The sequence below is a fragment of the Promicromonospora sp. NPDC059942 genome (genome assembly GCF_042731755.1).
GTDB lineage: Bacteria > Actinomycetota > Actinomycetes > Actinomycetales > Cellulomonadaceae > Promicromonospora.
In genome coordinates, this window is sequence record NZ_JBHWLR010000004.1 from 236,584 (window position 1) to 351,926 (window position 115,343).

The 115,343-nt window shown below is 72.8% G+C and carries 93 protein-coding genes and 1 tRNA gene (1 of these 94 running past the window's edge); 33 read left to right on the forward strand and 61 right to left on the reverse strand.

What is annotated here, in order from left to right:
- Nucleotides 1-142 precede the first annotated feature (142 nt).
- A complete protein-coding gene (locus tag ACFV9Q_RS08340; protein ID WP_377231697.1) occupies nt 143-2,704 on the reverse strand; it encodes an ATP-dependent Clp protease ATP-binding subunit in 2,562 nt (853 codons plus the stop codon).
- A 296-nt stretch (nt 2,705-3,000) separates the two neighbouring features.
- Here ACFV9Q_RS08340 and ACFV9Q_RS08345 point away from each other — a divergent pair, with 296 nt between their 5' ends.
- From ACFV9Q_RS08345 to ACFV9Q_RS08355, 3 genes are all read left to right on the forward strand, one after another.
- The gene (locus ACFV9Q_RS08345; RefSeq protein ID WP_377231696.1) at nt 3,001-3,621 is read left to right on the forward strand and encodes a hypothetical protein; all 621 of its coding nucleotides are present in this window, start codon (nt 3,001-3,003) and stop codon (nt 3,619-3,621) included.
- A gap of 34 nt (nt 3,622-3,655) precedes the next feature.
- On the forward strand, nt 3,656-4,486 hold the full coding sequence (locus ACFV9Q_RS08350; RefSeq protein ID WP_377234007.1) for a hypothetical protein: 831 nt from the start codon (nt 3,656-3,658) through the stop codon (nt 4,484-4,486).
- Between the two features lie 105 nt (nt 4,487-4,591).
- Nucleotides 4,592-5,197 carry an alpha/beta family hydrolase gene (locus tag ACFV9Q_RS08355; protein WP_377234008.1) on the forward strand — a complete coding sequence of 202 codons (606 nt, stop codon included), beginning with the start codon at nt 4,592-4,594 and terminating at the stop codon, nt 5,195-5,197.
- 33 nt (nt 5,198-5,230) lie between these two features.
- Here ACFV9Q_RS08355 and def read toward each other — a convergent pair whose 3' ends face one another.
- Nucleotides 5,231-5,920, reverse strand: coding sequence for a peptide deformylase (gene def, locus ACFV9Q_RS08360; RefSeq protein ID WP_377230111.1), 690 nt, complete (start codon nt 5,918-5,920; stop codon nt 5,231-5,233).
- A gap of 23 nt (nt 5,921-5,943) precedes the next feature.
- Here def and zapE point away from each other — a divergent pair, with 23 nt between their 5' ends.
- The 3 genes from zapE (at nt 5,944) to ACFV9Q_RS08375 (ending at nt 7,972) form a co-directional block, all read left to right on the forward strand.
- The gene (gene zapE, locus ACFV9Q_RS08365) at nt 5,944-7,038 is read left to right on the forward strand and encodes a cell division protein ZapE (RefSeq protein ID WP_377234009.1); all 1,095 of its coding nucleotides are present in this window, start codon (nt 5,944-5,946) and stop codon (nt 7,036-7,038) included.
- Nucleotides 7,035-7,508: a DUF2809 domain-containing protein gene (locus ACFV9Q_RS08370; protein WP_377234010.1), complete on the forward strand. Its 474-nt coding sequence runs from the start codon at nt 7,035-7,037 to the stop codon at nt 7,506-7,508. Before zapE ends, ACFV9Q_RS08370 begins: the two co-directional genes overlap by 4 nt.
- 74 nt (nt 7,509-7,582) lie before the next feature.
- The gene (locus ACFV9Q_RS08375; protein ID WP_377234011.1) at nt 7,583-7,972 is read left to right on the forward strand and encodes a DoxX family protein; all 390 of its coding nucleotides are present in this window, start codon (nt 7,583-7,585) and stop codon (nt 7,970-7,972) included.
- Between the two features lie 27 nt (nt 7,973-7,999).
- Here ACFV9Q_RS08375 and ACFV9Q_RS08380 read toward each other — a convergent pair whose 3' ends face one another.
- Both ACFV9Q_RS08380 and ACFV9Q_RS08385 read right to left on the reverse strand, forming a co-directional pair.
- A complete protein-coding gene (locus tag ACFV9Q_RS08380; protein WP_377234012.1) occupies nt 8,000-9,136 on the reverse strand; it encodes an aminopeptidase P family protein in 1,137 nt (378 codons plus the stop codon).
- Nucleotides 9,133-10,680 (reverse strand): MFS transporter, encoded by a 1,548-nt coding sequence (locus tag ACFV9Q_RS08385; protein ID WP_377234013.1) that lies wholly within the window; start codon nt 10,678-10,680, stop codon nt 9,133-9,135. The genes ACFV9Q_RS08380 and ACFV9Q_RS08385 overlap by 4 nt, the downstream gene beginning before the upstream one ends.
- 167 nt (nt 10,681-10,847) lie before the next feature.
- Here ACFV9Q_RS08385 and ACFV9Q_RS08390 point away from each other — a divergent pair, with 167 nt between their 5' ends.
- The 4 genes from ACFV9Q_RS08390 (at nt 10,848) to ACFV9Q_RS08405 (ending at nt 14,288) form a co-directional block, all read left to right on the forward strand.
- Complete coding sequence (locus ACFV9Q_RS08390) at nt 10,848-11,768, forward strand: alpha/beta hydrolase (protein ID WP_377234014.1); 921 nt, start codon at nt 10,848-10,850, stop codon at nt 11,766-11,768.
- Nucleotides 11,769-11,774: 6 nt separating this feature from the next.
- A complete protein-coding gene (locus ACFV9Q_RS08395; protein WP_377234015.1) occupies nt 11,775-12,413 on the forward strand; it encodes a GNAT family N-acetyltransferase in 639 nt (212 codons plus the stop codon).
- Between the two features lie 49 nt (nt 12,414-12,462).
- Nucleotides 12,463-12,978: a hypothetical protein gene (locus ACFV9Q_RS08400; RefSeq protein WP_377234016.1), complete on the forward strand. Its 516-nt coding sequence runs from the start codon at nt 12,463-12,465 to the stop codon at nt 12,976-12,978.
- A gap of 1,010 nt (nt 12,979-13,988) precedes the next feature.
- A complete protein-coding gene (locus tag ACFV9Q_RS08405; protein ID WP_377234017.1) occupies nt 13,989-14,288 on the forward strand; it encodes a hypothetical protein in 300 nt (99 codons plus the stop codon).
- 235 nt (nt 14,289-14,523) lie between these two features.
- Here ACFV9Q_RS08405 and ACFV9Q_RS08410 read toward each other — a convergent pair whose 3' ends face one another.
- The 8 genes from ACFV9Q_RS08410 to tmk form a co-directional block, all read right to left on the reverse strand.
- Complete coding sequence (locus tag ACFV9Q_RS08410; protein WP_377234018.1) at nt 14,524-14,685, reverse strand: hypothetical protein; 162 nt, start codon at nt 14,683-14,685, stop codon at nt 14,524-14,526.
- Between the two features lie 244 nt (nt 14,686-14,929).
- Nucleotides 14,930-15,448 carry an HAD family hydrolase gene (locus ACFV9Q_RS08415; protein ID WP_377234019.1) on the reverse strand — a complete coding sequence of 173 codons (519 nt, stop codon included), beginning with the start codon at nt 15,446-15,448 and terminating at the stop codon, nt 14,930-14,932.
- Nucleotides 15,449-15,557: 109 nt separating this feature from the next.
- Nucleotides 15,558-15,633 (reverse strand) — tRNA-Thr (locus ACFV9Q_RS08420).
- Between the two features lie 157 nt (nt 15,634-15,790).
- The gene (locus ACFV9Q_RS08425; protein ID WP_377234020.1) at nt 15,791-17,332 is read right to left on the reverse strand and encodes an alpha/beta hydrolase; all 1,542 of its coding nucleotides are present in this window, start codon (nt 17,330-17,332) and stop codon (nt 15,791-15,793) included.
- Nucleotides 17,333-17,395: 63 nt separating this feature from the next.
- Entirely contained in the window at nt 17,396-18,055 is a 660-nt protein-coding gene (locus tag ACFV9Q_RS08430; RefSeq protein ID WP_377234021.1) for a hypothetical protein, read from the reverse strand.
- A 160-nt stretch (nt 18,056-18,215) separates the two neighbouring features.
- The gene (locus tag ACFV9Q_RS08435; RefSeq protein ID WP_377234022.1) at nt 18,216-19,886 is read right to left on the reverse strand and encodes an enoyl-CoA hydratase-related protein; all 1,671 of its coding nucleotides are present in this window, start codon (nt 19,884-19,886) and stop codon (nt 18,216-18,218) included.
- Between the two features lie 142 nt (nt 19,887-20,028).
- Nucleotides 20,029-21,165, reverse strand: coding sequence for a DNA polymerase III subunit delta' (locus tag ACFV9Q_RS08440; protein WP_377234023.1), 1,137 nt, complete (start codon nt 21,163-21,165; stop codon nt 20,029-20,031).
- Complete coding sequence (gene tmk, locus ACFV9Q_RS08445; protein ID WP_377234024.1) at nt 21,162-21,866, reverse strand: dTMP kinase; 705 nt, start codon at nt 21,864-21,866, stop codon at nt 21,162-21,164. The genes ACFV9Q_RS08440 and tmk overlap by 4 nt, the downstream gene beginning before the upstream one ends.
- 84 nt (nt 21,867-21,950) lie before the next feature.
- On the opposite strand from tmk, the gene ACFV9Q_RS08450 reads away from it, so the two are divergent.
- A complete protein-coding gene (locus ACFV9Q_RS08450; RefSeq protein WP_377230125.1) occupies nt 21,951-22,352 on the forward strand; it encodes a pyridoxamine 5'-phosphate oxidase family protein in 402 nt (133 codons plus the stop codon).
- 24 nt (nt 22,353-22,376) lie between these two features.
- On the opposite strand, the gene topA is transcribed toward ACFV9Q_RS08450, so the two are convergent.
- Nucleotides 22,377-25,187 carry a type I DNA topoisomerase gene (gene topA / locus ACFV9Q_RS08455; protein ID WP_377230126.1) on the reverse strand — a complete coding sequence of 937 codons (2,811 nt, stop codon included), beginning with the start codon at nt 25,185-25,187 and terminating at the stop codon, nt 22,377-22,379.
- 221 nt (nt 25,188-25,408) lie between these two features.
- Here topA and ACFV9Q_RS08460 point away from each other — a divergent pair, with 221 nt between their 5' ends.
- Nucleotides 25,409-26,350: a phosphatase PAP2 family protein gene (locus ACFV9Q_RS08460; RefSeq protein ID WP_377234025.1), complete on the forward strand. Its 942-nt coding sequence runs from the start codon at nt 25,409-25,411 to the stop codon at nt 26,348-26,350.
- Between the two features lie 69 nt (nt 26,351-26,419).
- Here ACFV9Q_RS08460 and ACFV9Q_RS08465 read toward each other — a convergent pair whose 3' ends face one another.
- From ACFV9Q_RS08465 to ACFV9Q_RS08500, 8 genes are all read right to left on the reverse strand, one after another.
- The gene (locus ACFV9Q_RS08465) at nt 26,420-27,874 is read right to left on the reverse strand and encodes a S1 family peptidase (RefSeq protein ID WP_377234026.1); all 1,455 of its coding nucleotides are present in this window, start codon (nt 27,872-27,874) and stop codon (nt 26,420-26,422) included.
- A 168-nt stretch (nt 27,875-28,042) separates the two neighbouring features.
- Nucleotides 28,043-29,164 carry a S1 family peptidase gene (locus tag ACFV9Q_RS08470; protein WP_377234027.1) on the reverse strand — a complete coding sequence of 374 codons (1,122 nt, stop codon included), beginning with the start codon at nt 29,162-29,164 and terminating at the stop codon, nt 28,043-28,045.
- A gap of 268 nt (nt 29,165-29,432) precedes the next feature.
- The gene (locus ACFV9Q_RS08475) at nt 29,433-30,374 is read right to left on the reverse strand and encodes a LysR family transcriptional regulator (protein ID WP_377228571.1); all 942 of its coding nucleotides are present in this window, start codon (nt 30,372-30,374) and stop codon (nt 29,433-29,435) included.
- Nucleotides 30,375-30,513: 139 nt separating this feature from the next.
- Nucleotides 30,514-32,097: a methyltransferase gene (locus ACFV9Q_RS08480; RefSeq protein WP_377234028.1), complete on the reverse strand. Its 1,584-nt coding sequence runs from the start codon at nt 32,095-32,097 to the stop codon at nt 30,514-30,516.
- A gap of 17 nt (nt 32,098-32,114) precedes the next feature.
- Nucleotides 32,115-33,305 carry a hypothetical protein gene (locus ACFV9Q_RS08485; protein ID WP_377234029.1) on the reverse strand — a complete coding sequence of 397 codons (1,191 nt, stop codon included), beginning with the start codon at nt 33,303-33,305 and terminating at the stop codon, nt 32,115-32,117.
- Nucleotides 33,306-33,383: 78 nt separating this feature from the next.
- Nucleotides 33,384-33,713, reverse strand: coding sequence for a CD225/dispanin family protein (locus tag ACFV9Q_RS08490; protein ID WP_377228568.1), 330 nt, complete (start codon nt 33,711-33,713; stop codon nt 33,384-33,386).
- A gap of 67 nt (nt 33,714-33,780) precedes the next feature.
- Nucleotides 33,781-35,424 (reverse strand): M20/M25/M40 family metallo-hydrolase, encoded by a 1,644-nt coding sequence (locus ACFV9Q_RS08495; RefSeq protein ID WP_377234030.1) that lies wholly within the window; start codon nt 35,422-35,424, stop codon nt 33,781-33,783.
- Between the two features lie 185 nt (nt 35,425-35,609).
- Nucleotides 35,610-38,192, reverse strand: coding sequence for a M14 family zinc carboxypeptidase (locus ACFV9Q_RS08500; protein ID WP_377234031.1), 2,583 nt, complete (start codon nt 38,190-38,192; stop codon nt 35,610-35,612).
- A 115-nt stretch (nt 38,193-38,307) separates the two neighbouring features.
- Here ACFV9Q_RS08500 and ACFV9Q_RS08505 point away from each other — a divergent pair, with 115 nt between their 5' ends.
- Nucleotides 38,308-38,886, forward strand: coding sequence for a DinB family protein (locus ACFV9Q_RS08505; RefSeq protein WP_377234032.1), 579 nt, complete (start codon nt 38,308-38,310; stop codon nt 38,884-38,886).
- Nucleotides 38,887-38,970: 84 nt separating this feature from the next.
- Here the strand turns inward: ACFV9Q_RS08505 and ACFV9Q_RS08510 are convergent, their stop codons facing one another.
- The 6 genes from ACFV9Q_RS08510 to ACFV9Q_RS08535 all read right to left on the reverse strand — a co-directional run bounded on the left by ACFV9Q_RS08510 (nt 38,971) and on the right by ACFV9Q_RS08535 (nt 47,929).
- Entirely contained in the window at nt 38,971-41,274 is a 2,304-nt protein-coding gene (locus ACFV9Q_RS08510) for a sodium-translocating pyrophosphatase (RefSeq protein ID WP_377234033.1), read from the reverse strand.
- 187 nt (nt 41,275-41,461) lie between these two features.
- Complete coding sequence (locus ACFV9Q_RS08515; RefSeq protein ID WP_377234034.1) at nt 41,462-42,229, reverse strand: HAD family hydrolase; 768 nt, start codon at nt 42,227-42,229, stop codon at nt 41,462-41,464.
- Nucleotides 42,226-43,740, reverse strand: coding sequence for a helix-turn-helix domain-containing protein (locus ACFV9Q_RS08520; protein ID WP_377234035.1), 1,515 nt, complete (start codon nt 43,738-43,740; stop codon nt 42,226-42,228). The genes ACFV9Q_RS08515 and ACFV9Q_RS08520 overlap by 4 nt, the downstream gene beginning before the upstream one ends.
- Before the next feature lie 408 nt (nt 43,741-44,148).
- The gene (locus ACFV9Q_RS08525) at nt 44,149-45,528 is read right to left on the reverse strand and encodes a M18 family aminopeptidase (protein ID WP_377234036.1); all 1,380 of its coding nucleotides are present in this window, start codon (nt 45,526-45,528) and stop codon (nt 44,149-44,151) included.
- A gap of 92 nt (nt 45,529-45,620) precedes the next feature.
- Nucleotides 45,621-47,345: a hypothetical protein gene (locus ACFV9Q_RS08530; RefSeq protein WP_377234037.1), complete on the reverse strand. Its 1,725-nt coding sequence runs from the start codon at nt 47,343-47,345 to the stop codon at nt 45,621-45,623.
- Nucleotides 47,342-47,929, reverse strand: a complete 588-nt coding sequence (locus tag ACFV9Q_RS08535) for a sigma factor-like helix-turn-helix DNA-binding protein (RefSeq protein ID WP_377234038.1) — start codon at nt 47,927-47,929, stop codon at nt 47,342-47,344. Before ACFV9Q_RS08535 ends, ACFV9Q_RS08530 begins: the two co-directional genes overlap by 4 nt.
- A gap of 155 nt (nt 47,930-48,084) precedes the next feature.
- Here ACFV9Q_RS08535 and ACFV9Q_RS08540 point away from each other — a divergent pair, with 155 nt between their 5' ends.
- The gene (locus ACFV9Q_RS08540) at nt 48,085-49,536 is read left to right on the forward strand and encodes an oxygenase MpaB family protein (protein WP_377234039.1); all 1,452 of its coding nucleotides are present in this window, start codon (nt 48,085-48,087) and stop codon (nt 49,534-49,536) included.
- 15 nt (nt 49,537-49,551) lie between these two features.
- Here the strand turns inward: ACFV9Q_RS08540 and ACFV9Q_RS08545 are convergent, their stop codons facing one another.
- The 6 genes from ACFV9Q_RS08545 to ACFV9Q_RS08570 all read right to left on the reverse strand — a co-directional run bounded on the left by ACFV9Q_RS08545 (nt 49,552) and on the right by ACFV9Q_RS08570 (nt 56,849).
- Nucleotides 49,552-50,571, reverse strand: a complete 1,020-nt coding sequence (locus tag ACFV9Q_RS08545) for a hypothetical protein (protein ID WP_377234040.1) — start codon at nt 50,569-50,571, stop codon at nt 49,552-49,554.
- On the reverse strand, nt 50,568-51,119 hold the full coding sequence (locus tag ACFV9Q_RS08550) for a sigma-70 family RNA polymerase sigma factor (RefSeq protein ID WP_377228556.1): 552 nt from the start codon (nt 51,117-51,119) through the stop codon (nt 50,568-50,570). The genes ACFV9Q_RS08545 and ACFV9Q_RS08550 overlap by 4 nt, the downstream gene beginning before the upstream one ends.
- 191 nt (nt 51,120-51,310) lie before the next feature.
- Nucleotides 51,311-53,050 carry a hypothetical protein gene (locus ACFV9Q_RS08555; protein ID WP_377234041.1) on the reverse strand — a complete coding sequence of 580 codons (1,740 nt, stop codon included), beginning with the start codon at nt 53,048-53,050 and terminating at the stop codon, nt 51,311-51,313.
- Complete coding sequence (locus ACFV9Q_RS08560) at nt 53,047-53,622, reverse strand: sigma-70 family RNA polymerase sigma factor (protein ID WP_377228554.1); 576 nt, start codon at nt 53,620-53,622, stop codon at nt 53,047-53,049. Before ACFV9Q_RS08560 ends, ACFV9Q_RS08555 begins: the two co-directional genes overlap by 4 nt.
- Before the next feature lie 75 nt (nt 53,623-53,697).
- Complete coding sequence (locus ACFV9Q_RS08565; RefSeq protein ID WP_377234042.1) at nt 53,698-55,443, reverse strand: RNA polymerase sigma factor; 1,746 nt, start codon at nt 55,441-55,443, stop codon at nt 53,698-53,700.
- Between the two features lie 104 nt (nt 55,444-55,547).
- Nucleotides 55,548-56,849: an RNA polymerase sigma factor gene (locus ACFV9Q_RS08570; protein WP_377234043.1), complete on the reverse strand. Its 1,302-nt coding sequence runs from the start codon at nt 56,847-56,849 to the stop codon at nt 55,548-55,550.
- Between the two features lie 143 nt (nt 56,850-56,992).
- Between ACFV9Q_RS08570 and ACFV9Q_RS08575 the strand changes: the two genes are divergently transcribed.
- Nucleotides 56,993-57,490 (forward strand): GyrI-like domain-containing protein, encoded by a 498-nt coding sequence (locus tag ACFV9Q_RS08575; protein ID WP_377234044.1) that lies wholly within the window; start codon nt 56,993-56,995, stop codon nt 57,488-57,490.
- Between the two features lie 186 nt (nt 57,491-57,676).
- Here ACFV9Q_RS08575 and ACFV9Q_RS08580 read toward each other — a convergent pair whose 3' ends face one another.
- From ACFV9Q_RS08580 to nirB, 4 genes are read right to left on the reverse strand one after another with little or no spacing between them, the layout of a single operon-like run.
- Nucleotides 57,677-58,768: a uroporphyrinogen-III synthase gene (locus tag ACFV9Q_RS08580; RefSeq protein WP_377234170.1), complete on the reverse strand. Its 1,092-nt coding sequence runs from the start codon at nt 58,766-58,768 to the stop codon at nt 57,677-57,679.
- Between the two features lie 52 nt (nt 58,769-58,820).
- Nucleotides 58,821-59,609, reverse strand: coding sequence for a uroporphyrinogen-III C-methyltransferase (gene cobA / locus ACFV9Q_RS08585; protein ID WP_377234045.1), 789 nt, complete (start codon nt 59,607-59,609; stop codon nt 58,821-58,823).
- Nucleotides 59,606-60,031 (reverse strand): nitrite reductase small subunit NirD, encoded by a 426-nt coding sequence (nirD, locus tag ACFV9Q_RS08590; RefSeq protein WP_377234046.1) that lies wholly within the window; start codon nt 60,029-60,031, stop codon nt 59,606-59,608. The genes cobA and nirD overlap by 4 nt, the downstream gene beginning before the upstream one ends.
- Nucleotides 60,028-62,667 (reverse strand): nitrite reductase large subunit NirB, encoded by a 2,640-nt coding sequence (gene nirB / locus ACFV9Q_RS08595; protein ID WP_377234047.1) that lies wholly within the window; start codon nt 62,665-62,667, stop codon nt 60,028-60,030. The genes nirD and nirB overlap by 4 nt, the downstream gene beginning before the upstream one ends.
- A gap of 215 nt (nt 62,668-62,882) precedes the next feature.
- Between nirB and ACFV9Q_RS08600 the strand changes: the two genes are divergently transcribed.
- Nucleotides 62,883-63,698: a class I SAM-dependent methyltransferase gene (locus tag ACFV9Q_RS08600; RefSeq protein ID WP_377234048.1), complete on the forward strand. Its 816-nt coding sequence runs from the start codon at nt 62,883-62,885 to the stop codon at nt 63,696-63,698.
- 569 nt (nt 63,699-64,267) lie between these two features.
- On the opposite strand, the gene ACFV9Q_RS08605 is transcribed toward ACFV9Q_RS08600, so the two are convergent.
- The 3 genes from ACFV9Q_RS08605 to ACFV9Q_RS08615 are packed head-to-tail and all read right to left on the reverse strand — an operon-like array spanning nt 64,268 to nt 70,088.
- Nucleotides 64,268-66,055: an FAD-dependent oxidoreductase gene (locus tag ACFV9Q_RS08605; RefSeq protein ID WP_377234049.1), complete on the reverse strand. Its 1,788-nt coding sequence runs from the start codon at nt 66,053-66,055 to the stop codon at nt 64,268-64,270.
- Nucleotides 66,052-68,757, reverse strand: coding sequence for a molybdopterin oxidoreductase family protein (locus tag ACFV9Q_RS08610; protein ID WP_377234050.1), 2,706 nt, complete (start codon nt 68,755-68,757; stop codon nt 66,052-66,054). Before ACFV9Q_RS08610 ends, ACFV9Q_RS08605 begins: the two co-directional genes overlap by 4 nt.
- A 2-nt stretch (nt 68,758-68,759) precedes the next feature.
- Nucleotides 68,760-70,088: an MFS transporter gene (locus tag ACFV9Q_RS08615; protein WP_377234051.1), complete on the reverse strand. Its 1,329-nt coding sequence runs from the start codon at nt 70,086-70,088 to the stop codon at nt 68,760-68,762.
- Nucleotides 70,089-70,345: 257 nt separating this feature from the next.
- On the opposite strand from ACFV9Q_RS08615, the gene ACFV9Q_RS08620 reads away from it, so the two are divergent.
- Genes ACFV9Q_RS08620 through ACFV9Q_RS08650 form a run of 7 tightly spaced genes read left to right on the forward strand, consistent with a single transcriptional unit; the run spans nt 70,346 to nt 79,752 of the window.
- The gene (locus ACFV9Q_RS08620; RefSeq protein WP_377234052.1) at nt 70,346-74,215 is read left to right on the forward strand and encodes a nitrate reductase subunit alpha; all 3,870 of its coding nucleotides are present in this window, start codon (nt 70,346-70,348) and stop codon (nt 74,213-74,215) included.
- Nucleotides 74,212-75,867 (forward strand): nitrate reductase subunit beta, encoded by a 1,656-nt coding sequence (gene narH / locus ACFV9Q_RS08625; RefSeq protein WP_377234053.1) that lies wholly within the window; start codon nt 74,212-74,214, stop codon nt 75,865-75,867. The genes ACFV9Q_RS08620 and narH overlap by 4 nt, the downstream gene beginning before the upstream one ends.
- The gene (gene narJ, locus ACFV9Q_RS08630) at nt 75,864-76,595 is read left to right on the forward strand and encodes a nitrate reductase molybdenum cofactor assembly chaperone (RefSeq protein ID WP_377234054.1); all 732 of its coding nucleotides are present in this window, start codon (nt 75,864-75,866) and stop codon (nt 76,593-76,595) included. The genes narH and narJ overlap by 4 nt, the downstream gene beginning before the upstream one ends.
- Nucleotides 76,595-77,350, forward strand: coding sequence for a respiratory nitrate reductase subunit gamma (narI, locus tag ACFV9Q_RS08635; RefSeq protein WP_377234171.1), 756 nt, complete (start codon nt 76,595-76,597; stop codon nt 77,348-77,350). Before narJ ends, narI begins: the two co-directional genes overlap by 1 nt.
- Nucleotide 77,351: 1 nt before the next feature.
- Nucleotides 77,352-78,569 carry a nitrate/nitrite transporter gene (locus tag ACFV9Q_RS08640; protein ID WP_377234055.1) on the forward strand — a complete coding sequence of 406 codons (1,218 nt, stop codon included), beginning with the start codon at nt 77,352-77,354 and terminating at the stop codon, nt 78,567-78,569.
- Nucleotides 78,570-78,629: 60 nt separating this feature from the next.
- Nucleotides 78,630-79,160, forward strand: coding sequence for a helix-turn-helix domain-containing protein (locus ACFV9Q_RS08645; protein WP_377227193.1), 531 nt, complete (start codon nt 78,630-78,632; stop codon nt 79,158-79,160).
- The gene (locus tag ACFV9Q_RS08650; protein ID WP_377234056.1) at nt 79,153-79,752 is read left to right on the forward strand and encodes a Fic/DOC family protein; all 600 of its coding nucleotides are present in this window, start codon (nt 79,153-79,155) and stop codon (nt 79,750-79,752) included. The genes ACFV9Q_RS08645 and ACFV9Q_RS08650 overlap by 8 nt, the downstream gene beginning before the upstream one ends.
- A 122-nt stretch (nt 79,753-79,874) precedes the next feature.
- Here the strand turns inward: ACFV9Q_RS08650 and ACFV9Q_RS08655 are convergent, their stop codons facing one another.
- The gene (locus ACFV9Q_RS08655; protein WP_377234057.1) at nt 79,875-80,264 is read right to left on the reverse strand and encodes a VOC family protein; all 390 of its coding nucleotides are present in this window, start codon (nt 80,262-80,264) and stop codon (nt 79,875-79,877) included.
- A 90-nt stretch (nt 80,265-80,354) separates the two neighbouring features.
- Between ACFV9Q_RS08655 and glp the strand changes: the two genes are divergently transcribed.
- Genes glp through ACFV9Q_RS08675 form a run of 4 tightly spaced genes read left to right on the forward strand, consistent with a single transcriptional unit; the run spans nt 80,355 to nt 83,128 of the window.
- On the forward strand, nt 80,355-81,659 hold the full coding sequence (glp, locus tag ACFV9Q_RS08660; RefSeq protein WP_377234058.1) for a gephyrin-like molybdotransferase Glp: 1,305 nt from the start codon (nt 80,355-80,357) through the stop codon (nt 81,657-81,659).
- Nucleotides 81,656-82,282, forward strand: coding sequence for a molybdenum cofactor guanylyltransferase (locus ACFV9Q_RS08665; protein ID WP_377234059.1), 627 nt, complete (start codon nt 81,656-81,658; stop codon nt 82,280-82,282). Before glp ends, ACFV9Q_RS08665 begins: the two co-directional genes overlap by 4 nt.
- A complete protein-coding gene (locus ACFV9Q_RS08670; protein WP_377234060.1) occupies nt 82,279-82,527 on the forward strand; it encodes a DUF6457 domain-containing protein in 249 nt (82 codons plus the stop codon). The genes ACFV9Q_RS08665 and ACFV9Q_RS08670 overlap by 4 nt, the downstream gene beginning before the upstream one ends.
- 52 nt (nt 82,528-82,579) lie before the next feature.
- Nucleotides 82,580-83,128 (forward strand): methylated-DNA--[protein]-cysteine S-methyltransferase, encoded by a 549-nt coding sequence (locus ACFV9Q_RS08675; RefSeq protein WP_377234061.1) that lies wholly within the window; start codon nt 82,580-82,582, stop codon nt 83,126-83,128.
- A 16-nt stretch (nt 83,129-83,144) separates the two neighbouring features.
- Here the strand turns inward: ACFV9Q_RS08675 and ACFV9Q_RS08680 are convergent, their stop codons facing one another.
- From ACFV9Q_RS08680 to ACFV9Q_RS08690, 3 genes are read right to left on the reverse strand one after another with little or no spacing between them, the layout of a single operon-like run.
- The gene (locus ACFV9Q_RS08680) at nt 83,145-85,454 is read right to left on the reverse strand and encodes a hypothetical protein (protein WP_377234062.1); all 2,310 of its coding nucleotides are present in this window, start codon (nt 85,452-85,454) and stop codon (nt 83,145-83,147) included.
- A gap of 49 nt (nt 85,455-85,503) precedes the next feature.
- Nucleotides 85,504-87,810 carry a hypothetical protein gene (locus tag ACFV9Q_RS08685; RefSeq protein ID WP_377234063.1) on the reverse strand — a complete coding sequence of 769 codons (2,307 nt, stop codon included), beginning with the start codon at nt 87,808-87,810 and terminating at the stop codon, nt 85,504-85,506.
- Between the two features lie 47 nt (nt 87,811-87,857).
- Nucleotides 87,858-90,881 carry a hypothetical protein gene (locus ACFV9Q_RS08690; RefSeq protein ID WP_377234064.1) on the reverse strand — a complete coding sequence of 1,008 codons (3,024 nt, stop codon included), beginning with the start codon at nt 90,879-90,881 and terminating at the stop codon, nt 87,858-87,860.
- 348 nt (nt 90,882-91,229) lie between these two features.
- On the opposite strand from ACFV9Q_RS08690, the gene ACFV9Q_RS08695 reads away from it, so the two are divergent.
- Both ACFV9Q_RS08695 and ACFV9Q_RS08700 read left to right on the forward strand, forming a co-directional pair.
- The gene (locus tag ACFV9Q_RS08695; protein ID WP_377234065.1) at nt 91,230-93,839 is read left to right on the forward strand and encodes a DEAD/DEAH box helicase; all 2,610 of its coding nucleotides are present in this window, start codon (nt 91,230-91,232) and stop codon (nt 93,837-93,839) included.
- Between the two features lie 97 nt (nt 93,840-93,936).
- Nucleotides 93,937-95,940 (forward strand): CocE/NonD family hydrolase, encoded by a 2,004-nt coding sequence (locus tag ACFV9Q_RS08700; RefSeq protein ID WP_377234066.1) that lies wholly within the window; start codon nt 93,937-93,939, stop codon nt 95,938-95,940.
- Nucleotides 95,941-95,982: 42 nt separating this feature from the next.
- Here ACFV9Q_RS08700 and ACFV9Q_RS08705 read toward each other — a convergent pair whose 3' ends face one another.
- The 9 genes from ACFV9Q_RS08705 to ACFV9Q_RS08745 form a co-directional block, all read right to left on the reverse strand.
- Complete coding sequence (locus tag ACFV9Q_RS08705) at nt 95,983-96,216, reverse strand: helix-turn-helix transcriptional regulator (RefSeq protein WP_377234067.1); 234 nt, start codon at nt 96,214-96,216, stop codon at nt 95,983-95,985.
- Nucleotides 96,217-96,220: 4 nt separating this feature from the next.
- Complete coding sequence (locus ACFV9Q_RS08710) at nt 96,221-97,105, reverse strand: ABC transporter permease (protein WP_377234068.1); 885 nt, start codon at nt 97,103-97,105, stop codon at nt 96,221-96,223.
- On the reverse strand, nt 97,102-98,121 hold the full coding sequence (locus ACFV9Q_RS08715) for an ABC transporter ATP-binding protein (RefSeq protein ID WP_377234069.1): 1,020 nt from the start codon (nt 98,119-98,121) through the stop codon (nt 97,102-97,104). The genes ACFV9Q_RS08710 and ACFV9Q_RS08715 overlap by 4 nt, the downstream gene beginning before the upstream one ends.
- Before the next feature lie 31 nt (nt 98,122-98,152).
- Nucleotides 98,153-98,605 (reverse strand): Rv3654c family TadE-like protein, encoded by a 453-nt coding sequence (locus ACFV9Q_RS08720; protein WP_377234070.1) that lies wholly within the window; start codon nt 98,603-98,605, stop codon nt 98,153-98,155.
- Entirely contained in the window at nt 98,602-98,946 is a 345-nt protein-coding gene (locus ACFV9Q_RS08725) for a TadE family type IV pilus minor pilin (RefSeq protein WP_377234071.1), read from the reverse strand. The genes ACFV9Q_RS08720 and ACFV9Q_RS08725 overlap by 4 nt, the downstream gene beginning before the upstream one ends.
- Nucleotides 98,947-98,949: 3 nt before the next feature.
- On the reverse strand, nt 98,950-99,168 hold the full coding sequence (locus ACFV9Q_RS08730) for a DUF4244 domain-containing protein (RefSeq protein WP_377234072.1): 219 nt from the start codon (nt 99,166-99,168) through the stop codon (nt 98,950-98,952).
- Between the two features lie 174 nt (nt 99,169-99,342).
- Entirely contained in the window at nt 99,343-100,515 is a 1,173-nt protein-coding gene (locus ACFV9Q_RS08735; RefSeq protein ID WP_377234073.1) for a type II secretion system F family protein, read from the reverse strand.
- The gene (locus tag ACFV9Q_RS08740) at nt 100,509-101,669 is read right to left on the reverse strand and encodes a TadA family conjugal transfer-associated ATPase (RefSeq protein WP_377234074.1); all 1,161 of its coding nucleotides are present in this window, start codon (nt 101,667-101,669) and stop codon (nt 100,509-100,511) included. The genes ACFV9Q_RS08735 and ACFV9Q_RS08740 overlap by 7 nt, the downstream gene beginning before the upstream one ends.
- Entirely contained in the window at nt 101,666-102,454 is a 789-nt protein-coding gene (locus tag ACFV9Q_RS08745) for a pilus assembly protein FlpE (RefSeq protein WP_377234075.1), read from the reverse strand. The genes ACFV9Q_RS08740 and ACFV9Q_RS08745 overlap by 4 nt, the downstream gene beginning before the upstream one ends.
- A 274-nt stretch (nt 102,455-102,728) precedes the next feature.
- Between ACFV9Q_RS08745 and ACFV9Q_RS08750 the strand changes: the two genes are divergently transcribed.
- On the forward strand, nt 102,729-103,559 hold the full coding sequence (locus ACFV9Q_RS08750) for an HAD family hydrolase (protein WP_377234076.1): 831 nt from the start codon (nt 102,729-102,731) through the stop codon (nt 103,557-103,559).
- A gap of 162 nt (nt 103,560-103,721) precedes the next feature.
- Nucleotides 103,722-104,279 carry a GNAT family N-acetyltransferase gene (locus tag ACFV9Q_RS08755; RefSeq protein ID WP_377234077.1) on the forward strand — a complete coding sequence of 186 codons (558 nt, stop codon included), beginning with the start codon at nt 103,722-103,724 and terminating at the stop codon, nt 104,277-104,279.
- 588 nt (nt 104,280-104,867) lie between these two features.
- Here ACFV9Q_RS08755 and ACFV9Q_RS08760 read toward each other — a convergent pair.
- Nucleotides 104,868-105,959 carry an NADH:flavin oxidoreductase/NADH oxidase gene (locus ACFV9Q_RS08760; protein WP_377234078.1) on the reverse strand — a complete coding sequence of 364 codons (1,092 nt, stop codon included), beginning with the start codon at nt 105,957-105,959 and terminating at the stop codon, nt 104,868-104,870.
- 181 nt (nt 105,960-106,140) lie between these two features.
- On the opposite strand from ACFV9Q_RS08760, the gene acs reads away from it, so the two are divergent.
- On the forward strand, nt 106,141-108,171 hold the full coding sequence (gene acs / locus ACFV9Q_RS08765; protein WP_377234079.1) for an acetate--CoA ligase: 2,031 nt from the start codon (nt 106,141-106,143) through the stop codon (nt 108,169-108,171).
- Between the two features lie 49 nt (nt 108,172-108,220).
- Here the strand turns inward: acs and ACFV9Q_RS08770 are convergent, their stop codons facing one another.
- Nucleotides 108,221-108,730, reverse strand: coding sequence for a flavin reductase family protein (locus ACFV9Q_RS08770; protein WP_377234080.1), 510 nt, complete (start codon nt 108,728-108,730; stop codon nt 108,221-108,223).
- Nucleotides 108,731-108,867: 137 nt separating this feature from the next.
- Between ACFV9Q_RS08770 and ACFV9Q_RS08775 the strand changes: the two genes are divergently transcribed.
- Nucleotides 108,868-109,467, forward strand: a complete 600-nt coding sequence (locus ACFV9Q_RS08775) for a helix-turn-helix domain-containing protein (RefSeq protein WP_377234081.1) — start codon at nt 108,868-108,870, stop codon at nt 109,465-109,467.
- Here the strand turns inward: ACFV9Q_RS08775 and ACFV9Q_RS08780 are convergent.
- The 6 genes in view from ACFV9Q_RS08780 to ACFV9Q_RS08805 are tightly spaced (at most 46 nt apart) and all read right to left on the reverse strand, a layout consistent with a single transcriptional unit that may run on beyond the window.
- Nucleotides 109,436-110,878 carry an amidohydrolase family protein gene (locus ACFV9Q_RS08780; protein ID WP_377234082.1) on the reverse strand — a complete coding sequence of 481 codons (1,443 nt, stop codon included), beginning with the start codon at nt 110,876-110,878 and terminating at the stop codon, nt 109,436-109,438. The genes ACFV9Q_RS08775 and ACFV9Q_RS08780 overlap by 32 nt on opposite strands.
- Complete coding sequence (locus ACFV9Q_RS08785; RefSeq protein ID WP_377234083.1) at nt 110,875-111,699, reverse strand: creatininase family protein; 825 nt, start codon at nt 111,697-111,699, stop codon at nt 110,875-110,877. Before ACFV9Q_RS08785 ends, ACFV9Q_RS08780 begins: the two co-directional genes overlap by 4 nt.
- Nucleotides 111,699-113,057, reverse strand: a complete 1,359-nt coding sequence (locus ACFV9Q_RS08790) for an FAD-binding oxidoreductase (RefSeq protein ID WP_377234084.1) — start codon at nt 113,055-113,057, stop codon at nt 111,699-111,701. Before ACFV9Q_RS08790 ends, ACFV9Q_RS08785 begins: the two co-directional genes overlap by 1 nt.
- A gap of 9 nt (nt 113,058-113,066) precedes the next feature.
- The gene (locus ACFV9Q_RS08795; RefSeq protein ID WP_377234085.1) at nt 113,067-114,302 is read right to left on the reverse strand and encodes a hypothetical protein; all 1,236 of its coding nucleotides are present in this window, start codon (nt 114,300-114,302) and stop codon (nt 113,067-113,069) included.
- A gap of 46 nt (nt 114,303-114,348) precedes the next feature.
- Nucleotides 114,349-115,185 carry an ABC transporter permease gene (locus tag ACFV9Q_RS08800; protein ID WP_377227164.1) on the reverse strand — a complete coding sequence of 279 codons (837 nt, stop codon included), beginning with the start codon at nt 115,183-115,185 and terminating at the stop codon, nt 114,349-114,351.
- Nucleotides 115,182-115,343 carry the 3' end of an ABC transporter ATP-binding protein gene (locus ACFV9Q_RS08805; RefSeq protein WP_285107559.1) on the reverse strand. Its footprint extends 609 nt past the window's final position, so only the last 162 of its 771 coding nucleotides appear in the window; its start codon lies beyond the right edge, outside the window; it ends in the stop codon at nt 115,182-115,184. Before ACFV9Q_RS08805 ends, ACFV9Q_RS08800 begins: the two co-directional genes overlap by 4 nt.

Genomic DNA, 115,343 nt, shown 5'->3' on the forward strand with positions numbered 1-115,343 from the left:
GGGGGGGGTGGGTGGACGTAGCAAACAACCGGGCGGACTAGAAAAACCAATTGACGGGGCATAGCAGGAGGGAAGAAAGAAGGCCCGCCCACCCCCTGCGGGGTGGCCGGGCCTCGTGTCAGGACCGGGGACTAGCGGGCGATCACGCCCCGCCGGCCGCCATCTGGCCCGACGGCGGCAGGTCGCGCGGCACCAGACCGGCGCCCGCGGGCACCGACTGGGGCTCGGCCTGGGTCGGACGACGACGCTCGTCGCGCTCCGTACCGCGGAACGTGAACTCGCCGAGGATGCCCTCGCCCTCGCCGTCGACGATCACCAGCTGACCCGCCGTGAGGTCGCCGAACAGGATCTTCTCGGACAGCGTGTCCTCGATCTCCCGCTGGATCGCCCTCTTGAGCGGACGGGCGCCGAGCACCGGGTCGTAGCCCTTCTCCGCCAGCAGACGCTTCGCGGCGGGGGTGAGCTCGATGCCCATGTCCCGGTCGCGCAGGCGACGGTCGAGCTTCGCGATCTCCAGGTCGACGATCTCGATGATCTCGTTCTGGGAGAGCTGCGGGAACACGACCACGTCGTCGACGCGGTTGAGGAACTCGGGCCGGAAGTGCTGCTTGAGCTCCTCGTTGACCTTCGCCTTCATGCGCTCGTAGGAGGTCACCAGGTCGCCGCCGGCGTTGAAGCCGGTCTGGACGCCCTTGGCGATGTCCCGCGTGCCCAGGTTGGTGGTCATGATGATCACGGTGTTCTTGAAGTCGACCACGCGACCCTGCGAGTCCGTGAGGCGACCGTCCTCGAGCACCTGCAGCAGCGAGTTGAAGATGTCGGCGTGCGCCTTCTCCACCTCGTCGAACAGGACCACGGAGAACGGCTTGCGCCGCACCTTCTCGGTGAGCTGGCCACCCTCGTCGTAGCCGACGTATCCGGGCGGGGAGCCGAACAGTCGCGAGACCGTGTGCTTCTCCGAGAACTCGGACATGTCGAGCTGGATGAGCGCGTCCTCGTCCCCGAACAGGAACTCGGCGAGCGCCTTGGCGAGCTCGGTCTTACCGACACCCGTGGGGCCGGCGAAGATGAACGAGCCACCGGGACGCTTCGGGTCCTTGAGGCCGGCCCGCGTACGGCGGATGGCCTGCGACAGGGCCTTGATGGCGGTCTCCTGGCCGACGACCCGCTTGTGCAGCTCGTCCTCCATGTGGAGCAGCCGGCTGGACTCCTCCTCGGTGAGCTTGACGACCGGGATGCCCGTGGACATCGCGAGGACCTCGGCGATCAGCTCGTCGTCGACCTCCGCGACCGTGTCCAGGTCGCCCGACTTCCAGGCCTTCTCCTTGTCCGCGCGGACCTGCGTGAGCTGCTTCTCCTTGTCACGCAGCCCGGCGGCCTTCTCGAAGTCCTGCTCGTCGATCGCCGACTCCTTCTCGCGGCGCGCCTCGGCGATGGACTCGTCGAGCTCCTTGAGCTCCGGCGGCGCCGTCATGCGACGGATGCGGAGCCGGGCCCCGGCCTCGTCGATCAGGTCGATCGCCTTGTCCGGGAGGAACCGGTCGTTGATGTACCGGTCCGCGAGCGTGGCGGCGGAGACCAGCGCGGAGTCCGTGATGGACACGCGGTGGTGCGCCTCGTAGCGGTCGCGCAGACCCTTGAGGATCTCGATGGCGTGCTCGAGCGACGGCTCGGCCACCTGGATCGGCTGGAAGCGACGCTCCAGGGCCGGGTCCTTCTCGACGTACTTGCGGTACTCGTCGAGGGTGGTGGCACCGATCGTCTGCAGCTCACCGCGAGCCAGCATGGGCTTCAGGATGGAGGCGGCGTCGATCGCGCCCTCGGCGGCACCCGCACCCACCAGGGTGTGGATCTCGTCGATGAACAGGATGATGTCGCCGCGGGTGCGGATCTCCTTGAGCACCTTCTTGAGGCGCTCCTCGAAGTCACCGCGGTAGCGCGAGCCGGCCACCAGGGCGCCCAGGTCCAGCGTGTAGAGCTGCTTGTCCTTGAGCGTCTCGGGGACGTCGCCCTTGACGATGTCCTGGGCGAGGCCCTCGACGACGGCCGTCTTGCCGACGCCGGGCTCACCGATCAGCACCGGGTTGTTCTTGGTGCGGCGGGACAGCACCTGCATGACCCGCTCGATCTCCTGCGTGCGCCCGATGACCGGGTCGAGCTTGCCCTCGCGCGCGGCCTGGGTGAGGTTGCGGCCGAACTGGTCGAGCACGGCCGAGCCCGCGGGCTGACCTTCCTGAGGGCCACCGGCGGAGACAGGCTCCTTGCCCTGGTAGCCGCTCAGCAGCTGGATGACCTGCTGGCGAACCTTGTTCAGGTCGGCACCCATCTTGGTGAGCACCTGTGCGGCAACGCCCTCACCCTCGCGGATGAGGCCGAGCAGGATGTGCTCGGTGCCGATGTAGTTGTGACCGAGCTGCAGCGCCTCGCGGAGCGACAGCTCAAGGACCTTCTTGGCGCGCGGCGTGAACGGGATGTGCCCGCTCGGCGCCTGCTGCCCCTCACCGATGATCTCGGTGACCTGGGTACGGACGCCGTCGAGCGAGATCCCGAGCGACTCCAGCGCCTTGGCGGCCACGCCCTCACCCTCGTGGATGAGGCCGAGCAGGATGTGCTCCGTGCCGATGTAGTTGTGGTTCAGCATCCGCGCCTCTTCCTGGGCGAGGACGACGACCCGACGGGCGCGATCCGTAAATCTCTCGAACATGTGCTGCTCCCTCACGAGCGGCGTACACCTGCACCGGCGGTACCAGGCCTGACCGCAATGACTCTATGCGCTCCCAACGCGCCCATGTACCGGTTGATGCCCATGTTCGCCAGGGGCGTGACGATGTACCACCCGCGGACGGCAAAGTCCGGGCCGGCACGCGGCGACACGCCCGGACAAGCGGATTCGACGGCGAGTCCGGGCTGATTCCCGGCCGATTCCGGCGAAGGTCGTTGACGCCTCCCCGCGTACCCGGCAGTCTCGTTGTCAGACCCGCACCCGCGCCGGGAGGCCACATGGCGGACGAACCGAGCCCGACCCCCGAGTCCTGGGAACAGATCGTCGCGCGCTTCGCGCGCTTCTCCGGCGTCGTCGGCGAGGTCGACGACCCGCTGACCTGGGGCCTCGACCTCGTCGAGGAGGAAGTCACCGGGGTGTCCGACAGCACGGACCCCACGGAGGAACGCTTTCTGCGCTCCTACCGCACCTTCGCCGGCGAGACGGTGGAGGTCGAGACCCTGCGCGTCCCGGCCACCCCGGCACAGGTCGAGGACATCGTGCGGGCCGCCTGCAGCGGCGCGCTCGTCGCCCCGCTGCACGCCGACGTCGACCCGGGCGCCTCGCCCGAGGTGGCCGACGTGGCCGAGCTCGCCGAGTCGTACCAGGACTACCGCAGCGCGATGCGGGCCATCGTCGCCGAGGTGGACGACGTCCCCTGCGAGACCCGCCAGTTCCACGTCGACGGCACGGCCAAGCGCTGCATGCGGGTCACCGTGCGCAACGTGACCGCCGTCTACTCCCCCGCCGCCGACCGTGCGGTGGTGGTCACGGGACCCGCCGACCTGGTGGACCGGATCGACGTCATCACGCGGCCGATCCGCAACCTGCTCCACGGCGAGGAGGGGCCACGGTTCTGAACGGCTCCGCGGCCGCGGCGGTAGGATCGCCGCCGTGATCCGCACCATCGCCTCCGCCGCAGCGCTGCGGCCGACGGCACGTCACGTCACGGCACGTCGCCGGCTCTCCCTGACCCTGCTCCTCCTGTTCGTGCTCGCCCTGGTGGGCACCGCCGTCGTCGGGCAGCGGGCCGTGGCCGCCGAGCGCAGCGGCGACGACATCTGGGTGAGCGCCGACGGCGTCGCGTTCGAGCGCGGGCGTGAGAGCGACGAGGTCACGTACGTGGTCCGGTCCCCGACGTCGAAGAGCGCCCGCTCGTACTCGCGCGACCTGACCCGGTCCGAGCAGAACCAGGGCTGGACGTCGTTCCGGGAGGCCCGCCAGGCCTACCCGGACGGCTACTGCGTGGTGTGGGTCGAGGTCGAGGACGCGAGCAGCTGGCACGAGTCGGGCAACAGCAGCGTGTGCACCGCCGCCGAGCAGGCCCCGGCCCCCACCTCCACGCCGACGCCGACCCCCACGCCCGAGGCCGAGGAGACGGCAGAGGCCACGCCCACGCCGACCGCCACGGCCCCGCCGGTCGCGGCCGAGCCCGCGGCGCCGACGTCGACCCCGACGCCCACGCCGACCACCGGCCCGTCCGCCTCGGCCACGCCCAGCCCGACGCCGTCGCCCACCGTCTCGGCGACACCCAGCCCCTCGCCGTCCCCGTCGTCGACCCCGGCGCTGCTGCCCGACCTCGGCCAGCCCGCCGCGGCCACCGTGCAGACCCCCGTCGCGGACGAGGACGAGGTGATCACGCCGCTCGGCTGGGTCGCGGTGCTCGGCGGCGGGACGCTGCTGGCGCTGGGCGGCCTGCTCGTGCTCTGGCGCCGGCTCACCTGACGCGCCGCCGGCCCGGGCCACCAGCCCGGGACCGGCCCCCGCCGTCCGCCCCGGCCGGACCGCGCCGCTCCGGCCGGACCGCGCCGCCCGGGGCAGACTGAGGCGGTGACCACTCCCGCAGGCCTCCTGCTGACCCCCGGCGCGGGCGCGAACCGCGACAGCCCGGCGCTCGTCACGGTCGAGCGCACCCTGGCCGACGCCGAACCGCCGCTGCCCGTGCGCCGCGCCGACTTCCCGTACCGCCTGGAGGGACGCCGGATGCCGGACCGGGCGCCGGTCGCCGTCGAGCACCTGCGGGCCGTGGCCGCCGCCTGGGCGGACGAGCTCGGCGTGGGCACGGACCGGCTGCTCCTGGGCGGGCGGTCGTACGGCGGGCGGATGTGCTCCATGGCGGTCGCCGAGGGGCTGCCCGCCGCCGGCCTCGTGCTGCTCAGCTACCCGCTGCACCCGCCGGGGCGGCCGGAGAAGCTCCGGGTCGAGCACTTCGGGCGGATCGAGGTGCCCACCCTCTTCGTGTCCGGCGACAAGGACCCGTTCGGCACGCCCGACGAGCTCGCGGAGCACGTCGCCGCGATCCCCGGGCCGGTCACCACCGTGACGCTGTCGGGCGCGCACGACATGCGCGGCGTCGCGCGCGAGCAGGCCGTGGCCGACGCGGTGGCGACGTGGGTGCGGAACATGTCAGACCCTCAGGTCACCCGGGGGACCTGAGGGTCTGACACGTTCGAGCGGGTCAGGAGCCGGTCAGCGGCCGCCGGCCGGCTTCTCCGGGTACTCCGGCGGGGTCTTCTCCAGCTCGATCGCGATCTCGCGGCGCTCGGCCACGATGTGCGGCCGCTCCTCGTCGCGCTGCTCCAGCGCGTCCGCCTGCAGCTCGGCGCTGAGGTGGTCCCAGTACAGGGTGCCGTCGAGGTGCTGGGACTCGTGGATGAAGCAGCGCGCCAGGTAGCCCGTGCCGGAGAGCTGCACCGGGCCGCCGTGCTGGTCCACGCCCCGCACCGTGGCCGCGCCGGGACGCACCAGGGGCTCGTACGCGCCGGGCACGGAGAGGCAGCCCTCCTCCTCGGTCTCGGGCTCGGCCTCCAGGTCCATCTCGAGCACCGGGTTCACCACGTGGCCCACGTGCCGGTCGCCGGACGCGTCGGTGAGGTCGTACACGAAGACCCGCAGGTCCACGCCCACCTGGGGCGCCGCGAGGCCCACGCCCTGCGCCGACTCCATCGTGGCGAACAGGTCGTCCACCAGCCGGGCGAGCTCCGGGGTGGAGAACTCCTCGACGGTGCGCGCGGGGGCGTGCAGCACCGGCTCGCCGATCTCGGTGATGCGCAGCACGTGGCCACGGTCCACCTCGGGGGCGGTCGCGGGGTACTCCTCGACCGGCTCGCCGAGCAGGTACGTGACGGGCTTACGTCGTCGGGGGCGGGTCCATGCCATGGCAGAGAGGGTACCTTCGACGCATGCCGCACACGCCGATCCGCGACGCCGCAGGCGCCGCGGGGTACGTGCTCGACGCGGCGCAGCACGCCGCCGCGGAGCACCTCGAGGACCTGCTGCACACCCTGGACGCCGGGCCGGGGCACGCCCGCCGCGACGCGGTGCCCGGCGCCTACCTCTGGGGACCGGTGGGCCGCGGCAAGACCTGGCTCCTGGACCGGTTCCACGCCCGGGCGGGCGGTCCGCGGTTCCACTTCCACGAGTTCTACCGCGCGCTGCACGCCGAGGTCTGGGCACGTACGGGCACACCCGACGCGATGGACCGCGCCCTGGACGCCCTGCTCGGCGGCTCGCGGGTGCTCTGCTTCGACGAGCTCCACCTGCACGACGCCGGGGACACCATGCTGCTGTCCCGCGCCCTGCGCACCCTGCTCGGCCGCGGGGTCACGCTCGTCGCGACGTCGAACTACCCGCCGCAGGGCCTGCTGCCCGACCCGCTGTTCCACGAGCTCGCGGAACCCCTGATCGCGCTCCTGGAGTCGTCGCTCGACGTGCTGCGGGTGGACGGGCCGGTGGACTACCGCGAGCTCCGCGCGCCAGGCGTCCGGCCGGGCGTCGGGCCGAGCGTCGCAGCGGGTGCGGACGGCGGCGGCTGGCGGGCCGGGTCCGCGCTGCCGCCCGGTCCGAGCGGCCTCGCCGGCGCCGGGCTGACCCGGCCGACGGCGGACGAGGCGGCCGACGTGCCCCTCGCCGGCGGGCGGAGCGTGCGCGCCCTGCGGGCGTCGGACGGGCTGGTCTGGTTCGACTTCGCCGGCCTCTGCGCGGCACCCGTCTCCGCGCTGGACCTGCTGTCGCTGGCGGAGCGGTTCGACCGGTGGGTGGTGTCCGACGTCGTGCCGTTCGCCGACTGCCGGATCAGCACGCAGCAGCGGTTCGTGAACCTCGTGGACGTGCTCTACGACCGGGACCTGCCGCTGGTGCTGACCGCGCCGGGCCCGCTGGACGAGGTGCTCGTGGTGCCTGCCGGCCGCCCCGCGCCCCCGGACCTGGCCCGCGCGACGAGCCGGCTGCGACAGCTGGGACAGGCCGCGCAGCTCGCGGGCGAGGGCGTCGGATGAGGCGGGCACGGCACACCCCCACGGGCGGCGACCGGACCGCCCTGGCCGCGCTCCGCCGTCGGGCCGCGCCCGCCGCCGCCGCGGTGCTGACCGTGGCCGCGGGCCTGTCCGTGCGGTCGGTGCTGACCGGCGACCTGGCGAAGTACGCGGGCGACGCGCTCTACGCGCTGCTGATCTTCTGGCTCGTGCTGGTGGTCGCGCCGCGCACCCGCGGGTGGGTGGCCGCCGCGGTGGCGTGCGGGGTGAGCGTCGCGGTCGAGCTGTTCCAGCTCACCGGGATCCCCGCCGAGCTGGGCGCGCACAGCACGCTCGCCCGCCTGGTGCTCGGCACCACCTTCAACGCCCCGGACCTGCCGTTCTACGCCGTGGGGGCGGGCGCGGGGTGGGCGCTGCACCTCCTGGCCGGACGCGTCGCCAGGTGGTCTGCCGGACGGCGCACCGCGCGGCGCGCCCGAGCGCCGCACGCCTGAGGGTCGCCGGTCACGGACGGGCCGTCCGTCTCGTCGGCGGGGTCGACAGCGATCCTCGGTACGGAAGGAACCCGATGAACATCGCCCTGTGGACAGCGGCCGGACTGCTCGCCCTCGCCTACGTGGCCGGGGGCCTGATCAAGGTGGTCATGAGCAAGCCGCGGCTCCTGGCGACGGGCGGGCCGTCGGCCGGGTGGGCCGAGGAGGTCAGGCCGGCCGGCATCAAGGCGATCGGCGTGCTCGAGATCCTGGGCGGCCTCGGCCTGGTGCTGCCCGCCCTGGTGGGCGTGGCGCCGGAGCTGGTGCCGCTGGCCGCCCTGGGCCTGGCGATGATCATGGTGGGGGCCGCGGTCACGCGCCTCGCACGCCGCGAGTACCGGCTCCTGCTCGTGGACCTCGGCTATCTGGTGCTGATCGCCTTCGTGCTGTGGGGCAGGCTCGGGCCGGAGGCGTTCGTCGCGTGACCCGGCCCGGCCAGGGCGAGCCCGGGCTCATTCGACGCTGCGCAGCGCGTGGTCGCTGGTGTTCAGACGGCGCGCGCCGTCCGCGGTGACCGTGACGATGTCCTCGATCCGCACGCCGAAGCTGCCAGGCAGGTAGATGCCGGGCTCGACCGAGAAGCACATGCCGGGGACCATCGGCAGCTCCTCGCCCTCGATCATGTACGGCGGCTCGTGGGTGGTGACGCCGATGCCGTGGCCGGTGCGGTGGATGAACTGCTCGCCGTACCCGGCCTCGGTGATCAGCCGCCGCGCCGCCCGGTCGACCTCCTGGCAGGCCACCCCCGGCCGGACCGCGTCGACGCCGGCCTGCTGGGCCTGCCGCACGATCTCGTGCACCTCGCGGACCTGCGCGGTGGGTTCGCCGACACACACCGTGCGGCTGGTGTCGGAGCCGTAGCCGAACATCAGGCCGCCGAAGTCGAGCACCACGCAGTCGCCGTCCTGGATCTTGCGCACCCCCGCCTCGTGGTGGGGGTTGGCCCCGTTGGGCCCGGACCCCACCACGGTGAAGTCGACCTGCTCGTGGCCGTGGGCGCGCAGCAGGTCCGCGAGGTCGGCGGCGACGTCGGTCTCCTGGCGGCCGGCGAAGCGCACGCGCAGGATCTCCTCGTAGGTCGCGTCGGCGGCCGCGCCCGCGGCGGCCAGGCGCGCCAGCTCGTTCTCGTCCTTGACGGCGCGCAGCATCGGGAGCCGGTGGGTCAGCGACCGGTAGCCCGACGCGGGCAGCGCCGTCTGCAGCCCCAGCAGGTGCAGGGCCCACGTGTTGTCGGAGACGCCGAAGGTCCCGTCCGGGCGCAGCAGGTCGCGCACCACGTCGTACGGGTCGGCGCCGTCCAGCCAGCCCACGAGCGTGGTCGCCGGGGCGCCCTCGGCCCGCTCGGCGTCCGGCCGCTCGAGCGTCGGCACCAGCAGCGTGGGCTCCCGATCCGGGGTGAGCAGGAGCATGGTGAGCCGCTCGGTGATCGCCGTCGGCTGGTACCCGGTGAGCCAGACCAGGTCGGGGCCGGGGGCGACCAGCACGCCGTCGAGGCCGGCGGCCCGGGCGTCGTCGACCACCCGTGCCATCCGGGCGGCGTAGTCCCGGGTGGTGAACGGGACGGCGGTCAGCGGTGCTTCGGTGCTCATGACGTCTCTCCCGAGGGGTGGTCGACCGACGCGGCACCGGTCGCCGTGCCGGTCGCTGGATCAGTCGCGGCCGCGGTCGTGGGCAGCGTGTGCAGGTGCGCGGCGGCTGCCGCGGCCGAGTCGGACATCGTGCCCCGGCCGGCCGGGTGCCGCACGATGACGACGATAGCGAGCAGCAGCCCCAGCGCGCTGAACACCGCCATCACCCAGGACGCCGCGGCGAGGCCGGACGAGAGGGCGGCGGCGTCCCCCGCGCCGTCCGCCACCTGGTTGGCGGTCACGGTGGCGTAGATCGTCGCCGCCAGGGCGGTCGCGACCGCGGCCCCGACGTACCGGGCCATGTTGGAGAAGCCCGAGGCCTCCCCCACCTGCTCGGGCGACACGGCCGCCGTGGCGGCCGCCGACGACGGCCCGTTCGACAGCCCCATGCCGACGGCGATGGCGATGAGCGGCAGCAGGAACGTCACGTACTGCCACGACGCGTCCGCGAGCCCGATCAGCACGAAGCCCGCCGTCGTGATCGCGAACCCGGCGCCGATGGCCTGCCGGGGGCCGAACCGGGCGGCGAGTCGGGGCACCAGCGGGGCGATGACCACGAGGCCCACCGTCGCGGGCAGCGTGGCGAGGCCCGCCTCCAGCGGAGAGAAGTCAAGGGTGGACGGGTCCTGGAAGTAGAGGCTGAGCAGGTACATCAGGCCGTTGATCGTGCCGGCGCCGATCAGGATGGCGATGGTCGCGCCCACCAGCGTCCGGTTGCGCAGCAGGGCCAGGTCCAGGAGCGGGGCCTTGACGCGCCGCTCGGTCCGCACGAAGGCCCAGCCCGCGACCAGGGTGATCGCGAAGCAGGTGAGGGTGGGCACCGAGAACCAGCCCCAGTCCCCGCTCTTGCTCACGCCGAGGATCAGCGGCACCAGGGTGACCGCGATCAGCACGGTGCCGAGGTAGTCGACGGACCGTGGCGCCTCGGGGTCGCGGGACTCCGAGACGGTGAAGAAGGTGAGCACCATGCACAGCACCGCGACGCCGGCGTCGATCCAGAACAACCCCTGCCAGCCCGTGACGTCGACGAGCACGCCGCCGACCAGCGGTCCCGCGGCCGCGCCGACGGCCGCCGCCGCGCCCCACAGCGAGACCGCGCGGAGGTTCTCGTCCCCCTTGGTGGCCACCGACAGCAGGCTCAGCCCGCAGGCCAGGATGGTCGCGCCGGCCGCGCCCTGGATGACCCGGCCCGCGATCACCATGCCGCCCGACTGCGCCAGCGCGATCAGCACGCAGGAGACGACGAACAGCGCCAGGCCGAGCTGGAAGACCCGCTTGCGGCCGAACACGTCGCCCAGGGAGCCTGATGTGATGATCACGGCGGCCCCGACGAGCGAGTAGCCGGTGACGGCCCACTGAAGGGTGTCGACCGACATCCCGGTGTCCTCGCTGATCGCCGGCAGCAGGATGCTGACGGCGGAGGTGTTGGCGTTGACGACCAGGGTGGAGATGCAGGTCGCCGCGAGCACCCCACCGGCGCCGACCGCCGCGCCCGCCGCGCTCATCCGAGGCCCCTCATGCGCGCGACGGTAGGGGCCGGCGAGCACGCGGTCGTCACCCGAACTGGGTGATTGGGGCCGGCAGGCCGACGCACGCGGGCGTCCGCCTCGGCACGTCCCGGCCGATCAATTGTCCTGGTGGGAGCCGCCGGCAGGGTCTTAGGTTGGTCGCGATGAACCTCGGACTCCACCACCTGATCGATCCCCGGCTCCGGTCCCTCGTCGAGGAGACCAGCGAGTTCTACGCCCACCGCCCGTCCGGGCAGGGCCCCGGCGGCTGGGAGGAGCTGCTGGCCGTGCGCGCGCGGCTCGCCAACCCCGCCGCCGCGGACCCGCCGCCGGTCGAGGAGGTCGTGAGCGCCGGTGGGCGCGACGTCCGTCTACGGATCCACGAACCGGTGGGCGCACCGAGCTCCGGTGTGCTCCTCGAGCTCCACGGCGGCGGCTTCTACATGGGGACGGCGGCCGGCAGCGACGTCCGCGACCGGGCACTCGCCGACGCGCTCGGCATCACCGTGATCGGCGTCGACTACCGCCTCGCTCCCGAGCACCCGTGGCCCGCCGCCCCGGACGACTGCGAGACCGCCGCGCTCTGGGTCGCCGAGCACATGTCCGAGCGTTTCGGCACCAGCAGGTTCGCGATCGGCGGCTTCTCGGCCGGCTCCACGCTCGCGGTGACCACCCTCGTGCGCCTGCGCGACCGGGGCGTTCACGCCGTCGACGCGGCCGTGCTCCGGTTCGGCACCTACGACCTCAGCGCGCGGACGCCGGCGGGTCGCCTCATCGCCGACGAATACTTCATCGAGGCCTACGCGGGGTCCGCCCCGGACCGGACGGTGCCGGACCTCTCCCCGCTCTACGCCGACCTGACCGGGCTGCCGCCCGTCCTCATGGTCGTCGGTGAGGCGGACATCCTGCTGGAGGACAACCTCGCGATGGCCGCGCGCCTGTCCGCGGCCGGCGTGGACCTCGACTTCCGTGTGTATCCCGGTGCCCCGCACGCGTTCACGGGACACCCGACCCCCATGGGGCGGGCGGCGCTCGACGACATCGAGTCGTGGCTCGGGGGCCGGCTCGGCCACTCGGGGGCGTGACGGCCGATGCATGCCTATCCCCCGCTCGGTGTCGAGGTGCGCACACCACGGCTGGTGCTGGCTGGTGCGACCGACGAGCGCCTGGCGCAGCTGCTCCCGGTGGTGCGGGCCGGCGTCGTCGGCCCGGAGCCCCTGCCGTTCGACGACCCCATGTCGCTCTACGCGGACAGCCCTGAGCGCGAGTGGCGCTGGCTCCGCGGTATCTGGGCCGGGCGCGCCCAGGTCGATCCCGACCGGTGGCGGCTGTACTTCGTGGTGCTGGTCGACGACGAGCCGGTGGGGATGCAGGATCTCGTCGGCACCGGCTTCAGCCGGTTCGGGTCCGTGACGACGTTCTCGTGGCTGGCCCCCGGCGCGCGGGGCAACGGCATCGGATCGGAGATGCGGGCGGCGGTGCTGCACCTCGCGTTCGACGGCTTCGGCGCCCGGGAGGCGACGAGCGAGGCGTTCGTCGACAACCACGCGTCGAACCGGGTGTCCGAGCGCCTCGGCTACGAGCCCAACGGCAGCGACTGGGCCACCCGTCGCGGGGACGCCGCGATGCTGCGGCGCTGGCGGCTCACCCGCGAGCGCTGGGCCGAGTCCCGGCGCGCCGACATCGAGCTCGCCGGGGTGGAGGAGTGCCGGCCGGTGCTCGGGCTGTAACCCGGGCCGGGCTGCTCCCCCGCAGCCCCGCGCCGGATAGGTTGCGGCCATGACGAGCAGGCTGCTGCGACGCATCGGCGTCACTGTCGTGGAAGTGATCGCCCATGTCCTGCTGGCGGTCGGGGTCGTTGTCATCGTGGTGTCCGGAGTCTTGGGCACCATGGATAGCTGGCAGGCGGAGCACGGCGGTGAGACCGGAACGTTCACCCCGGTCGAGCAGGACTGCTCGCGGCACAGGGTCACCACCGTGATCTGCGCCTGGGAGGGCACGTGGACTTCCGACGTCGACGGGCGCACTCTGCGACACGTTCGTCTCGATGACGGCCTGGGCACCGAAGAGGGAGACCCTCCGCCCGCCCCCGTTCACCCAACCCTGCTTGCTGACAAGGTCGCCGACCCGCAGGTGGCTTACCTTCCCGGCGAGCGCACCTGGCTGCTGGCACCGGCCCTGTCGATCCTGGCCGTCGGGATCTTCGCGGTACTGGCTTGGCGAGTGCATCGCTGGGCGCGCGAGAAGAGAACTGCCCGGGGGCTCGGCCAGCCTGTCGAAGGTCCGGCCCTCTGACCCGAAGCGACGAGATGCCCGCAACAGGGCCCAGGACGCATGGAGGCACTGGACGCGCCACGACTCGAAGGAAGGTTGTCCCACGTGAATGTCTCGGAGTTGCTCGGAGAGCTGCGTTCCCGTGGAGTCCCGGAGGACGCGTACAGCATCGGCCAGGATCGCGACGAGTCTTACTGCCTCATGGAGACCTACGGGACGTGGAGCACGTTCTACAGCGAACGCGGGCTGCGGCAACGGGAGCGGACCCATTCCAGCGAGGACGCTGCCTGCCGGGATCTCCTCAACCGCCTGGGGCGCGAGTTCAGGGACTCCTAGGAGCGCGTCAGGAGCCTGGCCGGCTTGGTGTCGGGTCCGCGAAGAAGCCCTCGGGGAGGAACCCCAGCGCCTCGCACAGCCGTTATTGGGAGCGCGGGGGGTGCGCGAACCGTCCGCAACATGGCGCAGGACCCAAGAAACCCCGCCCGACCTGGACCGTATGGGCTGGTCGAGCGAGGTTTCTGCGGTCTGAGCCGCCCATGGGAATCGAACCCACGACCTTTTCATTACGAGAACGTCCCGGAGCCCTGCGGGCCGGATTCCTCGCCTCGTTCCGCGTGCATGCGGTGCGCTCGAACCAAACGTGTTGCTCGCCGGGGGTGCGCGGAATCGGAGCCGTCATCGCGGGTCTGTGACCCAACATGCTCCTGCTTCGGGGTCCCTGTTCCTCCGTCATCCGTTGGCGCGGGGCACGTCTCGGACATCGGTTCTGCCGGTAGTGCAACAGGTCCCGCTCATGCAGCTCTTGGTGCGGCGGTGCTGGGTGTCGGCGGGACCTGTTGCGCTGCCGGCGGGTTCGGTGTCAGGGTCCCGATCAAACCAATGGATGACGGAGGAACAGGGGCACCGCGGCTCCCCTGCTCCTCTTGATTCCCGGGTGCCCGCCGGAGGCACTTCGTAAGAGCTGCACGACGTGAGGCGGTCTCCGACTGTTGGCCGGGATGGCTATCTGTTCGGACGCCTATGCTCGCGGGATGTTCGAGTTCGAGGTGCAGAGCCTGCGCCGTATTCGAGTGCGGCTCGGGGCCTGGCACTTCCGAACGTGGCGGTCCTACTGGATGCGGCTGCCGAAGGGTTACCGCCCGCCCGAGACGATCTACGAGGTCGCCCTGCTAGCCGAGGACGGAAACGTGGTCGCCCAAATGGGCGCGTTCTTCGATCTGCGGACCGCTGAGGCATGCCTGGCCCGATACGAGCCCGAGGCGCGGGAGCAGATGGTGATCAACTACGTCAGCGTCCATACCCGGCTCAAGGACTGGGAGTTCGACCTGTAGCGTGCACGCGAGACGGTCTCGACTAGTGGAGTCGAGACCGTCTTCGTCATGTCTGGGCCGTGCCGACGGCGGCGGCGCGATGGCGGGTGCGGCCGGAGGCGCCGCCAGGCGCCGGAGGTCGCGGGGGTCCCTGTCGTGCCGCCGACGGCGGCACGGCCCGCGCGCTGCAGGCGCGCCTTGAGCCGGTAAAGAAACTCCTCACGGCCGCCGTGGCCGAGCCCCAGCCGGGAGGCGTTCAGGACGTGTGGCAGTCCTTCGCGCAGTAGTAGCAACCGTTCACGTCGTTGTAGTACCGCTTGGCCGCGGCGACCGCGCCCCGGCACGACGAGAACGAACCCAGGTTGATCCTGTTCGCTGGTGAGGGCAGGTAGCTGCAGTTGGAGTCGAGGTTGTGCACTTCATGATCGCGCGACGTTGATTGCGCGTTCCTGTTCACGCAGAAGTTCTGCATTGCGGACCCCCATCATCGGATGACACATCTTCGTGTGATCTCGATGCTATTTCCGATACATCTGACTCGACCCGTTAAGGGCGGGTGAACGCAGGGCGATCGGTTTCACCTACAGAAACGCTGACATGTCGGCCTCGACAGCGTCTGTGCCAGCGGATCGCAGTTCATCCCCTCGTCGGGGCGTCTTGGCTTAACCGATGCACGGCACGCCCACGGCCCGCGAGACCTCCACGTCGGATACGGAGTCGCCGACGAATATTGCACGCCGCGGCTCTGCACTCAGGAGCCGAAGGGCCTGGTCCACGGTGTAGGTGTTGGGCTTCATCAGATCAGGCCGGTGGCTAGGCCGACCAATGACGGCAACCACGTAGTGGGCGAGCGACCAGCGCTCGAGGTAGGCGCGGATCGCGACTTCGGCGCTGTTGCTCACGATGACGACGGGCTTGCTGGCCTGGTGGCACTTGCGCAGGAGGTCGTGTGCACCATGAGTCGGCTCGGCCGTCGAGGCGGCCGTTGTCTCTGCGTCGTCGCACAGCGCCTCGACCTCGGCCAGGGCCTGCGGTGCATTGGTGGCAGCCCATCGGAGTACGGCGAGGTGGTCGCTGGTGGTGCTGATGTGGTCGCCCAGGTCGATGCCACGTGCGAGCAGCGGTGCTCGGGCTGCGTTGGCGGCTTCGAGGTTGGCGGGTGCGGGGAACAGGCTGAACAACGACCCGGGGAGCGCGGGGGGTGCGCGAGATGCCCGCAACGGCGCCTGAGATGCAAGAAACCCCGGCCAACCGAGGCACATATGGCCTGGTCGGACGGGGTTTCCTTGGTGGAGCCGCCTGTGGGAATCGAACCCACGACCTTCTCATTACGAGTGAGACGCTCTGCCGACTGAGCTAAGGCGGCGTACGCACCGCACGCCGGCCGGAGCCGGAGGGGTGAGCGGGCCTAACTGTACCCAATGCATGTCCCAGGTTCCAAAGCGAAACCGTGTGACGTCGTCAACCCGCCGAAGAACCGCCGAACCACGCCGTTCGCCGGCCCGACCGGGCCGGCGAACCGGTCAGCAGGTGAGGCCGTCCTCGGGCACCTTGCCCTCCACGAGGTAGCTCTCGACGGCGTTGCTGACGCAGGTGTTGGACCGGCCGTAGGCCGTGTGCCCCTCGCCCTCGTACGTGACCAGCACGCCCGACGAGAGCGTGTCGGCGAGCGACTCGGCCCAGCGGTAGGGCGTGGCCGGGTCGTTCGTGGTGCCGACGACCACGATGGGCGGCGCGCCCTTCGCGGCCGGGTCGAACTCCTGCTCGGCCGCCGGGTACGGCCAGTCCGTGCACTCGATGCCGGAGTAGCCGAACGACTCGCCGAGCGTGGGCGCGGCCTTCCGGATGTCCTCGGCGAGGGCGCGCATCTTCGTCATGTCCTCCTCGGCGCGGGCGTCGGCGCAGTTGATCGCGCGGAACGCCTCCTCGCTGTTGGACTTGAAGGTGCCGTCGTCGTTGCGGTCGTTGTAGACGTCCGCGAGGTAGAGCAGGTCGTCGCCCTTGCCCTCCCAGAACACCTGCTGCAGCGCCTGCGTGAGGAAGGACCAGGAGGCCTCGTCGTACATCGTGACGGCCACACCGTAGAACGCGAGCTTCTTGGTCACGTCGCGGCCCGACGACGTCGGGATGGGGTTGGGCTCGGCGTCCTCGACCATGGCCTGGATCTGCTGCAGGCCGGTGGTCACGTCGTCGCCGAGCGGGCAGTCGCTGCCCGCCTGGCAGTCGGTGACGTAGGCGCGCAGCGCGCTCTCGAAGCCCTCGGCCTGCTGGAGCGCGACCTCGTCCGAGCTGAGCGTGGTGTCCAGCGCGCCATCGAGCACCAGGCGGCCGGCCCGGTCCGGGAACAGGCCGGCGTAGGTGGCCCCGAGCTGGGTGCCGTAGGAGTAGCCCAGGTAGTTGAGCTTGTCGTCGCCCAGCGCGCCGCGGAGCATGTCCATGTCGCGCGCCGCCGACTGCGTGTCGACGTTGCCCAGGAGCGGCCCCGTGTTCTCGGCGCAGGCCTCGCCCCAGGCGCGCACCGCGTCCTGGCGGTCGGCCAGGCCCTCGGGCGTGTAGGGGTAGTCCTTGCTGAGGAACTCGTCCTTGCCCGCGTCGTCGAAGCACTTGACCGGCGTCGACTGCCCCACCCCGCGCGGGTCGAACCCGACGATGTCGAACGAGGAGCGCAGCGACTGCCCGAACCGCGCCGGGTCGCTCACGAAGTCCACGCCCGACCCGCCCGGCCCGCCCGGGTTGACCAGCAGGGACCCGATCTTCTGCCCGGAGGCGGGCAGTCGCTTGAGCGCGATCTCGATGCTTCCTTCGCCCGGGTCGTGCCACGAGAGCGGGGCCGACGCCGTGGCGCACTGGAAGTCCCCGCCGCACTCGGTCCACTCCAGCGACTGGCCGTAGTAGTCCTCGTAGCCCTTGGGCGCGCCCTCCGTGGCTGAGCCGTCCGACTTGCCCACGTCCTCCAGCGCCGTCTGCACCTTGGGGGGTGCTCCGCAGGCGGCGAGGAGCAGAACTGAGGTGAGCAGCGTGGCGACGACGGCCGCAGGCTGACGACGGCGGGCGGGGCGAATCACCCGGACAACCTACCGGTTGTGCTCGGTGGATTTCCTACCCGCTGGCGAACCGACACGCGACCCTCACGAGTCGAGCCAGGCGACCGGGCCGGGCTCGCCGTCCGCGTCGCGCGGCTCGAGCTCCACCTTGCCCTTGTCGCCGAGCTGAACCGGCACCGCACGGCCCGTGTCCGACTCCGCCGGAGCCTCGACGACCGTGGTCGTGGGCACGAAGTCCATGGTGCAGATGCCGTTGTCGGCGGGCACGAACGTCACCGTGAGCACGCCGTCCGCCGCGGCGACGCCGGCCTCCTTGCCGCCCGACCCGATGGTCGCCTCGGGCTCGGCGAAGGTGGGGCAGGAGCTGGACCCGTTGGTCACGACGTAGAGCAGGCCCGGCTCCGGCGCCCATGCGACGCCCGCCGTGGACTCGGTGCTGCCCTCCAGACCCGGCGGCAGGCCGCGACCCTTGGCGCCGGCGACGATCTCCATCTCGGCGGCCTCCGGCAGCTTGCCGTCCTCGGCGCCGTCCGACGCGCTGGGGCTGGGGCTGGTCACGTCGCTCTCCTCCGCGGACGGGGACGTGGTGCTCGTGGACCCGGCCACCTCGGAGCCGCCGACGTCGGACTGCGCGCAACCCGTCAGCGCGAGGGCCGCGACCACCCCGATGCCCAGGGCCGACGCACCCGCGCGCGCCAGGGTCCGTGCTGCCGTGCCCGACCCGTTCGTCCGCTCGATCTTCATGCCCGGTTCCTTCCACTCGCCTCTGACACCACCAGGTGTGTGCCGCAGGACTGCGACGCCTCCACCCCTGTCATGTGGCGAGCGGCATGCATCTTGCACGACACTCCGGCCAACATTGGCAAAAGGTCAGGTGATCGGCACGTCGAGCCGTGGCGGGACGTCAGACCCGGGCGGTGGAGAAGCGCAGCTTCTCGGGGGTGGCGTCCGCGGCCGTCTTGCGCAGGAACGCCCGACGGTGCACCGAGAAGGCGTTCCGGTCGTCGAAGAAGTCGCGGGCCATCTCGGCCAGCTCGATGGTCTGGTAGTACGACAGCGGCCGGTCCGTGGCGCGGCGCTCCGCGCGCGCGGCGAGCATCCAGCCGAGCGTGGCGGGCTCCTCGTACCCCTGCGCAGCCGAGGACAGCCAGGTGGTGAACTCGCCCCACTCGCGCGGCCCGACGGCGCTGATCAGCCCGATGCGGGCCGCCTCAGCCACCGAGATCGGCAGCTTGCGCGACAGCAGCAGCGATGCGCGGTGGTCCCCGACCCGGGCCGGCATGCTCCACGAGTGCAGCTCGGAGCCGTAGATCCCCATGTCGTAGTACGGGTTGAGGACGACGCCCTCGCGGGCGAGCGTGACGTCCGCGCACAGCCCGGCCATGACGCCGCCGGCGCCGGCGTTCGCCGTGAACGCGGCGACCGTGAGCTGCTCGGCGGTGGCGATCGCGAGGCACAGCTCGTCGATGGCGCAGATGTTCTCCCAGGCCTCGGCGGCCGGGTCCGGCGACGCGTCGACGGTGCCCAGGTGGATGCCGTTGGAGAACGCGTGCTCGGTGCCCTTGATGACGAGCACCCGGGTGTCCTCGGTGAGGGCCTTCTCGACGGCGCTGGTCATGCGGCGGCACTGCTCGGTGTACATCGCGCCGCTGTAGGACCTGAACGTCAGGTAGCCGACGGCGCCGTCGCGCACGTAGGTGGTCTCGGCCAGGGCGTCCGGGATGCGGCGGAACGGGGCGTTGCTCGCGTCGATGACCTGGGCGGCCGGCAGCTTGGTGCCGCGGCGTCCGCTCAGCTCGGCGGCGTAGCCGACCCAGAGCGTGCCGACGCCGCAGGCGATCGCCACTGCGTCGAGGTTGCGGCCCACGACGGTGCCGGGTTGCGCGCCGGTGTGCTCCGGCGACGCGACGGCGTCGAAGATGCAGACCGACCGGCCGTTCACGCCCGCCGGGGCGCCGGGGGCGCCGTCCGCGGCGGCGACGAGCCGCTCCAGCTCGGCGGCGGGACGGCTCCAGTCGACCCGGAAGTCCTCGCGGCGCAGGAGCGGCAGCTCGCCGCTGACCGGCACGATCCGCAGGCAGGCCTCGGCGGGGATGGGCCGCTCGCCGTCGGCGACCTTGCGGACCACCTCGCCGATGCAGGCCATCGCGGCGTCCGCGACCCGGCTGTTGTACAGGGCGCTCTTGGAGATCGGCTGGTCCGGCATGTCGAAGACGGCGGTGGCCCACACCGGGCCGGCGTCCAGCTCCTCGACTGCGGACAGGGCCGTGACGCCCCACCGGTCACGGCCGTCGCGGATCGCGTGGTCCAGCGACGAGGGCCCGCGGTCGCCCACGGGGCCCGGGTGCACGATGACGGTCGGCCAGCGGTCGTAGATCATGTCCGGCACGCGGTGCTTGAGGAACGGGCACAGGATCAGGTCCGGGTCCGCCCGCTCGACGGCGCGGGTCATGGCGGCGCCCGACTCGAAGGTCGGGGCGAGCTCGACTCCGACGTCGTGCCCCTGCTCCCGCAGGGAGCACCAGACCCGCTGGGTAAGACCGTTGAAGGCAGAAACCAGCAGGAGGATCCTCATCGGACGGTGGACTCCTAAATCGCACGGACGAGCTCTGGGGGCGCCCCGCAGCCTAACCAGGGACGGCATTCGGGACAATGTGCCGCGGTGGTTCACATTCACCCGTGCGAAATCTTCACACGTGGACCACGGCGGAGGGTGTTCAGCCCTGAGGGCGCAGGGCTATCGCCATCGCCTCCAGCGCGAGGAGCGGCGCCACGTTGCCGTCCAGCCGGGTGCGGGCCACGCCGATCGAGTCCATGCGGCGCACCGTCTGCTCGGGGGTCGAGTCGGCGGCCAGCGCGCGCACGGTCTCGGCGAGCTCGGCGTTGACCAGGTCGACCTCGGCCCCGAGCTGCACCACGAGCACGTCCCGGTACAGCGACAGCAGGTCCACCATCGCGCGGTCGAGCACGTCGCGCTGGTGCCGCGTGGCGCGGCGCTTCTGGTCGTCCTCGAGCTGCTTGAGCTGGGAGCGCAGGCGCGGCGGCAGCGTCTCGCCGTCGGCCACGCCGAGCGCGCGCAGCAGCTCGGCCTTCTCGGCGGCGTCGCGCTCCTGGGTGGCGGAGACGGCCTCCGCCTTGGCGACGTCCACGAGCTCGCCCGCGGCGAGCACGGCGTCGCCGACGCCGCGGATGCGCCGCGCGATGCTCAGCACCGCGGTGCGGCGTTCGCGCGCCCCGGCGTCCCGCGCCAGGCGCTTGGCCAGGCCCACGTGGCTCTGGGCCGCGCGGGCCGCGCTCAGGGCGACCGCGGGGTCCGCGCCGTCGCGCCGCACCAGCAGGTCGGCGACGGCCTCGGGCGGCGGCACGCGCAGCACCACGGACCGGCAGCGCGACCGGATCGTCGGCAGCACGTCCTGGACCGACGGCGCGCACAGCACCCAGACCGTGTGCGGCGGCGGCTCCTCGATGGCCTTGAGCAGCACGTTGGTGGTGCGCTCCGCCATGCGGTCGGCGTCCTCGATGACGATCACGCGCCACCGGCCGCCCGACGGTGAGCGGGACGCCGTCATGATCAGGTCGCGCACCTCGTCGATGGCGATGACCACCTTCTCCGTGGCCAGCAGCGTCACGTCCGGGTGGGTGCCCGCCATGGTCGTGGTGCACGACCGGCAGACACCGCAGCCGCCGTCCGGGCACTGGAGCGCCGCGGCGAAGGCCCGCGCGGCGACCGACCGGCCCGAGCCGGGCGGGCCGGTCACGAGCCAGGCGTGCGTCATCGCGGCCGGGTTGGCCACGGCGCCCTGCAGCACGGCGACGGCGGACTCCTGCCCGACGACGTCGTCCCACACGGTCACGTGCGGTCCTCGCCGTCGGCGGCCGGGTCGGACCCGGTGACGCTCGCGGCCTCGGTGACCACCGGCGTCAGGCCCAGGCGGGCCGCGACGTCCACCCGGATCTGCGCCTGGATGTCGTCGACCGGGGCCGCGGCGTCGATGACCACCCAGCGCTCCGGGTCGGCCGCCGCGCGCTGGAGGAACGTGTCCCGGACCCGGGTGTGGAACTCGACCCCGGCCCGCTCCAGCCGGTCGAGCTCGCCCTTGCCCTCGGCTGCGGCGCGGCGGGCGGCGGCCGCCTCGGGGTCGAGGTCGAGCAGGATCGTGATGTCCGTCCGCAGGCCCTTGGTGGCCCACAGGGAGAGGTGCTCCACCTCGCCCGGGGGCAGGTCGCGCCCGCCCGCCTGGTAGGCGATCGAGGAGTCGACGTAGCGGTCGGTGACCACCACGGCGCCGCGCTCCAGCGCGGGGCGCACCACGGTCTCGACGTGGTGGGCGCGGTCCGCCGCGTAGATGAGCGCCTCGGCCCGCGGGCCCATGTCCTGGCCGTGCATGACCGCGGCCCGCAGCTCCTTGCCGAGCGTGGTGGCGCCCGGCTCGAACGTGAGCAGGACCTCGCGGCCCGTCAGGTCCGCCAGCCAGTCGCCGAGGAGGCGTGACTGGGTCGACTTGCCCACGCCCTCGCCGCCCTCGAAGGAGATGAAGTAGCCCGGTGCGTTCACGCCGCCACCCTAACCGGGCCCGCTGACATCGACCCGGCCGGCCCCCGCTGGGCGACGCCCGCGCAGTCGGCGCACGATGGGGACATGGACGACAACGAGCAGAGCATCACGCCGATGACCGTGGACGAGTGCTGGGAGTTCCTCTCGATGCAGCCCATCGGGCGGCTCGGCACCGCCGTCGCCGGCGAGCCGGAGATCTTCCCCCTGAACTTCGCGGTCGCGGACCGGACCATCTACTTCCACACCATCCCGGGGACGAAGGTCGCGGAGGTGGCGATCAACGAGAAGGTCGCGTTCGAGGTGGACCAGTGGGGTCCCGAGATCGCCTACAGCGTCGTCGTGAAGGGCACCGCGGAGATCCTGGAGACCGACGCCGACATCGCGGCGGCCGAGTCGACCAACCTGATCAGCTACCTGGAGGACACCCGGGACACCTGGGTGCGCATCACACCCGCCCAGGTGACCGGCCGCCGGCTGCGCCGCTGACGCGCACACCCGGCGGCTCCCCGGCTACTCCTTGGTGGACGTGCTCTTCGCCGGGGCCTTCTTGGCCGGGGCCTTCTTCGCGGGCGCCTTCTTGGCGGGTGCCTTCTTCGCCGGGGTGCGCTTCTTCGCCGGACCCTGCGCGCGCTTCTCCGCGAGCAGCTCGATGGCGCGCTCGGCCGTGACGGACTCCGGCGTGACGTCGCGCGGCAGGGTGCGGTTGGTCTCGCCGTCGGTCACGTAGGGACCGAACCGACCGTCCTTGACCTGGATCGGCTTGCCGCTCGTCGGGTCGTCGCCGAGCTCGCGCAGCGGCGGCGTCGCGGTGCGACCGCGGCCCCGCTTGGGCTGCTTGTAGATCTCCAGCGCCTCCTCCAGGGTGACCGTGAACATGGCCTCCTCGGACGGCAGGGTGCGCGAGTCCGTGCCCTTCTTCAGGTACGGGCCGTAGCGGCCGTTCTGCGCGGTGATCTCGTCGCCCGACTCCGGGTCGGTGCCCACGACCCGCGGCAGCGACATGAGCTGCAGCGCGTCCTCCAGCGTCACCGAGTCGAGGGCCTGCGTCTTGAGCAGCGACGCCGTGCGCGGCTTGGGCAGGGCGGCCAGCGCCCGCTTCTTCGCCGCGGCCGACAGGTCCGGGTCAAGGTCCGGCTCGGGCAGCTGCTCCGTCACGTACGGGCCGTAGCGGCCGTTCTTCGCCACGATCGGGTTGCCCGACTCGGGGTGCGTGCCGAGCACGCGGCCGTCGTCGGCGCCCGCCGCGAGCAGCTCGCGTGCCTTGGCGACCGTCAGCTCGTCGGGCGCGACGTCGTCCGGCACCGAGGCGCGGGGCGGGGTCTTGCCCTCCTCGACCTCGGCCGCGAGGTCCTCCAGGTACGGGCCGTAGCGGCCCACGCGCACCCGGATGCCCTCGCCGATGTCCACGGAGTTGATCGCCGCGGCGTCGATCTCGCCCAGGTTCTCCACGAGCGCCCGCAGGCCGCCGCCGTCGCTGTCCACGCCGAGCGCGTCCGACGTGCCGACGTTGCCCGGGCCCTCGCCGAAGTAGAACTCCTGCAGCCAGGCCACGCGCTCCCTGGAGCCGGCCGCGATCTGGTCGAGGTCCTCCTCCATGGTGGCCGTGAAGTCGTAGTCGACCAGCCGGTCGAAGTGCTCCTCCAGCAGGCGGATCACCGCGAACGCGAGCCAGGTCGGCACCAGGGCCTGGCCCCGCGTGATGACGTAGCCGCGGTCCTGGATGGTCGAGATGGTCGCGGCGTACGTGGACGGGCGGCCGATGCCGCGCTCCTCCAGCGCCTTGACCAGCGAGGCCTCCGTGTACCGGGCGGGCGGCGTGGTGGAGTGGCCGTCGGCGGCGAGGTCGGTGCCGGTCAGCGCGTCGCCCTCGGCCATCGTCGGCAGGCGCGTCTCCTTCGCGGCTGCGGCACCCTCGGCGGCGTCGTTGTCGGCGTCCGCACCCTCCTCGTACGCGGCCAGGAAGCCGCGGAACGAGATCACCGTGCCCGACGCCGAGAACACCGCCTCGTTGCCGTCCTGCGCGCCGCCGGAGACGGTCGCGCCGAGCCGGACGGACGCCGTCGACCCCTTGGCGTCGGCCATCTGCGAGGCCACGGTGCGCTTCCAGATCAGCTCGTACAGCCGGAACTGGTCGCCGCTCAGCTCGCCGGCGACCTGCGCCGGGGTGCGGAACGAGTCACCCGCGGGGCGGATCGCCTCGTGCGCCTCCTGGGCGCCCTTCGCCTTGCTGGCGTAGAGGCGGGGCGCGCCCGGGACGTACTCGGCGCCGTACAGCTCGGCGGCCTGCCGCCGCGCGGCGTCCGTCGCCTCCTTCGACAGCGAGGGGCTGTCGGTACGCATGTAGGTGATGTAGCCGTTCTCGTACAGGCCCTGCGCGGTGCGCATCGCCTGGCGCGACGACATCCGCAGCTTGCGGCCCGCCTCCTGCTGCATGGTGGAGGTGGTGAACGGCGCCGCCGGACGGCGCGTGTACGGCTTGGTCTCCAGGCTGCGGACGGCGAAGTCGGCGGCCTCCAGCCCGGCGACGACGGCGCGGGCGGCCGCCTCGTCGAGCTGCACCACACCGGTGCGGACCTTCAGCCGGCCCCGGTCGTCGAAGTCACGGCCCGACGCGACCTTCTGGCCCGCGAGCTGCGTGAGCCGGGCGCGGAAGGAGGGCTGGCCGCCGTCCGCCCCCTCCGGGACCGCGAACGTGCCCGCGACGTCCCAGTAGTCCGCGGACACGAACGCCATGCGCTCGCGCTCGCGCTCGACCACCAGGCGCGTCGCCACCGACTGCACCCGGCCGGCCGACAGGCCCTGGCGCACCTTGCGCCACAGCACCGGCGAGACCTCGTAGCCGTACAGGCGGTCGAGGATGCGCCGCGTCTCCTGGGCGTCCACCAGGTCCTGGTCCAGCTCGCGCGTGTTCTCCAGGGCGCGGAGGATCGCGTCCCGCGTGATCTCGTGGAAGACCATGCGCTTGACCGGGACCTTGGGCTTGAGCTCCTGGATCAGGTGCCAGGCGATGGCCTCGCCCTCGCGGTCCTCATCGGTCGCGAGGAAGAGCTCGTCGGCGTCCTTGAGGGCCTTCTTGAGCTCGGAGACCTTCTTCTTCTTGTCCGCGTGGACCACGTAGTACGGGTCGAAGCCGTTGTCGACGTCGACGGAGAACTTGCCGTACGGGCCCTTCTTCATCTCCGCGGGGAGGTCCTTGGGCTGCGGGAGGTCGCGAATGTGCCCCACGCTGGCTTCGACCTCGTAGCCGTCACCGAGATAGCTCTGGATCTTGCGAGCCTTCGTGGGCGACTCGACGATCACGAGCTTGCGTGCCTGGGACATCCGGTCCTGCCTGCTTCCTGCTGGGTCTGGGGACGTGCGCCGGGTGGCGTTGGAGAGTTCACGGTACGCCAGGCACGACGGATCGCACCCTATCCGGGCTCACAGCGGGCTGCCCGGTGGTTTCACATGACCGTGGTGATTTTCACTCGTGGCGTCAACGACACGGGGAGTCTCACACCAACGACACGGTCTCTTCAGGAGGCTCCTCTACGGTGGGGCCCATGACCGACCGCACCCTCCCGCCGCGCGACCTGCCGCGACCCCTGCAGGTGGGGAGCGTCGCCAGCCCGATGCCCGGCCGGACGGCGGGCCTCCGGCCCCGGGTGGGGCCGCGCGTCGTCGCCGCCGTGGTCGCGGCGCTGGCGCTGTGGGGCGTGTGGGCCACCTGGGACGTCTTCGTCCGCTCGGGCCGCGGCCAGCACGCCGACCAGCTCGCGCTCGAGGGCGCCGCCCGCGGGCAGGGCGTGCTCTGGGAGCTCGCCGAGCCCGTGCTCGGTGTGGTGTCCAACTCGTTCGTCGGCCTGGGCCTGGCGGTCGCCGTGGTGCTGGCGCTGGCCCGCGGACGCTGGTGGCTCGCGGCACAGGTGGTGATCCTGGTGGCCGGCGCGAACCTCACCACGCAGGTGCTCAAGCACGTGGTGCTCGACCGGCCCGCGCTGCTCGACATCGCGCGCGCCGACATCAACACCCTCCCCAGCGGGCACACGACCGTCGCCGCGTCCGTCGCCGCCGGGCTGCTCATCGCTGTGCCGCGGCGCTGGCGGCCGCTCGTCGCGCTGGCCGGCGCGGCCTACACGGCGGCGACCGGGGTGTCCACGCTGATCGGGCAGTGGCACCGGCCGTCCGACGTCGTCGCCGCCATCCTCGTCGTGCTCGCCTGGAGCGCCGGCGTGTGCGCGCTGAGCTCGTCGTCGTCCCTGGACCAGCCGCGCACCGGAGCGGAGCCGGGGACGTCGGGCGCGGCCGGGCTGCTGCTGCTCGGCGCCGTCGTCTGCGGCGCCCTCGGCCTCGGCGCGCTGGGCAGCGTGCGCGGCTACGGCTGGGCCCTGCCGATCGGCGGCGACCTCACGGCCTACATGGGCGGCGCGCTCGGGGTGGTGGCCGTGACCCTCGGCTCGTTCGCGCTGATGCTCCTGGTCCGCCAGTCCACGGCCCGCCCCTGAACCCAGAACGTGTCAGACGCTCAGGCCACCGAGGGTGACCTGAGCGTCTGACACGTCAGGGAACGGGGATCACGGGGTGGAGTAGCCGCCCGTGTACGAGCCCGAGCCCGAGTACGACTCCACGATCCAGCGGTAGGTGCCGGCCGTGCCCGAGTAGCTCACGCTCTCGTCGGGCGACGACGTGATGCCCTGGGCCACGGTGACCCAGCTGCTGCCGCTCACCTTCTGCAGGAACAGGTCGAAGTCGGCGCCGCTGGGGCCGTCGAGGCAGCCCGTGATGGTGCCGGACGACGCCGAGAAGCCGCTGCTGCTCGGCTTGTAGGTGAAGGCGCCGCTGGTCAGCGAGCCGCTGAACGCCGTCTCCTGGCTGGCGCACCCGGTGGGCGGCGTCGTGCCGCCGCCACCCGTGATCAGCGTGACGCCCGCGGCGCTGAGCGCCTCGTTCACCGGCTGGAAGTAGGTGGTGCCACCCGAGGAGCAGTTGCCGGAGCCACCGGAGGTCATGCCCTGGGCCTGGGTGCCGGCGAGCAGCGAGCCGCCGGAGTCGCCGGGCTCGGCGCAGACGTTGGTCCGGATCAGGCCCGAGACCGTGCCCTCGGCGTAGGTGACCGAGGCGTTCAGGGCCTGGATGGTGCCGCAGTGCCAGCCGGTGGTGGAACCCGAGCGGCAGACGGTGGCGCCGACGGCGGCCGCCGTCGAGCCCGCGACGTTGACGGTGCCGCCGCTGTAGTTGTTCACCGCGCCGACCGGGGTGTCGTCCGTGCCGACGTTCACGTAGGCGTAGTCGTTGCCCGGGAACGAGGAGGTACGGAAGGTGCCGCTGGGGCTGGTGGTGGCGTTGCCCACGTCGCCGCAGTGACCCGCGGTGACGAAGCCGCCGGTGGCCGAGAAGCCGACCGAGCAGCGCGAGCCGCCGATGTAGTAGGCGTTGCCGCCGATCACGTTGATGAAGGTGCGGGGCATCTCCGCCACCTCGACGAGGGAGACCGCGCCGGCCGCGACCCCGGCGTCCGCGACGGCGGCGGCCACGGCGGCCTTCGCCCCCTTGGCCACCTCGAGGACCACGGCGTTCGACTCGACGTCCACGTAGGCGCCGGCGACGTCGGCCCGCGGGGCCGCCCGGTACGCCTTCGTGGCGAGCCGGTCGAGCTGCGCCAGCGACCTGTCTACGGTGACCGCCGTGGCGCCGGCGGCGCGGACCTCGGCCGCCCCGGCCTTGTCGGTGACGGCCACGAACAGCTCGGAGCCGTCGACCCACGAGCCCGCGTAGCCCTTGTCGAGGGCCTTGACGATGGAGTGCTGCTTGTCGGACAGAGCCTCGTCCGTCTTGAGGCGGTCCACGGCCTGGGAGGTGGTCAGGCCGAGATCGCGCTCCAGGGCCGCGACCATGCCCGGGGCGTAGCTCGTCACCTCGGGCTTGTCCGCTCCGGCAGCTGCGCCTGCGGTAGCAGCGGTGATGCTGCCGGCGAGAAGCGTCGCCGCGGCTGTGGCCACGGTGATCGCCTTGAAGGATGTGCGTCTCATGTCCAGCGACTCCTGTCGTCGGGGCAATGGATTCACCCAGTGCGGCACAGCGTATGGTCGCTTTCAGGCAACTCCCAGATACCGGTTAGGACATATCGGAGCAATATGCGGACATGCCGCAGAGCGGGTAGGGGGCTTCCCCTACCCGCTCCGCGGCGCCTCAGAAGGTCAGTTCGTCAGGAGCGACACCCCGGCCGCGCTCAGCGCCTCGCCCACCGGCTGGAAGAAGGTCTGGCCGCCGGAGGAGCAGTTGCCCGAGCCACCGGAGGTCATGCCCTGCGCCTGCGAGCCCGCGAGCAGCGAGCCGCCCGAGTCGCCCGGCTCGGCGCAGACGTTGGTCTGGATGAGACCGGAGACGCTGCCTTCGGCGTAGTTCACCGTGGCGTTGAGCGCCTGGATGGTGCCGCAGTGCCAGCCGGTCGTGGAGCCCGAGCGGCAGACGCTGGCACCCACGGCGGCCGGCGTCGAGCCCTCGACGGCCACGGTGCCGCCGGCCCAGTCGTCGACCACGCCGACCGGCGTGTCCGAGTCGACCGAGACGTAGCTGTAGTCGCTGCCCGGGAACTCCGAGACCTCGAAGGTGCCGCTCGGCTCGCTCGCCGAGGAGCCCACCGAACCGCAGTGCCCGGCGGAGACGAAGCCGCCGGTCACGGCGAAGCCGACCGAGCAGCGCGCGCTGTCGTCGATGAAGTACGCCTCGCCGCCGATCACGTCGGCGAACGTGCGGGGACGCTCCGCGGCCGGCGTCAGCGAGACGACGCCGGCGGGCACGCCCGCCTCGGCCACGGCGGCCCGGACGTCGGCCTGGGCGCCCTCGACCACGTCGACGACGATCTCGTTGGTCTCCACGTCGACGTGGTACGAGGTCGCGTCGGCCGGGGACAGCACGCCGTCCAGGTCCGCGGTCCAGGCGTCGAGCGCCTTGAGCGAGTGGTCCGCGGTCACGGGGGTGGCCCCGGCCGCGCGGACGTCGGCCGCCTCGGCGGCGTCGGTCACGGCGACGTGCAGGGCGTCCGCCCCCTCGACCCAGGCCCCGGCATAGGAGGCGCCGAGCGACTTCTCCAGGCTCTGCTGCGTGTCGGCCAGGAGCTCCTGGGCCTGGAGCTGGGCCACGGCGTCCGCCGTGCTCAGGTTCAGGTCGCGCTCCATGGCGGAGACGAGACCCGGCGTGTAGCCGGCGGTCGCGGCCTCGACGTCGGACGGTGCGGCTGCGACGGCGCTGATGGTGCCGGCAAAGAGGCCCACGGTGGCGGTTGCCACGGCGACGCCCCGGAGGGAAGTGCGACTCATCTCCAGCGACTCCTTGGATCGGAGAGGGTGAAGTTCCACCCACGGGTGCTTTTTCACCCGCTCTGCCACCGTAGGAGGAGATGGACTTCACGCCCAGATCACACTCAGGTCATACATATTTCCTATGGAGGGCAAACCACGTAAGTGCCCGTCCACGGGCGCCGGGGCGCGCCAACGACTCAACTCTGCTTTTTGTCGGCTGAGCCTGCGGCTCCGCTCCGGGCGCGTGCCTCGTTCCTCGGCCCCCACCCTGCGCTGCGCCTCCGGCTCAGCCGAGCATCCCGTACATCGCCAGCCACTGCTCGTACTGCGGGCTGCGGCGCACGGCGTCGCGGTGGGCCCGGTGGGCGGCGCCCTCGACGGCCTCCAGGTCCACGCGCAGGTCGGCGTCGTGCCGCCAGCCCAGGTAGTGGGTGCGGCGCAGGGGCGCCCCCGACAATGGCACCGTCGCCACCCCCGGCGGGTCCGGCTGCCCCGGCTCCACGAGCGCGACGGCGCGGCCCGCCCGCACCTGGTCGACGGCGGTGGTCCACTCGGCCTCGCCCATGCCGCGCGGCGTGAACCCCGCGCGCACGCACGCCGACACGAAGCACTCCTCGAGGCAGCCGTGCGACGGCACGCAGAGCCACTGCTCCTCGGCCAGCTCGGCGAGGGACACCTCGGGCTTGCCCGCGTACGGGTGGTGCTCGTCGATCAGCACGAACATCGGGTCGGTGCACACCCGCGTCCACGACACCTCGACGGCCGCGGGCGGCGAGACGTCGGAGCACATCCCGACCAGCCCGACGTCGATGGTGCCGCGGGCGAGCCGGGACGCGACGTCGTCGGGCTGCGGGGGCATCGCCGTCGTGACCTGCGCACCGGGCATCCCGATGTGCAGCTGGTTGACGAACAGCCCGCCCAGCCCGGTCCCGGTGATGCCGACCCGCACGGTCTCGCCGTGGGCGACGTCGCCGTTGACGAGGCGCTCGGCGTCGTCCGCGAGGGCCGACATGGCGGGGAGAAGCACGCGAGCGTGCCTGAGCACCAGCTCACCGAGCTCTGTCGGTCGCGCACCGAACCGGTCGCGGACGAAGACGTTCCCGCCCAGGGACCGGTCGATGCGGTTCAGCTGCGCGGTCAACGCCGGCTGCGCGATGCCGAGGGCAGCGGCCGCCTTCGTGACGCTGCCCGACTCGGCAACAGCGACAACCATCCTCAAGTGCCGCATGTCGAGTTCCACACGGTGGAAAATATCTGTCATAGCGGGATATGTCTCGGCCATCGACAAGATTTATCGGTCTTCGACAATTCCGTTACGTCCCGGTAACGGCGCGCCGCCCCCGCCGCGCCGCCCGGGACGCCCGCGCTCACTCCTCCAGGAACCCGTCCCTGACCAGCCCCCGGACCGCCGGGAGCAGCTCGGCGGCCAGCGCGTCCGCGGGCACCTCGAACAGCGACGCGAGGGCGCCGACGATCTGCCCGACCGACAGCTCGCCGTCGCACGCGCCCACGAGGGCCGCGAGCGGGCTCGACGCGTGCACGCCCCTCCCGAGCCCGTCCCCCTGCCGCAGCACGACGACGTTCGGGTCGGCCGCGCCCGGCGTCAGGTAGCGCTCCTCCGTGACGTCCGCGGCCGTCACGAGGTGGGCCGCGGCGAGCGCGGCGTCGTCCCGGGCCGCCAGCCAGTCGTGCCCGGCGAGACTGCGGGCGATGTGCGCCCCGAGCGGCTGGCGCACGGACCCGGTGTGCTCCTCGAGGCGGCGCAGCGTCGGGGCGCCCGAGACGGGGCGCCGGAGGGTCACGATGCCGAAGCCGACCGCCTCCACGTCCCGGGACGCGAAGTCGTCGAGCCACGCGCCGTACGCCGCGGCCCATGCGTCCGGCTCGCGGTCGGGCGTGGTCCCGCCGTCGCGGATCCACGTCTCGGCGTACTCGGCGGGGTCGAGCACCTCGCGCTGGATGATCCAGCCGTCCAGGCCCGCCTCGTCGAGCCAGCGGCCCACCCGGTCCGCCCACGGCTCGCCCCGGCGGTGCTCCCAGTTGGCGAGGAGCTGGGCCGTGCCGCCCGGGGCGAGCACGTCGCCGACGCCGAGCACGAGGTCGCGCACCAGGTCGTCGCCCGCCCGGCCGCCGTCGCGGTACTCGTAGTCGCCGATGGCGTCGGCCACGGCGCGGCCCGCCGCCCCGGCGTGCGGCGTGATGACGAACGGCGGGTTGGAGACCACGAGGTCGAACCGCTCCCCCGCGACCGGCTCCAGCATCGAGCCGTGCCGCAGGTCCAGCTCGGCCCCGTCCGGCTGGTTCAGCGCGGCGTTGAAGCGCGCGAACGACAGCGCGCGCCGCGAGATGTCGGTCGCCACCACCTGCCGGGCGTGCCGCGCCGCGTGCAGGGCCTGGATGCCGCAGCCGGTGCCCAGGTCGAGCACCCGGCCGGTCGGGTTGCGCACGGTCACCTGCGCGAGCGTCAGGGACGCGCCGCCCGCGCCGAGCACGTGGTCGGTCGCGAGGCGGCCGCCGGTCGCGAGCTCGCCCAGGTCGGACGCCAGCCACCAGCGCGCGTCGCCGACGGCGTCGACCGAGGAGTAGGGGTGCAGGTCCACGACGGCGCGCACCTCGTCGTCGTCCCCGGAACCCTGCGCGGTGACCAGGCCCAGTCGCTCCGCCCCGGCCGTCCAGGTCGTGGGCAGCGCCCGGTCCAGCGCGGCGCGCGGCACGGCCGCGCCCAGCAGGAAGAGGCCCGCGAGGGTGGCGCGAGGATCGCGGTCCGACGGCGGCTTGCCGGCTACCGCCGCGGCGATCGCCCGGCGGGCCGGCAGCGCCTGCTCCCGGTGCAGCGCGGCCGCGGCGAGCGGCCCGAGGACGTCCTCGACGCCGTCGACGTCGTAGGCGGAGGAGGACAGGTCGTCGCGGAGGGAGGCGACGAGGACGGGGTCGGTCACAGGAGGCTGCACGGCCCCATCCTGACGGGCTACCGCTGGCAGTTCGAGTTGACGTAGAGCCCGATGGCCTTGGTCGCCTCGATCATCGCCTCGGTGTCGAGCTCCTCCTGCGCGCCGCCGACCGCCGAGAGCACGGCGGGGCCGTCGTTGGCCTTCACCTTCTCGATGTTGTTCGCCACGGTCGAGTAGTAGGTGAACGCCACCGCCCAGTCCGAGGAGATCGCCTCCGGCGGCGTCACGCCGTCCAGCGCGTTGCGGGCGTTGATGAAGCCCTTGCGCAGGGTCTCGGGCTGGTCCTCGACCATCGCCGACTGCGCGTTGGCGGCCTGCGTCCACGCCATCTGCGTCTGCGCGCACGACGCGGCGTCCGCCGACGACATCGGGCCGCCCCCCGAGGGGAGGTTGTCCATGCCCCAGCCGGTGCCGAGACCCAGCACGGCGGCGGTGACGCCCGCCAGCACCAGCACCAGCGGCCGGTCGAGGAACGGGGGCAGGCCACGGCGCAGGGTCCGCTTGATCTTGCGCTGCTGGGCCGTGCTGGGGGTGGGGATCCGGCCCCGGGGGCCCTTGCCGGCCTTCTTCGACGCCGGCCCGCGGGACGCGGGCGCGCTCGGCGCGGACGCGCCCGTCGCGAGCGGGGCGTCGCCCTCCGGCAGCGGCTCATCGGTTGCCTCGTCGGCCACCGGGCCCACGTTCAGCGGGAAGCCGCCAGCAGGGGTGGGGGCCGTGTCGTCCTTCGGTGCGCCCTTGGCACCCGACTTGGTGCCCTTGCCCTTGGAGCGGGACTTGCCGGCCTTGCCGCTCTTGCCGCCGGCGCTCTTTCCGCCCGCGTTCTTGCTCCGGCCCCGGGCCGCGGCGGGTTCCGCCGCGGCCGCCACGGAGCCCCACGGGTTCGCGTCGCCCTCGGGCTCGCCGGCCGGGGCGTCCTCGCCGTCGACGACGGCGGGTGCCGGCACGGGGCCCCACGGGGAGCCGGTGCCGCTCTCCTCGGCCGGTGCGGGGGCCGCGGCGTCGGCGGTCGCACCCGCGCTGCCCCAGGGGCTGGGCGTGGCACTGTCGTTCTGCGCGAGCCCCTCGGCCCACTCGAGGGCGCTGGCGCCCGGCGCGGCCTCACCCGCCGCGAGGCTCTCCGCCCAGGTGAGGGCGTTGCTCGCGGGGGGACCACCGGCGCGGGAAGCAGCACGACCGCCCCGGGAGCCCTTGCGCCGTGTCGCACTCATAGCCGCGCACTTTACCCGCAGAACCGGGGAGGACAGGAGGGGCAATCGTGTGATAGCTGACGAACTGTGGGTGAAGTGCTACCCGTTCAGGTAGGCGATGCTCGACCAGAACACGACCACCACCAGCAGGATCACCCAGATGGCGAGCGACACCAGGCCCCAGTTGCGGGCCCGGCGGGAGGCCTTGCGCGCCTTGTCGTGCTGACCCGTCCTCCAGTGCGCGTTCACGCGCGACGCATTCACGAGCGCCACGATTCCCGTGGGCCACACGCAGATGGTCATCAGAATGCTGAACACGAGGTACGACCGCGGCGGGTACTGCAGCTGCGCGGGGTACGTGTGGACGTTGACGTTCACGGGCGAACGCGACCCGCCGGGCGTTCCGGACGGTGCTGCGGAGCTGCTCATGAAAGTCTCCCTCGCCGGTGTAGAGGGAGAACTTAGTCCAATTTCGGTGATTTGTTGAATGCCCAGGTCAGCCCGGGATCTTGCGCAGCACCTCGCGATAGAAATGCACGCCGCGGCTGAGGGAATCGACGCTCAGGTGCTCTGCGACGCCGTGCGTCGACTGCCGCTGCTCCCGCGTCATGACGAACGGGCTGAACCGGTAGACGTGGTCGCTGATCGGCGTGAACCGGCGCGCGTCGGTGGCGGCGACAGTCACGTACGGCGCCACGACGGCGTCCGGGTACGCGGCGCCGATCGACTCGGTCAGCAGCGCGAACTGCTGGCTGTCGGTGGGCGAGACCTCGCTGGGCTCGCTGCTCTCGACGACCTCGATCTCGACCCGCTTGTCCCGGATCACGCGGCGCAGCCGCGCCACCGTCCGGTCCACGGTGTCGCCGAGCGCCACCCGGACGTCGAGGCGGGCCCGGGCCGTCGTGGCGGCCACGTTCGCGCCGGCGCTGCCCTCCAGCTCGGTGACCGCCACGGTGGTGCGGACCGTGGCGACGGCCTCGGGGCCGCCGCCCGCCAGCACCCAGGCGGCCAGCTTGCGCAGCGGCCCGGCGGCGGTCCTGGCCGCGAGCCGGAGCGTGGCGCCCTGAAGCCCCTTCGCGCCGGGGGCGACCCGGCCCAGCAGCTCCACGGTCGGCGCGTCGACCCGCGCCACGAACCGGTGCCGGCCCACGCGCGTCACCGCACGGGCGAGCCGCGTGGTCGCGGACCACCGGCCCGGTGTGGCCGCGTGGCCCCCGACGTCGGTGGTGTACAGGTTGATCCCGACCAGGCCCTTCTCCGCGACGCCCACGAGGGCCGTCTGCCGGTCGACGCCGGGCAGCACGTCGGTCGCGACGGACCCGCCCTCGTCGACCACGAGCCATGGCCGCACGCCGAGCTCGTACAGGCGGCGGACGGCGATCTGGGCGGACTCGCCGACCGTCTCCTCGTCCGCGCCGAAGAACAGCCAGATGTCGCGCTCGGGCACGAAGCCCTCGGTGAGCAGCGTCTCGACGGCGTCGAGCACCGCGACGAGCCCGCCCTTGTCGTCGAGGGTGCCGCGGCCGTGCACCACCCCGTCGCGGATCTCGCCGGAGAACGGGTTCCCGGCCCAGTCGGCGCCCACCGGCGCGACGTCCTGGTGCGCCATGAGGACCACCGGGTAGGGGTGCAGCACGTCCTGCCGCCCCTTGCCGGGCCAGCGGTAGAGCAGGCCGTGGCCGCCCGCCGGCTCGCTCTGCAGGGCGTGCACGCGGGGGTAGAACGTGGCCAGCGCGGCCCGGTGCCGCGCGAACGACTCGTGGTCCAGGTGCTGCGGGTCCCACACCGAGACGGTGGGGATCTGCACGAGCGACGACAGGTGCCCGGCGGCGATGTGGCCGGCCGACGTGTGCCGGTCGGCGTACGGCTCCGACGGGACGAACGGTGAGCCCGGGCGCTTGGACAGCACGGCGTCCGGCGCGGCGGGCTGCTCGGCGACCGGCTGGCGCCGCTCGGCGTCCTGCACCTTCGTTGCCGCGCTCCGCTCCGGTGTGCGGCGTTCCGGGGCGGTGCGCGCCGGGGCTGCCGGGGCGCTCGTCGCCTCGCGCTCAGGCGGCGGAGCCTGCCGGGCTGCGGCCTTCGCGATCAGTTCGGCCGTGACCTGAGGGATGGCCTCGGTCGGGTCGATGTCGGCACTCACGGGACCTTCTCCTGCTCCGGGTCCCCCGTCGGGGCCCCCTGCGTCGGGGCTCCCGTCCACGCCCGCGGACCACGGGGCGTTCGGGAGCACAACACCGCAGACGATAGCGGTAGCACCCGGTTTTCCACATACCCCTGGTGATCCCGGACGGGCCGCGGACCGCGCGGGTCAGCCGTCTGCGGTGGTCACGACGCGGCCCAGCGGATCGCCGTCCCCGCCTGGCTCAGGCCGCCCCTGGGATGGGTGCGGAAGAAGACCGAGGTGCCGAACACGAACGCCCGCGCCTGTCCCACTTCGCCGGACACGGCAGCAGCCTGCCCGTCGGCCGCCGCCGGCCCGCCGCCGTCCTCCGCGGACGACCAGTGGCCGGCGAGGAAGCTGCCGTAGGTGAGCTCCGCCGTGGTGCCCCGACCGAGGCCCGTGAACCACACGGCCGGGTAGACGAACCCCTGCTCCTGCGGGTGGTCGTCCAGCACGTCGCCCGGGGCGTCGGTCTCGATGATGCCGTTGCCGGCCGCGTCGCCCGTCACCGCGGTGCCGCTGACCAGGCCGTACGACTCCGCGGCCGCGAACGCGCCGGCCCCGCGCCCGACGATGGCGCCGCCGTCGCGCAACCAGGACCGGACGAACGCGTGGCCGGCCGACCCCGCGGGCAGGTCCAGGGACGAGCCCACCCACAGGACGTCGGCGCCCTCGAGACCCGTCGGCCGGCCCGCCGCCGCGCTCGTGCCGATCCCTCTCGCCGAGACCGCGACCAGGTCGTCGAAGCCGAGCGCCAGGAGCGACAGCCGGTCGTCCTGGTCGCCCACGTAAGCGATCCTCAGGTCCTCGGCCGGCTCCCCCGCCGTCCAGTCGGCGCGCGACGCCGCCGTGAAGTCGATGCCGTACCGGTCGGCCACGTCGTGGGCGGCCCCGTGCCCGCGCGGCCCGACGACGGCGCGCCCGTCCGCCGTGAGCCGCACCTTGACGCCCTGGCCCAGCAGGTCGTTCAGGGCGCGCTGGTCCGCGACGCCGGCCAGGTCGAAGCCGACGTAGGGCTGCCCGTCCGGCACGTCGCCGCGCTCGCGCCCCTCGCGGACGGGGACGGTCCGGCCCACCGGGCCGTCCGTGGTGGCGCCCACCCGGTCCACCGTCGCGCCCCACAGGGCCGCGAGCGACCACGCCGAGACGTCGTACATGGCGGGGACCTTGGCGGAGATGTCCGAGCCGGGGCCGAGCAGCGAGCTCGCCAGGCCGCGCAGGGGCTGGTGCAGGTCCACGACGTACGAGCCGGCGGGGTAGGTGGTGCCCGTGCCCGCGACGTGCGCGGGCGCGGCCAGCCGCCCCACCTCGATGCCGTGGAACAGGAGCGTGTCCACGAGATCCTCGGCGTCGCTCGCCGACCGCTGACCCGGGCCCGCCGGGATCACGTACGCGCGCGGCAGCCGCACCGTCTCCTGGTCGTCCGCCCGGTCCCAGAGCCGTTTCCACTCGTCCGGGCCGGGCACGCCGTCGATGTTCCGGGTGGTCAGCGCAACCTTCGGCGCACCCGCCACCCCACGGCGGAACAGCTCGACCTGGTTCGCGAGCATGGCGTCCGAGTGGGTCCGGACGTAGTCGATCATCGACGTCATCGTCGTGACGGCCACCTCGGTGTCCACCGCCGAGTCGGCCCGCGTCGTGGTGGGGCCCGTGCGGCCCAGCGGCAGCTCGACGGTCGTGGTCACCGCGCCCTGCAGGGACGCGTACTGCGCGGTGAACACCGGCGGGTAGTCGTCCCAGCCCGACGGCGTGTCCCGGTAGGGAATCCTGACGAACCCGGTGTCCTCCTCGACCGCGTCGCCCGTGTCGGGGTCGTAGGAGGTGTTGCCGTCGATGTCGGCCGCGACGACGTCGTCCTCCACCCGGCGCGCGATCGCGTAGGCGTGCGGCACCAGCAGGTCGTACTCGTAGCTCTCGCCGTGCGGCGGGCCCGCCGGCTCGACCTGGAGCACGTCGGTGTAGCCGTGGAAGTCCGCCGCGAACAGCGGCTGCACCGCCTGGACGGTGCGCACGTACGAGCGCGCCTCCGGGGTGGCGAGCGTGATCATGTCGCGGTTCGCGTCGAGGCCCAGGGACGTCTCCCGGGTCGCGTGGGTGCGCCCGTCCGGGTTGAGCGTCAGGCTGAACACGAATCGGTGGCGCGCCAGGGTCTCCCGCGTCGCGCGGTCGTCCGCCGTGGCCAGGCGCTCGATGACGCGCAGCGCCGCGTCGGTGCCCTCCCACTCGTCGCCGTGGATGTTGGCGCTCATCCAGACCGGGGTCTTGTAGCCCGCGCGCAGGGCGGTGTCGCGCGCGGCGCGGTCCGGCCGCTCCCGGATCTCCGTGCGCCACGCGGCCTGCCGCGCGGTCTCCGACCGGCGCTCCGGGGCCGTCACGGTGACCAGGTAGAGGTCGCGGCCCTCGGTCGACTGCCCCACCACCTGCGTCGAGACCCGGTCGCTCCGGTCCATCAGCCGCGTCAGGCGCGGCGCCAGGTCCGCGTGGCTGACCGTGCCGTTGCGCTCCGTGGCGTCGCGCTCGACCGCGGGATAGACCCGCAGGTCGGGCTGGTACGGGTACGACGTCGGCAGGCGCAGCCCGGCCTCGCCGCTCGGCACCGGCTCGGGCGGCAGGTAGGAGGCGACGAACGCGCCGGGGTCCGTGGGGCCGTCCGCCGGGCCGGTCCGCGCCACGGCGGGCGCGCCGAGGACGCCGACGGCGAGCGTCGCACCGGTCAGCGCGGCGAGCAGGCGAGTACGAACGAGCAACGGTGCCTCCCAGCGACAACGCGGCCCAGTCTGGACCATGACGCGGGGGAAGTGGGAGCGGACGCCGGCCGACTATCCCGTTGACCGGCCCGGGACCGGAGGGTGCACTGGTCCCATGACGACAGAGCGATGGACCTCAGCGACCGTGTACCCCGACATGTGGGCGGACCCGGACGACGACCCGCGTGAGGCGCTGTCCGACCCGGTCGGCGAGAAGGAGACCCTCTGGAACTACCTCAAGCACTACCGGCTCACGCTGGAGATGAAGTGCGACGGGCTCGACGCCGAGCAGCTCGCCCGCCGGTCCGTGCCGCCGTCGACCATGTCGCTGCTGGGGCTGGTGCGGCACCTGGCGCACGTGGAGCAGACCTGGTTCCAGCGGGTGCTGCAGGAGCAGCCGGACCTGCCCAAGCTGTTCGGCAAGTCGCCGGAGAACCCGGACGCGGACTTCGACGGCGCCGTGGCCGACCCTGCCGTCGTCGAGGACGCGTGGGAGAACTGGCGGCGCGAGGTCCGGGACGCCGACACCTGGATGGAGACCCTGCCCGAGGACGGGCTGGGCGCGACCGTCACCCGCGGCGACGAGCAGATCCCGGTCCGGGACGTGCTGGTGCACATGATCGAGGAGTACTCCCGGCACGTGGGCCACGCCGACCTGCTGCGCGAGTGCGTGGACGGCCGCGTGGGCCAGTAGGCACCCTGCCGGGACAGAGCTGCGGCGAGGTAGGACCCCGGCGAGATCGCCGGAGTTCTACCTCGCCGCGGTTCTACCTCGGCGTCAGACCGCCGCCGCCGTGCGGTCCTGCTCCGCCTGCTGGGCCGCGTCGACGCGGGACGCCCGCACACGGGACCAGATCACGGCGCCGAACGCCACGGCCGCCGCCACCAGCGCGATGCCGATGCGGAGCGCGTGGTTGGCGTCCGCCGGGACGCTGATCGCGACGACGGCGGGCGCGATGAGCAGCGCGACCAGGTTCATCACCTTGATCAGCGGGTTGATGGCCGGGCCGGCGGTGTCCTTGAACGGGTCGCCCACGGTGTCACCGATGACGGTGGCCGCGTGCGCCTCGGACCCCTTGCCGCCGTACTTGCCGTCCTCGACGATCTTCTTCGCGTTGTCCCAGGCGCCGCCCGAGTTGGCCAGGAAGATGGCCATGAGCACGCCCGTGCCGATGGCCCCGGCCAGGAAGCCGGCCAGCGGCCCGACGCCGAGCCCGAAGCCCACCGCGATGGGCGCGAACGCGGCCAGCAGGCCCGGGGTGACGAGCTCGCGCAGCGAGTCCCGGGTGCAGATGTCCACGACCTTGCCGTACTCGGGACGCTCGTCGAACGTCATGATGCCCGGGTGCTCGCGGAACTGGCGGCGCACCTCGAACACGATGGCGCCCGCGGCGCGGGTGACGGCGTCGATCGCGAGGCCGGAGAACAGGAACACGGTGGCCCCGCCGAGGATCACGCCCACGAGGGTGACCGGCGAGATGATCTCGTAGCTGAGCATCGAGGTCACGAGGCCCGAGCCGACGTTCCCGACCTGGGCGAGCGCGTGCGACACGGCGTCGGCGTACGAGCCGAACAGCGCCGTCGCGGCGAGCACGGCCGTGGCGATCGCGATGCCCTTGGTGATGGCCTTGGTGGTGTTGCCCACGGCGTCGAGGTCGGTGAGGATCTGCGCGCCCTCCTCGTCGACGTCGCCGGACATCTCGGCGATGCCCTGCGCGTTGTCGCTGACCGGGCCGAACGTGTCCATCGCGACGATGACACCGACCGTGGTGAGCAGGCCGCAGCCCGCGAGGGCCACGAGGAACAGGGCGAGCGGGACGGAGCCGCCGGCCAGCAGGAACACGCCGCAGATCGCGGCGGCGATGATGCCGGCCGTGTAGACCGCGGACTCGAAGCCCACGCCGATGCCGGAGAGCACCACGGTGGCGGCGCCGGTCCGGGAGGTCTCGGCCACGTGCAGCGTCGGCTTCTTGTCGGTGCCGGTGAAGTAGCCCGTCACCCACAGGATGACGCCCGCGAGGACCACGCCGATGAGCACGGCGAGGGCGGAGACGATCCGGGGGTCGGCGGTCACGTCGGTGAGGTCGGCCGTCCCGGTCATCTGGTCGAACGACGACGGCAGGTAGACGAAGGCCGCGATGCCGGCCAGCACGGCGCCGACGACGGCGGAGATGTAGAACCCGCGGTTGATCGCCGTGAGCCCGCTCTCGGACCCGCGGACCCGCGTGATGAACACGCCGAGCAGCGCGACGAACGCGCCGATCGCGGTGACGATGAGCGGGAAGACGAGACCCTGCTCGCCCATCGCGGCCTTGCCCAGGATCAGGGCGGCCACGAGGGTCACGGCGTAGGACTCGAAGAGGTCGGCCGCCATGCCGGCGCAGTCGCCCACGTTGTCGCCCACGTTGTCGGCGATGGTGGCCGCGTTGCGGGGGTCGTCCTCGGGGATGCCCTGCTCGACCTTGCCGACCAGGTCGGCGCCGACGTCGGCCGCCTTGGTGAAGATGCCGCCGCCCACGCGCATGAACATGGCGAGCAGGGCGGCGCCGAAGCCGAAGCCCTCCAGGACGGCGGGCGCGTCGACGTCGTACACGAGCACGACGAGCGCGGCGCCGAGCAGGCCCAGGCCCACCACGGACATGCCGACCACGCCGCCGGTGCGGAAGGCGATGCGGGCGCCCTCGGCCCGGCCGCCCGGACGGGTGGCGGCCGAGGCGACGCGGACGTTCGCCCGGACCGCGAGCCACATGCCCAGGTAGCCGATCGCGGCGGAGAACCCGGCGCCGAACAGGAAGGCGATCGAGCGGCCGACCCGCACGCCGCCGTCGCCCGGCAGCAGGAAGAGCAGAGCGAACACCACCGCGGCGAACAACACGAGGGTGCGGAACTGCCGCTTGAGATAAGCGGAGGCGCCCTCCTGCACGGCCTGGCCGATGTCCTGCATCTTGGCGGTTCCATCAGGTGCGGCGAGCACCTGGCGGCGCAGCACGAAGGCGCACCCGAGGGCAGCCACCGCGATGACGGCGATCACCGCCACCGTGGTGTAGCTCCCTGCGCCGAAAACAATGCCGTCTTCGAGCATCCGTCCTCCTCGACGAGCTCCGGGGCTGTTCCCCCAGATATGAAATGCCCGGCACAGGCTTGACCCGTGCAAGGCCGATGCGCCCCGCCAGCAACGTCGATGGCGGGAAGAGACCAGAGTCTACCCACATGTGACGACAGTCACTATGTCGGAACATCAAGGGCTCCGCACCCTGGTCAGCGAGGTGCTACGCGGGCCCTGCGGTGTCGGTCAGCACGCGGATCTGCTGGATCAGCCGGCCAGAGTCGGTCAGGTCGGGCAGCACCACGTCGGCCCCCGCCTCGGCGAGCCGGTCCGCCGGCGTCGTCCCGGAGGCCACGGCCACGACGCGGGCGCCGCCCTCGAGCCCGGTGCGCACGTCCTCCAGCGAGTCCCCGACGATCACGGTGTTGCCCTTGTGGAACGTGCCCGTGTACTTGTCGCCGGCGCGCCGCTGGGCGACCGCCACCAGCGCGGGTCGGTGCGCGTCGTCGGACGAGTAGCCGCCCACCGCGGCGTCGACGTACTGGTCCATGCCGAAGACGCCGAGCTTGATCCGGGCGTTCTCCTCGAGGTTGCCCGTCAGGACCGTGGTCACCAGGTCGGGCTCGGCCGCGACCGCCTTGAGGGCGCCCATCGCGCCGGGCAGCACGGTCCCGAGGCGGCGCACGTCGTCGATGTGGGCCGCGAAGCGCACCGGGACCGCCGCGAGCATGCGCGGGAGCAGGTGCTCGGCCTCGTGCTCGGGTACCCCGTTGTCGGCCAGCAGGCCGCGGATGGCCAGCGGCATCGTCACGCCGGTCCCCTTGGCCGGGAGGCGTTCGGCGGGTCGTCCCACGACCTCGGCGAACGCCTCCCGGTATGCCGTCCGGTCCACGTCCCCGACGTAGACGAGGGTGCGATCGATGTCCCAGAGCACGAGGGCCCTGGCATCGCCGGTCCGGACATCGCCACCGGAGGTGGCAGGGGAGGTCACGACGCCAGGGCCGCGATCCGCTCGGTCAGCACGCGAGCTCCCACGCCGGAGCGCCGGGTGGAACCGCCGCGCCGCAGGTCGGCGGACAGGTCCCGGAGGTGCTCCCGCAGCCGCGCCGACTGCACGGTCTCCGCGATGCTCACCGCCTCCTCGCCCGTGGCGCAGGCCGCGTCGAGGTCGCCGGCCCGGGCGTGCGCCTGGGCCGCCCGGCTGAGGAACAGGCCGTGCGTGCGACGCTCGCCCGCCCGCTCGGCCCGGATCGCGTGCCCGAAGCTCTCCACGGCACGCGCCGTGTTGCCGAGCGCCAGGTGGGCCGAACCGGACTGGCCGTGGATCTCGCCCTCGTTCATCCAGTACAGCCAGTGCGGGTCGTCCTCGCCGCGGCCACGTGCGCACAGCTCGGAGGCCTCGCCGAGGGCCCGGCGGGCGGCCTCGCCCTCGCCGGCGGCCGCGTGGCCGCGGGCCTGCCGGGTCAGGAGGGTCGCGGAGAGGTGCGGCGCGTCCAGGCGGGCGATCCGACGCCGGCCGGCCTCCGCGGCACGCACCGCGTCGCGCGGGTCGCCGCTGGAGTAGCCGTGGATCGCGAGGTAGGACAGCGCGCCCGCGCCGAGCCGGTCGTCGGCCGCCGCGTGCGCGGCCCGCAGGCCGGCGAGCATGTAGGCGCGCGCCGCGTCCGTGCGCCCCGCGTCGAACGCGAACCAGCCGGCCTGCGTGGCGGTGTCCGCGGCGACGGCGGCGAGCAGCCGGCCCGTGACCTCGTCGTACGTGCTGCGCTCCAGGATCCGGACCACCAGGGCGAGGTGGGCGCGGGCCAGGTCGGCGACGGCCCCGCTGCCCGAGCCCTTGTCCATGACCCGCAGCTCGTCGAGCGTGCCCTGCAGGTGCCCGCAGAGCTCCAGCGACACCCGGGTGCCGACCGTGGCCCGGCGCAGCGGCTCGGCCTGCTCGGCGTCCCAGCGCTGGATCATCGAGTTCAGCGCGATGCCCGACGCCGGCCGCGGCGTGTCCGTCCCGGCGGCGTCGCTCATCGCGGTGGCCGACACGGGCCCGTTCGCGTCCGAGGGCAGCCAGTCCGCCGTGCTGTCGGCGACGTGCGCCAGGCGGAGCGCGGTGAGCATGCGGTCGGCCGTCCACGGCAGCGTGGGGTCCGGCGCCGTGGGCGTCACGACCACGGGAGCACTGCTGACCTGGCCGGACGTCGTGGTCCGCGCGGTCTCCGCGGCGTCGGGCAGCGCGCTGATCCCCGGGAGCGGGAGCCGCACCAGGTCCGGCGGCGTGCCCAGCCCCGTGAGGAACTGGACGACGCGCGAGACGTCGGTCAGGCGGCGGTCACCGCACTCCAGCATCGACAGGTAGGACTGGCTCAGCCCCGTCAGGGCTGCCACGTCCTCCTGCCGCAGCGGGACGAGCTGCCGCACCATGCGGCTGACCTGACCGAAGTCCCAGTCGGCGAGCGCCGCGCGGACGGCTTCGTCCTGCCAGACCCGTGCCGGGACGCTGGGCAGCGACACCACGGGAACTGACTCGGTGCGCCGGCACGCGGCACAACGGGCTTCGGAGTTGTAACGGCTGAGGACACAGCCGCATCGGGCGCAGGTGCGTACGGTTGCACGAGGCACAGGGGGCTCCTGAGGGTCCGGCATTTCTCTTTTGCCGAGTTCACGGCTCTGGATGACCACAGTGGTATCACCCCCACGAGGTCCATGCATCTGGACGGTACTAGGTATTTTCTTCCAGACTCACGGACAACCAGGATCGGCCGTTTTCGCAGGTCAGGCCGATTCTTTCTTGGACAAACGTCCAAGTCATGTCCGTATTGCATCAAATGTATACCCGGACAGAACCAACGGAAACATGCAAAAGCGCAGGTCGCCCCGATCAACCGTCCTTCTCGGCTCGTAGCGGGACGATTCGGCTTTTCACCCCCCGAGGACGGCCCTCATCGCGCGCGAGAGGTACCACGGATCGACCACCGCGGTGAGCTCACGGGCCGAGTGCATCGACAAAATTGGCACTCCGACATCGACAGTGCGAATGCCCAGCCGGGTCGCCGAGATGGGTCCGATCGTGGACCCGCACGGCACGACGTTGCTGGAGACGAACTCCTGGGTGGGCACACCCGCGTCGCGGCACGCCGCGTTCCAGGCGGCCGCGCCGTGCGCGTCCGTGGCGTAGCGCTGGTTCGCGTTGATCTTGAGGATCGGGCCGCCCCCGGCGACGGGGTGGTTGGCCGGGTCGTGCCGCTCGGGGTAGTTCGGGTGCACCGCGTGCCCGACGTCGGACGACACGTGCAGCGACGCCGCGAACGCGCGCGAGCGCTCGTCGGGCGTGGCGCCCAGCGCCGTGGAGACGCGGACCAGCACCTCCTCCAGGAACGGCCCTGCCGCGCCGGAGCGGGAGGCGCTTCCGATCTCCTCGTGGTCGAAGGCCGCGAACATCTCGACGCTCGTGCCCTTCCCGCCCTCCGGGCCCGCGGCCCGGCCGAGCAGCGCCGTCAGCCCCGCGTGCGTGGAGAGCAGGTTGTCGAGCCGCGCGGACGCGAACAGGACCTGCCCCGCGCCGAAGGCCCGGGCCGGCTGCGTCTCCGCCAGCACCACGTCGTAGCCGCCGATGTCCGCGGGGTCGACGCCGGCGTCCCCCGCGAGCGCCGCCAGGACGTCCGCGCTCTGCGCGTCGCCGAGGCCCCAGACGGGCTGGGTGTGACGCTGCTTGTCGAGGGCTAGCCCGTTGTCGTTGACGCCCCGGTCCAGGTGGATCGCGAGCTGCGGGATGCGCAGCATCGGGCCGGTGCGCACCAGGTGCTCGGTGCCGTCGTGCGTGACGATCCGCCCGGCCAGCTCCAGCTCGCGGTCGAGCCAGGAGTTGAGCAGCGGACCGCCGTAGACCTCGACCCCGACCTGCCACCAGCCGCCCGCGCCGCGCGTCGTCGGCTTGGGCTTGAGCTTGAAGCCCGTGGTGTCCGTGTGCGCGCCGACGATGGTGAACGGCGTGGTGGGGCCGGCGGCGTCGGGCACGGTGAAGGCGATGACCGAGCCGTCGCGGACGACCACGTAGCGCCCGCCCGGGGTGACGCCCCAGGCGGCGTCCTCGGCGAGGAGCGTGAAGCCCGCCGCCTGCGCGCGCCGGGCCACCTCGGCGGCCGCGTGGTAGGACGACGGCGACGCCGCGATGAACTCGCCCAGGTCGGCCGCGTGGGCGCGGGCCTCCTGGGGGACGACGGCGGGCTGGACCGGATCGATCCGGTCTGCTGCGGGCTGGTCTGCTGCGGACTGTGCGTGGGTGAGTGTCTGGTCCGTCATCCGGCCATTATCTCCGCCCGTGCCGGTCCCCCGGCCCACGGGTCAGGCGCTCAGGTCCCTTGGGGGACTGAGCGCCTGACACGTCCTCTGGCCTACTCGCCGGCGGAGTAGTACTCCCAGGTCATGTCCACACGGATGCCGATCCGGGGCCCCTGGTAGCCGTGCGCCCGCTGCCCCTCGACCTCCTCGGCCGTGACCAGGCCCGCGGCCACGACCTCGTCCCACGCCTCGTCCGAGTCACGGAACTCCTCGGTCGCGACCCGGGGCCAGACGACTGTGTCGTCGCCCGTGACATCGCCGCTGTCGACATCGCCGACGATCTCGCCGCGGGTGTCGGACAACAGGGTGGCGAGCGTCCGGTAGTGCTCGGTGCCGGACTCTGGCAGGGCGAAGACCTGCTCCGGGGTTCCGTTGCCGGGCATGAGCTCGGTGTCCGATTCCTCTGCCAGTGCGATCAGCGCGTCGGAGTCGCAGTCCATGGCCGCGATCACGATGGCCCCGGCAGCCGCCGCGATGTCACCGATCTGGAAGTTGTTCAGGTCGAACTTCGGTTCGAGGCCGGTCGCCGAGCACTCAGGCCCGGCAGCCCCGCCGAAGGAAGCATCCGGCTCCAGGGACACCCAGAGCCGGGAGACGCCGTCAGGCACGTCGGGAAGCCGGATGTCGATGGTCTCCCCGCTGCGGTTCTCGGACAGGGCGCCCACGCCTGTGCCGGCCTCGAACCCGTCGCACGTGATCTGGCTGGCCGCGATCACCTCACCGGTCGACGGAAGCACCAGCTCGATCGGGAGCAGGTCCTCCGGGTCCGAGCTGGCACACGCACCCATGACCCGCATCGGGGTGTCCGACGAGTAGTCGAGCTGGGTCATCTCCGCGGTGACCCGGTCGGTGGTGCGGTCCAGGACGAATCCCGAGACCTGGCCCTCGACCGGGTCGGGGAACTCGACCGCAGGTTCGGCGGCACGGGGCTCGCCCGGGCTGTGCGCGCCGTCGGCGTCCAGGCGGACCTGGACCGGGTCGCTGACCGTCGTGGCCCACTGCCCGTCGATGCGCGGGAAGGCCACCACGCGCACCTCGTAGTCGCCCTCGGGCAGCGGTGTCTTGTGCTGCAGGTCGCCGTACTCCCTGCCCGGCACGCACGTCGACATCGAGGTGCCGAGGGCCGCGACGGAGCTCGCACCGGTACCGAGGAGCGGTACCGGCAGCTCGTCCTGCCCGGTCCACTCGTCGAAGACGTTCGGCCCCAGGTCGAGCACCACGCCGTCCTGGCTCCACACCAGGACGGGTGCGACGTCGAGCGTGCCCTTCCCGTCCTGGAACGCCGTCGCCATGCCCCACGACCTCGACCGTTCGTCATCCAGGTCGTCCGTCCGGGAGTAGATGTCACCGGCCGGCGTCACCGACCAGCCCTGGGCCGTGGTCTCCAGGTCCGCCACCGGCATGCCGCACGTCAGGTCGCTCCACTCCAGCCACGGCGGCTGGTAGCCGTCCCGGACCTGCAACGCCAGCGAGGCTTCCGGCGCCCCGGAGGCGGGCGACCCCGGCAGCACCTCGCCGTCGTCCGGCGGCGCGAGCTGCGTCGCGCCCAGCGCCACGACGGCCGCGAGCGCCAGCGCGCCACCCCCCAGCCCGCCCAGCTTGGCCCCGCGCCGCAGGCGCACCCGCCTGCTCATGGCCGGTATCGCCGCCGCGGGCCCGGTGGGCGACGCCGGGTCCACGCCGTCCGCCATCGCGCCGAGGGTCTGCGCCAGCAGGCCCGAACCGGCGGGGTCCACCCAGCCGTGGTCCTGGTCCTTGGCGTCGTCGTGCCGGTTCATCGCTGGTTTCCTTCCGTCGTCGCATCCACTGGTTCGAGCACGTCGCGCAGGGTGCGCAGGGCGTCGTGCAGGTAGCGCTTGACCGTGCCCGGCGCCGCGCCCATCGAGTCCGCGACCTGCGCGATCGTCATGTCCTCGAAGTAGCGCAGCACCACGGCCGCGCGCTGCCGGGGCGCGAGCCGGGCCAGCGCGTGCACGACGTCCGCCCGCGCCGTGATCCCGGAGTCGGGGAACGGGACGTCGTCCACGGCGACGCGCGGGGCGATGTCGGCCCACCGCTTGGTGCGCCGCCAGCCGTCGAGGTACAGGTTCAGCACCATCCGGCGCACGTACGCCTCGGGGTACTGCACCGCCCAGCCCCGGCCCCCGCCGTCGTCGTCCCCGTCCAGGGGCACCGCACGCATGCCCGACGCCGCGCGGCCGCGCCGTCCGCCCCGTCCCACCAGGCGCGAGCAGTACCGCACCAGCGCCTCCTGCACCAGGTCCTCGGCCTGCCGCACATCGCCGCACAGCGTGTAGGCGTACCCCACGAGCGCTCCGCCGCGCTGTGCGGCGAGCCTCTCCAGGTCTTCGTGCCAGCCCATCACCGGCTCCTTCCTGCCGTCCTGACCGTGTCGACGAACCAGGTCGCCAGGAGGTTGTGGCGCGTACGGACCCATTCTGCGGGCCGGCGCCCGTTCCGCCGGGCCTGTTCCGCCGGGGCCTGTTCCGCCGGAGCCGTCCGGGTCAGGATGAGGACATGGGCGAACCGGTGGACAACCCTGTGCACGACGTCGAGCCCGCCTCGGCGGCGTACCCGCGCCGGTTCCGCTCCGCCGAGGCGCGCGGGCGGCGGATCGGCCGCCCGCTGCGCGTGCTCGGGCGGGTACGCGGCGTCGACGAGGCCCTGCTGGCCCGGATCGGCCGCGCCTTCTCCGAGGAGGACGACGCCGGGGCGGCACTCGCCGCCGCCATGCGGCTCCCGGCCGGCGACCCGGGACGGGTCACGCACGCGCAGCTCCGGGCGGCGCTCGCGGCCCCGCCGCCTGACCCGGGCCTGGCGCCGGTGCCGGGCCGTGACAGCGAGATCGGTCCGTCGCACCCAGACCGGTCGGTTGACGGACCGATCTCTGTGCAACCGACCGATCTCAGCGACGAAGCCCAGCACCCACCCGCGCTCCGGCGGTTCCTCGCCGAGGTCACCGCCGTGCCCGCGTGGGTGGACTGGGACCTCGTCGAGCAGGGCGCCACGGTACAGCGGCGGCTCGGGCAGAACGCGGGCGACGTGCTGCTCCAGCTCTCGCTCGTGGGCGGGTACCGGTTCGGCGGGCCGACCGACCTGCTCGTGGCCACAGGCGCCCTGACCGGCGGGACGCTGCGGCGGCTCGCCGAGACCCAGGAGTGGACGGTCGGGCTGTCCGAGCCGGGCGCCCTGCGGCCCTTCGCCCCCGCGTGGCGCACGACCCTGCACGTCCGGGTCATGCACGCCCTGGTCAGCGCGTCGTTCGCGGGCCGGCCCGGCGCCGGGGGTTCGGGCACGAAGGGGTCGGGCACGGAAGGTTCGGGCACGGCGGGGTCGGGCACGACGGGGTCGGGCACGGCCCGCTGGGACACCGCCCGCTGGGGCCTGCCGATCAACCAGGCCGACCAGGCGGCGACCCTCGGGCTGTTCGACGGCACCCTGATCCTGGGCTGCCGGGCGCTGGGGGTGCCCGTCCCGCCGTCGGACAGCCGGGCCCTGATGCACCTGTGGAAGTGGGTGGGGCACCTCATGGGCGTGCACCCGGACTTCCTCGTCGACGACGAGTGGGCGCGGCACCGGCTCAACCAGCACCTGCTGCTGGCCCAGGCCGGGGTGTCGGACGCCGGGCCGAGGCTCGCCCGGGCCGTCGTCGCCGCGCAGGCCGAGCGGACCTACCGCGGGCCGGCGTGGTGGCAGCCGGCCCGGGCGTGGTTGGAGCGGGAGCGGCTGCTGTCGATGCTCACGACGTTCCTGGGGGTGCGCAGCATGCGCGAGCTCGGCCTGCCGCTGCGCCCGCCGTGGGCGCACGCCTACCTGCTGCCGCTCAACACGTGGCGGTACCGCGTGCTCGGCCGGCTGCCCGGCGGCCCCGAGCGCCTGGAGCGCTGGGGCCGCCGGCGCAGTGCCGCGATCGTCGCGAGCCACCACCCGCCGGACGTGTCAGACGCTCAGGTCCCTCGGGGGACCTGAGCGTCTGACACGTGGTCAGGGGACAGTGACCGTCACGGGGTCGCTGACCACCAGGTATTCCTCCTGGCCACCCCTCCCGGGATCGCCGATGTTGTGCGCCTGCACCGCCCGCACCTGGTACGTGCCGGCCGTACGGACGTTGTCGTAGCTCAGGTTGTACTGGTCCGCGTCCGCCTCGACGCACGTGCTGAACGACGGCGCGTACGCCTCGCCGGTCCAGACCCCTGCGTCGTTGAGCGCCGGCGGGATGTCGTAGTTGGCCTCTCGCCACGCCGTGCCCATGTCCACGACCCGACCGCCCTGCGACCACACCAGCAGCGCGCTGTTGCCGATGCTCTCAGTGGGGCCGTCCGAGTCGCCGGGTTCGACGTAACCGGGCATCTCGCCCGTGAGGCGGACCGGGATCGACACGTTGTCGCCGCGCCCGTACACCAGGTCGCCGGTGATCTCGATCGCCACCGACGGACTTGTCGACACGAGGTCCGCGTCCTGCATACCGCACCACACGGGATACTCGCCGCCCCAGGGCTGGTACCCGTCATCGAACGGCGCGGTGATCGGGTCCGGCTCGTTCGTCGCGACCGAGGACGCGCTCGGGTCGGCGCTCGGTTCCACGGCCGCGGCCCCCGAGGGCACCGGATCGGGGGTGTCCGACGGCGAGGCGGACGGCGACGGGCTCACCGACGCCGTCGGGCTCGGCGAGCTGCGCGTCGTCGGGATCTCCGACGGCACCGGGCCCGTCTCCGTGGCCTCGATCGTGGGGCGTCCGGGCAGCGGCTCGGACCGCGTGAAGGTCGAGGCCTGCGCGGCGCTGAACGCGAGCGCACCCACGACGGCGGCCGTGCCCAGCCCCATCACGCCGGCCTTGGCGACCCGCCAGGTCCGCACCCTGCGCCGCAGCAGCCCGAGGTTCTCCTCCGGCGCGCTGGGCACGTCGGTCGGAGTGGCGCCCGAGACCAGCGCGTCGATGGTCTGCCGCAGCACGTCGCGGCCGATGCCCAGGTCGTCGGCGCCGTGGTCGTCGTGCCCGCTCATCGCAGCTCTCCCTCCGGCACGAGGACCCCGCGCAGCGCGCGGATCCCGTCGGCCAGGTGTCTCTTGATGGTGCCCTCCGCGATGCCGAGCGTGGCGGCGATCTGGGGCACGGTGAGGTCGTCGTAGAAGCGGAGCACCACGCAGGCACGCTGGCGCGGGCTCAGGCCGCGCAGCGCGACGGTCACGTCGGCGCGGGCGGTGATGTCCGACGCGGGCGCGCGCACCCGGTCCTCGACGGCCACCTTGGGCTGGGCCTTGCGCCACAGCGTGAACCGCCGGGCCTCGTCGAGATAGAGGTTGAGCATCGTCCGGCGCACGTACGCCTCGATGCCCGCGTGCTGTCCGCCCTCGTTCAGCGGGAACTCCGTGAACCCCTCGGCGCCCGCGGCCTCCGGGCGGCGGAACCGCCGGAACACGCGCACCAGCGCATCCTGCACCAGGTCCTCCGCGCGGCGCACGTCGCCCGTCAGCGCGTAGCCGTACCCCACGAGCGCGCGGCCCCTGCGGGTCACGAGCTCCGTGAGCTCGTCGTCCCAGCGCGCGCTCATCGCGGGGCCCGCCCTGACCCGGTCACGTCGTCTGCCCCATCACGTTCTCGTCCCCTTACCCTGCGGTTCCTGCGCCCCGCTCATGCCCATATACGAGCGGGGCGCAGGAACCGTTGGGACACGGACCCAACTTTTTCGGCCGGATTCGTCGTCCGCCCGGGCCGGCCGGTCAGTGCCCGACGACGGCGGGGTCAGTCGGTGGCGGAGTAGTACCGCCAGGTGCCGTCCTCGCCGATGCCGATCACCATGCCGGTATAGGTCCCGTCGGCCTGCTGGGCGTCGGCCTGCTCCTGCGTGAGCACGCCTGCGTCCACCACCTCCTGCCACGCATCGGCCGAGTCGCGGAACTCCTCGGTGGCGACCTGTGGCCAGACGACGGTGGGGACGCCACCGCTCTGCCCGGAGGTCACGCCCATGGTGCCGGTCAGCAGCCGGACCAGGGTCTCGTAGCGCCGGCTGTCGGTGTCGGGCAGGGCGAAGGTCTGCTCCGCCGTCTCGTTGCCGAACATCAGCTCCGTGCCGTCCTGGTTCGCGAGCCCGATGAGTTCGTTGTCGTCGCAGGCCAGCGCCGCGTCGACGATGGCCGCCGCCTTCGCGCCGGCCCCCTCGGCCAGCAGGTTCGCCGGGTCGAAGGACAGGTCGAGGCCGTCCGCCGAGCAGGCTCGGGCGGCCTCGCCGCCGTTGCCGCCACTGCCGCCGGTGTTCGGGGCGAGGGTCGCCCAGAACCGCGCGACGCCGTCGGGCACGCTCGCCAGCCGGATGTCCACGACCTCCTCGCCGCCGCCCACCACGGACGGCGACACGAACCGCTCGCCGTCACAACGGACCTCGAAGGACGCGAACGACTCGTTGGTGGACGGCTGCACCATCTCAATCGACACCGTGTCCGCCGGGTCGGCGCTCTCGCACTCGGCGGTGACGACCGGCGTGCCGGTCGTCACGTACCCGAACTGCGTCAGCCGCGCGGAGACCCAGTCCGTGCTGCGGTCCAGCACGAACCGCGACAGCTCGCCCTCGACGGGCTGCGGCGGCTCGATCGTCGCGGCGCCGCCGCGCGTGCCGGTGGCGCTGTGCGCGCCGTCGGCGTCGAGGCGGACGTCGACCGGCTCGCTCACCGCCGTCGCGAACGCCCCCGAGGCGGTCTGCGGGAAGGCGACCACCCGCACCTCGTAGTCGCCCTCGGGCAGCGGCGTCGCGAAGTTGTCGACGGTCTCGGTCTCGACGGGCGCGCACGTGGTGAACGCACCGCCCTGGGCCTCGGTGACGTCGCCACCCTCGGAGCTGAGCAGCGGCGCACTCATGACGGATCCGTCGAACACGTTCGTCCCCAGGTCGACCACCACGCCGTCCTGGCTCCACACCAGCACCGGCGGGACGTCGAGCGACCCTCCGGTGCCCGCGACGAGCGCCGACATGCCCCACGACGTCGAGGGCTCACCGCCCATCTCGGACGTCACCGCGTAGATGTCACCGCTTGAGGAGGACGTCCAGCCCTGCGCCGTCGTCTCCAGGTCCGCCACCGGCATGCCGCACTCCAGCCCGGCGTCGAGGTCCGCGATCCACGAGGGCACGTACCCGTCCTGGATCACGCTCGTCGCGGGCGGTCCCGACGGGGACGGCTCGCCGGTCGGGTCCGCGGACCGGTTCGGGGCCACGATCTCGGTGGGCGACCCCGGCAGCACCGGGTCGGCGCTGTTCCACAGCGGCGTCTGCGTGACGCCGAAGGCGAGCACGCCCGCCACCACCAGGCTGGCGCCGGCGAGGCTGCCGACCTTCGCGGCACGACGCCGTCGCACGCGGTCGCGCACCACCCCGAACGAGACGTGCAAGTCATCCACCTCCCCTCCGGGCATCGCGTCGGCGGCGCCATGGAGTGCGCCGCTCAGGAAGTCGTTCTGGTCGGAACGGTCGTTCAGGTCGTCGAGGCTCATCGGGCGGCCCTCCCTTCGGCGGGTCGGAAGTCGTCGGGGCGCAGGATCTCCTGCAGGTTCTTGGTCGCGTCGGACAGGTACCGCTTCACCGTGCCCTGGGCGGTACCCAGGGCGTCCGCGATCTGCGGCACCGTCATGTCCTCGAAGTAGCGCAGCACGACGCAGGCGCGCTCCCGGGCGCCGAGCTTCGCGAGCGCCGTCATGACGTCGACCCGCGCCGACGCCGCCTGGTCGGCGCCGCGGGTGCTGGTGTCGTCCGCCATCAGGTGCTTGATACCCGACCAGCGCTGCCGCTTGCGGTAGCCGTCCAGGTAGATGGTCAGGACCGCCCGCCGCACGTAGCCCTCCACGTTGGTGAACGGTGAGTCGAGGTCGTGCGCCGAGCTGCCCGCCGTCACGCCCACCCCGCCGCCCCGGCCGGGGCGGCGGAGCCGCGAGTAGACCTTCACCAGTGCGTCCTGGACCAGGTCCTCGGCGAGGGCGCGGTCGCCGGAGAGCATGTAGGCATAGCGGACCAGCGCGCTGCCGCGCGTCCTCATGAGCTCATCGAGCTCGTTCTCCCATACCGCCATGGCCACCTCCCCGGTGCGTGTGTGCTGTCATCGTCTCCACACACCCCATGACGCGCACCGGGGAGCTTTCGTTGGTCACTCGCCGATGTAGTAGTCGGCGAACGCCTCCGTGGCCAGGTACTGCGGTTCGCCGTCCGACGCCGGGTCGATCTCGGTGAAGGCGTAGAGGGTGTAGCCGCCGTCCGGCAGCCCGGCGTCGGGATCGGTGAGGCAGGTCAGGTCCGGCTCCACGGGCACGACGACGGAGGTGTCGCCCCCGGCGTCGATCCGGAGGTCCTCCGCCGGCTCGGACCAGACGTCCCGGCCCACCCCGACCACGCGTCCGGCGCTGAGCCAGACCAGGGTGACCGGCGTGCGGGTGGTGTCGACGGCCTCGCCCGCGGTCTCCTCGAACGTGGCCGTCACCTCGGTGGGGGTGAGGGACGCACCGCTGGTGTCGGCCGAGAGCTTCAGGTTCCCGCGCTCGTTCGGCACGTGCGTGCCCTGCGGGATGTCCGACGCGTGGACGCCGCAGGCCAGGCGGGTGCCCTCCAGCCACTCGGGCTGGTAGCCGTCGCGGATGTCGACGGTCAGCGGCTCCTCGGCGGGCACGTCGACCTCCGGCACCTCCAGGGTGACGGGCTCGCTGACGGCCATCTCGCCCCCGTTGCCCTCGTTCCACGGCATGACCGCGTAGACGTCGTAGGTGCCGGCCGGGCGTGACTCCAGGAAGGTCTCGGTGATCATGCCGACCGTCCAGTCCCCGCACGCCGTGGCGGCGGCGGCCTCGGCGACGTCGTCCTGGGACTTTCCGGCGTCGGGCAGCATGTAACCGCCCTCGTGCCAGCCCGCCCCCAGGTCGACCACCTGGCCGTTCTGCGCGAAGACCAGCATGGGGTAGCCGCCGTCCAGCGCCGGACCCTCTGCGTCCGTGCGGGTGATGCGGACCGGGGCGGTGAGCCCGTACTCGTCCACCGTCAGGTCGCCGGTCAGCTCCAGCTCCACCAGGTCGGAGGTGGACGTCAGCTCCGTGACCTCCATGCCGCAGCGGTACTGGGGGCCCTGGTCGGTCCACTGCATCGGCGCCCAGCCGCCGACTGCCGCGTTCGACACCTCGGGGCTCTGCGTCGCCGGGACCACCGGCTCGGACAGGAGCCGCGACGGCCCCCACAGGGCCGCCATCGCCAGCAGACCCGCCAGCACCAGCGAGGCGCCGCCCAGCGCACCCACCTTCACCGCGCGACGGCGGCGCACCATGCCGGAGACGGCGTCGAGCCGCTCGTCCAGCGCCGTGTCCATCTCCGGCACCGTGATCTCCGCGAGCGAGCCGCGCAGCACCTCCATCGCGTTGGACAGGTGCCGCTTGATCGTGCCCTGGCTCGTGCCGAGGGTCTGCGCGATCTGCGGCACCGTCATGTCCTCGAAGAACCGCAGCACCACCGACTCGCGCTGCCGCGGCGAGAGCTGGGCCAGCGCCGCCCCGACGTCGACCCGGGCCGTCGCGACGCGCTCCGCCGCGGGCGCGCGATCCTCGTCGGCCAGCAGGTGCTTGATACCCGTCCAACTCGTCTGCCGCCGGTAGCCGTCCAGGTAGATGGTCAGCATCGCCCGTCGCACGTACGCTTCCGCGTTCGTCAGCCGGGGCTGGTCCAGGTCCACGACCTGCCCGCCGTCCTCCGCCGTGCCGCGTGGGCGGCGCAGGCGCGAGAACACCTTGACCAGCGCGTCCTGCACCAGGTCCTCGGCCTGCGTCCGGTCCCGGCACAGCGTGTACCCGTACCCGACCAGCGCGCGGCCCCGCCGCGCCATGAGCTCCTCGAGCTCGTTCTCCCACTGCGCCATGTGTGACGCCCCCTCTCGCTTTCATCCTCCCTGACGGGCGGGAACGCGAGAACGATGATGGCGATGCGCGGGTTGTTTGCGCTCGTGGACGAGGGCGGGTCGGCCTACGACCTCGGTGACGGCGCCACGCCGCTGTCGAGGTCGACGGTGACCGGGTCGCTGACCAGGATGCGCCGTGCGTCCTCCTTCGGGTCGTCAGCCCGAACGGGATCACCGACGATCGCGATCAGCTCGTACCGACCTCCGGCCCGCTCGTTGTCGTAGTAGCTGGCGAGGTCGTGCTCCTTCCGCACCAGGGTCTCCGCACGGCAGGACGACGCGTTGCCGGTGGTCGCGGACCCGGTCCAGGTCCCCCGCTCGACGAGCACCCCGGGTGCCTCGTCGTTGGCGGCCTCGGTCCAGTACCTCGGCAGGTCGACGATCTTGCCCTCGTGCGCCCAGACGATCAGCGGATAGGTCATCGCGTTGAAGCTGTCGTCGAACACGCCGTCCGGTACCTCGCCCGAGATCGTGACCGGCAGGCTCCAGAGCGTCTGGGTTTCCTGCAGGTCGGACTCCAGGTCGCCGCTGATCTCGACGTCGAACGTGCCCGTGTCCATCGCCAGGAGCTCCTCGACGGGCATACCGCAGTAGACGCCGGTGCCGGCCGACCACTGGACGGGCACGTACCCCGGCGTGTACTCGATCTTGTCCTCGGCGGGCAGCGGCTCCGAACGGATCCACGGCTTGACCGCGAACGCGCCCCACGCCAGCACCAGGGCCAGCACCATCGACACACCGGCCATGGCGCCCACCTTCGCCGTCCGACGGCGGCGCACCGCGCCGGCCACCACGTCCAGCCGCTCGTCCAGCGTGCTGTCCATCGCGGGCGTCACGATCTCGGCGAGCGACCCGCGCAGCACCTCGATCGCCTCGGACAGGTACCGCTTGATCGTGCCCGGCCGGGTGCCGAGCGCTTCGGCGATCTGCGGCACTGTCAGGTCGTCGAAGAACCGGAGCACCACCGCCTCGCGCTGCCGCGGGGACAGCCGGGCGAGGGCCACGCCGACGTCGACCCGCGCCGTGGCGACCCGGTCCGCACCGGGCGCGCTGTCGTCGGCGGCGAGGAGGTGCTTGAGGCCGGTCCAGTGGTTGTTCCGCCGGTAACCGTCGAGGTAGATCGTCAGGATCGCCTGGCGCACGTAGGCCTCGGCATTGGTCAGCCGGGGCTCCTCCAGGTCCACGACCTGCTGCCCGCCGTCGGCCGTCCCGGAGCGACGGCGCAGGCGTGAGAACACCTTCACCAGCGCGTCCTGCACCAGGTCCTCGGCCTGCGCCTTGTTGCGGCACAACGAGTACGCGTACCCCACCAGCGCCCCGCCACGTCTCGTCGCCAGCTCCGCGAGCTCGGCCTCCCACTGCGCCATCGAAGCGCCTCCTCTCACCGTTCGTGCTCCCTGACGGACGGCGCGTCGAAAACGATGCGGCCCGTCAGGCACGGAGGGCGGAACCGCCGAGTGGGGACGGTACGGCACCGATGAGTTCCGCCGGCCCGGGTGGTCCGCACCGTATGAGCACCTACCGCGTCGAGACGCGCCCCGAGACCACCACGGCCGGCATCACGGACACCGTGCCGATGACGAAGATCGGGAGGATCGCGGACCGCATCCCCGAGATCGCCGGCTGGCTCGCCGAGCGCGGCTCGCACCCCGCCGGCGCCCCGTACTTCCGCTATCGCGTGATCGACATGGCGGCCGACCTCGTCGTCGAGGTCGGCTTCCCCGTGCCCGACGGCGCCGCGCTCACCTCAGCGGGCGCCGTCGCCGTCGGCACGATCCCGGCCGGGCGCTACGTGACGACCGTCCACCACGGCCACCCCGACGGGCTGGTCGACGCCACCGGCGCTCTCCTGAGGTGGGCCGCCGAGGAGGGGCTCACGTTCGACCGGCACGACACCGACGCCGGCGACGCGTGGGCGGGTCGGTTCGAGTTCTACCTCACCGACCCCGCGGAACAGCCCGACATGGCGCAGTGGGACACGGAGCGCGTGTCCAGTCCGGCCAACTAAAACTAGCGGACCGCCAATCCCTTTGGGGCTCGGCTTTCTTCGCTTTGACCGGCCCCAAAGCGAAGAAAGCCGGGCCTCAAAGGGAATCAGGATCGGGGCCGCGGGGCAGGGGCCGCGGGGCAGGGACCCCGGAAAGGGGTCGCGGAGAGGGGTCGCGGGACGGCGTCCGGGGCCTGGCGGGGAGCCTCAGGCCAGCTCGATGCGGTAGCCCCGCTTGACCACGGTGCGGATCAGGTCGCGGCGGCCCGCCGCCTCGCGCAGCCGCGCGATCGCGACCTCGGCGGCGTGCGTGTCCTGCGAGTCCCCCGGCAGCGCGGCGAGCACCTCCTCGCGCGGTACGACGTCGCCCTCCGCCGCCGCGAGCAGCCGCAGCACCGCGACGCCGGTCGGGGACAGCGGCAGCACCTTGCCGTCCAGCACCGCGACGCGTGCTCGGATCACCAGCGACCCGGCGACCGTGCCCAGCGCCACGGACTCGATGTGCTCGTAATGCCCCACCAGCGCGCGCACGAGTGCGCCGAGCCGCCCGCGCTCGGGCTGCAGCGGCACGATCCCGCGGTGCTCCAGCGGCTTCGCCGTCACGGGCCCGACGGCGGCGGCGACCGTGCCGCCGTCGACGAACCGCGCGCGGACCCGGTCGACCAGGCCCTCGGCCTCGACGGCCTGGAGCCACGCCTCGGCGCCCGGCGCGGACGTGAAGACCACGGCGTCGATCTCGCCGTCGGCCACGGCGTGCGCGGAGTCGCGGACCGCCGTCGGGTCCGGCGCGGGGCCCCAGCGGTAGACGACGAGGCTCGCGACCTGCGCGCCCGCCTTCTCGAACACGTCGTCCAGCCCGTCGGCACCCGCGCCGTGGTGCTGGATCGCGATGCGCAGCCCCTGCACACCCTCGCTGAGCAGCACCTCCGCCACCTCGGCGGACGTCTCGGACTCGGCCACCCAGTCGGCCTGCAGGCCGGCGGCCTGGATCGCACCGCGGGCCTTGGGGCCCCGCGCGACGAGCCGGGTCCCGGTGAGCATCGCCAGCAGCGGCTCGGCGAGCCCGTGCGCGTCGGCGGCCTCGATCCAGGCGCGGAACCCGATCCCGGTCGTCACCACCAGCACGTCGGGCGGCGCGGCGACGATGGCGCGGGTCGCGGCGATCAGCGTCTGGTCGTCGACGTGCGGGATCATGCTGAGCGCGGGCGCGTGCCGGATCGTGGCGCCGCGCCGCTCCAGGGCGGCGGCGAGCTCGGAGGCCCGGCGCTCCGCCGTGACCAGCACGGTCGCGCCGGCCATGACCTGGCCCAGCGCCGGGTGGGCGGCCTGGGCGTGGGCAGGCGCTGCGGCGTCAGACACCGGCACCTGCCAGACGTCGCTCACTCGTACCCTCCAGAAGCCCAGCCGCGGCCACGTGGCCGATGACGACGACCGCGGGTGACCGCACACCGCGAGCCGCCGCCACGTCCGCCGCCTGGTCGAGACGGGCCCGCGTGACACGCTGCTCCGGCGTGGAACCGTTCTCCACCATCGCCACGGGAGTTCCGGGATCGGCGCCTGCGGCCAGGCACTGCGCCACGATCGCGCCGAGGGACCGCACCCCCATCAGTACGACAAGCGTAGCCGTGCCGAACCGCACGCAGGAGAGCGCGGCCTCGTCGAGCGGCCCGGACGTGTCCGCGGCGGGCCCCGCGGCGCAGTGGCCCGAGACCACGTGGAAGCCCGTGGTGACCCCGCGGTGGGTGAGCGGGATGCCGGCCAGCCCCGGCACGGCGACGGCGGACGTGATGCCGGGGACCACCTCGACCGGCACGCCCGCCGCGACGCACGCGAGCACCTCCTCGCCGCCCCGGCCGAGCACGAACGGGTCGCCGCCCTTGAGCCGCACCACGTGCGCGCCGGCCAGCGCGTGCTCCACGATCAGCTCGTTGATGCGCTCCTGCGGCACGGGGTGCCGGCCCGGCTCCTTGCCGACGTCGACCACGCGGACGTGCGGCGGGAGCTCGGCGAGGATCTCGACGGGGCCGAGCCGGTCGGCCACCACGACGTCGGCTGCCTGCAGCGCCCGCCAGGCCCGCACGGTCAGCAGGTCGACGGCGCCGGGCCCGCCCCCGACGAGCGTCACCCGCCCCGTCGTCACGGGAGACCCACGTAGATCACGTCCTCGCGGACCTCGACCGGGTAGGTCACGAGGTCTGCCGGGAGGTCGTCCTTCGGAGACTTGTCCGCCGTCGCCAGGCACGTGCCCGTGGCCAGGGAGAACACCTGCTTGTAGACCGGCGCGGCCACCGTGGGCTCGCCGGCCCGGGTGCCGACGATCCCGCGCGACATCACGTTGGCCGCCGAGAACGGGTCCAGGTTCTGCACGGCGTACACCCGCCCGGCGTGGCCGCCGTAGGCGGCGTCGTCGGGCAGGCGGAAGAGGGCGACCTGGACGTCCCCGAAGAGCGCCGCCGCGCCGCGCTCGGGGAACAGGTCGGCGAGCAGGCAGGCGCGTTCCCAGCGGCCCGGGGGCGCGGGCTCCCCGGCGACCCGGGGGTCCGCGATGTCGTTGACGGTCATGCTCGCACCTCCAGCTTGGGGCCCGCGATGACGACGCCGGACGCGCGCTCCGCCGACGTCGCCGGACGGCGCTGGCCGCGCTCGGTGACGTAGGCGAGCGACGGGTCGGCGTCCTTCGGGGCGTTGACGAAGGAGGAGAACCGGCGCAGCTTCTCCGGGTCCTCCAGCACGGCCTTCCACTCGTCCTCGTAGTTCTCGACGTGCCGGGCCATCGCGGCGTCCAGGTCGGCGCAGATGCCGAGCGAGTCGTCCATGATCACCTCGCGCACGCCCTCCAGGCCGCCGTCGACCTCCTCGATCCAGGGCGCCGTGCGCTGCAGCCGGTCGGCCGTGCGCACGTAGTACATGAGGAAGCGGTCGATGGTGCGCAGGAGCTCCTCGGAGGTCAGGTCCTCCGCGAGCAGCTTCGCGTGCCGCGGCGTCTGACCGCCGTTGCCGCCCACGTAGATGTTCCAGCCCTTGTCCGTGGCGATGACGCCCACGTCCTTGCCGCGTGCCTCCGCGCACTCGCGGGCGCAGCCCGAGACGCCCATCTTGAGCTTGTGGGGCGAGCGCAGGCCGCGGTAGCGCAGCTCCAGCTCGACGGCCATGCCCACGGAGTCCTGCACGCCGTACCTGCACCAGGTGGAGCCGACGCACGACTTCACGGTGCGCAGCGACTTGCCGTACGCGTGCCCGGACTCGAAGCCGGCGTCGACCAGGCGGCGCCAGATGTCCGGGAGCTGCTCCACGCGGGCGCCGAACATGTCGATGCGCTGGCCGCCCGTGATCTTCGTGTACAGCCCGAAGTCGCGCGCGACCTCGCCGACCACGATGAGACCCTCCGGCGTGACCTCGCCGCCGGGCATCCGGGGCACCACCGAGTAGGTGCCGTCCTTCTGCAGGTTGGCGAGCATGTGGTCGTTCGTGTCCTGGAGCGTGGACTGCTCGCCGGCCAGGATGTGCCCGTTGCCCAGGCTCGCCAGGATCGACGCGACGACGGGCTTGCAGATGTCGCAGCCGCGGCCCCTTGCAGTGGTGGCCGCGGTGGTGCCCGCGTCGCGGTCCGCCGTCGTGCCGCTCCCGAACCGGGCCACGATGTCGCTGAACGAGTGCAGGTCGGCGACCCGAACGGCGTCGAAGAGCTGGGCGCGGGACATCTCGAAGTGCTCGCACAGGGCCGTGCTGACCTCGATGCCCGCGCGCTCCAGCTCGGTGTCCACGAGCTTCTTGACCAGCGGCAGGCAGGCGCCGCAGGTGGTGCCGGCCCGGGTGCAGGCCTTCACGCCCGGCACGTCCGTGCACTGGTGCTCGGTGACGGCGCCGCGGATGGTGCCCGCCGAGACGCTGTTGCAGGAGCAGACGTTGGCGTCGTCGGGCAGCTCCAGGCCCGGGGCACCGCCGCCGCCCTCGGGGAGCAGGAACGCGCTCGGGTCGTCGCCGGGCAGCTCCGCGCCGAGCATGGGGCGCAGGCTCGCGTACGGTGCGGCGTCGCCCACAAAGACGCCGCCCAGGAGGGTGCGGGCGTCGTCCGAGAGCACGAGCTTCTTGTAGACGCCGGCCACGGGGTCGGCCCAGACCACCTCGACGGCGTCCTCGGTGCGGGCGTGCGCGTCCCCGAACGAGGCGACGTCGACACCGGACAGCTTGAGCTTGGTCGCGGTGTCCGCCCCGGGGAACTCGGCCAGGCCGCCGAGCAGCCGGTCCACGACCACCTCGGCCATCGTGTTGCCGGGCGCCACGAGGCCCAGGCAACGGCCCTCGATGCAGGCGACCTCGCCGACGGCCCAGACGTGCGGGTCCTCGGTGCGGCAGGTCAGGTCGACGACGACGCCGCCGCGCTCGCCGACCGGCAGCCCGGCCGCCCGGCCGAGCTCGTCGCGGGGACGCACGCCGGTGGCGACCACGACGACGTCGACGTCGAGCCGCCCGCCGTCCGCGAAGTCGAGCCGGCCCACGTGGCCGGTGCGGCGGTGCGGCTTCATCTGGCTGGTCGCGGTCTCGGCGCGGACGCCGATGCCCTTGCCGTTGATCAGGCGCTTCAGCGCGTGGCCGCCGCCCAGGTCGACCTGGACACCCATCAGGTGGGTACCGAACTCGATCACCGTGGCCTGCGCGTCCAGCGCGGTCAGGGCCCCGGCGGCCTCCAGGCCGAGCAGGCCGCCGCCGATGACGGCGCCGCGCACCGGCTTGCCCTCGGGGTAGCTCCGGCGCTTCTCCTCGACCCAGCCGCGCAGGGCCGCGACGTCGTCGATGGTGCGGTAGACGAAGACGCCGGGGAGGTCGTTCCCGGGGATGGGCGGCATCGCGGCGCTGGAGCCCGTGGCGAGCACCAGCTCGTCGTAGGCGTGCACGTGGCCCAGGCGGTCCGTGACGGTCTTCGCCGCGCGGTCGATCGACTCGATCTTGCGGTCGGTGTGCAGGGTGACGAGCGGGTCCGCCCACAGGGCCGGGTCGCCCAGGGCGATGCCATCGGGGCCCTCGTCGAACCAGCGGGTCAGGCCCACGCGGTCGTAGGGCGCGCGGGGCTCTTCCGCGAAGACGGTGACGTGGTAGCGACCGGCGTCGTCCCGGGCGCGCAGCGCCTCGACGAGCCGCTGCGCGACCATGCCACCGCCGATCACCACAAGGTGCTGAGGATTGCCGGAATTGACCATGTCTTGACCGTAGGTCGCGGGTTTTTCGCGCTGGTGCGCCCTCGGTTACCCGAGCCGAACATCTTCCTCACAGGGCCCTGCATGCTCTGGTGAGCGCGGGCCCGGGGTGGGCCGGGGAGCGCGGGCCGGGGGGTGGCTGGTGAGCGCGGGCCGGGTGGCGGAATGCGGGCCCGGAGCGCCACCAGACCCGCGTTCATCGCCGCTACCGTGATGGCGTGGACATCCGGACCGTGCGGGACCCGATCGTGCGGGCCGGTCGGCGTTGGTTGCGCCGCGTCAACGACCGGCACCCTTGGAGCCACAACGACCACTTCCACGGCTGGGTCCTGCGACGGCTGCCGGTGCAGCGGCTGCGCGTGCTCGACGTCGGGTGCGGCCGAGGACTCCTGCTGAGCCGGCTGCGCGGACGGTTCGACGAGGTGCTGGGCGTGGACGCGGACGCAGACATGGCCTCGATCGCGGCCGAGCGGTTCGCCGGCGACCCCTCGGTGACCGTGCGCCGGGCCCGGTTCGAGGAGGTCGACGGCACGTTCGACGCCGTCACGATGATCGCGGTGCTGCACCACCTGCCGCTGGAGGCCGCGCTGCGGCACGCCGCCGAGCTGCTCACTCCCGGCGGACGGCTGCTGGTGGTCGGCCTGGCGCGGTCCGACTCGCTGGCCGACCTCGCCTGGGACCTCCCGTCCTCCCTGCTCAACCCGCTGGTGGGGCTGGTCAAGCATCCACAGCCGGTTCGCGTGCCTGTGGACAACGGCGGTAGCGGCGCGGGCGACGGCCGTCCTGGTGCGGGCGACGGCCGTCCTGGTACGGACGGCGGGCGTCCCAGCGCAGGCGACGGGCGTCCCAGCGCGGCCGACGGGCGTCCCGGCGCAGGCGACGGCGGAGGGAACAGCGAACCGGAGATGCCGGTGCGCGATCCCGCCGAGACGTTCGCGGAGATCTCCCGGACCGCCCGCGCCGTGCTGCCGGGAGCACGCGTCCGCCGTCGGCTGTTCTTCCGGTACACGCTGGAGTGGACCCGGCCGCGTTGAGGTGCCGCGGTACGAAGGGGTGGCATGCAGAGGTACAAGGGGCTGGCGTGCCGCGGTACGAGGGATGAGATGTCACGGCACGAAGTGAGCGACGCGCGGGCGGACATCGGACGCCCCTGGACGGAGAACCAGACTGCCGTGTCCGGTTCGTGCGGGTTCTTTGCGGAGTGAGGTGAGGCCAACCAGAGGGTGTTGGGTGGGCTGAATATCGTTCGGCCTCGTCCCGCCCGATTCACCTCAGCCGGACAGTCCGCCTGAGCAAGATTCCGCGGGTCCCAGTCGAACGAGATGCGGCCTACCCGGCACCCTCCGCAACAGCGCTGTCCGCCCCAGAACACTTCCCGCGACGGTCGCCGCCAGCCGCCGGGCGCCAGCCGCCGGGCGCCGAGCGTCGGGCACCGGGGCACCGGGGCACCGGGCGGAAGGTGCGCTTCTACCCCGTCATTGGGCCCGAAATCAGGCTGATTCCGGGCCCAATGACGGGGTAGAAGCGCACCTCGCGCATCCGCCGCGCCTCCCGCACCTTCCACACCCGCCGCACCTGCAGCACCTCCAGCAGCTGCCGCGCATCACGCCGGTTCCGGGATCGCCTCCTCCGATGCGCGGAGCCAGTCGACCAGGCCGCAGACGGCGTCCTTGCACGAGCCGCAGCCCGTCGTCGCGCGGGTCTCGCGCACCACCTCCTCGACCGAGTGCGCACCCGGCGGGCACGCGCCCGCGATGTCGCCCTTGGTCACGCCGTTGCAGCGGCACACCACGGCGTCCTCGGGCATGTGCTCGGGGGACGACGCCGGGGCGGCCGCCGCCATCACCGGGGTGAGCAGCAGGAACGCGGGGTCCAGCGGCGCGGGGGTGCGGCGGGTGTAGGCGGCGGTGAGGTCGGCGGCGACGCGTGGGTCACCCACGCACGTGGCGCCCACGAGGATGCCGTCGGAGACCACCACCTCGATGAACCGGCCCGCCCTCGGGTCGGCGAGGCGGATCGCTCGCTGCGTCAGCTCGTCCGGGCGCGACGGGCCGCAGACCCCCATCGTGGTGACGCTGAGCGGGCCGGCCTTGATCTTCACGACGTCGGTCCCGCGGGTGTCGATCCCCCGGTCCGTCTGGGCGCGGCTCGTCGTCGCGCCGCTGGTCAGCAGGGCTCCGAGACGGACCGCCATGCTGGGCTGGGCGCAGTCGTGCGGCAGCCGCAGGTGCGCCGTCGGCCGGGTCCCGGCGGGATCGCCGGGCGTACCGACACCGGCGACCCCCGCCGACGCACCGACCCGCGCGGCCGGCGTCGCGACGGCCGGCACCGGCGTGACCGGCTCCACCAGCGAGACCAGGTGCTCCGCCAGGCGGCGCGCCTGGTCCCAGCCCTCCGCGACGAGCCCCCGCGAACCGCTCGGGGGCTGCGCGCAATCGCCGATCGCGTGCACGCGCGGGTCGTCCGGGCTGGCGAGGTCGTACCCGACGACGACGCCGCGGTCCGTCGTCAGCCCCGCCGCCGCGGCGAGGCCCGTCTCGGGGATGGTGCCGACGGAGAACACGATCAGGCGCGCCGCGACCACCTCGTCGCGCACGGCACGACCCGCCGAGCCGCCCATCGACACCCCACCGACGCCCGCCACCGCGCCCGCCGCCGCGCTCGCAGCCGCCCCCGCCGTCACGCCCGCGCTGTCCCGGACCCGGATGCCGACGGCGCGTCCGCCTGCCACGAGCACCTCGCTCGAGATGCTGTTCTGCCGCACGGTCACGCCCTGGCCCTCCAGCCCGGCCCTAACGACGTCCGCGGCCTCGGGGACGAGCTGCCGCTCCATGAGTCCCTCGGAGTGGTGGACGAGCGTCACGTTCAGGCCGCGACCGGCGAGCCCGACGGCGGCCTCCAGGCCCAGCACGCCGCCGCCGACCACCACGGCGCGCGGCGAGTTGACGGTGGCGGCCACGATCTCGCGGGCGTCGTCGAGGTTGCGCAGCGTGTGCACCCCGGCAGGCAGGCCGCCGTCGGGCGTGCGCAGGCCCGGGATCGGCGGGACGCGGGCCGCCGCGCCGGTCGCCAGCACCACGTGGTCGTAGGGGTGCACGGTGCCGTCGTCGGCGTGCACCACGCGTGACTCCCGGTCGATCGACGTCGCGGTGACGCCCCGGCGCACGCTGACGCGGGCGCCGTCCGGCAGGGGCATCGTGATGGCCGCGACGTCGGTGCGGCCGGCCACCACGTCGCTCAGCAGCACGCGGTTGTACGGCTCGTACGGCTCGCTGCCGAGCACCGTGATGTCGAAGGCCTCGGGCTCGCGGCGGAGCAGCTCGTCGACGAGCCGCGAGCCGACCATCCCGAAACCCACCACGACGACCTTCACAGGGACACGCAGGTTCATGTCGAGAGCTCCTTCTGTAGGGTGCCCGGCCGGTCGAGCGTGTCGACCGCCGGAGCGTCCACCACTGCGGCGTCCACCACCGTGACGTCCACCGCGCAGACCTTGAACTCCGGCATCCCGGAGATCGGATCGGTGGCATCCGTCGTCACCTGGTTGACCGACCCGGTGCCGCTCCAGTGGAACGGCATGAAGACGGTGTCGGGACGTACGGCGTCGGTCCAGCGCGCGGTCGCCTCGACCCGGCCACGGGCGCTGGTGAGGCGCACGCGGGCGCCGTCGGGCACGCCGACGCGGAAGCCCAGCATCGGGTGCAGCTCCACGTACGGCTCGGCCACGAGGCGCTCCAGCTCGGCGACGCGGTGCGTCTGCGCGCCCGACTGGTAGTGCTGCAGCACGCGGCCCGTGACCAGGTAGACCGGGGCGTCGGGGCGCACCTCGTCGCTCGGGCCCACGTGGTCGACGGCGACCATGCGCGCACGGCCGTCGGGCGTCCCGAACCGGTCGAGGAACAGCCGCGGCGTCCCGGGGTGCGGCGACGTCTGCGACGTGTCGGACGCCGAGGCCACGGGAGGGACCTGTGGGTCTGACACGTGCCCCGCAGACGCCGGGACCGGCCAGAACAGGCCCGGGCCGCCGGCCGCCTCGTCGGCGTCGAGCCGGGCGTGGGACAGCCCGGAGTAGTCGGCGGGGCCGCCAGCGGACGCACGGGCGAGCTCGTCGAACACCACGGCGGGGTCGGTCGGGAACGCGAGCTTCTCGGGTGCGCCGAGCCGGCGCGCCAGCTCCGCGAGGATCCACAGCTCGGAGCGCGCCTCGCCCGGCGCCCGCATCGCGGCCCGACGGCGGATGACGCGCCCCTCGAGCGACGTCATGGTGCCCTCCTCCTCGGCCCACTGGGTCACGGGGAGCACGACGTCGGCGAGCAGCGCCGTCTCGCTCGGGACGAAGTCGCAGACCACCAGGAGGTCGAGGCTGCGCAGCCGGTCGATCACGCTGCCCGCGTTCGGGGCGCTGACCACCAGGTTGGACCCGTGCACCAGCAGCGCCCGGGGGCGGTCGGGGGCCCGCACGCCGTCGGGGTCCACGGCCCCGAGGGACTTCAGGAGCTGCACCGCCGGCAGGCCGGGGCCCGGGAGCGACGCCGGGTCCACGCCCCAGACGGCGGCGACGTGCTCGCGCGCAGCCGGGTCGTCGATCTTGCGGTAGCCCGGGAGCTGGTCGGCCTTCTGGCCGTGCTCCCGGCCGCCCTGCCCGTTGCCCTGCCCCGTGATCGCGCCGTAGCCCGAGCCGACGCGCCCCGGCAGGCCGAGCGCCAGCGCCAGGTTGATCGCCGCGGTGACCGTCGCGGTGCCCTGCGTGGACTGCTCGACGCCGCGCCCGGTCAGCACGTACGCGCCCGTGCCGCCGTGCACCGGGGCGGCGGCGGCCAGAAGGCGGGCCACGCGGCGCAGCTCGTCGGCGGGCACGCCCGAGACCGTCTCGACCCGCTCGGGCCACCAGCCGGCGACCGAGCGCGCGACGTCGTCGAACCCCGTGGTGCGCTCCGCCAGGTACGCCCGGTCGGCGAGCCCCTCGGCGAGCACCACGTGCAGCAGCCCGAGCAGCACCGCGAGGTCCGTGCCGGGCACCGGGGCGAGGTGCACGCCCTGGGCTGCGGAGGTGCCTGCGCCGTCCGCCCGCCCGGCGGCGCCTGGTTGCCCGACGGCGCCTGGTTGCCCGGCAGAGCCTGGTTGCCCGGCAGAGCCTGGTTGCCCGACGACGCCCGCCGCCGTCTGCCCGGCCGGCCCCGCACCCGCACGCCCGCCCGACGCCGGGTCCTCCGTGAGCCGGGCCGTCGCGGACCGCCGCGGGTCCACGACGACGAGCCCGCCCGCCGCCCGCGCCCCGGCGAGGTGCTGGACGGCGGGCGGCATGGTCTCGGCGACGTTCGAGCCGAGGAGCAGCACGGCCTGGGCGCCGCCGAGGTCGGACAGCGGGAAGGGCAGGCCGCGGTCGACGCCGAACGACCGGTTCATCCCCGCCGCCGCGGACGCCATGCAGAAGCGTCCGTTGTAGTCGATGTTCGGCGTGCGCAGCACGGTCCGCGCGAACTTGCCGAGCATGTACGCCTTCTCGTTGGTCAGCCCGCCGCCGCCGAACACGGCCACGGTCTGCGGGCCGTGCTCCGCGGCCAGCGTGGCCAGCCGGCCGGCCACCACGTCGAGTGCCACGTCCCAGGAGACGGGGACCAGCGGACTGACTCGCCGACCCTCGTCGGCCGAGTCAGCCGGCTGGTCGGACCAACCCGCTGACTCGCCAACCTTCTCGGCCGAGTCAGTCAGGTGGTCGGACCAACCCGCTGACTCGGCAGATCCTTCTGCCGAGTCAGTCGGGTGGTCCATAGCCGTCAGCAGGGACTCGCGGACCAGCGGGGTGGTGATCCGGTCGGCCGCGCCGAGCACCGCCGCCGACGTCCACCCCTTCTGGCACAGCCCGCCCCGGTTGGTCGGGAAGTCGCGTGGCTGCACCTCGGGCACGCCCGGCAGGCCAGACCCGCCCGGCACACCAGACGCACCCGCCGCACCCGGCACATCCGCGCCCGGCACATCCGCGCCCGGCACACCCGTGCCCGACGCCGCCGCGCGCGGCGTCAGCGACATCCCGCACTGCAGCGCGCAGTAGGGGCAGTGCGAGTCGACCGCGGTTCCGGGGGAGGCGAGCATGGTCAGACCCGTGCCGCGGCCATGGCGCCGCGCCCGTAGACCAGCCAGCAGACCGTGGCCATCACGACGTACACGCCGATGAACAGCCCCAGCGCGGGCACGATCGACCCGGCCAGCGTGGTGGACAGGGCGAACCCGCGCGGGATGAGGAATCCGCCGAACGCGCCGATCGCCCCGGCGATGCCGATGCAGCCGGCCGCGGCCTTCGCCGTCCCGCCGCTCGCCCGGAACACCGCGGGGATCATCCGGTAGACGGAGCCGTTGCCCACTCCGGTGGCGACGAACAGGCCGAGGAACGAGCCGAAGAAGAGCGGGAAGCTCCCCGACCCGAGGGCCAGGATCGCGCCCACGGCCCCGAGCGCCATCACCGCGAAGGCGCCGATGGTCACGACCGCTCCGCCGACGCGGTCGGCGAGGATGCCGCCGAGCGGGCGGGCGACCGACCCCACGAGCGCCCCCAGGAAGGCGAGCGGGATGGCGACCTCCGGGAACTGCGCGGCCAGGAGCGTCGGGAAGGCGCCGGCGTAGCCGATGAACGACCCGAACGTGCCGATGTAGATGAAGCTGATGACCCACGTGTGCTTGTGGTGCACCGCCACGGCGAACGAGCGCGGGTCCGCCTTGGCCGAGGACAGGTTGTCCATCCAGCGCCAGGCGAGGAACGCGGCCAGCAGGATGAACGGGATGAAGATCAGCCCGGCCCGGTCGAGCGCCACGCCCGCCCCGGCGACGATGACGAGCGGCACCGCGAGCTGCACGGCCGCCGTGCCGATGTTGCCGCCGGCGGCGTTCCAGCCGAGCGCGGCGCCCTTCTCCTTCTCGGGGAAGAAGAACGAGATGTTCGCCATCGACGACGCGAAGTTGCCGCCGCCCAGGCCCGCGAGCGCCGCGGCGCCGAGCAGCACGGGGAACGGTGTGGTCGGGTCACCGACCGTGAGGATGAGCGCGGTCGTGGGCAGCAGCAGGAGCAGCGCGGAGACGATGGTCCAGTTGCGGCCGCCGAACACCGGGACGGCGAAGGTGTAGGGGATGCGGAGGGTGGCGCCGACGAGGCTGGGGACCGAGATGAGCCAGAACATCTGGTCGACGGTGAGGTCGAAGCCCGCGGCGGGGAGCTGGGGCACGACGATCGACCAGACGGCCCAGATCCCGAACCCGAGGAACTCGGCGAAGATCGACAGGACGAGGTTGCGCCGGGCGGTGCGGCGTCCGCCGTCCTCCCAGAGCGTCTTGTCCTCGGGGTCCCAGTGCTCGATCCAGCGTCCGGTGCGGCGCTGGACGGCGGACTCGCTCGGCGTGGGTGCCTGGTCGCGTGTGGTCGGAGTGGACACGTCGTCCTCCCTGCATGGGCGTATGCCCGACGACGCCGGGCGCGCCCGGACCGACAGGTGCCGGTTCCGGGGCCGGCCCGACGTCGGACCGACGGCTATGAAACTAGGGAGGCGGTGTTTCATCGCCCGTCCAAGAGCAGTTAATCGACAGTAAGGAAGAACGCACAGGTCGCCGGCCCGGGGTGTGAGGGGTTGCCCGCGGCATCCGGGACCCGGCCCGGTCGCGCATTCCCTTGCCCCAGGTGAAACTGAAAAATATGGCCACCGAGGACACACTCGTCAGGCTGGGTCGACACCTCCGCCGCGGCGAGGTGTCCGAGGACCTGCGCAGGCTCTATCTGGAGGGCGGCCGGGGCGGCGACTCGTTCTACCGGGACCGGTGGTCGCACGACAAGGTGGTCCGCTCGACGCACGGCGTGAACTGCACGGGGTCGTGCTCGTGGAAGGTGTACGTCAAGGACGGCATCATCACGTGGGAGACCCAGCAGACCGACTACCCGTCGGTCGGCCCGGACTCCCCCGAGTACGAGCCGCGGGGCTGCCCGCGCGGCGCCGCGTTCTCCTGGTACACCTACTCGCCCACGCGCGTGCGCTACCCGTACGTGCGGGGCGTGCTGCTGGAGGCCTACCGCGCGGCGCGGGCCCGCACCGAGGACCCGGTCCGCGCCTGGGCCGAGGTCACGGGTGACCCCGCGACGGCCGCGGCCTACAAGCAGGCGCGGGGCAAGGGCGGGCTGGTCCGGGCCACGTGGGAGGAGGCGGCGGAGATCGTCGCGGCGGCCCACGTGCACACCATCAAGACGCACGGGCCGGACCGCATCGCCGGGTTCTCGCCGATCCCCGCGATGTCGATGGTCTCCCACGGGGTGGGCGCCCGGTTCGTGCAGATGCTCGGCGGCACGATGCTCAGCTTCTACGACTGGTACGCGGACCTGCCCGTGGCCTCCCCGCAGGTGTTCGGCGACCAGACCGATGTGCCGGAGTCGGCGGACTGGTGGAACGCCGCCTACCTGATCATGTGGGGCTCGAACATCCCCGTGACGCGCACGCCGGACGCGCACTTCATGACCGAGGCCCGGTACCGGGGCCAGAAGGTCGTGGCAGTCTCCCCCGACTACGCGGACAACACGAAGTTCGCCGACGCGTGGCTCGCCCCGCACCCGGGCACGGACGGCGCGCTCGCCCTGGCGATGGGCCACGTGATCCTGCGCGAGTACCTCGTCGACCGGCGCACGGAGCGCTTCGCGGCGTACCTCAAGCAGTACAGCGACTCGCCGTTCCTGGTGCGGCTGAACCCCGTGCCGTCGTCCGGCGCGGGGCAGCACGCAGCGGGCGACGCCGAGACCGCGTACGTCCCGGGCAAGTTCCTGACGGCGGCCGACCTGTCGGACGACGTCCTGCCCGGCGTCTCTACCGAGGCGAACTCGCACTTCAAGCCCGTGCTGCTGGACGCCGACGGGCGGCCCGTCGTGCCGAACGGCACCCTCGGCCACCGGTACGGCGAGGCCGACGAGGGGCGCTGGAACCTGGACCTGGGCGACGTCGACCCGGCCCTCAGCATCGCGGACCTCCCGGCGGGCGGTGTCCCGGGCGGCGCCCCCGCCAACCCGGCGCCGGGCACCGGGACCGACGGCCCGGCCGAGCCGGTCGCCGTCGCGCTCCCCCGGTTCGACGTCGTGCCCGGGCCGGACGACGACGCCCACACCGGCGGCAAGGGCGTCGTCGTGCGCGGCGTGCCGGCGCGCCGCGTCGGCGGGCACCTGGTGACCACGGTGTTCGACCTGATGCTCGCCCAGTACGGCGTGGGCCGTCCGGGGCTCCCGGGCGACTGGCCCGCGGACTACGACGACCCCGCCCCCGGCACCCCGGCGTGGCAGGAGGAGATCACGGGCGTCCCGGCGGCCGCGGCGGCGCGGATCGGGCGGGAGTTCGCGCAGAACGCCGTCGACTCGGACGGCCGGTCGATGATCATCATGGGTGCCGGCACCAACCACTGGTTCCACTCGGACACGATCTACCGGGCCTTCCTCGCGCTGACCACGATGACCGGCTGCCAGGGCGTGAACGGCGGCGGCTGGGCGCACTACGTGGGCCAGGAGAAGTGCCGCCCCGTGACGGGCTGGGCCCAGTACGCGGGCGGGCTCGACTGGGTGCGTCCGCCGCGCCAGATGATCGGCACGGCCTTCTGGTACCTCGCGACCGACCAGTGGCGGTACGACGGCCTGCCCGCCGACACCCTGGCCTCGCCGCTCGCCCCGGGCACGTTCGCGGGGCGGACGACGGCGGACACGCTCGTGGACTCCGCGCAGCGCGGCTGGATGCCGAGCTACCCCACGTTCGACCGCAACCCGCTGGACCTGGCCGACGAGGCCCGCGTCGCGGGCCGGCCCGTGGCCGAGCACGTGGTGGACGAGCTGAAGGCGGGGCGGTTGCGGTTCGCCGTCGAGGACCCGGACGACCCGGCCAACTTCCCGCGCGTGCTGACCGTGTGGCGGGCCAACATCCTGGGGTCGAGCGGCAAGGGCAACGAGTACTTCCTCAAGCACCTGCTGGGCACCGACTCGGCGGTGTTCGCGGAGGAGTCCGCGCCGGACCGCCGTCCGGCCACCATGACCTGGCGGGACGAGGCCCCGCGCGGCAAGCTCGACCTGCTGGTCACGCTGGACTTCCGGATGACGAGCACCACGCTGTTCTCCGACGTCGTGCTGCCCGCCGCGACCTGGTACGAGAAGCACGACCTGTCCTCCACGGACATGCACCCGTTCGTGCACGCCTTCAGCCCCGCCATCGACCCGCCCTGGCAGACCAAGACCGACTTCGCCGCGTTCCACGCGATCGCACGCAAGGTCTCGGCGATGGCGGTGCACCACCTGGGCGTGCGGCAGGACGTCGTCGCCTCGCCCCTGGCGCACGACACCCCCGACGAGATGGCGGTGGCGCACGGCGCGGTGACCGACGCCGACGTGCCGTTCCGCGAGCGCCACCTGGTGCCGGGCGTGAACATGCCCAAGATCGTCGAGGTCGAGCGGGACTACCCGGCCTTCGCGGCCCGGATGGCGGCGCTGGGTCCGCTGACGGACGGCGTCGGCATGGTCACCAAGGGCGTGTCGTTCTCGCCGGACGCCGAGGTGCGGCGGCTCGGCGAGGTCAACGGGCTGGTCCCCGACGGGCCCGTGGCCGGACGTCCGCGGCTGGACCGCGACACGCACGCCTGCGAGGCCATCCTGGCGCTGAGCGGCACGACGAACGGCCGCCTGGCGGTCCAGGGCTTCGAGCGCGTGGAGCGCCGCACCGGTCGCCCGCTGGCCGACCTCGCCCGCGAGGACGAGGGCCGGCGGATCACCTTCGCCGACGTGCAGGCCCGGCCGACCCCCGTGATCACGTCGCCCGAGTGGTCGGGCAGCGAGCACGGCGGACGCCGGTACAGCGCGTTCGTGGTGAACGTCGAGCGGCTCAAGCCCTGGCACACCCTGACCGGCCGACAGCACTTCTACCTGGACCACGACTGGCTCGTGGAGCTGGGCGAGCAGCTCCCGGTGTTCCGGCCGCCGCTGGACATGCACCGGCTGTTCCCGGACTCCCCGGCGCTCTCGGGGCCGCGAGGCGGCGCGGGGCGAGGCGGCGCGGGGCGGGACGGCGGCACGGCGCAGGACGGCGCGGGCGAGGCCGAGGTCGTCGTCCGCTACCTCACGCCGCACTCGAAGTGGTCCATCCACTCCGAGTACCAGGACAACCTGTTCATGCTGTCGCTCTCGCGCGGCGGGCCGAACATCTGGATGTCGCCGCGCGACGCCGAGCGGATCGGCGTCGCGGACAACGAGTGGGTCGAGGCCGTGAACCGCAACGGCGTGGTGGTCGCGCGGGCCGTGGTGAGCCACCGCATGCCGGAGGGCACCGTCTACATGCACCACGCCACCGACCGCACCGTCGACGTGCCGATCGCTGAGGCGTCGGGCCTGCGCGGCGGCATCCACAACTCGCTGACGCGGATCCTGCTCAAGCCCTCGCACCTGGCCGGCGGGTACGCCCAGTTCTCCTACGCCTTCAACTACCTGGGGCCCACGGGCAACCAGCGTGACGAGGTGACCGTGGTCCGCCGTCGCAGCCAGGAGGTGCGCTACCGATGAAGGTCATGGCCCAGATGTCGATGGTGATGAACCTCGACAAGTGCATCGGGTGCCACACGTGCTCGGTGACCTGCAAGCAGGCGTGGACCAACCGGTCCGGCATGGAGTACGTCTGGTTCAACAACGTGGAGACCCGGCCCGGGCTGGGCTACCCGCGCACCTACCAGGACCAGGACGAGTGGCAGGGCGGCTGGGTCCGGACCAAGCGGGGCCGGCTGAAGCTCCGGGCGGGCGGCCGGCTGAAGAAGCTCGCGACCATCTTCGCCAGCCCCAAGATGCCGTCCATCCAGGACTACTACGAGCCCTGGACCTACGAGTACGACATGCTGCTGTCCGCCCCGCAGGGCGCGCACACCCCCGTGGCGCGGCCGAAGTCCCTGCTCACGGGCAAGGACATGAAGATCGAGTGGTCGGCCAACTGGGACGACGACCTCGCCGGCTCCACCGCGACGATGCAGGACGACCCGGTGCTCAAGCACATGAGCGAGCACGTCGCCGAGGAGCTCGAGCAGACGTTCATGTTCTACCTGCCGCGCATCTGCGAGCACTGCCTCAACCCCGCGTGCGTCGCGTCCTGCCCGTCGGGCGCCATGTACAAGCGGGCCGAGGACGGCATCGTGCTCGTGGACCAGGAGGCCTGCCGCGGCTGGCGGCAGTGCGTCACCGGCTGCCCGTACAAGAAGGTCTACTTCAACCACAAGACGGGCAAGGCCGAGAAGTGCACGCTCTGCTACCCGCGCATCGAGGTGGGCCTGCCCACGGTCTGCTCGGAGACGTGCGTGGGCCGCCTGCGCTACCTGGGCCTCGTGCTGTACGACGCCGACCGGGTCACCGAGGCCGCGTCCGTCGAGGACGAGCACGAGCTCCTGGCGGCCCAGCGGTCCGTCTTCCTGGACCCGGACGACCCCGAGGTGGTCGCCGCCGCCCGCCGCGAGGGCATCCCCGAGGACTGGATCGAGGCCGCGCAGGCGTCCCCGATCTGGAGGCTCATCAACGACTACGAGGTGGCGCTCCCGCTGCACCCCGAGTACCGGACGCTGCCCATGGTCTGGTACATCCCGCCGCTGTCGCCGGTGGTCGACGTCGTCGCGAGCTCCGGGAACGACGGCGAGGACCCGCGCACCCTCTTCGCGGCCATCTCGAAGCTGCGCATCCCGTTGGAGTACCTCGCGGGCCTGTTCACCGCGGGCGACACGCGGCCCGTCGAACGGGTGCTGCGCCGGCTCGCCGCCATGCGCTCCTACATGCGCGACGTGAACCTGGGCAACACCCCGGCCGAGGAGACGGCGAGCGCCGTCGGCATGACCGGCGCGCAGGTCGAGGAGATGTACCGGCTGCTGGCGATCGCGAAATACCAGGACCGGTACGTGATCCCGACGGCACACGCCGAGCAGGCCCGCGACCTGGAGGAGATCGCCTGCTCGCTGGACTACGAGGGCGGCCCGGGCATGGGCGGCGCCGGACCCCTCGGGGAGTCGTCGGGCCCGCCCGTCCCGGTCGCCGTGGAGAACTTCCACGCGCTCTCCTCCCGGCAGACCGCGGACTCGCCGAACGGCCCGTCCACCCCCGGCCGGGTCAACCTCCTGAACTGGGACGGCAACGGCCGGCCGGACGGCCTCTTCCCGCCCGGCGACGAAGGGAAGGCGTCGTGAGCCTCTCGTTCCTGCCCCGCCCCATGCTGCGCCGCGGAGCCCGCTCCGCCACGGCCGGCGAGCCCCTCGCCCCGGTCCCCCTGTCCGACGGCGACCGCCGGCTCGCCCACATGGCCGCCTCCCTCCTGCTCGCCTACCCCGACGAGCACGCGGTGCGGGCCGCGCACGAGGTGCGCGCCGCCGTCGGGCACCTGCCGCCGCCCGTGGCCGAACGGCTGACCGGCCTGGCCACCGCCGTGGCCGACGGCGACCTCGCCGCGCTCCAGACCGCCTACGTCGCCACCTTCGACCTCAAGCGCCGCTGCACGCTCTACCTCTCCTACTACACCGCCGGCGACACGCGGCGGCGCGGCGCCGCCCTGCTCCGGTTCGCCGAGGCGTACCGCGCCGTCGGCTGGAAGGTCACCCGGGGCGAGCTGCCCGACCACCTCGGCAGCGTCCTGGAGCTCTCCGCCCGGGCCGACGGCGACGGCGCCCGCATCGTCGGGGCGCTCCTGGCCGCCCACCGCGACGGCATCGAGGTGCTCCGGCAGGCGCTCGCCGCCGAGGGCTCGCCGTGGGTCGCGGCGGTCGAGGCGGTCTGCCTCACGCTCCCGCCCGTCGACGCGCGGACGCTGGAACGCGTGGCGTCGCTCGTCGCGGAGGGCCCGCCCGCGGAGCTGGTCGGCCTGTCCGGCCTCCCGGGCTTCGGGGCCGACGACGACGGGGGTGCCCCGCCGTGGACGTGATGCTCTGGGTGGTGCTGCCGTACGTGACCTTCGCCGTGCTGGTCGTCGGGTCGGTGTGGCGCTACCGGTACGACCGGTTCGGCTGGACCACCCGGTCGTCCGAGCTGTACGAGAAGCGCCTGCTGCGCATCGGGTCCCCGCTGTTCCACCTCGGCCTGCTCGTGGTGATCCTCGGGCACGTCGCGGGGCTCGTGATCCCGGCGTCGTGGACCGAGGCGGTCGGCATCCCGGAGGACGTCTACCACCTGGTCGCGGCGCTGGCGGGGTCGGCGGCGTCCGCCGTGCTCGTGCTGGGGCTGCTCATCCTGATCTACCGGCGGCGGGCCACCAGCGCGGTGTTCCTCGCGACGACCGTGATGGACAAGGTCATGTACGCGATGCTCGCGCTGTCGGTGCTGTCCGGGGCGTGGGCGACCGCGACCACGCAGCTCGTGGCCGAGCACGGCTACGACTACCGGCAGACCATCTCGCCCTGGTTCCGCTCGCTCTGGTACCTCCAGCCGCAGCCGGAGCTGATGGGCGGCGTTCCCGTCGCCTTCCAGGTGCACATCGTGGCCGCGTTCCTGCTGTTCGCGCTGTGGCCGTTCACGCGCCTGGTGCACGCGTTCTCCGCCCCGGTGCCGTACCTGTTCCGGCCGTACGTCGTGTACCGGTCGCGCGACGCCGGCCGCACGAGCGCCGCCCCCGGCGGGTCCGGCACGCACCGCCCCCGTCCCGGCTGGGAGCCGCCCACCGGACCCCGCGCGAGGAGCTGACATGGCGCAGGCACCACCTACCCGGGCGAGCCGCCGGGCCGAGACGAGCGGGACGTCGGCGAACGTGCAGCTCGCGCTGGCCACCGTGGGCTTCGCGGTCAACTTCTGGGCGTGGGCGCTGATCAGCCCGCTCGGCAAGGCGTACGGGGTCGAGTACGCCCTGTCGGAGATACAGCAGTCGGTGCTCGTGGCCGTCCCGGTGCTCGTCGGGTCCGTGGGCCGCATCCCCGTGGGCGCCCTGACCGACCGGTTCGGGGCGCGGACGATGTTCCCGCTCGTGAGCGCGCTGACGATCGTCCCGGTGCTGTTCGTCGGGCTGGTCGCCGACTCGTACGCCGCGCTGATCGTCGGCGGGTTCCTGCTGGGGCTCGGCGGCACGACCTTCGCGATCGGCGTCCCGTTCGTCAACGCGTGGTTCGCGCCCGAGCGGCGGGGCACCGCACTGGGGATCTTCGGCGTCGGGATGGGCGGTACGGCGGTCTCGTCGTTCACCACCGTGCCGCTGGCCGACGCCTACGGGCGCTGGGCGCCGTTCGTGCTGGTCGCGGCCATCCTGGCAGTCTTCGCGATCGCCTCGTGGTTCCTGCTGCGCGACGCCCCGGGACGCACCGCCGGCGCCACGGGCGGCATGCTGGCGCGCACCTGGTCCCTGCTCAAGCTGCCCGCGACGCTGGAGCTCGCCTGGCTGTACGCGATCGGGTTCGGCGGGTTCGTCGCGTTCAGCGTGTACCTGCCGACGTTCCTCGCCAACGCCTACGACCTCACCGCCACCGACGCCGCGACCCGCACCGCCGGGTTCGTGGTGCTCGCCGTGGTGATGCGGCCGGTCGGCGGGATGCTGTCCGACCGGCTCGGACCCGTGAACGTGTCGGTCTGGTGCTTCGCCGCGGTGACGGTGCTGGCCGCCGTCGTTGCGTTCAAGCCGGGACTCGTCCCGGTGGGCACCATCGCGTTCCTCGGCCTCGCCGCAGCCCTCGGGGCGTCCTCGGGCGCCACGTTCGCCCTGGTCGCCAAGGTCGCACCCGCCGACAAGGTCGGCGCGGTGACCGGCATCGTCGGCGCGGCCGGCGGGCTCGGCGGATTCGTGCCGCCCCTGATCATGGGCGCGGTCTACCAGCTCAACGGCGACTACGGCGTCGGGTTCGCGCTGCTCGCGGCGACGGGCCTGGCGACGCTGCTGTTCACGCTGGGGCCGGTGCGCCGGGGGGCGCGGGCCTGAACCCTGGTCTGAGAGCGATCCGCCTGGCTCTTTCGACTTTTTCGACTTACCGTGGTTGTCATGTCGACGATCGACGAGAACACGGTCCTGCCGACCGTGGAGAGCCTGGATGTCCTGGAGCAGATCGGTGACCTTCTCGCGCGCCCCGGTCACGTGACGCTCCAGACGGAAAGCGGCGTCGCCGTGGACCTGCCCGACCAGCTTCGGCGCCTCCTCGACAGCGCAACGAAGTCGCTGCGAACAGGCAGTTCTGTCACGATCGTCGACCGCGCGCGCATGCTCACCACCCAGGAGGCCGCCGACATCCTCGGTGTCTCGCGGCCGACGCTGGTCAAGCTGCTGGAGACCGGGCAGATCCCGTTCACCAAGGTCAACACCTATCGCCGCGTCGCGATGGTCGACGTGATCGCCTACCGGACCCTGCGCCGCGCCGAGCGGCAGCGGATCGTCGAGGAGGCGATGCACAGCAACGAGATGGAAGGTCTTCGGGTCACGGACGCGGCGCGCGCCGATGCCGTGGCCTACGTGAGCGGCAAGATCGACGAGGACGAGCTCGTCAGGATCACGCGGGCGCGGTACGGCCTTGAGTGAGTTTCGCGATCCCTACATCGACCCCGACTCCGGCGTCCTCCGCAATCTTCTGGGCATCTCTTCCCAGGACGCGTTGAACGACGCCGAAGCTGACCTCACCTGGGCCCGCGCGACACAGATACACACGCGCGGAATCAATGCCACCAGCGATCTCGCCGAGCTCTGTGCCATCCATCGTCATCTGTTCCAGGACGTCTACGACTGGTCCGGACGGATCCGCACGGTCGATATCCGCAAGAACGTCGCCGGCGCGGAGTTCTTCGTGCCGGTGGGAATGATCGAGCGGTCTGCCGGCCATGCGGCGGAGGCACTCCGGGAGGACGGATTCCTCTGTGGCATGCCGCGTGAGCGGCTGGTCGAGCGGCTTGCCTTCCATTACGACCAGTTCAACTATCTGCACCCGTTCCGCGAGGGAAACGGGCGTACGCAGCGTCTTTTCTGGAGCAGGGTGGTGAGTGCCGCGGGGTACGACCTCGACTGGCGCGCCGTCCAAGGCGAGGAGAACGACTCCGCCTGTCGCGCGGCCGGTGAGAACCGCGACCTCGATCCCCTGCGCAAGCTGTTCGATCGCATCACGAACTACGCCGATTGACTTCCGGGCTCACAGGTATTCGTGCCGCGTTGCGAGGCACAGATAACCCGTCCGCGCCCCGGTGACGCTCCAGGTGACGGGCGACGTCGCCGAGGGCTCCTGTTCCGGGGCCCCGCGCAGGGTCAGGACGCCGGCGTCAGGATCTCGACGCGGTTGCCGGCGCCGTCGAAGGTATGGAAGCGCTCGTAGCCGTCGAAGGTGTGGCGGTCGGCCCACCTGACCTCGTGGCCGAGCTCCGCGAGGCGCGCGCCGAGCGACTCGAGCTGTGCCACGTCGTCGACCACGAGGGCGGGGTGCGCCTTGCGCGCCGGGGTGAACGGTTCCTCGACCCCGACGTGGATCTCGGCGACCGTGCGCCCGTCCTCGTCGTAGTCGCGGAACCAGCAGCCGCCCCGGACAGCCAACGCCGGAGGCTTCGGGACCTCGGTCAGGCCGAGGCCGTCACCGTAGAAACGTCGGACGGCGTCCTCGCCGCCCGCCGGGCAGGCGACCTGGATGTGGTGGAGGCGCATACCCGCGATCATGGCACGCTCACAGCGGCCGCCGGCATGTTGTGCGTCCGGGGAAACCCGTGCGGCGCGCCACTGTCCTAGGGTCGGACCATGGAGCCGCAGGTACGGGGCGTCACCGAGCATCTGGAGCGGGTGCTCGCCCTGGTCGCGCCCCTGCCTGCCGGGCACCGGGACCTGACCGAGGCGCTGGGCGAGGTGGTGGCCGAGGACCTGTACGCATCCGCGTCCGTGCCGCCCTTCGACAGCGCCGCGATGGACGGGTACGCCGTGCGCCTGGCGGACCTGCCCTCCGACGGCTCGTCGGTGACCCTCCGGGTCATCGGGGACGTCGCCGCCGGCCCGGGCGCTCCCGTCGGAGTGGGGCCGGGCCAGGCCGTGCGCATCATGACGGGCGCGCCGCTGCCGCCGGGCGCGGACGCCGTCGTGCCCGTGGAGCACACGTCGACCGGGCGGTTCGTCGCGGGTGCGACCCGGTCGGAGGACTCCGTCGTGCTCGCCCGCCGTCCGCGGGCGCACGTCCGGGGCGCCGGCGAGGACGTCCGGCGGGGAGAGCTGCTGGCGCGCGCGGGTGCGGAGCTGACGGCACCGCTGGTCGGCGCGCTGGCCGCGTCCGGCACGGTCCGCGTCGCCGTCCTACGGCGGCCGCTGGTCGCCGTCATCTCCACGGGTTCGGAGCTGGTGCCGGTCGGCGAGGCGCTCGGACCTGGTCAGATCACGGATTCCAACGGGCCGATGCTGGCCGCGGCGGCCCGGGCGGCAGGCGCCGACGTCGTCCGGCTGGGGCCGGTGACCGACGATCCCGCGGCCCTGCGCGCCGCGCTCGACGCGGCGCGCAGCGGTGGCGCCGACCTGATCGTGACCGCGGGCGGTGTCTCGGCCGGTGCGGCGGACGTGGTGCGCGAGGTGCTGGCGGCGTCGGGCCCGGCGACGGACCGCGTGACGGACGCCGACGTCGCGAGCGTCGCGATGTCGCCCGGCAAGCCGCAGGCGCTGGCGCGCTGGGGCGGCGTCCCGTGGCTGGCCCTGCCCGGCAACCCGGTGGGCGCGTACGCGTCGTTCGAGCTGTTCGCGCGGCCTGCGATCGACCGGCTCCGGGGCCTCGGGGGCGCGGCGGAAGGCTTACCCAGCCAGGGACGTAACGCTGAGCGAGCACTGCTACCCCTCCGTTACCCCCTCGGCCAGGCATACCGTTCCCTCCGCGCCGCCACGGCGTGGTCCAGCCCCGCGGGCCGGCTCCAGGCGCTGCCCGTCCGGTGGGTCGACGGCGGGGTCGAGCCCGCCGGGTCGCACCACTCCCTGTCCGCACTGGCCGCGGCGGACGGCCTTGCCCTCGTGCCGGCGGACGTCGAGAAGGTGCGGGCCGGCGACGTCGTCCAGGTGCTGATGCTGCGATGACCCGGCCCGCTCCCCGGGTCGGGTACGACGCCGTCGTGCTGGCCGGCGGCCGGGCCTCCCGGCTGGACGGCACCTCCAAGGCGGGCCTCGTCGTGGGCGGGACGCGGCTGCTCGACCGCGCGCTCGCGGCGAGCGCGCGGGCTCGCCGCGTCGTGGTCGTGGGACCGCCGGAGCTGGCGCGCACACTGCCGGCCCGCGACCCGGCGTCGGGCTATGCCGGGCCCACACCCCTCCTGACCAGGGAGGATCCGCCGTTCGGCGGACCCGTGGCCGGCCTCGCCGCCGGTCTGCGCGCCCTGCCGGACCCGGGAGCGCCGTGGGTACTGCTCCTCGCCGTGGACGTGCCGCGCGCCGCGCGGGCGATCGCGCACCTCGAAGAGGCTGTTTCACGTGAACCGGCGGACGGCGCCTACCTGACGCGCGGGGGCCGGGCCCAGTGGCTGGTCGGCCTGTACCGCCGCGCGGCGCTCGACGGCGCGCTGGACGGGATCGAGACGGACGGGGCGCCGATGAAGCGGCTGGTCGGCGCGCTCCGGTGCACCGAGGTGCCGGACCCGGCAGGCTGGAGCGACGACATCGACACCCCCGCCGACGTGGCCCGCTACCGGAAAGACGTGAGATGACAGACCTCAAGCAGTGGATCTCCGACCTGGAGTCGGAGCTCGGCCTCCCCACCGGGACCATCGACATGAAGAAGGTCCTGGACCTCGCCCGGGACGCCGCGCACGCCGTCGAGCGCCCGGCGGCCCCGCTGACCACGTACGCCGTCGGCTACGCGGACGGACTGGCCGCGGCCGGCGCGCTCGTCGCCGAGCAGGACCCCACGCAGAAGGCGACCGACCTGGCGGCCCGCTGGGTCACCGACTGATCTCCATGTCCGGCTGCGGGCGGTGTCAGTGGTGCCGCCTATCGTTGACGGCATGGACCGGAACAGGCTCGAGTTCGCGGTGGTCCCGACCGCGATCGGCGAGTGCGCGCTCGTCTGGAACGAGGACGCGGAGATCGTCGGCTCGACACTGCCCCACGGCAGCGCCGACCAGGTGCGAGGCGCGGTGCGCGGCTGGTACCCGGGCGCCGTCGAGGCCTCGCCCGCCCCGGTCGCGGCTGCCGTCGTGGCGCTGAAGCACCTGCTCGACGACGGCGTCGGCGACCTCGCGGAGGTGCCCCTGAACATGAGCGCCGTGCCCGACTTCGACCGGCGGGTGTACGAGATCGTGCGGGCCATCCCGCCGGGCGAGACCCGCACGTACGGCGAGGTGGCGACGGAGCTCGGCGCGCCGGGCGCCGCCCAGGCCGTGGGCCAGGCGATGGGCCGCAACCCGTTCCCGCCCATCGTGCCGTGCCACCGCGTGCTGGCCGCGGGCCGCCGCATCGGCGGGTTCTCGGCCCGCGGCGGCCCGCGCACCAAGCTGCGCATGCTGGAGAAGGAGGGCGTCTACCTGGAGCAGCCCACGCTCTTCGATCTGTGAGCTGCCCCAGGTCCGCTCAGCGGACGGCGCTGGTCAGTGCGCTGGTGACGGTCTTCGTCGTGTAGCCCGTCCGTGAACCCGTGACCACGACGGCGACCCGCTTGCCCTTGGCGGAGGCCGGCACCTTGAAGAAGTAGTTCGTCGCGCCCTTGACCGCGACGCCGCCCACCTTCCACTGGTACTTCACCGTCGACGGCTGCGGGGTCCAGGTACCGCGCACGGCCTTGAGCGTCGAGCCGACCTTGACCGTGCCCGTGATCTTGGTGGCCGGCGCGACAAACACGCCGGCCTTCACGGCGGCCGTCGACGGGCTCGCGAGGGTCTTGGTCGTGTAGCCCGTCTTCGAGCCGGTGATCGCGACCGACACCTTCTTGCCCTTGGCCGACGCCGGGACAGTCCAGGTCTTCGAGGTCGCGCCGGAGACGGACTTGCCGTCCAGACGCCACTGGTACTTCACCGTCGTGGGCGTCGGAGTCCAGGTCCACCGGTTGGCAGTGAGGGTCTTGCCGACCTGGACGGTGCCGGCGACGGAGGGGGACCGGGAGGCCACGAAGTTCGACCCGACGGTCAGCGTCCCTCGCCACTGCGCCGGAGCGGTCGGGGCATACCAACCATAGAATCGGCTCTCGGGGATGTACTTCGCCTTGATGGCGTACTGCCCGTCCGGCAAGGCGTTCGAGTCGATGTCCACCACGACCGGATCGGTCGATCTCACACTCACATAGCCGAGATTCACGTCGTCGCCCGTGTATCCGAGGTCATCGTCATCTTCTCCGATGACTGCTCGCAGCAAGACTTCGCCGACGGGAACCGTCTCGTCTTCAACGTTCACGATGAAGGACGCGGTGACATCACTACCCGGTGGATAGCTGGCCGGCACGTCTGCCGCGAGTTGCGTAGCTGCCGGCGGGAGCACCTCGAACGTCGCTGTCGTGTAGGTGAACCGGCCTATCGGGCTGATGAAACCGAAGCCGAACTTGCGAGTGCCGGGTCCCTGGATCGAGCTCGCGATGCTTTCGTCCGTCTCGAGCCGGATCGTACCTACGCCATCCGATAATTCGAACGCGCACAGTGCGTCCGTGCGTTCGCTGTAGTCCACAAGACAGAGTTTTCCGTCCGGACGATAGACGCCGTCGAGAGCAACCTCGACCCGTGCGTTCACCGGCTGACCGATCCGCACGCTCTCCGGAACGGTGACGTTGATGCTCAGATCCAGGACTTCATGTGCCCAGATAGCGTACGTGCTACCCCACGGGTCTTCGCTGATCGCGATGAATCGATCTGTTCCCGCAGGTAGGTCGGGCATGGTGAGCGGCTTGCCCCACGTCGTCAAAGAGCCGTCGCTCAGGATGTAAGCGCCCGTCCTGGCTCCCGCTGAGAGCCCGACGACCGAAGATCCATCCGGCGGCTGCGGCGGAACCAGGGTGGTGGAGCCGAACGACATGACCGCGCCTGTGGTCGAGGTGGCCAGTCCGTAGACCCTGCCTGCGTCGACGCCTACGAATGTCGAGCCGCTCGGAGCAGTATGGACCTCACCGACGTAGGGGTCCGGGCCTTGTGCGTAACCGCACGTCACGACAGCACCATCAGATCGGAGTGCCATCCAGCTCCCGCCCGCCGCGCTGATCGCCGTGTACCGAGTCCCGCCGACCGGCACCAAGTGGTCGAGGCACCTGAGACGCGGCCTGTCGACGGGCATGGCGAAACCGACGATCTCTCCGTTACCGCGGAGCGCATAGAACAGATGGTCGCCGGCAGCGACGGCGGAGTAGCCGAGATCCTGCGGATCCTCGGGAAGGATCTCCTGCCACCCCGAGAAGGCGGTTGTGAGATCGCCGTCACCTGTCACCACGAACGCGGACCCGTAGCTCGAGCTACCTGCCATGCTGAGGACGCCGTTCTCGGCCGGCACGTCCGGCATCCAGTTGCCGCCGTCGTCGAACTGTTCGATCGAGCCATCGCTCCGGTAGACCGCTGCGCTCCGGGAGAACGATACGAATGCCGTGTCCAGCACACCGTCCTCGACGCTCATCTCACCGGAGAACGGATACCCGCCGCCCTTCGTCATCGAGTACGACGCGCCTTCGATAGAGAACGGATCGATCTGGATGAGGCGCCCGCCAACCGGTGCCGGGGTGCCCTCTTGGACGAAGCGGTCGATGTAGGTGTTATCCGCTGCCTGGGTGTCTGCAGCCTCGCTTCCTGAGATGTCCTGCGCGGTCGCCGTGGACGGGAACATTCCTGCAATGAGCGCGCCCGTCATTGCTCCGGCAAGGACGGCTTGCGTCGTCGCACGGCGTGAAGCCCTGTTGTCCGTAGCGTGCATAGAGTTTCCTCGCTGGTGAGGTGTTACCTGAAGAATGACGCGAACTTCGTCAGCGGACCACGCTGGTCAACGCGCTGGTCACCGTCTTTGTCACGTAGCCCGTCCTCGAACCGGTGACCACGACGGCGACCCGCTTGCCCTTGGCGGAGGCGGGCACCTTGAAGAAGTAGTTCGTCGCGCCCTTGACCGCGACGCCGCCGACCTTCCACTGGTACTTCACCGTGGACGGCTGCGGCGTCCACGTGCCCCGCACGGCCTTGATCGTGGAACCGACCTTGAGCGTGCCCGTAATCTTCGTCGCCGGCGCGACAAACGCGCCAGCCTTGACGGCGGCCGTCGCGGGGCTCGCCAGGGACTTGGTCGTGTAGCCCGTCTTCGACCCCGTGATCGCCACGGACACCTTCTTGCCCTTGGCCGAAGCCGGGACGGTCCAGGTCTTCGACGTCGCGCCGGAGACGGACTTGCCGTCGAGACGCCACTGGTACTTCACCGTCGTGGGCGTCGGGGTCCAGGTCCAGCGATTGGCCGTGAGGGTCTTGCCAACCTGGACGGTGCCCGCGACGGAGGGGGACCGGCTGGCCACGAAGTTCGACCCGACCGTCAGCGTTCCTCGCCACTGCGCCGGAGCGGTCGGGGCGTACCAGCCCGAACCCATGTCAGGCGCGTACTTCGCCTTCAGCGTGTACTGGCCGTCCGGCAAGGCATCCGAGTCGATCGTCATCACTGCTGGATCGGTCGACTCGATGCGCGCGTAACCAAGGTTCACGTCGTCGTCGGTGTATCCCAGGTCGTCGTCGTCCTCGCCGATGATCGCCCGAAGAACAACCGACCCGGCGGGGACAGTGTCGTCCTCGACGTCGAGCTCGAAGGTGGCCGTCACCGCGGAGCCCGGCCGGTAGGTCGACGGCACCGTGGCCATCAGCCGCGTGGCAGCGGGCGGGAGCACCTCGAAGGTGGCGGTCGTGTACGTGAACCGTCCGAGCGGATTGATGAAGCCGAAGCCGAACTCCCTGGTGCCCGGCTGCTGCACCGTGCTGGACATGCTCACATCGGTCTCGATCGGGATGGTGGCCGTCCCGTCAGTCAGCGGAAAGGTGCACTGCGCATCGGTCGACTCACTGAGGTCCACCAGGCAGAGCCGCCCTTCCGGGCGGTACGTGCCGTCGTACGTGACCTCGACCTCGGCATCGACCCGCTGACCGATCCGCACGCTGGCGGGGACCCTCACCTCGATGTCCAGGTCGAGGACCTCGTGCGCCCAGATCGCGTACGTGTCACCGGTTGCGGTCTCGCTGATGGCGATGAACCGATCGGTGCCGGTGGGAAAGTCCGGCAGTCGTAGTGGCTCGCCCCACGTCGTGAGGGAGCCGTCGCTCAGGATGTATGCCCCGGTCCTTGCTCCCGCGGACAGCCCGACCACGTGGGACCCGGCCGGCGGCTGCGATGGGACCAGGTCGGCGGTACCGATCGCAGAGACAGCGCCGGCGCTGGACGTCGCCAGTCCGTAGACCCGGCCGGCGTCGACTCCCACGTACGTGGAACCGGCCGGAGCGGCGTGGACCTCGCCGACGTAGGGATCTGCCCCCTCCGCATAACCACAGGTCACGACGGCGCCGTCGGACCGCAGCGCCATCCAGCTCCCGCCCGCCGCGCTGATCGCCGTGTACCGCGTGCCCTCGGCCGGGATCCAGTGGTCCTGACACCTGAGTCGCGACTCGTCGACCGGCTTGGCGAATCCGACGACCTCGCCGTTGCCGCGAAGCGCGTAGAAGAGGTCGTCGCCCGCGGCGACGGCGGAGTACCCGAGACCCTGCGGGTCCTCTGGAAGGATCTGCTGCCACTCCCAGTAGCTGGTCGTGAGCTCGCCGTCACCCGTCACGACGAAGGCGGACCCGAAGCTCGAGCTGCCCGCCATGCTGAGGACGCCGCTCTCGGCTGGCACGTCCGGCATCCAGTAGGCGGAATCGTCGAACTGTTCGATCGAGCCATCACTCCGGTAGACCGCCGCTTTCTGGCCGGACGACACGAATGCCGTGTCCAGCACACCGCCCGGGACGTTCATCTCATCGGAGAACGGATACAAGCCGCCCTTGGTCATCGAGTACGACGGGCCTTCGATGGAGAACGGATCGAGCTGGATGAAGCGCCCACCGACCGGCGCGGGCGTTCCCTCCTGCACAAAATGGTCGATGTAGGTGCTCCCGGTCTCCTGGGTCCCGGCAGGCTCGGTGCGGGGCGCTTCCTGCGCCGTCGCCGTGGCCGGGAACGCCGCAGCGATCAGCGCGGCGGTCACCGCTCCTGCGATGAATGCGGGCATCGGCGCGCGACATGACGCGCCCTCGTCCGTATGACGCACGGATATCTCCTCGCTCGTGGGGTTACCTGGAGTCCTTGCGAATCGCATCAACGGATCGCACTCGTCAGTGCACTGGTGACGGTCTTGGTCACGTAGCCCGTCCTGGAACCGGTGACCACGACGGCGACCCGCTTGCCCTTCGCCGAGGCCGGCACCTTGAAGAAGTAGTTCGTCGCACCCTTGACCACGACGCCCCCGACCTTCCACTGGTACTTCACCGTCGACGGCTGCGGGGTCCACGTGCCACGCACGGCCTTGAGGGTGGAACCGACCTTGGTAGTACCCGTGATCTTGGTCGCCGGCGCGACAAACGCACCAGCCTTCACGGCCGCCGTCGCGGGACTCACGAGGGTCTTGGAGGTGTAGCCCGTCTTCGACCCCGTGATCGCGACCGACACCTTCTTGCCCTTGGCTGACGCCGGGACCGTCCAGGTCTTCGACGTCGCGCCCGAGACCGCCTTGCCGTCCAGACGCCACTGATACGTGACCGCTGTGGGTGTCGGGGACCAGGTCCAGCGGTTGGCGGTGAGGGTCTTACCGACCTGTACCGTGCCGGCGACGGAGGGCAGCCTCGACGGGACGAAGACGCCCAGAACCGGCTCCGTGTGGGTGCTCGTTCGCGTCAGGTTCGTGTAGTTCGCACGAGCCCCGGTCACGGCCACGCTGATTCGCTTGCCCAGCGCTGACTCGGGAACAGCGAGACTCGACCTCGTGGCGCCGGCGATCGGTACACCATCGGCCATCCACAGATATGTCGTCGAGGAAGGGACCGGTGTCCACGTTCCTCGGTTCGCGGTGAGCGTTGCGCCGACCTGGGCTGTCCCGACGATAGTGACGGCAGGAGCCGAGAAAGCCGCTCGAGCCACCTCGATCTGCTGGGATACAGCGGACGGCTTCAGAAGGTCCGATCCGAGGTACGAGATCTCAAGTTGATGAGTACCCGCGGACACGCCACTCAGCAGCACCGGAACGGACACGCTGGCGCCGGAGGTACCAATACGGTCGGCGCGACCGACCTCCACACCATCGATCTTGGCCACGAGCTCGCCTTCGACATCAGTAATGGTGCTGGGAACGACCGTGACACCGACGGAGGTGTCCCGGCCATACTCGAACCTGTTGGAGGTGGCGATACGGATCGAGGTGGGGGCCTTGCGGATCGTCAGTGTTCCGGACCATTGGGAGGGCAGCGTTTCACCCGTGGGATGAGCAAGGTCCCAGTCGGGGGTCGGGACCCAGCGAACCGTGACCGGGTGCTCGCCAGGCGGCATCTTGTCGAGATGCACGTACACCAGGTCGGTCAGAACACCCGAGCCGTCGTCCCAGAGCTGACCGGACGAACCCAGCACTGTGCCGTCCGAAGCAAGGATCTCAAAGCTGCCGACCCCCAGGCGTGAGCCGTCGCGGGTCCTGACCGACACGTCGACGCCGAGCAGTGCGCTGTAGTCCGCATAGTCGGCGACCAGTTCGGACTCTGCAGTCGTCGCTGTCTCTGGCGTAGGCAGGACCGTCACCGTGCCCACCCATGATGTCGAAGCAGCCGGTCCCTCGGACCGATAGTCGACACGGACCCGCTGCCTGCCACCGACGGGGAGCACGCTCGTATCGATCTTCAGGCGCCCCTCATAGGAGCTTGTGCTCAGCGCCTCACCGGTGGCTTCGGCAATCACCCTGACCGAGCCCTCCTCGGTCGAGACACCGCCTTCGGCTGTCACGTGGGTCTGCACGTAGACGCCGGACTCACCCACGCTCCAGGACTCTGGCATATCGACAGTCAGCGTCGAGGGCCTCTGCGACTGCACGACGAAGTCGACCGGAAGCACGGCGGTCGTGAACGGCGGGCCGTCAAACCTCAGCGCGCGGCGGTACGTGCCCGCCGGGGAACCGCGAAAGGTGAACGCCACGCGACCGTCCACGACCTTCTTGGGATCTCCCCACCACGTGGTGCCGTCATCGCGCACGTCTCCGAGGCGCACCCAGCCGGATGGCGACGTCCCGTCCCCTGCCCTGACAGCCACCTCGACGTCGGTCAGCTGGTTGTAGTTGACAGTGGTAGGTGACGTGACCTCCAGCTCGACCGCTGCCGCGTTGCCGGCTCGGATGAGCCACTTCTCCGATCCGTACTCGGAGACTGCGACCGCACCGAGCGGGCCGGGAAGATCGGGCGGCGGAGCGGCCTCGGCTCCACCCCACGTCAGGACCGTCCCGTCGTCGAGAACCGCGGCGCCGCCAGAACCGTGCTCCGCAGTGGGGTACGTAACGTGTGCGGAAAGGCCGACCACAGCTCGTCCGGCCGGGACAGCAGGGGGCTCGGGAGCGGACCCGAAACCAACGATGACGTTGTCGTCGCGAAGGGCGTACCCAAACCCCTGAGCGTTACCGTCCGGGCCGCGCGCAACGTCAACGCCCACGAAACGAGTGCCCGCGGCCGGCGTGACCACCTGGGCGCTACTGCTGCCGTAGCGGCAGTACACGACGGCGCCGTCCGAACGAACCGCGGCCCAGCTGAGATGGTCCGCATTGATAGCCGTGTACTTGATCCCCGCTGGCGGTATGAACGCATCGGTACACGTCAAGGGGAGTGAACTGGACCACCCGGCTTTGATGCCGACAATCTGCCCGTCCGACCTGACGGCATAGGCACCAGCCAGTCCGACGTCGACCGCGCCGTAGGACATTCCGGCAGGCAGAGCCGGCACTTGCGGCGTCAGCACGTTTGGCCGGAGCACCGTGACGAGCGCACCGTCTGAGCGAAGGAGGAAGCTCGCGCCGTTCTGTCCTGCGGACACCGCTGTGTAGTCAAGGCCGTCGGGAAGCTCGGGGACCACGGGTTGCGACTGTCGATCGTCGTCCACCAACCCGACGACTCGGCCGTCGCTGCGCAAGAACATTGTGATCACAGCGCTTCCCGTGCTGCCGGCCGAGACCGCTGTGTGCGTCACACCGGGAGGCAGTTCCCATGCGTACGTAGTGTCGTCGTCCGCCCTGAGGCCGAGACCGGCGCCCCATGGCACCGCCTGGCCACCGTTGTCGGCGGGGGTGCCCTCCTGAACGAACCGGGGCGTCTCCACGGATGCATCTGCGACAGCTGTTGCGGCGGCAGGCTCTACTGCCAGCCCGACGACTAGGGCACCCGCAGCGCCGAAAGCAAGGAGTGATGAGAACGCCCGTCGCAACTGGGAGCGATCTCCGAACGACCGTGACATGGCTGCGCTCCGGGTGGAGTGGGGAGGATGGCGTTCGGAATGTATCGCCTGAGAAGCCACAAAACCGTCACTCACCAGGCGAATCCCCGGGTGAAATGAGTTTCACGCAAGAAACAGCACCGATGCATGACCAGAGCGCACGCATTACTTGGACAGCAAGGAACCAAGACCTGTCTGCTCACCGCCTCACACCCGGGTGCGACACTGTCCTGCGTGCCCGACGTCCCCACTCACCCCCTCCTCGACGTGCTCCTCGCCGGTGGCGCGCGCGCCGAGCGGCTGACGGCGTCGCGCACGTTCCCGGAGCGCACGGCCGAGCACGCGGACTGGCCAGACTGGGCGGACGCGACCGTGGTGCAGGGGTACCGGAGGCTCGGCGTGGACCGGCCGTGGACGCACCAGGCCGTGGCCGCCGACCTGGTGCACCGGGGTCGGCACACCGCGCTGGCCACGTCCACAGGGTCGGGCAAGTCGCTCGCGTTCTGGCTGCCCGCACTGTCGGCGGTCCGTACCGCGGCGGCCGCCGCGACCCTCGACCCCGGGAACATCGCCTCGGCGCACGTGCGGCCCACGACCATCTACCTCAGCCCCACCAAGGCGCTGGCCGCCGACCAGCTCAGCGCGCTCGAACGCGTCCTCGACGCGGCCGGCACGCGCGACGTGCGCGTCGCCACGTGCGACGGCGACACCTCGCGCGAGGAGCGGTCCTGGGTCCAGGACCACGCCGACGTCGTCCTGACCAACCCCGACTTTCTGCACTACGCCCTGCTGCCCAACCATCGTCGCTGGTCACGGCTGCTCAAGGGGCTGCGGTACGTCGTCGTCGACGAGGGGCACGCGTACCGCGGCGTCTTCGGCGCGCACGTCTCGCTGGTGCTGCGCCGGCTCGCGCGGCTCGCGGCGCGGTACGGGGAGGGCTCGCCCACGTTCGTGGTCGCCTCGGCGACGACGGCGGAGCCCGCCGTCAGCGCGGCCCGTCTCATCGGGGTGTCGCCCGACGACGTCACGGCCGTCACCGAGGACGCCTCGCCGTCGGGACGCCGGACCGTGGTGCTGTGGCAGCCGCCGGAGATCGCCTCCTGGCGCCCGCCTGTGGACGGTGCTGCCGCGGAGGCCTCCGGCGGGCCCCGGGATGAACCGATCTCGATGCAACGCGCCGACCCCAACGAGCCCGACCCCTGGGCGCTGCCCGGCGAAGACTCGGAGGCCGACCCCGTCGCGACCACCGCGCCGCCGGAGCATCCGCGCCGGTCGGCCACCGCGGAGGTCGCCGACCTGCTGGCCGACCTCGCCGAGGCCGGCGCCCGCAGCCTCGCGTTCACGCGGTCGCGGCGCGGGGCGGAGTCGGTGGCCCAGCAGGCCCGCGACCACCTGCGGCACTCCGCACCCGAGGCCGGCCGCCGGATCGCCGCCTACCGCGGCGGCTACCTTCCCGAGGAGCGCCGCGAGCTGGAGCAGGCCCTGCGCACGGGCGAGCTGCTCGGCCTGGCGACCACCAACGCGCTGGAGCTGGGCGTGGACATCTCCGGCCTCGACGCGGTGCTCATCGCGGGCTGGCCCGGCACCCGCATGTCGCTGTGGCAGCAGGCGGGCCGCGCGGGGCGGGCCGGAGCGGACGGCCTGGTCGCCTTCGTCGCGCGCGAGGACCCGCTCGACACCTACCTCGTGACCCACCCGGAGGCCGTGTTCGACGCCCCGCTCGAGGCCACGGTGTTTGATCCGGCGAACCCGCACGTGCTGGCGCCGCACCTGTGCGCGGCGGCCCAGGAAGCCCCGCTGCGGTCCGAGGACCTCGCGGCGTTCGGCGACGCCGGCCACGTGCGCGGGATCCTCGACGTGCTGGTCGCCCGGGGCGCGCTCCGGCGTCGGACCTCCGGGTGGTACTGGACCCACCACCAGCCCGCCGCGGGTCTGACCGACCTGCGCGGCGCGGGCGGCACGCCCGTGCGCGTGGTCGAACAGGGCACGGGCCGGATGCTCGGCACGGTCGACGCGGCCTCCGCGGACGGTCAGGTGCACGACGGCGCCGTCTACGTGCACCAGGGCACCACCTACGTGGTGGCGCACCTCGACCTGACCGACCACACCGCCGTCGTGCAGCGGCGGCGGCTCGACTACGGGACGTGGTCGCGGTCGGTCATGTCGGTGGCGATCGAGGGGTGGGACCAGTCGCCTGACGGCGGCCCCGCGGCGGCCCAGGAAGACGACGGTCCCGGCCACGACCTGGTCACCCGCGAGTGGGGACCGGTGACGTGGGGGCTCGGCCCCGTGGAGGTGACGTCGCAGGTGGTGAGCTTCCAGCGCCGTCGTGTCCCGGACATGCAGGTGCTGGGGACGGAGCAGCTCGAGCTCCCCGAGCACACCCTCGGGACGGTCGCGGTCTGGTGGTCGGTCCCGGAGTTCGTGCTGCGGGCCGCGGACATCTCGCCCGAGCAGGCGCCGGGCGCGCTCCACGCGGCGGAGCACGCTTCGATCGGGCTGCTGCCGCTGCTCGCGACGTGCGACCGCTGGGACCTCGGCGGGGTCTCGACCGAGCTGCACCCCGACACCGGTGAGGCCACGGTGTTCGTCTACGACGCCTACCCGGGCGGCGCGGGCTTCGCGGAACGGGCCTACGACCTGGGCGCGACGTGGCTGCGGGCGACCCGCGACGCGATCGCGGCCTGTCCCTGCGCGGACGGCTGCCCGGCGTGCGTGCAGTCGCCCAAGTGCGGCAACTACAACGCGCCGCTCCACAAGGACGCCGCGGTGCGGCTCCTGGACGCCGTGCTGTCCCACGACCCGCGGGCGGCGACGCCGGCGGGCGACCTGCCGACGCCGTAGCGACGCTTACCCCGACGTAACCGCGCAGCCTTCCTTATGCGACATTCACCCGATATGTTCCCCCGGACCAAGCCGTTCGTCGCGAGGGAGCACGCCGATGCGAGTCCACCACGTCCGGGCGAAGCAGGTCGCCGCCGCCGTCGTCGCCGCACTCACGGGACTGGCCCTGGCCGCCGGAACGGTTCCCGCGGCGGCGGTTCCAACAGTTCCCGCGGCTGAGGCGCCGGCCGCCGAGACTCCGGCCGCTGAAGCGCCGGCCCCTCAAGTGCCGGCCGCCGAGATTCCGGCCGAGACCCCGTACGTCCTCGACGACGACGGCGTCACGGCCCCCGTCTACGACTACGCGGGCGCGGTCCGCGAGTCGGTGAACGTGATCGCGCCGGACCTGGACGGCGACGGCGACGCCGAGGAGATCCGCGCCGACATCATCCGCCCCGCCGAGCTCGACGGCGTCGCCGAGGTGCCCGTCGTGATGGACGCCAGCCCGTACTACACATGCTGCGGCCGCGGCAACGAGAGCGAGCTCAAGCAGTACGACGCGGCCGGGGACCCGGCGCTGTTCCCGCTCTACTACGACAACTGGTTCGTGCCGCGCGGATACGCGTACGTGGCGGTGGACATGGCCGGGACCGGCTGGTCCACGGGCTGTACGGACCATGGCGGGCCCTCCGACGTGCTCTCGGTGAAGGCCGTGGTGGACTGGCTGAACGGCAGGGCGACGGCGGTGGACCCCGACACCGGGGAGCCCGTGGTCGCCGACTGGACCACGGGGAAGACCGGCATGATCGGCAAGTCCTACGACGGCACGCTCGCCAACGGCGTCGCCGCGACCGGCGTCGAGGGGCTGGAGACGATCGTGCCGATCGGCGCGATCAGCTCCTGGTACGACTACGACCGGGCGCAGGGCCTCCCCTTCTCGGCGAACTACCCGCGATTCCTCATGGGCTACGTGGCCGGCGGCCGGCACGTCGCGACGGACTGCTCGGCGATCACCGAGGCACTGAACACGGCGGCCGACGACGCGTCCGGCGCCCACAACGCCTTCTGGGCCGAACGCGACTACCGCTCCGGCTCCATGTTCGACGCCTCGCAGGTCACCGCCAGCGTCTTCGTCGTGCACGGCGCGCAGGACACCAACGTCGACACCCCCAACTTCTCCCGCTGGTGGACGGCGCTCGGCGAGCAGGGCGTGGAGCGCAAGCTGTGGCTCACGCGGCTGGGGCACGTCGACCCGTTCGACTCGGACCGGGCCGAGTGGGTCGACACCCTGCACCGTTGGTTCGACCACGAGCTGCTCGGTGTGGACAACGAGATCACCGACGAGCCCGCGGTGCGGGTCGAGGTCGCCCCGAACGAGGTCGTCACCTCGGACACCTGGCCCGTCACGGACCGCACCGCACGGCTGCGGCCGCGTGCGGACGGCAGCCTCGCGCTCGGCGCACGCGGCCGCGCGGCCGACGCCGGCTGGGTGAACGCCCCGAACCAGACCTTCAACACCGCTCTGACCGCGGGCACCAACCCGAACCGGCTGCTCTTCCGCACCGGCACGCTGACGGACGACCTGCGGCTCTCAGGGGCGGCATCGGTGACGACGACCGTCACCCACGGCGCACCGACCGGCCAGATCACGGTGGGGCTCGTCGACTACGGCGTGATGGACCGGGTGCTCACCGGTGGCGAGGGCGCGACGACCCTCGGCACCGAGTCCTGCTACGGCGAGTCCGCCGGGGTCGACGACGCCTGCTACCGCGACGTGGTCCGGAACATCGGGTCCACGGAGCTCCAGGTGCTGGGTCGCGGCTGGGCCCGCCTCGACGGTGCCGGCACGCACACCGTGACCGTCGAGATGCAGACGAACGACCTGGTCGTCCCCGCCGGGCACCAGCTCGGGCTCGTGGTCATGGGCACCGACCGGGGCGCCACCGTGACCGTGGACCGCGCGGCGACGCAGTACTCGGTCGACCTCGGCGCCACGACGCTGAACCTGCCCGTGTCCGGTCCGATGACGAGCTTCACACCCGGCCACAGCCTGGTGCCGGACGCCGCCGACGTCACCCGGTCGGCGCTCCTGCCCGAGACCCGGGTGGTCGTGCCGCGGTGACGCGCGCCTGCCGCGGGGAGGTACGCCTCCCCGCGGCGAGGACTACTCGCCCAGCCGCTTGAACGGGCTCGTCGAGAAGACCACCTCGACCGCCACGCCGAAGTACTCCGCGATGCGCAGCGCGAGGAACAGCGACGGGCTGTACTCGCCCCGTTCGAGGTAGCCCACGGTCTGGTAGTGCACGCCGAGCGCGTCGGCGAGCTCCCGCCGCGAGATACCGCGTTCGGCACGCAGCATCGCTATGCGGTTGTGGACGACGTCGGACTGCTCCCCCACCAGCTCAGTACCCCTTGGCCATGTAACGCTCCCGCGCCGCCGCCACCGTGGAACCCGACTCCCGCCGGGCCATCCTGCGAAGCACGATCGGCGCGAGCACCATACCCACAACCGCCCAGAGACCGAGCACCGCGAACATCTCGGCCGTGCGCCACGACTCGCCGATCTCCGCCGTGACCATGCTCTCGGGAAGCATCGCCGACCGGGCGCCCAGCCCGAGCCAGTAGTACGGGAACACCTGTCCCACCCACTGCAGCCACTCGGGCAGCGCCGTGATCGGGTAGAAGATCCCGGACGGCACGATCAGGAGCATGGAACCCAGGAACAGCAGCCCCGTCTGCGAGGCGCTCCTGAACAGCGACCCGAGCGCCACGCTGATCGGCACGGTGGCGACCATCCCGACCAGGAAGACCAGCGTCAGCAGGACGACGGTGCGGCCGTCGAGCCGCAGCTCTCCCGCGACAGTGACGGCGGGGATGACCAGCACGATCAGGCCCACCAGGGTGGTCAGCGCGAACATCAGGATCTTGCCGACCAGGTAGCCCAGCATCCCGTTGGGCGTCGCCTTGGCCCGGAGCAGCGTCCCGTCCTCCCGGTCGACGGCGATCGTGCTGGCGGGGCCGGTCAGCCCGCCGAACGCGATGCTCATGCCGACCAGGCTCGGCAGCACCATGGCACCCAGCGCGAAGTCGGTGCCAGGGACGGTGCTGCCCCGCATGAACAGCAGGACCACCGCGTAGATGACCGGGAACGCGAGGATCCAGACGAGGTCGCTCGCGCTCGTGACCGAGTACTTGGTCTCGAGCCAGCCCCGGACTAGCCCGGCCCGGACGGCAGCCCGGCGCGCGTCATTCTGCGTGCGCCTGTCGGCGGTCGCGGTCGCGGTCATGACTGCACTCCCTCGCTCTGCTCGGCCCGGTCGGTCCGGCCCTGCCCCGCCGGCGGCTCGGCGTAGTCCGACCCTGCGTCGTCCGACACCGCGCCGTCCGACTCCGGCCGGTAGGTCTCGGCCCGGTGCACCAGCGCCATGTAGGTGTCCTCGAGGCTGGCCCGTTTGACCTCGAGCTCGCTGACGTCGGGGTCACCCGCCAGCAGCCGGCGGACGAACGCGGTGGGATCACCCTCGGTCACCGCGTGGATGTTCCGGTGCCCCTCGGACGTCCAGCGCACCTCCGCCTGGGTGGTCAGCTCGCGGGCCAGCTGTTCCGCCGACCCGTTGGCGACGACCACACCCCCGTCGAGCACGAGGATCCGGTCCGCGAGCTTCTCGGCCTCGTCGAGGTCGTGCGTCGTGAGCAGGACCGTCGTGTTCTCGAAGTCGGCCAACCGGTGCACCAGGTCGTGGAACTCGCGCCGGGCGTGCGGGTCGAAGCCCGCCGTCGGCTCGTCGAGGAACACGAGCTCCGGACGCCCGACGATCCCGATGGCCACGTCGAGGCGGCGCCGCTGCCCGCCCGAGAGCGTCTGGACCTTGGCGTTGGTCTGCTCCGCGAGGCCGACCACCGTGATCAGCTCGTCCACGTCCCACGGCCGCGACACCTCGGCGGTCGAGTAGGGGAGGTAGAACCGTGCGAGGTATCCGAGCAGGTCCCGCACCCGCCACCGGCTGTGGTCCCGCCATGACTGGAGCACGACGCCCAGCCGTGCGCGCCATGCCTCGTCGCCGTGCGCCGGGTCCTGCCCGAGCACCAAGACCTCGCCGGCCGACCGCATGCGGAAGCCCTCGAGGATCTCGATCGTGGTGGTCTTGCCGGCGCCGTTGGGCCCGAGCAGGGCGACGACCTCGCCGCGCTGCGCCGTGAAGGACACGCCCTTGAGCACGTCCTTCGTCCCGTATCTCATCCGTAGGTCACGCACGTCGAGCGCCACGTCGCCCGACGGCGGAGGTCGGTCCTGTGCAGTCATCGCACTCTCCATACCATCCATAGCAGTGATACTACGATCCGTCGGGGTTCCACGTCATCCCCTTTTCCCGGGGACCGGCCCGCGCCGTGGCTCGTGCCGACCCGAGCGCGCCGCCGAGCTCCCCGGCCGGCCCGACCGCCGCGCGCGCAGCGGCGACCCGCACCACCCCTCCCCCGAGCACCTCGCACGACGCGATCTCCGCACCGTTGCGCGCGACGGCGGCGCCCGCCGTCCCGCACGGGTCGAACCCGTCGCGCAGTGCGGTCGCGCCGGCGATCGCCCCGAGGTCGGCCGCCGCCTGCGCGGTGCCGCGCGCGCTCTGGGCCGCGCCGAGCGCAGCGATGCCGACCGCGAGAAGCAGCGCCGCGGCGACGATCCCGAGCACCAGGACGGTGCCGGCGCCGCGCTCGGGATCACACCCGACGCCGCCGCGCGCGGAGCCGTGCCCCGCGCTGCCCCGCCCGGGGCCGTCGACCGACCTCACGGCTCCACCCAGGCCGCCGCCGTCCCCGTGGCCCGCAGCGGGCCGGACACCCAGCCGCCCGAGACCGGCCGCGTGACGGTCACCCGCACCCACTCGCCCTCCCGCGCGAGCGACATCTCGGCCTCGGGCCCGCCCACCCGCGCGACGACCGCAGCCACGGCGTCGCCCTGCTCCCCGATCGCCACCGCCCGCGCCCCCGCGCGGGCCGCGTCCAGGGCGCGCATCTGCGCCGTGGACGCGGCCACGAGGGTGAGCACGGCGACGAGCACGAGGACGACGACCGGCAGCCCGATGGCCAGCTCGGCCGTGACCGTGCCGCGTTCCGACTCACGCTCCGCCATGGATCAGCCGGCCGTCAGCGCCGACTGGATGAGCGACGTGAGCATCGACTTCACGTCACCGCCCTTGAGGACTGCCATCAGCGCGCCCGCGAAGGCGGCCGCGGCGAGCGTCGCGATCGCGTACTCGGCCGTGGCCAGCCCCCGCTCCGACTCGCGCCCGTCGGCCTCCGTCCGCGACCGGTCGTCCGGCTCGGGACAGGCAACCGCTGTCGTGATCGTCATGTCTGCTCCTTCTGCTCCGCCCGCTCGCACGCCTCCCGGCCTGCTCGCGGGCACCCTGTACGGCCCGTCGCGACGGGCCCCGTCCGCCGTACGGCGGACGGCACCGGCGCACCTGAGCGCGCCGAAGTCCTCATCTCTCGTCGGGTGCCGGCCACCCGGCGCCCGTGTCCCGACTCAGCCCGCGAGCAGGTCGATACCCAGGGCCAACAGCACCGGGACCAGGCCCACCAGCACGAACGCCGGCAGGTAGCAGACGCCCAGCGGCAGCACGAGCCGCACCCCGAGCCGTGCCGCGGCGGTCCGGCTCGCCGCGCTCCGCACGTGCCGCACCTCCGCCCCGGCGGCACGCAACGCCTCGCCCGGCGCGGCGCCGTCGAGCCACGCACCCCGCAGCGCGTGCACCACCGGGCCGAGCGCCTCCGGCGCATGGGCCCACGCCCGCTCCCAGGCGGAGCCGAGCACGAGTGCGTGTGCCGCGCGGGTGAGCACCTGACCGTCGGGACCGTCGACGGCGGCGCCCACCGCCTGCAGCGCGCGCGGCACCCCCGCCCCGGACCGCATCGCGGCCGCCAGCAGCTCCAGCACCACCTGGACGTCGACGCCGGGCCGTTCCGCCCCGCCCGCCGTGGCCACCAGCCGGTCCGACCAGACCCGCCCCACCACGAGCAGCACCGCACCGGCCACCAGAGCCCCGGTTCCGACGCCGCCGTCCGTGGCCGTGCCCACCGGGTCGGCGCCGAGCACCCACCCGAGAAACCCACCCGCGACCGGCAGCCACATGAGCAGCCGACCCGTGGTCCGCGGACCGGCGAGCGCCGCGGCCCGTTCGGCCTGCGCCTCGGCCTCCGCGACCAGGGTTGCCGCGACCTGCTCCAGCACCCGGCCGAGCGGTGCCCCGACGTCGAGCGCGAGCCTGGTCGCCGCGACCACCGCCTCCGCGTGCCGGGGGCCGAGCACCCGGCCCAGCGCGTCGACGTCGGGCACACCCGCAAGGTCGACGCCCACCCCCGCGGCGCGCGACCACGCGGCACCGGGCGGCGAACCTGCCTTGAGCAGCGCGACCACCTGCAGCACGACGACGCGGACGTCTCCGCCCGCTCCCCGCCCGCCCGCTGCCCGCCCGCCCGCTCCCGGCCTGCCCGCTCTCCGCCCGCCCGCACCTCTGCGGCCCGACCTGGCGGTCACCGGCCCAGCCGCACCGGGGGCGACGGCGACTCCCGCCGCAGGACCGCCCGCGCCCGGTCCGGCGAGCACCGCCCGCAGCCGCCGACCACCGCGCGCCAGCACCAGCCAGACGCCGGCCGCCACGAGCAGACCCACGCCGAGCGATTCCACGACTCTCAGCACGATCCGTACCTCCCCGTCAGCTCGCTCCACGTGCTCGGATCCGTCGTCCACCCGCCGTTGCCGTCCCAGCGCCCGGCGGTGCGCACCTCCAGCCCGCCGTCCGGGGCTCTGCCCACGAGCCCGATCTCCGCCAGGTACCGCGTCCCCTGCCCGCGCCGCAGGTGCAGGACCACGTCCAGCGCACCCACCGCCTGCGCGGCCACCGCCTCCCGGGTCATCCCGGCCAGGCCCGCGAGCGCCTCCAGCCGGGCCGGCACCACGCCGACGGCGTTGGCGTGCAGCGTCGCGAAGCCGCCGTCGTGGCCGGTGTTCATCGCCATGAGTACCTCGCGCACCTCGGCGCCACGGCACTCGCCGAGCACGATCCGGTCGGGCCGCATGCGCAGGGCGTTCCGCACCAGGTCGGCCAGGTCCACGGCGCCGGCGCCCTCGACGTTGGCGCGCCGCGCGGCGAGGTGCACGACGTGCGGGTGGGCGGGTCGCAGCTCGCGCGCCTCCTCGACGGTCACCACGCGTTCCCCGTCCGGCACCAGGGAGAGGAGCGCGGAGAGCAGCGTCGTCTTGCCGGTGCCCGTACCCCCGCTGATCAGCACGTTCGCCCGGCTCCGCACGAGGGAGCGCAGCAGGCCTGCCCACTGCCGCGGCAGCGCGCCGCCGGTCACGAGCTCGTCGAGCGTGAACGCGCGGGTGCGCAGCACGCGCAGGGAGATCAGGGCGCCCGTCTCGGCCAGGGGTTCGAGCACGGCGTGCAGCCGGGTGCCATCGGGCAGGCGCGCGTCCACGGTGGGGCAGGCGTCGTCGAGCCGCTGACCGCCGAGCGCCGCCAGGCGGACGGCGAGCGCCCGCACCTCGGCGGCCGACCCCAGGTCGACCGCGGCCCGCTCCAGACCGGCGCCCCGTTCGACCCATACGTCGCGCGGGCCGTTGACCAGCACGTCGGTGACGTCGGGCGCGTCGAGGAACGGCTGCAGCGGGCCGGCGCCGGTGAGCTCGGCCCGGGCCGCCCGCTCCAGGTCCCGCAGGGCGTCGGACCCGAGCACGCGCCCGGAGTCCCGTACGGCGGCACGCACGGCGGCGTCCGCGCCTGCGCGCCCGGTCGCGAGCCGCGCGCGGACGTCGTCGAGCAGGGACGGCTCGACCGAGGGCGCGGTCACAGCGTGGCCGCCACGTCGGCGGCGAACCGGCCGAGCACGGTCCGGTACGCCACGGCGGGACCCTCGCCGCGCTCGATCGCCCGTGCGAGCCCGGCGTCCCGGCCGAGGACCCCGATCGTGGGCAGCCCGAGCGCGGCGGCGACGTCGTCGGGGTCGACCGTGCCGGGCGCGGGGCCGCGTGCCACCACGCGCACGTCGGTCACGTCCGCGGCGCGGAGGGCGTCGCGCGCCCGCTGCGCGCCGACGGCCGCGGACAGGGTCAGGGGGACGACGAGCAGCACCGTCTCGCAGGCCGCGAGGAGCGCCCGCACCGCCCGGGCACCACCGGACACCTCGCCCGGAAAGCCGCCGCCGCTCCGCCGGGTGGCACTGTCCCAGCCGCCAGGCCGCGGCAGGTCGAGCACGAGCGTCTCGCCGGCGCGCACGAGCCCGCGGCACACGCCGAGCACCACGTCGTCGTCCGGCGGCGGCCCCGATGCCGTGCCGCTCAGCACGGGTACCGCGCCCCAGCGGGGCAGCGCCGTGACCACGCCGAGCCCGTCGACCTCGCCGCGCGCCTCGACGAGGTCGGGCCAGCGCGCGCCGCGGCCGTCGTCGGCCCCGAGCAGCAGGTCCGTACCCGGCGCGTGCGCGTCCAGATCCACGAGCGTGGCGCGCTCGCCACCACGGCGCAGGCCGTGCGCGACGCACGCCGCCACCACTGACGTGCCCGCGCCGCCGCACGCCCCGACTACGCCGATCACGCGGCCCGGCTCCGGCCGGGCACCACCCGTCGTGCTGATCATCGCGCCCCCTCCGGCACAGGACCGGCAGCCGGTCGGCCGCCGTCCCGGGCACTCCGCCCGGGCTCCTCGACCAGGCTGGCCGCCAGGCCGCACCCTGTGCTGCGCACCTCGGCGCGGCTGTGCACGGACGGCGAGAAGTAGTGCCTGTGGTCGGGCTCCGACGCCCGTCGCGCCGTGCGGACGGTCTGTGGTCCGGGCGGACGAGTTTCATCCGGGCGGAAGAAATCACGGCACGGAGCCCTGCTCCGGCGGGCGGCCCCGCTAGGCTCGTCGCGTGACCGAGCAGGTGCCCCAGATCGCTTCTCGACCGCAGCCGCGCGCACAGCGCACCGCCGCGTTCTTCGATCTCGACAAGACGATCATCGCCACGAGCTCGTCCGCGGCGTTCTCCCGACCGCTGCTCGCGGGCGGGCTGCTGTCGCGCGCCGACGTGCTGCGGAGCGCCTATGCCCACTTCATCTTCATGATCGGCAACGCCGACGCCGACCAGACCGAGCGGATGCGCGCACACCTCTCGTCGCTCGTCACCGGCTGGGACGTGGAGAAGGTCCGGCAGATCGTCACCGAGACGGTGCACGAGCTCATCGACCCCTACGTCTACGCCGAGGCCGTCGAGCTGATCGAGGAGCACCACGCGGCGGGCCGGGACGTCGTGGTGGTGTCGGCATCGGCCGCGGTGCTCGTGGAGCCCATCGCGGCGGTGCTCGGCGCGGACCACGTGCTCTCCACGCAGATGACGGTGCGGGACGGCCGCTTCACCGGCGAGATCGACTTCTACAACTACGGCGACAACAAGGCGGTCGGCGTCCGCCGGCTCGCCGTGAGCGAGGACTACGACCTCGCTCGGAGCTTCGCCTACTCCGACTCCATCACCGACGCCCCGATGCTGGCCGCGGTCGGCCACGCCTTCGTGGTCAACCCGGACCGGGTCCTCAGGCGCCGGGCAGCGCAGTCCGGCTGGGGCGTGCTGGCGTTCACCCGGCCGATCGCGCTGCGCCCGCGCATCGAGCCCCTCCCGCTCCTCGCGGTCGTGGGCACCGTGGCGGTCGGGGTCACCGTCTGGCTGGTCTGGCGCGCCGCCCGACGCCGCGCACGCCGCCGCTGAGCCCGGCGACCACACCGAGGCCGGTACCCGCGCCGAAGTAACGGGTCGACCGGCAAGGACGCCGTCGGGCAGACTCCGGCCCATGTCGTCGAACTGAGCGATTCGCCTGTCGCGCACCTCCGGGTGCGCCGCACTCGCCTGCCCTTCGACGATGGGATTCCCGTGAGCTTCACCGTGCGCCCCTACACGCCCGACGACGAGCCCGGCTGGCTCCGCTGCCGCGTGCTCGCCTTCCTGGACACGCAGTACTACGACGACGTCAAACAGCACCGCACGTCGTTCGACCTCCCGGCGGTCTGCCTGGTGGCGGTCGCGGACGACGGCACGATCTGCGGGGTTGTCGACGTCGAGGTCGACGGCGACGCGGCGACGATCGACACCGTCGCCGTCCACCCCGACCACGCCCGCCGGGGCATCGCCACCGCGCTCCTCGACGAGGCGATCCCGCAGGTCAGGGTTGCCGGAGCAACCACGCTCGACGCCTGGACCCGCGAGGACGAGGCCGCGAACGCCTGGTACGTGCGCTCAGGTTTCGCCGAGAACCACCGCTACCTGCACGTGTACAAGGGCGGCGACGAGCCCGCGGCAGGTTTCGCCGCACCGGACGGTCTACCGGCGCCGGTGATGGCGTTCCTGCACGCCGACATCTCGCGCGAGGCGGAGCTGCGTGAGAGGTTCGCGCGCGTCCACGTCTGCCGCCAGTACCTGCGCCGCCTCTGAGCCGCGGACGGCGGAGGGTGAGCGCCTCCTGCCCCATCCCGCTGGTCGCAAAAGGTCAAGGATCGGTAAGGCCGAAGATTTTCCCTGGCAATTGCGCACATGACAGGAATTGGCAATTGTGAAGATCACCGCGCTCAGGTTGCTTTTGTCACCGACAGGCAGTGTGATTGTGTTCACAGCAAGTATTCAGGGCGGCAGGGACCGTGCCCTGGGGGTCGAAAGGGCGCAAGCCTGATCGACGGCGAGCGACGTGCACGGTCAACCCCGTCCAGCTGGTGAGAGCGGAATCCGGCTTGAGGATGCTCCCGGATTCCGTACTCGATAGGCCGAGATCTCGCCACCGCAGTGGCCGGGCCCTCGCACTTCCGGATCGCGAACGGAAATTGCGAGGAGCCCGGCCGCACGGCGAATCGTTTCGCGGAATACACGCCGGCCGGAAAAGAATCACCACACCCGGAATTCTCCAGGCGTTCAAACGCCGTCAGCCGTGATTTCCGCCCTTTGCGCGCCGCCCTCGCCACAGCGCCCTCGCCCCAGCGCCTTCCCGGCGCGGCCGGCTCCCGCGGCGTCACCGATCACCGGCACCGATCACCGCCACTGCGCCCGCGAGTACTGCGGCTGCACCCCCACGCCGGCGTCCACGGGAACCGTCCCGATCTTGTCGCGCAGCGTGTGCGCCGCCCGCAGCGGCCAGTGCGGGTCGCGCAGCGCCTCGCGGCCGATCATGACGGCGTCCGCCGAGCCCTCCACGAGGATCTGCTCGGCCTGGACCGGGTCGCTGATCAGCCCGACCGCGCTGACCGGCAGGCCTGACACCTCGCGCACGCGACGGGCGTGCGGCACCTGGTAACCCGGCCCGACGGTGATGTGCGCCGGTGCCACGCCCCCGGTCGAGACGTCCACGAGGTCGGCTCCGAGCGTGCCGAGCCGGCCCGCGACGGCGGCGACGTCGTCCACCTCGAGGCCGCCGTCCAGCCAGTCCGTCGCCGACAGCCGCACGAGCACCGGCAGCTCCTCCGGCCAGACACCGCGCACCGCGCCCACCGTCTCCTCGACGAGCCGCGAGCGCGCCTCGGCCGACCCGCCGTACCCGTCTGCGCGCGAGTTGGCCAGCGGCGACAGGAACTGGTGCAGCAGGTAGCCGTGCGCGGCATGCACCTCGACGGTGTCGAAACCGGCCTCGCGGGCCCGGCGCGCGGCGGCCGCGAAGTGCTCGGGAACGTCCGCGACCTGCTCGGCGGTCATCTCTGCGGGGGTGGCAAAGCCCGGGTATGGGAGGGCCGACGGGCCGACGGTCGGCCAGCCGCCGTCGGCCACCGGGACGCTGCCCTGCTCCGGTGCCCACGGGCGGAAGGTCGACGCCTTGCGCCCCGCGTGCGCGAGCTGGATGCCGATCCGCGCCCCGCGCGCGTGCACGAAGTCGACGATCCGCTTCCACCCGGCGGTCTGCTCGTCGTTCCAGATGCCCGTGTCCTGCGGCGAGATGCGCCCCTCCGGCACGACGGCGGTGGCCTCGGTCATGACCAGGCCGAACCCGCCGGCTGCCCGGGCGCCGAGGTGCACGAGGTGCCAGTCGTTCGGGAGCCCGTCGTCCGCCGAGTACTCGCACATCGGCGCCAGCCAGGCGCGGTTCGGCAGGGAGAGGTCGCGCAGCGCGATCGGTTCGAGGAGGAGGCTCACGTCAGCCCGTAACGTGGCCGGTCCCCGGGCCATTCCGGGGCAACGGCACGACGTCTCAGGAAGTGACACCGGTTTGTGAGGGGTGTCACCGTCCGGGACTACACTCACCGACCAGAGACAACGTCAAGGCAGCCCCAAGCACCTGCCCGAACGAACGCGAAGACGCGCACCGGAGGTCACCGTGACAGACACCAACCCGACGTCGGGCTCGGCATCCAGCCCCAGCCTCGAGAACCTTCTGCACGAGACCCGGAGCTTCCCGCCCAGCGCGGAGTTCGCGGCTCAGGCGAACGCACAGGCCGACCTGTACGAGAAGGCGTCGGCCGACCGCCTGGAGTTCTGGGCCGGCCAGGCCCGGGAGCTCGTGACCTGGAAGACGCCGTTCACCGAGACGCTGGACTGGAGCGGAGCCCCCGTCGCGCGCTGGTTCGCCGACGGCACGCTGAACGCCGCGTACAACGCGGTGGACCGCCACGTCGAGGCCGGCAACGGCGACCGCGTGGCCATCCACTTCGAGGGCGAGCCGGGCGACACCCGCACCGTCACGTACGCCGACCTGCAGCAGGAGGTGTCGCGCGCGGCCAACGCGCTCACCGCCCTGGGCGTGCAGACCGGCGACCGCGTCGTCATCTACCTGCCCATGCTCGTCGAGTCGGTCGTCGCGATGCTGGCCTGCGCCCGCATCGGCGCCCCGCACTCCGTCGTCTTCGGCGGCTTCTCGGCCGACGCCCTGCGCAGCCGGATCGCCGACGCCGAGGCCACGCTGGTCATCACGGCGGACGGCGGCTACCGCCGCGGCGCGCCGTCGGCCCTCAAGCCGGCTGTCGACGAGGCCCTCGCCCCCAAGGAGGGCGCCGACCCGACCACGGTCCGCAAGGTGCTCGTCGTGCGGCGCACCGAGCAGGACGTGGACTGGGTCGAGGGCCGGGACGTGTGGTGGCACGAGGCCCTCGCCGAGGCGTCCGACCAGCACGAGCCGGTCGCCGTCGAGGCGGAGCACCCGCTGTTCATCCTGTACACGAGCGGCACCACCGGGAAGCCGAAGGGCATCCTGCACACCACCGGCGGCTACCTCACCCAGGCGGCGTACACGCACAAGAACGTGTTCGACCTGAAGCCGGAGACCGACGTCTACTGGTGCACCGCCGACGTCGGCTGGGTCACCGGCCACTCCTACGTGGTCTACGGGCCGCTCGTGAACGGCGCCACGCAGGTGCTGTACGAGGGCACGCCCGACACCCCCCACCGCGGCCGCTGGTGGGAGCTCGTCGAGAAGTACAAGGTGTCGATCCTGTACACGGCCCCGACCGCGATCCGCACCTGCCTGAAGTGGGGCGACGAGATCCCCGGCGCGTTCGACCTCACCTCCCTGCGTGTCCTCGGCTCGGTGGGCGAGCCCATCAACCCCGAGGCGTGGATGTGGTACCGCCACGTCATCGGCGGCGACAGGGCCCCGATCGTCGACACCTGGTGGCAGACGGAGACCGGCGCGATCATGATCAGCCCGCTCCCGGGCGTCACCGCGACCAAGCCCGGCTCGGCGCAGGTCGCGCTGCCCGGCATCGCCGCGACCGTGGTCGACGACGAGGCCAAGCCCGTGCCCGACGGTGGTGGCGGCTACCTCGTGATCTCCGAGCCGTGGCCGTCCATGCTGCGCGGCATCTGGGGTGACCTGGAGCGCTACAAGGAGACGTACTGGTCGCGGTTCGACGGCCTCTACTTCGCGGGCGACGGCGCCAAGAAGGACGAGGACGGCGACATCTGGCTGCTCGGGCGCGTGGACGACGTGATGAACGTGTCCGGCCACCGGCTGTCCACCACGGAGATCGAGTCGGCGCTCGTGTCGCACGAGATCGTCGCGGAGGCCGCCGTCGTCGGCGCCGCGGACGAGACCACCGGCCAGGCCGTCGTCGCGTTCGTGATCCTGCGCGGCAGCCACGCCGGCCGCGCGGCGACGCCGGAGGGTGCCGCCGAGGTCCAGAAGGAGCTGCGCGACCACGTGGGCAAGGAGATCGGCCCGATCGCCAAGCCGAAGAAGATCCTCGTGGTGTCGGAGCTGCCGAAGACCCGGTCGGGCAAGATCATGCGCCGTCTGCTGCGCGACGTCGCCGAGGACCGCGCGGTGGGCGACGCCACGACGCTGGCCGACTCCTCCGTGATGGACCTGATCACGGCGGGCCTGGCGGCGCCGTCGGCGTCCTCGGAGGACTGACCGGCCCCTGGCCGCCGGGGTGGCGCGACCACCCCGGCGGCCGGCGCGCTCATTCCCCCGGCCCGACCTCGTGGAACGTTCGGTCGAAGTGCACCAGCGCGCGCCCCTCGGCGGCCCCGGAAGCGTGCACCCGGACCACCCGCCCCAGGAGCAGCAGATGGTCGCCGGCCTCGACCTCGGTCCAGGTCTCGCACTCCAGCACGTGCCGAGCGTCCTCGGTGAGGACGGGCACACCGCCCGCACCGGGGCGGACGGCGAGGCCGGCGAACTTGTCCGGCGCCTTGGAGGCGAAGACCGCCGCCACCTCCCGCGCGTCGTGCGCCAGCACGTGGACGGCGAACCGGCGCGCCGCCCGCAGCGGCCCGAGCGTGCGGCTGGAGTGCGCGACTCCGACGGCGACCAGCGGCGGATCCAGGCTCACGCTCATCACCGCGGTGGTCGTCAGGCCCGCGAGCACTCCGCCCGCCGCCGTCGTCACCACGCACACACCGCTCGCCAGCCCGGCCATCGCGTCCCGGAAACCGTCGGCGACGGGATCGAGAGGCGATGTTGATGACATCAACATATCTCCATCCTCCGCGCCCGATGTTTCGCCGGGATCACTCCGGCGCGCGGGTTCTGTTACGACTGCGGACGAGCCCCGAAACACGCCGCCACGCCACCGCCGGAGGGCCCGTTTCCCCTAGCATTCGAGGCATGGACGTGCGTATCGACGAGGCCACCGACCCTCTCGATCGATCGGTCACCCGCCTGGGTCAGAAGATCCGCGGGCTGCGGCACGCCCAGGGCCTGACCCTCGTCCAGCTCGCCGAGGCGACCGGCCTCTCGCACTCGTTCCTCAGCCAGGTCGAGCGCGGCCGGGCACGGCTGAGCATGTCGTCGCTGTTCCGCGTCGCGGACCGCCTGGGCACCACCCAGCAGCTCCTGCTCACCGAGGCCACGGCCCCGGCGGCGGGCGGCACCCCCGTGGTGCGCCGGACCGACGACGCGTCGGCCGCCTCGGCGGGCGGCGGCACCGTCCGGGCTCTCGCGCCGGCCGGCGACCGCCCGTTCGACCCGATGGAGTACACCGGGACGTCCCGCGAGCCGGGTCCGTACTGGGCGCACGACGAGGACGAGTTCGCCTACGTCGTGGAGGGTCACGTGCTGCTCGACCTCGACGGGACGCTGGAGAGCGCCGGGCCGGGCGACTCCGCCTTCTACCGCGGCGGCACCCGCCACCGCTGGGCCAGCGCCGACGGCGAGCCCTACCGCCTGCTGGTCGTCAAGCAGCGACTGCCGCGAGACGCCGGCTGAGCCCCCGCGCGGCCTCGCGCTCGTCCGCCGTCACCAGGCGGCCGTCGCGGACGACCACCCGCCCGCCGACGACGACGTGGCGCGGCCGGCGGCCCGGAGCGGCCCAGAGCAGGCCGGCGACCGGGTCGGCCACCCCGGCGTCGGCGACGCCGCTCACGTCCCAGACGCACAGGTCGCCGGCCGAGCCGGGTTCGAGCCGGCCGAGCTCGGGCCTGCCGAGCCCGTCCGCCGACCCCGCGCCGGCGGCGTCCAGCAGCTCGCGCGCCGTGAGCTGGCGGCCGACCAGGGCGGAGACCTGCATGGCCAGGCGCGCGTCCGCGAGCAGGTGGCCGGCGTCGTTGGACCCGCCGCCACTGGTGCCGAGGCCCACGGCGATGCCGGCGGCGAGCAGCCGCGCTACGGGGGCCACGCCCCAGCCCATCGGCACGTCGCACCCCGGCGCGTGCGTCGCGGACGCGCCGGAGGCGGCGAGGCGGCCGATCTCGGCGTCGGTGACGTCGCACAGGTGCGCGACCGTGACGTCGGGGGCCAGCCAGCCCCACTCGTCCAGCAGGTCCAGCGGACGGCGGCCGTAGCGCTCCAGCGCCGCGACCACGTCGACCTGCTCGTTGGCCTGGGTCCGACGACGCAGCCCGCGCCGCGCCGCCACCTCGCCCAGCAGCCGGAACGTCGGCTCGCCGTCGCTGTGCACCCCGGCCGGACCGACCGCCACCTGGACGCGGCCGTCGGCGCGCACGCCGCCGGGCGCGTCGCCCACCAGCGCCGCGGCGATCGCGTCGGCGCTCGACGCCGCCGCCTCGGCGTCGTCGCCCGCGGAGCCGCGGACCAGCACGAGGCGCGCCCCGAGCTCGTCGGCCGCCCCGGCGGCGGCCCGGGCGAGGTCCACCGTGTCGGCGGTGGACAGCGCCGCGGGCCAGGTCAGATGATGGTCGGCGACGGTCGTGACGCCGTTGAGCAGCGCCTCGGCGAGCCCCGCACGTGCGGCGAGGCCCACCAGCTCCGCGTCCACCCCGGCGCGCGCGTAGGCGCCGGCCATCAGGCCGAGCCAGGCGCGCATCGGGACGCCGCGGGTGCCGGGCAGCGTCCGGAACGCCGTCTGGAGCAGGTGGTGGTGCGCGTTCACCAGGCCCGGGGTGACGACGCAGCCGGTGGCGTCGAGCACCTCGACGCCCACAGAGCCGCCGTCCACAGGCCCGCCGTCCGCAGACCCCGCAGCGACGGGCCCCACGCTCACCACCCGCCCGTCACCGCCCACCACGACGTCGCCGCCCGGCTCACCCTCGACCGCGCCCGGACCGGTGCGCACCGCGAGCGCGCCCCGCACGACCAGCCCCGGCGCCGTCCGCGGCCCGCCGCCGACGCCAGCGCCGGCCCCGCCTCCGGCCCCACCGCCGGACCCCGCAGCGCTCACCCCCGGTCCCGCGCCGTCAGCCCCGCGGCCCCGTCGGCCGGGGTGGTGAACCGGGACACCTCGACAAAGGTGCGCACGAGGTGCTCGACCGCGTGCTCGAACAACTCCTTGCCCGCCTCCGCGGTGGCCGTCGTCGGGTCGCCGATATGACCGTCCGGGCCGAAGTCGCTCGAGAGCCAGCCGAACGACGTCGGCCGGCCGAAGCCGATCTGCTCGTACGCGAGCAGGTCCTCCGGCACGCGCCGCTCGGCGCGCTCCATGCGGACCAGCTCCGGCCGCAGGTGCAGCATGAGCGAGGTCTCGCCGTGGCCGCCGTGCACGCCCAGCCCGTGCTCCGCGCCGGACGCCGGGACTCCGCCCTGGTCGCGCGGCGTCGCGACGTGCGCGAAAAAGGTGCGCAGCCCGAACCGGCGGCGCAGCTCGCGGTTGGCGACCTGGCCGAGCGCGGAGTTGCCGCCGTGCCCGTTGACGAACAGCAGCCGGGTGATGCCCGAGGCCGCGACGGACCGGCCGACGTCGACCAGCACGCGCATGAGCGTGTCCCAGGACAGCCAGATCGTGCCGGGGAAACCCGCGTGCTCGTCCGACTTGGTGTAGGCGAGCGGTTCGAGCAGCACGACGGACGCCGCGCCGGACGCCGTCACCGCGGCGGCGGCCGCCGCCGCGGCCTCGCTCGCCGTGACCAGGTCCGTGGACACGGGGAGGTGCGGGCCGTGCTGCTCGATCGCGCCGAGGGGCAGCACCGCCACGGTGTCGTCGGGCAGCGCCTCGATCTCGGGCCACGTCAGGTCGGCGAACCGCGGGGCCCCGGCCGCGCCCATCAGCGCACCCCGATGTTCACGCGGGTGTCGACCGGCGGCGCGTCCACGAGCTTGCCCGGGTTGAGCAGGCCCTTCGGGTCGGTGGTGCGGGCCGTCTCGCGGGCGAGGTCGACGTGCCGGTCCACGTACCACTGGTGCGGCGAGTGCACGCCGAGGCCGAGCGCCTCCAGGCGCTCGATCCCGGCGAGCGCCTCGGCCTCGGAGACGTAGTCGGCGACCACCATGGCGAGCGGGGCGGTGCCCATGAGCTCCAGGTGCAGGTGGACGTCGCCGGCGTAGACCGCCCGGACCTCGTCCTCGCGCTCCCAGTGCGCCCGTCCGCCGGTCTCCATGTGGAACCACGTGCGCTCGGGGTGCGCCTGCTGCAAGTGGTAGACCGGGTGGTTGTACGACATCGAGGACAGCTTGTCGGTCGCCGCGTAGTCCGCGAGGCTCGCGACCACCTCGCCGCCCGCCGCCACGACCCGCGCCTCGACCTCGGCCGCGGTCGAGGCCTCGGCGATGACCCGCAGGCTGTACCGCGCGGGGTCAAGCGGCACGGGGGCGGGCAGGCTCGGCACCAGCGCGGGCGGGTCGGCGGACGCGAGCCGCGGCAGCACGGGCAGGTCGAGCAGCGAGCGGTGCACGCCCGTGAGCGACGCCCAGTCGGCGAAGGCCGCGTAGACGGCCACCCAGTCGCGGGCGGGGTCGGTGGCGATCTCCAGCTCCACGATGACCCCGGTGACGCCGTAGACGTGCACGTACGGCAGGACGTCGGGGCCGGTCACCGTGAACGTCGTGCCGCTGCCGTCCATCGGGGCGACGGTCAGGGAGAGCACGAACCCGTCGGACGTGGATCCGTGCTCGATCGTCCCCGTGCCGGCGGACCCGCCGCCCACGAACCCGCCGATCGTCGTCCCCTTGGTGGACGGGTAGATCCAGATGTCCCGCCCGGCGGCGCGGGCCGCCACGTCGATCGCGCTGATCTTCGCGCCCGCGCCCGCCGTCACCGTGCCCGAGTCGTTGACGCGGATCGTGTCGAGGCCGCGCAGGTCGAGCACGATCCCGCCGTCGAACGGCGTCGCCTGCCCGTAGTTGCCCGTCCCCGACCCACGTGGGGTCACCGGGACGTCGTGCTCGTAGGCGATGCGCAGCACCTGCGCCACCTCGTCCGCGGTGGTCGGGCGCACCACGGCGTCCGGCAGGTACCGGCCCGCGGGGACCTTCTCCCGCAGGACCGGCGACATGCGCGACCAGTCGGACGACGCCTTGAGCAGCAGCTCGGCGTCGACGGAGACCAGCTCGGGCCCGAGCGTGCGGGCGATCTCGGCCGCGGCCAGCGCGGACCGTTCGGCGGTGTTCGGTGTCTCGTCGGTCATCGGTGCTCGTCAGCTCCCCATCGAGATGGTGTCGTCGGTGAACTCGTTGGTGTACAGCGACTCGGGCTCGATGTCCGGGGACTCGATCTGGCCGGCGTCCACGAGGATCGGCGCGAAGGTGTCGACGATCTCGGTCATGCGGTCCGGGTCGATCCTGCCGAACACCCCGGAGGCCGGGTCGTCGACCACGAGGTCGAGGTCCTTCTGGGCCTGGACCGAGAAGTCGGCCACGCCGAGCGAGTAGGTCCACCCGGTCTGGTACTGGTCGACGAGGTCGACGATCAGCTCGTTGGTGGCCTGCGGGTCGTCGAGGTAGTCGATCTGGGCCTGCTGCATGACCGGCACGAGCTTGGCCAGGCAGTCGGCGTTCTCCTCGACCTTGTCGGCGCGCACGGCGAGCGCCTCCGGGTAGACCGAGTAGCCGACGTCGGCGAGGAGCTGGTAGCCGACCGGCTTGCCCCACTGCGGGATCTCGTTCTCGTAGATGTACGGCTCGGCCGTGGCGAACCCCTGCTGCAGCACGGCCGGGTCGGACACGAAGCGCTGCGGCGTGCCCTCGTAGCTGAGGTCGATCTGCGCGTCGTCGATGATGCCCTGGGCGGCGAGCAGGCGGGGGAAGACGTCGCCGGAGGAGACCACGGGGTCGCCGTCCGCGGCGGCCTCCTTGATCGTCTCGGCGCCGTCGTGGCTCTCCGGGTCCCACATGACGATCTGCGGGCTGGTGGTGAGCATCGAGGCGACGGTGACCACCGGGTTGTCGGCCAGCGCGGTGATCTGGGCGTCGGTGGTCACGGCGCCGAGCAGGATCGAGTCGTCGAGGTACATGAGCGACGGGACGGGCTGGAAGTTCACGTTCGGCCCGCCGGGCCGCACCTCGACGTCCACCCCCGTGTCGACGCCCTGGGCCACCAGGGAGCCGGTGACCGACTTGGTGTCGGTGTCCACCGTGAGGTCCGGGCCGACGAGCGAGTACATCGCCCCGTGCTCCGCCTCGGGCTGCCAGTCCTGCTGCATGACGACGGTCGCGGGGCACACGTCGGACAGGTCGAGGGGGCCGCCCGCCTCGGCCGCCGGCGCGTCGACCTGGCCGGTGGCGCCTGCCTGCGCGTCGGCGGTGCCGGAGCCGCAGGCGGTCAGGGCGAGGAGCGGGAGGACGGACAGCGCGGCGAACGCGAGGCGTCGCGGTCGGGTGAGGAGCGGTCGGGACAAGGGCGTTCGGGACACGGACGTTCTGGACAAGGACATGCGGACTCCTGAGGGGGGAGAGGTGGGGCGAGGGGACGCGCGGCGCTCAGGCGGCGCCGCGGCCGTACCAGCGGCCGATGACGGCCCGGTCCAGCGCTGCGAAGACGGAGAACATCGCGACCCCGAACAGCGCGGTGAGGATGATGGCCATGAACAGGGCGTCCATGTTCAGGCGCAGCGTGTAGGTGCGCAGCAGGCCGCCGATCCCCGGCGAGCCCTGCTGGAAGAAGAAGTCGCCGACGATGGCGCCGATGACGCTCAGGCCCGCCGCGTTGCGCAGGCCGGTGAAGATCGACGGGAGCGCCGCGGGGAACTGGAGCTTGAGGAGCCGCTGCACGCGGGTGGCGCGGTTCAGCGTGAACAGGTCGTGCGCGGCGGGTCCGGCGGACTGCAGCCCGAACAGCGTGTTCGCGATCATCGGGAACAGGGCGATGATCACGCACACGACGATGCGGGCGCTGAAGCCGTAGCCCATCCAGATCCCGATCAGGGGCGTGAGGGCCAGGATCGGGATGGTCTGCAGGATCACGGCGTACGGGTAGAGGATCTTCTCCGCCCAGCCGGCCTGCGCCATGACCACGGCGTACCCGATGCCGAGCACCACGGCGATCGCCAGCCCGCACAGCGCCACCCCGACGGTCTGCCAGAGCGCGTCGAGCATGGGGTTCATGACGTTCGGGTTGCCGAGCGTGTTCGCGAGCACCTCGTGCAGCGGCGGCAGCAGGAAGCGCCGTTCGGGGGTGAGCACGAGGTAGGTGACGCCGTACCAGACGGCGACGATGCCGAGCACCGCCGCGAGCAGCGGCCCGGCCGCCGCGCCGGCGGCGAACAGCCGGCGCCGGGTGGTCGTCGGGCGCGTGGCGCTGAGGCGGGTGGTGCTCATGAGTGCTCCTCGAGGGCCGCCGAGACCTCGCCGGTGAGCGCCGCGAACTCGGGCTCGTACCGGAGCCGGGGCGGGCGCGGGTAGGACCAGGGGACCGGGATGTCGGCCACCACCCGGCCGGGCCGGCCGCTCATCACGACCACCCGGGTGGAGAGGTA

Excerpts from the sequence above, each read along its gene's own strand:
- ACFV9Q_RS08340 (WP_377231697.1), bottom strand. The coding sequence starts at position 2,704 with ATGTTCGAGAGATTTACGGATCGCGCCCGTCGGGTCGTCGTCCTCGCC.
- ACFV9Q_RS08345 (WP_377231696.1), top strand. The coding sequence starts at position 3,001 with ATGGCGGACGAACCGAGCCCGACCCCCGAGTCCTGGGAACAGATCGTC.
- def (WP_377230111.1), bottom strand. The coding sequence starts at position 5,920 with ATGGCATGGACCCGCCCCCGACGACGTAAGCCCGTCACGTACCTGCTC.
- zapE (WP_377234009.1), top strand. The coding sequence starts at position 5,944 with ATGCCGCACACGCCGATCCGCGACGCCGCAGGCGCCGCGGGGTACGTG.
- ACFV9Q_RS08370 (WP_377234010.1), top strand. The coding sequence starts at position 7,035 with ATGAGGCGGGCACGGCACACCCCCACGGGCGGCGACCGGACCGCCCTG.
- ACFV9Q_RS08375 (WP_377234011.1), top strand. The coding sequence starts at position 7,583 with ATGAACATCGCCCTGTGGACAGCGGCCGGACTGCTCGCCCTCGCCTAC.
- ACFV9Q_RS08380 (WP_377234012.1), bottom strand. The coding sequence starts at position 9,136 with ATGAGCACCGAAGCACCGCTGACCGCCGTCCCGTTCACCACCCGGGAC.
- ACFV9Q_RS08385 (WP_377234013.1), bottom strand. The coding sequence starts at position 10,680 with ATGAGCGCGGCGGGCGCGGCGGTCGGCGCCGGTGGGGTGCTCGCGGCG.
- ACFV9Q_RS08390 (WP_377234014.1), top strand. The coding sequence starts at position 10,848 with ATGAACCTCGGACTCCACCACCTGATCGATCCCCGGCTCCGGTCCCTC.
- ACFV9Q_RS08395 (WP_377234015.1), top strand. The coding sequence starts at position 11,775 with ATGCATGCCTATCCCCCGCTCGGTGTCGAGGTGCGCACACCACGGCTG.
- ACFV9Q_RS08400 (WP_377234016.1), top strand. The coding sequence starts at position 12,463 with ATGACGAGCAGGCTGCTGCGACGCATCGGCGTCACTGTCGTGGAAGTG.
- ACFV9Q_RS08405 (WP_377234017.1), top strand. The coding sequence starts at position 13,989 with ATGTTCGAGTTCGAGGTGCAGAGCCTGCGCCGTATTCGAGTGCGGCTC.
- ACFV9Q_RS08430 (WP_377234021.1), bottom strand. The coding sequence starts at position 18,055 with ATGAAGATCGAGCGGACGAACGGGTCGGGCACGGCAGCACGGACCCTG.
- ACFV9Q_RS08435 (WP_377234022.1), bottom strand. The coding sequence starts at position 19,886 with ATGAGGATCCTCCTGCTGGTTTCTGCCTTCAACGGTCTTACCCAGCGG.
- ACFV9Q_RS08450 (WP_377230125.1), top strand. The coding sequence starts at position 21,951 with ATGGACGACAACGAGCAGAGCATCACGCCGATGACCGTGGACGAGTGC.
- topA (WP_377230126.1), bottom strand. The coding sequence starts at position 25,187 with ATGTCCCAGGCACGCAAGCTCGTGATCGTCGAGTCGCCCACGAAGGCT.
- ACFV9Q_RS08460 (WP_377234025.1), top strand. The coding sequence starts at position 25,409 with ATGACCGACCGCACCCTCCCGCCGCGCGACCTGCCGCGACCCCTGCAG.
- ACFV9Q_RS08465 (WP_377234026.1), bottom strand. The coding sequence starts at position 27,874 with ATGAGACGCACATCCTTCAAGGCGATCACCGTGGCCACAGCCGCGGCG.
- ACFV9Q_RS08470 (WP_377234027.1), bottom strand. The coding sequence starts at position 29,164 with ATGAGTCGCACTTCCCTCCGGGGCGTCGCCGTGGCAACCGCCACCGTG.
- ACFV9Q_RS08475 (WP_377228571.1), bottom strand. The coding sequence starts at position 30,374 with ATGCGGCACTTGAGGATGGTTGTCGCTGTTGCCGAGTCGGGCAGCGTC.
- ACFV9Q_RS08485 (WP_377234029.1), bottom strand. The coding sequence starts at position 33,305 with ATGAGTGCGACACGGCGCAAGGGCTCCCGGGGCGGTCGTGCTGCTTCC.
- ACFV9Q_RS08490 (WP_377228568.1), bottom strand. The coding sequence starts at position 33,713 with ATGAGCAGCTCCGCAGCACCGTCCGGAACGCCCGGCGGGTCGCGTTCG.
- ACFV9Q_RS08505 (WP_377234032.1), top strand. The coding sequence starts at position 38,308 with ATGACGACAGAGCGATGGACCTCAGCGACCGTGTACCCCGACATGTGG.
- ACFV9Q_RS08510 (WP_377234033.1), bottom strand. The coding sequence starts at position 41,274 with ATGCTCGAAGACGGCATTGTTTTCGGCGCAGGGAGCTACACCACGGTG.
- ACFV9Q_RS08525 (WP_377234036.1), bottom strand. The coding sequence starts at position 45,528 with ATGACGGACCAGACACTCACCCACGCACAGTCCGCAGCAGACCAGCCC.
- ACFV9Q_RS08530 (WP_377234037.1), bottom strand. The coding sequence starts at position 47,345 with ATGAACCGGCACGACGACGCCAAGGACCAGGACCACGGCTGGGTGGAC.
- ACFV9Q_RS08535 (WP_377234038.1), bottom strand. The coding sequence starts at position 47,929 with ATGGGCTGGCACGAAGACCTGGAGAGGCTCGCCGCACAGCGCGGCGGA.
- ACFV9Q_RS08540 (WP_377234039.1), top strand. The coding sequence starts at position 48,085 with ATGGGCGAACCGGTGGACAACCCTGTGCACGACGTCGAGCCCGCCTCG.
- ACFV9Q_RS08545 (WP_377234040.1), bottom strand. The coding sequence starts at position 50,571 with ATGAGCGGGCACGACGACCACGGCGCCGACGACCTGGGCATCGGCCGC.
- ACFV9Q_RS08550 (WP_377228556.1), bottom strand. The coding sequence starts at position 51,119 with ATGAGCGCGCGCTGGGACGACGAGCTCACGGAGCTCGTGACCCGCAGG.
- ACFV9Q_RS08555 (WP_377234041.1), bottom strand. The coding sequence starts at position 53,050 with ATGAGCCTCGACGACCTGAACGACCGTTCCGACCAGAACGACTTCCTG.
- ACFV9Q_RS08560 (WP_377228554.1), bottom strand. The coding sequence starts at position 53,622 with ATGGCGGTATGGGAGAACGAGCTCGATGAGCTCATGAGGACGCGCGGC.
- ACFV9Q_RS08565 (WP_377234042.1), bottom strand. The coding sequence starts at position 55,443 with ATGGCGCAGTGGGAGAACGAGCTCGAGGAGCTCATGGCGCGGCGGGGC.
- ACFV9Q_RS08570 (WP_377234043.1), bottom strand. The coding sequence starts at position 56,849 with ATGGCGCAGTGGGAGGCCGAGCTCGCGGAGCTGGCGACGAGACGTGGC.
- ACFV9Q_RS08575 (WP_377234044.1), top strand. The coding sequence starts at position 56,993 with ATGAGCACCTACCGCGTCGAGACGCGCCCCGAGACCACCACGGCCGGC.
- ACFV9Q_RS08580 (WP_377234170.1), bottom strand. The coding sequence starts at position 58,768 with ATGGCCGGCGCGACCGTGCTGGTCACGGCGGAGCGCCGGGCCTCCGAG.
- nirD (WP_377234046.1), bottom strand. The coding sequence starts at position 60,031 with ATGACCGTCAACGACATCGCGGACCCCCGGGTCGCCGGGGAGCCCGCG.
- nirB (WP_377234047.1), bottom strand. The coding sequence starts at position 62,667 with ATGGTCAATTCCGGCAATCCTCAGCACCTTGTGGTGATCGGCGGTGGC.
- ACFV9Q_RS08605 (WP_377234049.1), bottom strand. The coding sequence starts at position 66,055 with ATGAACCTGCGTGTCCCTGTGAAGGTCGTCGTGGTGGGTTTCGGGATG.
- ACFV9Q_RS08610 (WP_377234050.1), bottom strand. The coding sequence starts at position 68,757 with ATGCTCGCCTCCCCCGGAACCGCGGTCGACTCGCACTGCCCCTACTGC.
- ACFV9Q_RS08620 (WP_377234052.1), top strand. The coding sequence starts at position 70,346 with ATGGCCACCGAGGACACACTCGTCAGGCTGGGTCGACACCTCCGCCGC.
- narH (WP_377234053.1), top strand. The coding sequence starts at position 74,212 with ATGAAGGTCATGGCCCAGATGTCGATGGTGATGAACCTCGACAAGTGC.
- narI (WP_377234171.1), top strand. The coding sequence starts at position 76,595 with ATGCTCTGGGTGGTGCTGCCGTACGTGACCTTCGCCGTGCTGGTCGTC.
- ACFV9Q_RS08640 (WP_377234055.1), top strand. The coding sequence starts at position 77,352 with ATGGCGCAGGCACCACCTACCCGGGCGAGCCGCCGGGCCGAGACGAGC.
- ACFV9Q_RS08645 (WP_377227193.1), top strand. The coding sequence starts at position 78,630 with ATGTCGACGATCGACGAGAACACGGTCCTGCCGACCGTGGAGAGCCTG.
- ACFV9Q_RS08655 (WP_377234057.1), bottom strand. The coding sequence starts at position 80,264 with ATGCGCCTCCACCACATCCAGGTCGCCTGCCCGGCGGGCGGCGAGGAC.
- glp (WP_377234058.1), top strand. The coding sequence starts at position 80,355 with ATGGAGCCGCAGGTACGGGGCGTCACCGAGCATCTGGAGCGGGTGCTC.
- ACFV9Q_RS08665 (WP_377234059.1), top strand. The coding sequence starts at position 81,656 with ATGACCCGGCCCGCTCCCCGGGTCGGGTACGACGCCGTCGTGCTGGCC.
- ACFV9Q_RS08670 (WP_377234060.1), top strand. The coding sequence starts at position 82,279 with ATGACAGACCTCAAGCAGTGGATCTCCGACCTGGAGTCGGAGCTCGGC.
- ACFV9Q_RS08675 (WP_377234061.1), top strand. The coding sequence starts at position 82,580 with ATGGACCGGAACAGGCTCGAGTTCGCGGTGGTCCCGACCGCGATCGGC.
- ACFV9Q_RS08680 (WP_377234062.1), bottom strand. The coding sequence starts at position 85,454 with ATGCACGCTACGGACAACAGGGCTTCACGCCGTGCGACGACGCAAGCC.
- ACFV9Q_RS08700 (WP_377234066.1), top strand. The coding sequence starts at position 93,937 with ATGCGAGTCCACCACGTCCGGGCGAAGCAGGTCGCCGCCGCCGTCGTC.
- ACFV9Q_RS08710 (WP_377234068.1), bottom strand. The coding sequence starts at position 97,105 with ATGACCGCGACCGCGACCGCCGACAGGCGCACGCAGAATGACGCGCGC.
- ACFV9Q_RS08715 (WP_377234069.1), bottom strand. The coding sequence starts at position 98,121 with ATGACTGCACAGGACCGACCTCCGCCGTCGGGCGACGTGGCGCTCGAC.
- ACFV9Q_RS08725 (WP_377234071.1), bottom strand. The coding sequence starts at position 98,946 with ATGGCGGAGCGTGAGTCGGAACGCGGCACGGTCACGGCCGAGCTGGCC.
- ACFV9Q_RS08730 (WP_377234072.1), bottom strand. The coding sequence starts at position 99,168 with ATGACGATCACGACAGCGGTTGCCTGTCCCGAGCCGGACGACCGGTCG.
- ACFV9Q_RS08745 (WP_377234075.1), bottom strand. The coding sequence starts at position 102,454 with ATGATCAGCACGACGGGTGGTGCCCGGCCGGAGCCGGGCCGCGTGATC.
- ACFV9Q_RS08770 (WP_377234080.1), bottom strand. The coding sequence starts at position 108,730 with ATGTCATCAACATCGCCTCTCGATCCCGTCGCCGACGGTTTCCGGGAC.
- ACFV9Q_RS08775 (WP_377234081.1), top strand. The coding sequence starts at position 108,868 with ATGGACGTGCGTATCGACGAGGCCACCGACCCTCTCGATCGATCGGTC.
- ACFV9Q_RS08785 (WP_377234083.1), bottom strand. The coding sequence starts at position 111,699 with ATGGGCGCGGCCGGGGCCCCGCGGTTCGCCGACCTGACGTGGCCCGAG.
- ACFV9Q_RS08790 (WP_377234084.1), bottom strand. The coding sequence starts at position 113,057 with ATGACCGACGAGACACCGAACACCGCCGAACGGTCCGCGCTGGCCGCG.
- ACFV9Q_RS08795 (WP_377234085.1), bottom strand. The coding sequence starts at position 114,302 with ATGTCCTTGTCCAGAACGTCCGTGTCCCGAACGCCCTTGTCCCGACCG.
- ACFV9Q_RS08800 (WP_377227164.1), bottom strand. The coding sequence starts at position 115,185 with ATGAGCACCACCCGCCTCAGCGCCACGCGCCCGACGACCACCCGGCGC.